General features: G+C 61.3%; 110 protein-coding genes, 1 tRNA gene and 1 pseudogene (1 of these 112 only partly in view). 49 read left to right on the top strand and 63 right to left on the bottom strand.

The window, feature by feature from the left end; genetic code table 11:
• Together purD and FHS64_RS13255 are read right to left on the bottom strand one after the other, a co-directional pair.
• Window positions 1-997 carry the 5' portion of a phosphoribosylamine--glycine ligase gene (gene purD / locus FHS64_RS13260; protein ID WP_167179096.1) on the bottom strand. The gene continues 278 nt to the left of window position 1, outside the view, so the window shows 997 of its 1275 coding nt (coding positions 1-997); it begins with the start codon at window positions 995-997; its stop codon lies beyond the left edge, outside the window.
• A gap of 63 nt (window positions 998-1060) precedes the next feature.
• A complete protein-coding gene (locus FHS64_RS13255; RefSeq protein WP_167179094.1) occupies window positions 1061-1483 on the bottom strand; it encodes a hypothetical protein in 423 nt (140 codons plus the stop codon).
• A gap of 97 nt (window positions 1484-1580) precedes the next feature.
• Between FHS64_RS13255 and xseA the strand changes: the two genes are divergently transcribed.
• Window positions 1581-3068: an exodeoxyribonuclease VII large subunit gene (gene xseA, locus FHS64_RS13250; protein WP_167179091.1), complete on the top strand. Its 1488-nt coding sequence runs from the start codon at window positions 1581-1583 to the stop codon at window positions 3066-3068.
• On the opposite strand, the gene FHS64_RS13245 is transcribed toward xseA, so the two are convergent.
• Complete coding sequence (locus tag FHS64_RS13245) at window positions 3065-4273, bottom strand: DmpA family aminopeptidase (protein WP_341771159.1); 1209 nt, start codon at window positions 4271-4273, stop codon at window positions 3065-3067. The genes xseA and FHS64_RS13245 overlap by 4 nt on opposite strands.
• A gap of 60 nt (window positions 4274-4333) precedes the next feature.
• On the opposite strand from FHS64_RS13245, the gene FHS64_RS13240 reads away from it, so the two are divergent.
• Window positions 4334-4534, top strand: a complete 201-nt coding sequence (locus FHS64_RS13240) for a DUF2093 domain-containing protein (protein WP_167179089.1) — start codon at window positions 4334-4336, stop codon at window positions 4532-4534.
• A complete protein-coding gene (locus FHS64_RS13235) occupies window positions 4534-5052 on the top strand; it encodes a response regulator (protein WP_167179087.1) in 519 nt (172 codons plus the stop codon). The genes FHS64_RS13240 and FHS64_RS13235 overlap by 1 nt, the downstream gene beginning before the upstream one ends.
• Here the strand turns inward: FHS64_RS13235 and FHS64_RS13230 are convergent.
• Both FHS64_RS13230 and FHS64_RS13225 read right to left on the bottom strand, forming a co-directional pair.
• Window positions 5019-5930 (bottom strand): lysophospholipid acyltransferase family protein, encoded by a 912-nt coding sequence (locus tag FHS64_RS13230; RefSeq protein ID WP_341771158.1) that lies wholly within the window; start codon window positions 5928-5930, stop codon window positions 5019-5021. The two genes, FHS64_RS13235 and FHS64_RS13230, sit on opposite strands and share 34 nt — an antisense overlap.
• Before the next feature lie 13 nt (window positions 5931-5943).
• The gene (locus FHS64_RS13225) at window positions 5944-6714 is read right to left on the bottom strand and encodes an SDR family NAD(P)-dependent oxidoreductase (protein WP_167179083.1); all 771 of its coding nucleotides are present in this window, start codon (window positions 6712-6714) and stop codon (window positions 5944-5946) included.
• A gap of 117 nt (window positions 6715-6831) precedes the next feature.
• On the opposite strand from FHS64_RS13225, the gene tipF reads away from it, so the two are divergent.
• The 4 genes from tipF (at window position 6832) to FHS64_RS13205 (ending at window position 10483) form a co-directional block, all read left to right on the top strand.
• Complete coding sequence (tipF, locus tag FHS64_RS13220; RefSeq protein ID WP_167179081.1) at window positions 6832-8088, top strand: flagella assembly cyclic-di-GMP phosphodiesterase TipF; 1257 nt, start codon at window positions 6832-6834, stop codon at window positions 8086-8088.
• A gap of 66 nt (window positions 8089-8154) precedes the next feature.
• Window positions 8155-9024 (top strand): TIGR01459 family HAD-type hydrolase, encoded by an 870-nt coding sequence (locus FHS64_RS13215; RefSeq protein WP_167179156.1) that lies wholly within the window; start codon window positions 8155-8157, stop codon window positions 9022-9024.
• Window positions 9025-9073: 49 nt separating this feature from the next.
• Window positions 9074-9535 carry a MaoC family dehydratase gene (locus tag FHS64_RS13210; protein ID WP_167179079.1) on the top strand — a complete coding sequence of 154 codons (462 nt, stop codon included), beginning with the start codon at window positions 9074-9076 and terminating at the stop codon, window positions 9533-9535.
• Between the two features lie 12 nt (window positions 9536-9547).
• Entirely contained in the window at window positions 9548-10483 is a 936-nt protein-coding gene (locus FHS64_RS13205; RefSeq protein ID WP_167179077.1) for a bifunctional riboflavin kinase/FAD synthetase, read from the top strand.
• Here the strand turns inward: FHS64_RS13205 and FHS64_RS13200 are convergent.
• Window positions 10480-10914 carry a SufE family protein gene (locus FHS64_RS13200; protein ID WP_167179075.1) on the bottom strand — a complete coding sequence of 145 codons (435 nt, stop codon included), beginning with the start codon at window positions 10912-10914 and terminating at the stop codon, window positions 10480-10482. The genes FHS64_RS13205 and FHS64_RS13200 overlap by 4 nt on opposite strands.
• Before the next feature lie 196 nt (window positions 10915-11110).
• Between FHS64_RS13200 and FHS64_RS13195 the strand changes: the two genes are divergently transcribed.
• Entirely contained in the window at window positions 11111-12766 is a 1656-nt protein-coding gene (locus tag FHS64_RS13195) for a sensor histidine kinase (RefSeq protein ID WP_167179073.1), read from the top strand.
• A 6-nt stretch (window positions 12767-12772) separates the two neighbouring features.
• On the opposite strand, the gene FHS64_RS13190 is transcribed toward FHS64_RS13195, so the two are convergent.
• Entirely contained in the window at window positions 12773-13522 is a 750-nt protein-coding gene (locus FHS64_RS13190; protein WP_167179071.1) for an SDR family NAD(P)-dependent oxidoreductase, read from the bottom strand.
• Between the two features lie 116 nt (window positions 13523-13638).
• A pseudogene (gene trhO, locus FHS64_RS13185) lies at window positions 13639-14571 on the bottom strand (oxygen-dependent tRNA uridine(34) hydroxylase TrhO); the annotation flags it as partial.
• 142 nt (window positions 14572-14713) lie between these two features.
• Here trhO and FHS64_RS13180 point away from each other — a divergent pair.
• The 3 genes from FHS64_RS13180 (at window position 14714) to FHS64_RS13170 (ending at window position 19568) form a co-directional block, all read left to right on the top strand.
• The gene (locus FHS64_RS13180) at window positions 14714-16363 is read left to right on the top strand and encodes an MFS transporter (protein WP_167179067.1); all 1650 of its coding nucleotides are present in this window, start codon (window positions 14714-14716) and stop codon (window positions 16361-16363) included.
• Window positions 16364-16750: 387 nt separating this feature from the next.
• Entirely contained in the window at window positions 16751-18382 is a 1632-nt protein-coding gene (locus FHS64_RS13175) for a peptide chain release factor 3 (protein WP_167179065.1), read from the top strand.
• A gap of 100 nt (window positions 18383-18482) precedes the next feature.
• Window positions 18483-19568, top strand: a complete 1086-nt coding sequence (locus tag FHS64_RS13170; RefSeq protein ID WP_167179063.1) for a bifunctional transcriptional activator/DNA repair enzyme AdaA — start codon at window positions 18483-18485, stop codon at window positions 19566-19568.
• Here the strand turns inward: FHS64_RS13170 and yczE are convergent.
• Window positions 19555-20148, bottom strand: coding sequence for a membrane protein YczE (yczE, locus tag FHS64_RS13165; protein ID WP_167179061.1), 594 nt, complete (start codon window positions 20146-20148; stop codon window positions 19555-19557). The two genes, FHS64_RS13170 and yczE, sit on opposite strands and share 14 nt — an antisense overlap.
• 7 nt (window positions 20149-20155) lie before the next feature.
• Window positions 20156-21340: an MFS transporter gene (locus FHS64_RS13160; RefSeq protein ID WP_167179059.1), complete on the bottom strand. Its 1185-nt coding sequence runs from the start codon at window positions 21338-21340 to the stop codon at window positions 20156-20158.
• Window positions 21341-21395: 55 nt separating this feature from the next.
• On the opposite strand from FHS64_RS13160, the gene FHS64_RS13155 reads away from it, so the two are divergent.
• The 5 genes from FHS64_RS13155 (at window position 21396) to FHS64_RS13135 (ending at window position 24954) form a co-directional block, all read left to right on the top strand.
• Window positions 21396-22313 (top strand): LysR substrate-binding domain-containing protein, encoded by a 918-nt coding sequence (locus FHS64_RS13155; RefSeq protein WP_167179057.1) that lies wholly within the window; start codon window positions 21396-21398, stop codon window positions 22311-22313.
• 73 nt (window positions 22314-22386) lie between these two features.
• On the top strand, window positions 22387-22743 hold the full coding sequence (locus FHS64_RS13150; RefSeq protein WP_243862985.1) for a hypothetical protein: 357 nt from the start codon (window positions 22387-22389) through the stop codon (window positions 22741-22743).
• 122 nt (window positions 22744-22865) lie between these two features.
• Window positions 22866-24095 (top strand): hypothetical protein, encoded by a 1230-nt coding sequence (locus tag FHS64_RS13145; RefSeq protein ID WP_243862984.1) that lies wholly within the window; start codon window positions 22866-22868, stop codon window positions 24093-24095.
• Between the two features lie 81 nt (window positions 24096-24176).
• Window positions 24177-24524, top strand: coding sequence for a Grx4 family monothiol glutaredoxin (grxD, locus tag FHS64_RS13140; RefSeq protein ID WP_167179052.1), 348 nt, complete (start codon window positions 24177-24179; stop codon window positions 24522-24524).
• Window positions 24525-24528: 4 nt separating this feature from the next.
• Window positions 24529-24954 carry an acyl-CoA thioesterase gene (locus FHS64_RS13135; RefSeq protein WP_167179050.1) on the top strand — a complete coding sequence of 142 codons (426 nt, stop codon included), beginning with the start codon at window positions 24529-24531 and terminating at the stop codon, window positions 24952-24954.
• A 3-nt stretch (window positions 24955-24957) separates the two neighbouring features.
• On the opposite strand, the gene FHS64_RS13130 is transcribed toward FHS64_RS13135, so the two are convergent.
• From FHS64_RS13130 to fliQ, 12 genes are all read right to left on the bottom strand, one after another.
• Entirely contained in the window at window positions 24958-25338 is a 381-nt protein-coding gene (locus FHS64_RS13130) for a hypothetical protein (RefSeq protein WP_167179048.1), read from the bottom strand.
• A gap of 1 nt (window position 25339) precedes the next feature.
• A complete protein-coding gene (locus FHS64_RS13125) occupies window positions 25340-25480 on the bottom strand; it encodes a hypothetical protein (protein WP_167179046.1) in 141 nt (46 codons plus the stop codon).
• A gap of 110 nt (window positions 25481-25590) precedes the next feature.
• Window positions 25591-26007, bottom strand: a complete 417-nt coding sequence (locus FHS64_RS13120) for a hypothetical protein (protein WP_167179044.1) — start codon at window positions 26005-26007, stop codon at window positions 25591-25593.
• A gap of 151 nt (window positions 26008-26158) precedes the next feature.
• On the bottom strand, window positions 26159-26776 hold the full coding sequence (gene rpsD, locus FHS64_RS13115; RefSeq protein ID WP_167179042.1) for a 30S ribosomal protein S4: 618 nt from the start codon (window positions 26774-26776) through the stop codon (window positions 26159-26161).
• A gap of 149 nt (window positions 26777-26925) precedes the next feature.
• Window positions 26926-27528 (bottom strand): DUF2239 family protein, encoded by a 603-nt coding sequence (locus FHS64_RS13110; protein ID WP_167179040.1) that lies wholly within the window; start codon window positions 27526-27528, stop codon window positions 26926-26928.
• Between the two features lie 98 nt (window positions 27529-27626).
• Window positions 27627-29978 carry a bifunctional diguanylate cyclase/phosphodiesterase gene (locus tag FHS64_RS13105; RefSeq protein ID WP_167179038.1) on the bottom strand — a complete coding sequence of 784 codons (2352 nt, stop codon included), beginning with the start codon at window positions 29976-29978 and terminating at the stop codon, window positions 27627-27629.
• Between the two features lie 161 nt (window positions 29979-30139).
• On the bottom strand, window positions 30140-30751 hold the full coding sequence (locus tag FHS64_RS13100) for a superoxide dismutase (protein WP_167179036.1): 612 nt from the start codon (window positions 30749-30751) through the stop codon (window positions 30140-30142).
• Between the two features lie 158 nt (window positions 30752-30909).
• A complete protein-coding gene (cckA, locus tag FHS64_RS13095; RefSeq protein WP_208381009.1) occupies window positions 30910-32982 on the bottom strand; it encodes a cell cycle histidine kinase CckA in 2073 nt (690 codons plus the stop codon).
• A gap of 98 nt (window positions 32983-33080) precedes the next feature.
• Window positions 33081-33359, bottom strand: coding sequence for a hypothetical protein (locus FHS64_RS13090; protein ID WP_167179034.1), 279 nt, complete (start codon window positions 33357-33359; stop codon window positions 33081-33083).
• 16 nt (window positions 33360-33375) lie between these two features.
• Window positions 33376-34452, bottom strand: coding sequence for a flagellar biosynthesis protein FlhB (flhB, locus tag FHS64_RS13085; protein ID WP_167179032.1), 1077 nt, complete (start codon window positions 34450-34452; stop codon window positions 33376-33378).
• A complete protein-coding gene (gene fliR, locus FHS64_RS13080; protein ID WP_167179030.1) occupies window positions 34445-35215 on the bottom strand; it encodes a flagellar biosynthetic protein FliR in 771 nt (256 codons plus the stop codon). Before fliR ends, flhB begins: the two co-directional genes overlap by 8 nt.
• Before the next feature lie 7 nt (window positions 35216-35222).
• Window positions 35223-35489: a flagellar biosynthesis protein FliQ gene (gene fliQ, locus FHS64_RS13075; protein WP_208381007.1), complete on the bottom strand. Its 267-nt coding sequence runs from the start codon at window positions 35487-35489 to the stop codon at window positions 35223-35225.
• A gap of 168 nt (window positions 35490-35657) precedes the next feature.
• Here fliQ and folE point away from each other — a divergent pair, with 168 nt between their 5' ends.
• Window positions 35658-36245, top strand: a complete 588-nt coding sequence (gene folE / locus FHS64_RS13070) for a GTP cyclohydrolase I FolE (RefSeq protein WP_167179026.1) — start codon at window positions 35658-35660, stop codon at window positions 36243-36245.
• A gap of 78 nt (window positions 36246-36323) precedes the next feature.
• Here folE and fliE read toward each other — a convergent pair whose 3' ends face one another.
• From fliE to FHS64_RS13055, 3 genes are read right to left on the bottom strand one after another with little or no spacing between them, the layout of a single operon-like run.
• Window positions 36324-36635 carry a flagellar hook-basal body complex protein FliE gene (fliE, locus tag FHS64_RS13065; protein WP_167179024.1) on the bottom strand — a complete coding sequence of 104 codons (312 nt, stop codon included), beginning with the start codon at window positions 36633-36635 and terminating at the stop codon, window positions 36324-36326.
• A 15-nt stretch (window positions 36636-36650) separates the two neighbouring features.
• Window positions 36651-37085, bottom strand: a complete 435-nt coding sequence (flgC, locus tag FHS64_RS13060) for a flagellar basal body rod protein FlgC (protein ID WP_243862983.1) — start codon at window positions 37083-37085, stop codon at window positions 36651-36653.
• Between the two features lie 16 nt (window positions 37086-37101).
• The gene (locus FHS64_RS13055) at window positions 37102-37509 is read right to left on the bottom strand and encodes a flagellar basal body protein (protein ID WP_167179022.1); all 408 of its coding nucleotides are present in this window, start codon (window positions 37507-37509) and stop codon (window positions 37102-37104) included.
• A 185-nt stretch (window positions 37510-37694) separates the two neighbouring features.
• Between FHS64_RS13055 and FHS64_RS13050 the strand changes: the two genes are divergently transcribed.
• The 3 genes from FHS64_RS13050 to FHS64_RS13040 all read left to right on the top strand — a co-directional run bounded on the left by FHS64_RS13050 (window position 37695) and on the right by FHS64_RS13040 (window position 39212).
• A complete protein-coding gene (locus FHS64_RS13050; RefSeq protein ID WP_167179020.1) occupies window positions 37695-38024 on the top strand; it encodes a FliO/MopB family protein in 330 nt (109 codons plus the stop codon).
• Window positions 38025-38043: 19 nt separating this feature from the next.
• Window positions 38044-38817, top strand: coding sequence for a flagellar type III secretion system pore protein FliP (gene fliP, locus FHS64_RS13045; protein WP_424945245.1), 774 nt, complete (start codon window positions 38044-38046; stop codon window positions 38815-38817).
• A gap of 116 nt (window positions 38818-38933) precedes the next feature.
• Window positions 38934-39212, top strand: coding sequence for an HU family DNA-binding protein (locus FHS64_RS13040; RefSeq protein ID WP_167179016.1), 279 nt, complete (start codon window positions 38934-38936; stop codon window positions 39210-39212).
• A gap of 154 nt (window positions 39213-39366) precedes the next feature.
• Here the strand turns inward: FHS64_RS13040 and FHS64_RS13035 are convergent, their stop codons facing one another.
• On the bottom strand, window positions 39367-42309 hold the full coding sequence (locus tag FHS64_RS13035; RefSeq protein ID WP_208381005.1) for a tetratricopeptide repeat protein: 2943 nt from the start codon (window positions 42307-42309) through the stop codon (window positions 39367-39369).
• Between the two features lie 153 nt (window positions 42310-42462).
• On the opposite strand from FHS64_RS13035, the gene FHS64_RS13030 reads away from it, so the two are divergent.
• The gene (locus FHS64_RS13030; RefSeq protein WP_167179014.1) at window positions 42463-42831 is read left to right on the top strand and encodes a DUF983 domain-containing protein; all 369 of its coding nucleotides are present in this window, start codon (window positions 42463-42465) and stop codon (window positions 42829-42831) included.
• Window positions 42832-42868: 37 nt separating this feature from the next.
• Here FHS64_RS13030 and FHS64_RS13025 read toward each other — a convergent pair whose 3' ends face one another.
• Together FHS64_RS13025 and FHS64_RS13020 are read right to left on the bottom strand one after the other, a co-directional pair.
• Window positions 42869-43192: a hypothetical protein gene (locus FHS64_RS13025; RefSeq protein WP_243862982.1), complete on the bottom strand. Its 324-nt coding sequence runs from the start codon at window positions 43190-43192 to the stop codon at window positions 42869-42871.
• A 307-nt stretch (window positions 43193-43499) separates the two neighbouring features.
• Window positions 43500-44138 carry a hypothetical protein gene (locus FHS64_RS13020; protein WP_167179012.1) on the bottom strand — a complete coding sequence of 213 codons (639 nt, stop codon included), beginning with the start codon at window positions 44136-44138 and terminating at the stop codon, window positions 43500-43502.
• A gap of 433 nt (window positions 44139-44571) precedes the next feature.
• On the opposite strand from FHS64_RS13020, the gene FHS64_RS13015 reads away from it, so the two are divergent.
• A complete protein-coding gene (locus tag FHS64_RS13015) occupies window positions 44572-45141 on the top strand; it encodes an OmpA family protein (protein ID WP_167179010.1) in 570 nt (189 codons plus the stop codon).
• 77 nt (window positions 45142-45218) lie between these two features.
• Here FHS64_RS13015 and FHS64_RS13010 read toward each other — a convergent pair whose 3' ends face one another.
• Both FHS64_RS13010 and fdxA read right to left on the bottom strand, forming a co-directional pair.
• Entirely contained in the window at window positions 45219-45791 is a 573-nt protein-coding gene (locus tag FHS64_RS13010) for a CarD family transcriptional regulator (RefSeq protein WP_167179008.1), read from the bottom strand.
• 306 nt (window positions 45792-46097) lie between these two features.
• Entirely contained in the window at window positions 46098-46439 is a 342-nt protein-coding gene (fdxA, locus tag FHS64_RS13005; protein WP_167179006.1) for a ferredoxin FdxA, read from the bottom strand.
• 213 nt (window positions 46440-46652) lie between these two features.
• On the opposite strand from fdxA, the gene FHS64_RS13000 reads away from it, so the two are divergent.
• The gene (locus tag FHS64_RS13000; protein ID WP_167179004.1) at window positions 46653-47270 is read left to right on the top strand and encodes a YceI family protein; all 618 of its coding nucleotides are present in this window, start codon (window positions 46653-46655) and stop codon (window positions 47268-47270) included.
• Here FHS64_RS13000 and FHS64_RS12995 read toward each other — a convergent pair.
• Both FHS64_RS12995 and FHS64_RS12990 read right to left on the bottom strand, forming a co-directional pair.
• The gene (locus FHS64_RS12995) at window positions 47260-47595 is read right to left on the bottom strand and encodes an RNA-binding S4 domain-containing protein (protein WP_167179002.1); all 336 of its coding nucleotides are present in this window, start codon (window positions 47593-47595) and stop codon (window positions 47260-47262) included. The genes FHS64_RS13000 and FHS64_RS12995 overlap by 11 nt on opposite strands.
• Window positions 47582-50728, bottom strand: a complete 3147-nt coding sequence (locus FHS64_RS12990) for a helicase-related protein (RefSeq protein WP_167179000.1) — start codon at window positions 50726-50728, stop codon at window positions 47582-47584. The genes FHS64_RS12995 and FHS64_RS12990 overlap by 14 nt, the downstream gene beginning before the upstream one ends.
• A 338-nt stretch (window positions 50729-51066) precedes the next feature.
• Between FHS64_RS12990 and FHS64_RS12985 the strand changes: the two genes are divergently transcribed.
• Window positions 51067-51143 (top strand) — tRNA-Arg (locus FHS64_RS12985).
• A gap of 196 nt (window positions 51144-51339) precedes the next feature.
• On the opposite strand, the gene FHS64_RS12980 is transcribed toward FHS64_RS12985, so the two are convergent.
• On the bottom strand, window positions 51340-52437 hold the full coding sequence (locus FHS64_RS12980; protein ID WP_167178998.1) for a cytochrome-c peroxidase: 1098 nt from the start codon (window positions 52435-52437) through the stop codon (window positions 51340-51342).
• Window positions 52434-54953, bottom strand: coding sequence for a TonB-dependent receptor (locus FHS64_RS12975; RefSeq protein ID WP_167178996.1), 2520 nt, complete (start codon window positions 54951-54953; stop codon window positions 52434-52436). The genes FHS64_RS12980 and FHS64_RS12975 overlap by 4 nt, the downstream gene beginning before the upstream one ends.
• Window positions 54954-55085: 132 nt before the next feature.
• Between FHS64_RS12975 and FHS64_RS12970 the strand changes: the two genes are divergently transcribed.
• Window positions 55086-55832: an energy transducer TonB family protein gene (locus tag FHS64_RS12970; protein WP_167178994.1), complete on the top strand. Its 747-nt coding sequence runs from the start codon at window positions 55086-55088 to the stop codon at window positions 55830-55832.
• Window positions 55833-55929: 97 nt separating this feature from the next.
• On the opposite strand, the gene FHS64_RS12965 is transcribed toward FHS64_RS12970, so the two are convergent.
• The 12 genes from FHS64_RS12965 to FHS64_RS12910 form a co-directional block, all read right to left on the bottom strand.
• Entirely contained in the window at window positions 55930-57561 is a 1632-nt protein-coding gene (locus FHS64_RS12965; protein ID WP_167178992.1) for an alkaline phosphatase D family protein, read from the bottom strand.
• A 109-nt stretch (window positions 57562-57670) separates the two neighbouring features.
• Window positions 57671-60715 (bottom strand): TonB-dependent receptor, encoded by a 3045-nt coding sequence (locus FHS64_RS12960; RefSeq protein WP_167178990.1) that lies wholly within the window; start codon window positions 60713-60715, stop codon window positions 57671-57673.
• Window positions 60716-60774: 59 nt separating this feature from the next.
• Window positions 60775-61923 carry a hypothetical protein gene (locus FHS64_RS12955; protein ID WP_208381003.1) on the bottom strand — a complete coding sequence of 383 codons (1149 nt, stop codon included), beginning with the start codon at window positions 61921-61923 and terminating at the stop codon, window positions 60775-60777.
• Window positions 61924-62344: 421 nt separating this feature from the next.
• Window positions 62345-63031: a response regulator gene (locus FHS64_RS12950; RefSeq protein ID WP_167178988.1), complete on the bottom strand. Its 687-nt coding sequence runs from the start codon at window positions 63029-63031 to the stop codon at window positions 62345-62347.
• Between the two features lie 9 nt (window positions 63032-63040).
• Window positions 63041-65710, bottom strand: a complete 2670-nt coding sequence (locus FHS64_RS12945) for a sensor histidine kinase (protein ID WP_167178986.1) — start codon at window positions 65708-65710, stop codon at window positions 63041-63043.
• Window positions 65707-66297, bottom strand: coding sequence for a potassium-transporting ATPase subunit KdpC (gene kdpC / locus FHS64_RS12940; RefSeq protein WP_167178984.1), 591 nt, complete (start codon window positions 66295-66297; stop codon window positions 65707-65709). The genes FHS64_RS12945 and kdpC overlap by 4 nt, the downstream gene beginning before the upstream one ends.
• A complete protein-coding gene (locus FHS64_RS12935; protein WP_167178982.1) occupies window positions 66297-67034 on the bottom strand; it encodes a TorF family putative porin in 738 nt (245 codons plus the stop codon). Before FHS64_RS12935 ends, kdpC begins: the two co-directional genes overlap by 1 nt.
• Before the next feature lie 141 nt (window positions 67035-67175).
• Window positions 67176-69170, bottom strand: coding sequence for a potassium-transporting ATPase subunit KdpB (gene kdpB / locus FHS64_RS12930; protein ID WP_424945244.1), 1995 nt, complete (start codon window positions 69168-69170; stop codon window positions 67176-67178).
• Between the two features lie 90 nt (window positions 69171-69260).
• Window positions 69261-70973: a potassium-transporting ATPase subunit KdpA gene (gene kdpA, locus FHS64_RS12925; protein WP_167178977.1), complete on the bottom strand. Its 1713-nt coding sequence runs from the start codon at window positions 70971-70973 to the stop codon at window positions 69261-69263.
• A gap of 16 nt (window positions 70974-70989) precedes the next feature.
• Window positions 70990-71076 (bottom strand): potassium-transporting ATPase subunit F, encoded by an 87-nt coding sequence (locus FHS64_RS12920; RefSeq protein ID WP_167179145.1) that lies wholly within the window; start codon window positions 71074-71076, stop codon window positions 70990-70992.
• A 669-nt stretch (window positions 71077-71745) separates the two neighbouring features.
• A complete protein-coding gene (locus FHS64_RS12915; protein WP_167178975.1) occupies window positions 71746-72159 on the bottom strand; it encodes a metalloregulator ArsR/SmtB family transcription factor in 414 nt (137 codons plus the stop codon).
• A complete protein-coding gene (locus FHS64_RS12910) occupies window positions 72156-72815 on the bottom strand; it encodes a peroxiredoxin (protein ID WP_243862981.1) in 660 nt (219 codons plus the stop codon). Before FHS64_RS12910 ends, FHS64_RS12915 begins: the two co-directional genes overlap by 4 nt.
• A gap of 109 nt (window positions 72816-72924) precedes the next feature.
• Between FHS64_RS12910 and FHS64_RS12905 the strand changes: the two genes are divergently transcribed.
• From FHS64_RS12905 to FHS64_RS12890, 4 genes are all read left to right on the top strand, one after another.
• Entirely contained in the window at window positions 72925-73866 is a 942-nt protein-coding gene (locus FHS64_RS12905) for an MBL fold metallo-hydrolase (RefSeq protein ID WP_167178973.1), read from the top strand.
• A 105-nt stretch (window positions 73867-73971) separates the two neighbouring features.
• The gene (locus FHS64_RS14310; RefSeq protein ID WP_167178971.1) at window positions 73972-74394 is read left to right on the top strand and encodes a protein tyrosine phosphatase family protein; all 423 of its coding nucleotides are present in this window, start codon (window positions 73972-73974) and stop codon (window positions 74392-74394) included.
• Complete coding sequence (locus FHS64_RS12895) at window positions 74391-75641, top strand: NAD(P)/FAD-dependent oxidoreductase (protein ID WP_167178969.1); 1251 nt, start codon at window positions 74391-74393, stop codon at window positions 75639-75641. Before FHS64_RS14310 ends, FHS64_RS12895 begins: the two co-directional genes overlap by 4 nt.
• 1 nt (window position 75642) lies before the next feature.
• Window positions 75643-76458: a sulfite exporter TauE/SafE family protein gene (locus FHS64_RS12890; RefSeq protein ID WP_167178967.1), complete on the top strand. Its 816-nt coding sequence runs from the start codon at window positions 75643-75645 to the stop codon at window positions 76456-76458.
• On the opposite strand, the gene FHS64_RS12885 is transcribed toward FHS64_RS12890, so the two are convergent.
• Together FHS64_RS12885 and FHS64_RS12880 are read right to left on the bottom strand one after the other, a co-directional pair.
• Window positions 76455-77078, bottom strand: a complete 624-nt coding sequence (locus tag FHS64_RS12885; protein WP_167178964.1) for a DUF1190 domain-containing protein — start codon at window positions 77076-77078, stop codon at window positions 76455-76457. The two genes, FHS64_RS12890 and FHS64_RS12885, sit on opposite strands and share 4 nt — an antisense overlap.
• 4 nt (window positions 77079-77082) lie before the next feature.
• On the bottom strand, window positions 77083-77496 hold the full coding sequence (locus tag FHS64_RS12880) for a DUF350 domain-containing protein (protein ID WP_167178962.1): 414 nt from the start codon (window positions 77494-77496) through the stop codon (window positions 77083-77085).
• Between the two features lie 124 nt (window positions 77497-77620).
• Here FHS64_RS12880 and FHS64_RS12875 point away from each other — a divergent pair, with 124 nt between their 5' ends.
• Window positions 77621-78781 (top strand): glutathionylspermidine synthase family protein, encoded by a 1161-nt coding sequence (locus tag FHS64_RS12875; RefSeq protein ID WP_167178960.1) that lies wholly within the window; start codon window positions 77621-77623, stop codon window positions 78779-78781.
• A gap of 10 nt (window positions 78782-78791) precedes the next feature.
• Here the strand turns inward: FHS64_RS12875 and FHS64_RS12870 are convergent, their stop codons facing one another.
• Window positions 78792-79808 (bottom strand): NADP-dependent oxidoreductase, encoded by a 1017-nt coding sequence (locus FHS64_RS12870; protein WP_167178958.1) that lies wholly within the window; start codon window positions 79806-79808, stop codon window positions 78792-78794.
• A gap of 143 nt (window positions 79809-79951) precedes the next feature.
• Between FHS64_RS12870 and FHS64_RS12865 the strand changes: the two genes are divergently transcribed.
• Together FHS64_RS12865 and FHS64_RS12860 are read left to right on the top strand one after the other, a co-directional pair.
• Window positions 79952-80458 (top strand): nuclear transport factor 2 family protein, encoded by a 507-nt coding sequence (locus FHS64_RS12865; RefSeq protein WP_167178956.1) that lies wholly within the window; start codon window positions 79952-79954, stop codon window positions 80456-80458.
• Entirely contained in the window at window positions 80458-81627 is a 1170-nt protein-coding gene (locus FHS64_RS12860) for an oxidoreductase (RefSeq protein WP_243862980.1), read from the top strand. Before FHS64_RS12865 ends, FHS64_RS12860 begins: the two co-directional genes overlap by 1 nt.
• A gap of 58 nt (window positions 81628-81685) precedes the next feature.
• Here FHS64_RS12860 and FHS64_RS12855 read toward each other — a convergent pair whose 3' ends face one another.
• The 6 genes from FHS64_RS12855 to FHS64_RS12830 form a co-directional block, all read right to left on the bottom strand.
• Window positions 81686-83113, bottom strand: coding sequence for an aldehyde dehydrogenase family protein (locus tag FHS64_RS12855; protein ID WP_167178954.1), 1428 nt, complete (start codon window positions 83111-83113; stop codon window positions 81686-81688).
• Between the two features lie 114 nt (window positions 83114-83227).
• Window positions 83228-85603: a TonB-dependent receptor gene (locus tag FHS64_RS12850; RefSeq protein WP_208380999.1), complete on the bottom strand. Its 2376-nt coding sequence runs from the start codon at window positions 85601-85603 to the stop codon at window positions 83228-83230.
• A gap of 129 nt (window positions 85604-85732) precedes the next feature.
• On the bottom strand, window positions 85733-86590 hold the full coding sequence (locus tag FHS64_RS12845; protein ID WP_167178952.1) for an SDR family NAD(P)-dependent oxidoreductase: 858 nt from the start codon (window positions 86588-86590) through the stop codon (window positions 85733-85735).
• Window positions 86583-87419: an acetoacetate decarboxylase family protein gene (locus tag FHS64_RS12840; RefSeq protein ID WP_167178950.1), complete on the bottom strand. Its 837-nt coding sequence runs from the start codon at window positions 87417-87419 to the stop codon at window positions 86583-86585. Before FHS64_RS12840 ends, FHS64_RS12845 begins: the two co-directional genes overlap by 8 nt.
• 76 nt (window positions 87420-87495) lie before the next feature.
• The gene (locus FHS64_RS12835; RefSeq protein ID WP_167178947.1) at window positions 87496-88683 is read right to left on the bottom strand and encodes an amidohydrolase family protein; all 1188 of its coding nucleotides are present in this window, start codon (window positions 88681-88683) and stop codon (window positions 87496-87498) included.
• A gap of 129 nt (window positions 88684-88812) precedes the next feature.
• Window positions 88813-90102 (bottom strand): MFS transporter, encoded by a 1290-nt coding sequence (locus FHS64_RS12830; RefSeq protein ID WP_167178945.1) that lies wholly within the window; start codon window positions 90100-90102, stop codon window positions 88813-88815.
• 300 nt (window positions 90103-90402) lie between these two features.
• Here FHS64_RS12830 and FHS64_RS12825 point away from each other — a divergent pair, with 300 nt between their 5' ends.
• Genes FHS64_RS12825 through FHS64_RS12750 form a run of 16 tightly spaced genes read left to right on the top strand, consistent with a single transcriptional unit; the run spans window position 90403 to window position 104677 of the window.
• On the top strand, window positions 90403-91272 hold the full coding sequence (locus FHS64_RS12825; protein ID WP_208380997.1) for a CoA transferase subunit A: 870 nt from the start codon (window positions 90403-90405) through the stop codon (window positions 91270-91272).
• A gap of 10 nt (window positions 91273-91282) precedes the next feature.
• The gene (locus FHS64_RS12820) at window positions 91283-92104 is read left to right on the top strand and encodes a CoA-transferase subunit beta (protein ID WP_167178943.1); all 822 of its coding nucleotides are present in this window, start codon (window positions 91283-91285) and stop codon (window positions 92102-92104) included.
• Between the two features lie 2 nt (window positions 92105-92106).
• Window positions 92107-93015: an enoyl-CoA hydratase gene (locus FHS64_RS12815; RefSeq protein ID WP_167178941.1), complete on the top strand. Its 909-nt coding sequence runs from the start codon at window positions 92107-92109 to the stop codon at window positions 93013-93015.
• Window positions 93012-94091: an NAD(P)H-dependent flavin oxidoreductase gene (locus FHS64_RS12810; RefSeq protein ID WP_167178938.1), complete on the top strand. Its 1080-nt coding sequence runs from the start codon at window positions 93012-93014 to the stop codon at window positions 94089-94091. The genes FHS64_RS12815 and FHS64_RS12810 overlap by 4 nt, the downstream gene beginning before the upstream one ends.
• Window positions 94092-94103: 12 nt before the next feature.
• On the top strand, window positions 94104-94853 hold the full coding sequence (locus tag FHS64_RS12805; RefSeq protein ID WP_167178937.1) for an enoyl-CoA hydratase family protein: 750 nt from the start codon (window positions 94104-94106) through the stop codon (window positions 94851-94853).
• Entirely contained in the window at window positions 94853-96004 is a 1152-nt protein-coding gene (locus FHS64_RS12800) for an acyl-CoA dehydrogenase family protein (protein WP_167178935.1), read from the top strand. Before FHS64_RS12805 ends, FHS64_RS12800 begins: the two co-directional genes overlap by 1 nt.
• Window positions 96005-96006: 2 nt before the next feature.
• Complete coding sequence (locus tag FHS64_RS12795; RefSeq protein WP_167178933.1) at window positions 96007-97083, top strand: acyl-CoA dehydrogenase family protein; 1077 nt, start codon at window positions 96007-96009, stop codon at window positions 97081-97083.
• Window positions 97073-98224, top strand: a complete 1152-nt coding sequence (locus FHS64_RS12790) for an acetyl-CoA C-acetyltransferase (RefSeq protein ID WP_167178931.1) — start codon at window positions 97073-97075, stop codon at window positions 98222-98224. The genes FHS64_RS12795 and FHS64_RS12790 overlap by 11 nt, the downstream gene beginning before the upstream one ends.
• 12 nt (window positions 98225-98236) lie before the next feature.
• Window positions 98237-99148 carry an SDR family oxidoreductase gene (locus tag FHS64_RS12785; RefSeq protein WP_167178929.1) on the top strand — a complete coding sequence of 304 codons (912 nt, stop codon included), beginning with the start codon at window positions 98237-98239 and terminating at the stop codon, window positions 99146-99148.
• Between the two features lie 12 nt (window positions 99149-99160).
• Entirely contained in the window at window positions 99161-100321 is a 1161-nt protein-coding gene (locus FHS64_RS12780; protein WP_167178927.1) for an acyl-CoA dehydrogenase family protein, read from the top strand.
• Window positions 100318-101106 carry an SDR family oxidoreductase gene (locus FHS64_RS12775; protein WP_167178925.1) on the top strand — a complete coding sequence of 263 codons (789 nt, stop codon included), beginning with the start codon at window positions 100318-100320 and terminating at the stop codon, window positions 101104-101106. Before FHS64_RS12780 ends, FHS64_RS12775 begins: the two co-directional genes overlap by 4 nt.
• Before the next feature lies 1 nt (window position 101107).
• On the top strand, window positions 101108-101575 hold the full coding sequence (locus FHS64_RS12770) for a MaoC family dehydratase (protein ID WP_167178923.1): 468 nt from the start codon (window positions 101108-101110) through the stop codon (window positions 101573-101575).
• Window positions 101572-101958, top strand: coding sequence for a nuclear transport factor 2 family protein (locus FHS64_RS12765; RefSeq protein WP_167178922.1), 387 nt, complete (start codon window positions 101572-101574; stop codon window positions 101956-101958). The genes FHS64_RS12770 and FHS64_RS12765 overlap by 4 nt, the downstream gene beginning before the upstream one ends.
• Complete coding sequence (locus FHS64_RS12760) at window positions 101958-103163, top strand: acetyl-CoA C-acyltransferase (RefSeq protein ID WP_167178919.1); 1206 nt, start codon at window positions 101958-101960, stop codon at window positions 103161-103163. The genes FHS64_RS12765 and FHS64_RS12760 overlap by 1 nt, the downstream gene beginning before the upstream one ends.
• Window positions 103163-103486 carry a 2Fe-2S iron-sulfur cluster-binding protein gene (locus tag FHS64_RS12755; RefSeq protein WP_167178917.1) on the top strand — a complete coding sequence of 108 codons (324 nt, stop codon included), beginning with the start codon at window positions 103163-103165 and terminating at the stop codon, window positions 103484-103486. The genes FHS64_RS12760 and FHS64_RS12755 overlap by 1 nt, the downstream gene beginning before the upstream one ends.
• A gap of 9 nt (window positions 103487-103495) precedes the next feature.
• Window positions 103496-104677: an acyl-CoA dehydrogenase family protein gene (locus FHS64_RS12750; RefSeq protein WP_167178915.1), complete on the top strand. Its 1182-nt coding sequence runs from the start codon at window positions 103496-103498 to the stop codon at window positions 104675-104677.
• 115 nt (window positions 104678-104792) lie between these two features.
• Here the strand turns inward: FHS64_RS12750 and FHS64_RS12745 are convergent, their stop codons facing one another.
• From FHS64_RS12745 to FHS64_RS12710, 8 genes are all read right to left on the bottom strand, one after another.
• A complete protein-coding gene (locus FHS64_RS12745) occupies window positions 104793-105560 on the bottom strand; it encodes an SDR family oxidoreductase (protein WP_167178913.1) in 768 nt (255 codons plus the stop codon).
• Window positions 105550-107097: a FadD3 family acyl-CoA ligase gene (locus FHS64_RS12740; RefSeq protein ID WP_167178911.1), complete on the bottom strand. Its 1548-nt coding sequence runs from the start codon at window positions 107095-107097 to the stop codon at window positions 105550-105552. The genes FHS64_RS12745 and FHS64_RS12740 overlap by 11 nt, the downstream gene beginning before the upstream one ends.
• A gap of 2 nt (window positions 107098-107099) precedes the next feature.
• A complete protein-coding gene (locus FHS64_RS12735) occupies window positions 107100-108494 on the bottom strand; it encodes an MFS transporter (RefSeq protein ID WP_167178909.1) in 1395 nt (464 codons plus the stop codon).
• Window positions 108495-108618: 124 nt separating this feature from the next.
• Complete coding sequence (locus tag FHS64_RS12730) at window positions 108619-109314, bottom strand: SDR family NAD(P)-dependent oxidoreductase (RefSeq protein WP_167178907.1); 696 nt, start codon at window positions 109312-109314, stop codon at window positions 108619-108621.
• Window positions 109311-109859: a 6-pyruvoyl trahydropterin synthase family protein gene (locus FHS64_RS12725; RefSeq protein WP_167178905.1), complete on the bottom strand. Its 549-nt coding sequence runs from the start codon at window positions 109857-109859 to the stop codon at window positions 109311-109313. The genes FHS64_RS12730 and FHS64_RS12725 overlap by 4 nt, the downstream gene beginning before the upstream one ends.
• A 44-nt stretch (window positions 109860-109903) precedes the next feature.
• Window positions 109904-110905 (bottom strand): Rieske 2Fe-2S domain-containing protein, encoded by a 1002-nt coding sequence (locus FHS64_RS12720; RefSeq protein ID WP_208380995.1) that lies wholly within the window; start codon window positions 110903-110905, stop codon window positions 109904-109906.
• Window positions 110906-111089: 184 nt separating this feature from the next.
• Entirely contained in the window at window positions 111090-112055 is a 966-nt protein-coding gene (locus FHS64_RS12715) for a LysR family transcriptional regulator (RefSeq protein ID WP_208380993.1), read from the bottom strand.
• A gap of 137 nt (window positions 112056-112192) precedes the next feature.
• A complete protein-coding gene (locus FHS64_RS12710) occupies window positions 112193-113002 on the bottom strand; it encodes an enoyl-CoA hydratase/isomerase family protein (protein WP_167178903.1) in 810 nt (269 codons plus the stop codon).
• Between the two features lie 196 nt (window positions 113003-113198).
• On the opposite strand from FHS64_RS12710, the gene FHS64_RS12705 reads away from it, so the two are divergent.
• Window positions 113199-113879, top strand: a complete 681-nt coding sequence (locus FHS64_RS12705) for an SDR family NAD(P)-dependent oxidoreductase (protein WP_167178901.1) — start codon at window positions 113199-113201, stop codon at window positions 113877-113879.
• The last annotated feature ends 148 nt before the right edge of the window (window positions 113880-114027 follow it).

The following is a 114027-nucleotide window of genomic DNA, read 5'->3' as shown; positions in this document are numbered from 1 at the left end:
CCACCGTGATGACCACACCCGGCTTGAAGCTCGGCGCAGGCACCTGTGACAGGTCGCCCTTGGCACAGGCCAGCAGCAGCGGAACGATGTCGCCATCAAGGCGCATCATCAGCACCTGACATTCCGGATCACCGAAACGGGCATTGAACTCGACGACCTTGGGGCCTTCGCTGGTCGCCATCAGACCCGCATACAGCACGCCGCGATAGGGCGTGCCTTCCTCGGCCATCTTCTGGATCGTCGGCTGGACCACCAGATCATTGGCTGCCTTGACGAATTCGGGCGTAAAGACCGGCGCGGGCGAATAGGCACCCATGCCGCCTGTATTGGGGCCGCTGTCGCCGTCAAAGGCCCGCTTGTGATCCTGAGCGCCACCGAACAGCACGGCACGTTTACCGTCGGACAGGGCAAACAGGCTACCTTCTTCGCCGTCCATGAATTCTTCGATCACGACGCGCGAACCGGCGCTGCCGAAACGGCCGCCCAGCATGCGTTCGATCTCGGCCTCGGCATCCTGACGATCGGGGCTGATGGCCACGCCCTTGCCCGCTGCCAGACCGTCGGCCTTGATGACATAGGGGGCGCTGTATTCGCCAAGGGCTGCCTTGGCCTCGGCCACATCCTCATAGGCACCATAGCGAGCGGTCGGGATATTGTGACGGGCCAGAAACGCCTTGGAAAACGCCTTGGAGGTTTCCAACTGCGCCGCCTTGGCCGAGGGGCCAAAGCACGGAATGTTCAGGCGGGCCAACTGATCGGCCAGACCTTCGGCCAGTGCGGCCTCGGGACCGACCACGACCAGATCGGCCTGAATACGGGTGGCCAGTTCCACGATCCCTGCCACGTCGGTGGCCTTGATATCGGGGAAAAGCTCGCCGTGCTGCGCCATGCCTGGATTACCGGGCGCAATGACAAGCCGCGAAACGCGGGGCGATTGGGCGATTTTCCAGGCGAGAGCGTGCTCGCGCCCCCCGGATCCGACGAGCAGAATTTTCATGTCTGCCGAATGACCCCGTTAGGCCCCCATCGTCAAGCGCCTAACAGGGTTAAAGGCCGCGCTTTAGGCTGCTGGAACGTATTTTGGCAGGGCCTTCAACTGATCCAGTGTCAGATCGGTTGAAAGATCCTTGCCCTTGCCGTCAGGGTTGTCGAACAGCACCACATTGCCCACCGGCATCACCACCTTCAGATCATCGGTATTGTCCAACTCGATAACCAATCCGGTTACATTGCCCGTACCGTCAAACACCAGTGTTTCCACATCGCCCAGATCGACACCGGCAAAGGTAACCAGATCGGCATCTTCAAGCTGTTTGCGGTTCAGCCCCAGCAGAACCGGCGCATCGCCCATCGGCGCATTGGCGGCCATGCCGGACGTGATCGCGGGGTCCGCAGGGGCCGCCGGTTTCTCGCCCGTATTATTATTGCAGGCCGCAAGGGCCAGAACAGCCGCACTCAGTGCCACAGATGTCATTATACGCATGTCGGGTGTCTTCCCTTCAGGGGTTGATCTCATCTGGTCACAACGAAACCGCAACCACACCGTTCCCGTATCGCCCGCATCAGGCTAGGCTAGGCCCATGAGCGATGATGACTACGCCTTCGAAGGGGCGCCCCCTGCCGAACAGGCAGAGGCCCGTGACAACAATCCGGCCCTGTCCATTTCGGAACTGAGCTTTGCGCTGAAACGCACGCTCGAGGACCGTTTTGGTCATGTGCGGATTCGCGGCGAAATCTCCAAGGTCACGCGCCATTCGTCCGGTCACGTCTATCTGACCTTGAAAGACGACAAGGCCGCCATTGATGGTGTGGTCTGGAAGGGCGTGGTTCGCTCGCTGGGGGCCCAGCCGGAAACCGGCCTCGAAGTCATCGTCACCGGCAAGATCACATCCTATCCTGCGCGCTCGTCCTACCAGATTGTCATCGAGAGCATGGAGCCGGCGGGGGCCGGTGCTCTTCTGGCGCAACTGGAGCGCGTCAAGGCCCGCCTGCGCGAAGAGGGCCTGTTCGAGCCGTCGCGCAAAAAAGCCCTGCCTGCCTTCCCCGCCGCGATCGGTGTCATCACCAGTCCGACCGGCGCGGTAATCCGCGACATCCTGCACCGCATCAGCGACCGCTGGCCGTGCCGCGTCATTGTCTGGCCCGTCGTCGTGCAAGGCGATGCCGCCGCCAAACAGGTGGCCAATGCCGTGCGCGGCTTTGATGGCATGACGCCGGATGGACCGATCCCGCGCCCCGACCTGCTGATCGTCGCGCGGGGCGGTGGCTCGGTCGAAGACCTGTGGGGCTTTAACGACGAAGACCTTGCCCGCACCGTGGCCGAGGCCCGTATCCCGATCATTTCGGCGGTCGGGCACGAGACCGACACCACCCTGATCGACTTTGTCTCCGACCGCCGCGCGCCCACGCCGACGGGTGCCGCCGAAATGGCGACGCCGGTTCTGGCCGAGCTTCAATGGGGCCTGTCAGACCTTGAAACGCGCCTGCGCCGTTCGGGTGCGCGTCTGCTGGAAGACCGCCGTACCCGCCTGATGGCCGTGGCGCGGGGTCTGCCCTCGCGGCCCGACGACCTGCTGGCCCTGCCGCAACAGCGTCTTGATCTGGCCTCTTCGCGTCTGGGCGCCGCCCTGCACCGCAATGCCAGCGTTCACGAACAGCGCCTGACCCGCATTTCGGCGCGACTGAACCCGACCCTGCTGAACCGCCCCATCGAGCGTCGTGCAGATCGTCTTTCGGCTTTGGATGCCCGCTTCAAGCCCGCCGTGGATCGTCGCCTGATGCGCGATAGCGACCGTCTGGCCGCCCTGTCGCGCGCTCTTGCCTCGCTTGATCCGTCACGGCCCAAGCCGGGCTTTGCGCGCGTCGAAGACACAAACGGCCAGTGGATCACCTCCGCGCACAAACTGGTTGAGGGACAACAGGTGTCTCTGGTGTTCGGTGACGGCCAACGTCCTGCGGTCATTGGCGAAGGCGGCACAACAACGCCGCCGCCGGTTTCCGCGCCAGCCACGCCAAAACCTGCCGCCAAGCCCAAGGCACCGTCTGCCGATCAGGGCAGTCTGTTCTAGGGACGGACACTTAAGGGTCGGGCGCGGTCCAGAATGGTCCGCACCCGTTCCACATCCAGTGCCTCGATCACGACCTCGCGGCCATTGACGACAGACCGCGTCGTCGTGGCCTTGAACATCGAGTTGAGGATGGCTTCCTCGCTCGCCTCGGCCACCGCCACGAACAGCGGCGACATGCGATCATTGGGCCAGTCCTCGATCATGGCCGGTGCCTCGCGGCGGGCCACAGTGCGGCGCACACCCTCATGGGTCGAAAACGCAATGGCATAGTCGCCCGAGCCGTTGGAATAGGCCGCGCCCGTACGGGCCAATCCGGCAAAAGCCCGCTCGGCCAGACGCTCCAGATTACGGTCCGACAACGGCGCATCGGTCGCCACCACAATCATGATCGAGCCGTCCGGCTTTTCGGCCTCGACGGCATCTTTCAGATAATAGCGCCCGATCTCGGCCCCCACCGGCACACCGTCAATCGTCAGCAACCCGCCATAGTTGGACTGCACCAGCACCCCGACGGTAAAGCCGCCAAGACTTTGTGGCAGTTGGCGTGACGCGGTGCCGATCCCGCCCTTGAAACCAAAGGCGATGGTGCCGGTCCCTGCGCCCACCGCCCCCTCGGCAACGGGGCCGGTCGTCGCGCTTTCAATCGCTGCGATCACATGTTCGGGCCGCACATGAAGCCCGCGAATATCGTTCAGCCCGCCATCATTGGTCTCGCCCACCACCGCATTGACCGAGCGGATATCCTCATGGCCGGCTTGTTGCAGCGTCCAGCGCACCACGCCTTCCATCGCCGCCCCGACCGACAGCGTATTGGTCAGCACAATCGGACTTTCGATCTCGCCCAGCTCGACAATCTGTGTCGCGCCCGCCAGCTTGCCATATCCGTTGGCGACCTTGAGGCCCGCCGGAACCTTGTCGCGGAACAGATCGCCGCCATGCGGCAGGATGGCCGTCACACCGGTCCGCACACTGTCACCGTGATTTAAGGTCACCTGCCCCACGCGCACACCCGCCACATCGGTGATCGCATTCAGTGGCCCGCTCGGCAGCACACCGGGCGCGCGGCCCATGTCGCGGATACTGGCGCTTTGATCCGAAGGCTCACCCCTGTCCGCCACGGCCTCACCCCCTGTCATGGCCAGCAAGCTTGCCAAAATAATCGACACCCCAAGCGCCATCTTCACAGCCCCCGTTTCAAGCGACACAGTGAGATCAATGTGCAACTGATTCGCGCGTCTGCACAGTTTTGCAAAGCCCCCGCCTCCATGACCCACACAGCCTCCGATCCCTCCATCGCTATGCTGCACTATGGTGACGGCGAGTTTATCGTACTGAAAGGCGGCAGCCATGTCCGCTGTGCAGTCACCAGCCAGCCCATAGCCCTGCCCGCCCTGCGTTACTGGTCGGTCGAGCGGCAAGAAGCCTATGCGGGGCCGCTGGAATATATGAAGGCGCATGACGCCTGATGTCCGGTCTGGGAACGCTGCATATCCTGCTGGTCGATGACAATGCCAATATGCGCTCCATCATGGCTGCCATGCTCAAATCGGTCGGAGTTGGCCGGATCAGCGAGGCCGAGAACCGCAATCAGGCGCTCGAACTGGTCCAGACCCATGCCATCGATATTGCCATTGTCGATTTTCGCATGGAGCCGGTGGACGGTGTCGCCCTGACCCGCACGCTGCGCGACGAGGCGATCTGCTCCAATCCCTATCTGCCCATCATCATGATGACCGGCCATTCGGAACGCTCGCGCGTGACCGAGGCCAGAGATGCCGGTGTGACCGAGTTCGTGACCAAACCCGTCATCATCAATGACCTGATGAAAAAGATAGACGCGGTGATCTTCAAACCCCGCGCCTTTGTGCGGACAGAAACCTTTTTCGGTCCCGACCGCAGACGCACTGCCATGCTCGACTATGACGGCCCGTTCCGGCGCGAAAGCGACCGTCAGCCCTCGTTGGCCACCTTCAACCTGTCATAGACTTTTTGCGGCCAACGCTTGTGGACCCAGAACCAGTCCACCGGATTTTCGCGCACGCGATCCTCGACAAAGCGGTTGGCAGCCTGAATACCGGCCAGCACATCGGCGGCCTTGTCGCCCGTATCGGGAATGGCAATCGGCTCGTGGGCGGTCACGCGGAACCGCGCGCCCTTCAGGCGCACCACCGATAGCGGCAACATCACTGTATCGAACTTCTTGGCCAGACGCGCTGCGCCGGGCGAGGCATTGACCGGCTGGCCAAAGAACTCGACCTCCGGCCCCTCATTATATTTTTGGTCCACCAGCAGGGCGATGGAATCGCCGCGCTTCAAACCGGCCACCAGTTCACGCGTGCCGTCACCCTTGGGCGCAAACAGGCGGATACCGTAACGGGCGCGGGCCTCGCGGATTTGCTTGTCCACATAGGGGTTGTTGGCCGCACGATAGGTGACCTGACACGGCACACCCGCATGCATGATAACCGCCGCCATCACCTCGAAATTGGCGATGTGGCCGGAAATCAGAACCACCGGCTTGCCGCTGTCACGCACTGCATGCAGCCGCTCCAGACCGACAATCTCGATCCGGCCGCTTTCCGGTGTCAGGCGATCCATCACCGCCAGTTCGGCAAAGGTGCGGCCCGTCATTTCCCACTGGTCGCGGGCCAACTGCTGTCGCCAGCTTTCAGGCTTTTCAGGGAAGGCAATCTGCAGGTTACGCAACACCGTCTTGTGCGTGCCCGTCCGGGGTCCGAGGGCGCGCAACAGCCCGCCCCCGAAACTTGACGCCGCATCCACACCAATCAGACGCAAAGCCCCGAACAGGCCCGAAAACGCAACGGATTGCAGCCGCCACGTCAGGTCCTGTCCAAAGGACACCTTATGCTTGTTCTCACCAGGCAATCGTCAATCCGCCATCCACCACGAGCGTCTGGCCGGTTACATAGGCCGACGCAGGGCTGCACAGATAGACTGCTGTGCCGGCAATTTCATCCGGCAATCCGATCCTTTTCAAAGGTGCCGGTTCGGTGACCGATTTCAGGGTCTGCGGATCTTCCCAAAGATAGCGGGCAAAATCGGTCTTGATCAGACCCGGCGCGATACAGTTCACCCGCACATTTTGTGGTCCGTACTCGACCGCCAGATTGCGCGCCAACTGCATGTCTGCGGCCTTGGAGATGTTGTACGCCCCGATCAGGGCATTGCCGCGCAGCCCGCCAATCGAGGAAATAATCAGGATCGACCCGTCATTTCTCTCCAGCATTTCGGGCGCAACCATCTGGATCAGCCAGTGGTTGGACACGACATTGTTCTGGAGGATTTTGCCGAACTGGTCGTCCGAAATCCCCGCCATCGGTCCGGCATAGGGGTTGGTGGCCGCATTACAGACCAGAATATCGATCTTGCCGAAAACGGCGCGGGTGTCGTCCACCAGACGCTGCAGGTCGTCTTTCGAGGCAATATTGGCAGGGATGGCAATGGCACGGCCCTCACCGTGTTTTTCATTGATCGCCTGCGCCACCGCCTCGCACGGCTCGGCCTTGCGCGAGGAAATCACCACCTTGGCCCCGTGCTCGGCCAGTCGTTCCGCAATCGCCTTGCCGATCCCCTTGGACGAGCCGGTAATGATGGCGACCTTGCCACTTAAATCGAACAATTCCATTTGATCCCTCTCCCCTAAGGCTTGGCTTAATTGTTCACTATGATGGTAAATGTTAAGCCCAGTTCTTGGTTACCTTGTTAGAGTGCCAAATCCACTAGGAAAGTTACCGCGCCCTTCATGCAGAAAATCACCGGCGGATTGCTTTTTTTCGGCTGTCTCTTTCTGTCCCTCGCTGTCGGGGCCACCCTTTGGCGTGCCGGATGGGGCGTCGGGGCAGGCGTCGCGGGCGCGATAGGTTCGCTGGGCTTGCTGGGATCGGCCTGTGCGCTGGCGGCGGTGACGAATGAACGCCGCGCCCTGCAACGTGATCTTTCCAAGCTGAAAGAAGCGCACCGTCTTTTGGCCGATGCCATGGAATCAACCCAGGGCGCGATGACGCAACTGGCCTATGCCATCGAGAACGGCCCTGTGTCGCGTACCGACGCGCTGACCGGCGAAGTGCGCGTTCTTGAGGACATGCTCCAGCAGATGAGCGCCTCGATCGAGGAACGTCTCGCCCAGCCTGCGGTCGTGGAAACCCGCCAGCACGTTAACGGCAACGGTCTGTTGCGAACCGTGCATGATGCCTTGGCCGAAGGGCGCGTGGACCTTTATCTGCAACCCGTCGTCACCCTGCCCCAGCGCCGCACCGTCTACTACGAAAGCTTCACACGCCTGCGCGATGCGAACGGTCGCCTGATGCTGCCCAGCGAATATCTGTCACTGGCCGAGAGCGAGGGTCTGGTTCCGGCCATCGACAACCTTTTGCTGTTCCGCTGTGCCCAGATCGTGCGCCGACTGGCCCGTCAGGACCGCAAGGTCGGCGTGTTCTGCAATATCTCGCTGTCGTCGCTGGGCGATGAAACCTTCTTCCCGCAGTTTCTCGACTTCCTGAGCCAGAACCGCGACCTGAAAGAATCCCTGATCTTCGAACTGGGTCAGGCCGTTTTCGAGGCGCGCGGCGCTGCTGAAGCCCGCAACATGGCCAAGCTGGCCGATCTGGGCTTCCGTTTCTCTATCGACAAGGTGCAGACGCTGGATCTGGATTTTGCCGACCTGCAACGCTCGGATGTGCGCTTTATCAAGATCGCTGCCGACCTGATGATCGAGCAGTTGCTGGATATGGACGGCACGGCACCGCTGGCCTCGCAACCCGACATTCAGGCCGCCGATTTTGCCCCTCTGGTGCGCCGCTACGGCCTTGAGCTGATTGCGGAAAAGGTCGAAAACGAAAAACAGGTCGTCGATATTCTCGATCTCGATGTACCGATGGGTCAGGGCCACCTGTTTGGTGAACCGCGCGCCATCAAGGAAGCGGTTCTGGCCGAAACCGATCCGCCCTCGGAGTTTGTTCGCTCGACCCTGCAATCGGTGGAACGCCGCGTCCGTCATTAAAAGCCATACCCTGTGTGCGGGCTTTGAACGCTCGCAATCTGGTGCGGGGATTGCTACATGGCCCCAATGAATCTCCCCGTCGCCCTGCCCCGACTGTCGGCTGTTGCCGATGATTATGATGTTCTGCTCTGCGATGTGTGGGGTGTCATCCACAATGGTCGCGAAAGCTGGGCCGAGGCCTGCGACGCCCTGACCCGCTTTAATGAGCGCGGTGGTCATGTGGTGCTGATCTCCAACTCCCCGCGTCCGGCCAGCGATGTCATCGCGCAACTGGATGCCCTGAATGTCCCGCGTTCCAGCTGGAAAGCCTTTGTCACATCGGGCGACGCCACCCGTGCCGAGCTGGCCAAACGCGCGCCCGGCCCTGCCATGGCCATTGGCCCTGCACGCGACGCCACCACCTATGAAGGCACCGGCCTGACACTGGTGGACAATACGGCCGACGCTGCCTTCCTGTCGGTGACGGGTCTGGTCGATGACGCCACCGAAACCCCCGAAGATTATCGCGAGCGCCTGTTGCCTGCCGCCGAGCGCGGTCTGGACCTGATTTGCGCCAACCCCGACCGCATCGTCCAGAAGGGCGACCAGATCATCTATTGTGCCGGTGCCATTGCCGACCTTTACGAAGAGATGGGCGGCAAGGTCATCATGGCGGGCAAGCCCTTTGCCCCCATCTATGATCTGGCCCTGATCGAGGCTGAAAAAATGCTGGGCGGCACTGTGGATCGCAAGCGCGTCCTGTGCATCGGCGACGGCACGATCACCGATGTTCTGGGCGCACAAAACCAGCAACTGGATTGTCTGTTTATCGCGCAGGGCATTCACGGCGATGCCGCCAAAAATGATGACGGCACACTTGATCCGGCGCGAGCAGCCAAACTTCTGGACGCCGAAAACACCACCTCGCGCTATGCCGCCCTTGCCCTGACGTGGTAAGGCCGCGCCCCCTATCGCCAAACAAGTTCACCTGACGTAAAGCAGCGCTATGAGCAATCTCGTCCAAGGCCACCCGTCGGGTGGCTACATCCTCGAAGAACTTTACGTCGGCATGGCCGCCGAGAAGATGATTCCGGTCACCGAAGAACGCATCCAGCTGTTTGCCGATGCTTCCGACGACTATAATCCGGTCCATCTGGACGAGGCCTTTGCCTCCAAGACCGCCTATCGCGGCCGTATTGCCCATGGTCTGCTGAGCGCCTCGTTCGGTTCGGCTGTGGTGGGTACCGTTTTGCCCGGTGCAGGCTCGATCTACATCTCGCAATCGCTGGCCTTCCATTATCCGGTTCGCATCGGTGATACCGTCCGTATCCAGATTTCGGTCATTTCGGTGGATGCTGAATCGGCCCGTGTCGAACTGAACTGTGAAGGTTTTGTCGGTGACAAGCTGATCATGGACGGTATCGCCACTGTGCGCGTCCCGCGCCGTCGCAAGCCTTCGGCGCGTTAAGAGACAACCGGCGTGGCGATCGAAGTCATTCGCGACTGGCGCGGTCTTTCGGCCTCCCAAAAGGGAGCCGCTGTGGCCGTGGGCGCTTTTGACGGTGTGCATCGGGGCCATCAGGCCGTGATCGCCTCGGCCCGCGAGGCCGCCCGACGTCTGGGCGTGCCGCTGGGCGTGGTCAGCTTCTATCCGCATCCGCGCCGCCTGTTCCAACCGGACGCCGCACCGTTTGCCCTGATGACGCCGGACCAGATGGCCCGCGCGCTGGAAGACCTCGGTGTGGATCGCCTGTATCTGCTGCCGTTCGAGCGCGAAATGGCCAGCCTGAGCGACGAGGCCTTTGCCCGCGAAGTGCTGTCCGAAGGACTCGGTATTGTGCATGCCGCCGTTGGTTTCGACTTCACCTTCGGCAAGGGCCGCTCGGGTTCGCCCGACCTTCTGACCCAGTACGGCGAAAAACTGGGCTTCAGTGTCTCGTTGACCCCGCGCAAGGATGATGCGGACGGTCTGAAACTGTCATCGTCTGCCGTGCGCGAGGCGCTCAAGGCCGGTGATATGGACCGTGCCACGGCTATTCTGGGTCGCCCCTTTGCCATTGAAGGCAAGGTGATCCACGGCGACAAGCGCGGCCGCACCATTGGCATTCCCACCGCCAATATCGCCATGCCCGACTATATGCGTCCGGCCTATGGCGTCTATGCCACCCGCACCCGTCTGCCGGACGGACGTGTGTTTGGCGGTGTCGCCAATCTGGGCATCCGCCCGATGTATGTGATCGAAGACCCGCTGCTCGAAGTCTGGCTGTTCGACTTCAACGAGAGCCTTTACGACCTGACGGTAGAAACCGAGCTGGTCGCCTTCCTGCGTCCCGAGATGAAGTTCGACGGTCTGGACGCGCTCAAGGTCCAGATCGAGGAAGACACCCGCAGGGCCAAAGAGGTCTTGGCCGCTTAGGCTTTCGCCAGTAGCGCCGCCTCGCGGATACGGCCCACCATCGAATTCAGGCCATTGGCCCGCTGGCGCGTCAGGGCCGAGGGCAGACCCAGACGATCCAGAGCCGCCTTGGCATCAAAGTCCAGAATCTCGTCCGCCTTGCGTCCCGAATAGAGACGCAGCAACAGGGCGATATTGCCCTTGGACAGGGCGCTGTCGGAATCGGCATCAAAGAACAGGACATCGCCTTCGCGGCGGCTGTTCAGCCAGACCTGCGCGGCACAACCCGGCACCTTGTTGGCGTCGATACGCGCCTCTTCCGGCAGGGGTTTCAAGTCCTTGCCCAGATCGATCACATATTCGATCCGGCCTTCCCAATCGCCCAGCAGGTCGAACTCCTCGATCAGTTCATCAAGGACGGCTTGGATGGAGGCAGAAGCAGTATCGGTCATGACAGGTTCCATACTCTGCCTGCCGACAGCTTCACAACGCCCCATTTGTCCAATCATCCCCCACATCGCCATCATACGTCTCGTCATAGACGAGAGGAGAGTTGGGAACCGCCATCCAGACGGGTATTCTAGCGGCTTGATTCTTGCTTTGGCCGACACAACTCCCTTGTGAGCGCCACCGGACCTGTACCCTCTTTTGAACGCCTCGCTTAAACCACCAGTCAACGCCCAAACCCTGAACCGGACCGATCCGGCTCAGCCCCACCGGCGTGCCTTGTGGCATCTGTTATGGGGCTTTGCCCTGCTGGCCCTGTGCGCGGCGGCCCTGTTCACGCGCGCCAGCCTCTACAGCCTTATCGGTCTGTTTGTGGCCGCTCTTCCGGCGCTGGCCGTGTTCGGTCTGCAAACCCTTCCCGCGCCGCGCACGCCGTGGCCGCAACCGGTCCCGCCCTCGCCCTTATGGACTGTGATCCTGTGGTGCCTGTGCCCAGCCGTCGCCTTCGCCCTGACAGGGGGACTGAACGGCCCTCTCGTTGCGCTGGCCTTTGCGCCGGTTGCGGGTGGACTGGCCCTTAGAACAGCGGGCAGCGAGCGTTCGCTGGTCTATGGTTTGGGTAGTGCCCTGCTGGGCCTGTTCATCGGCAGCGTGACCCACCCCCTGTTGCCACCGGCCTCGCTCTCGCCCGTCCTCGGCAACCTTCTGGGCATACTGGTTCTGGTCTTCGCCGTGGTGGCGGCGCTGAATACGCGCAGCACCGGCCCCGTCGTGCCCTTGGCCATGGCGCGGATGGAATCGGCACTGACCGACCAACCGGGCCTGACACTGGTGCTATCGCCAACCGGCAAGGCACTGGCCGCCTATGGTGCCGCCCCGCCCGCCATTGATATCGACGGCCTGTTTAATGAAACCGATGGCGAGGGCGGTCTGATCGAAGCCGTCCACCCGCCCGACCGCGCCACCGTGCGTGCCGCCCTGTCCCGCGCACAGGCCGGACAACCGGCTCAGGTCCGCTTTACGCCGCGTGCCGCACTGGACCGCCGCGTACTGTTGGTGGTGCGCCGTATGCAGGGTGACAGCCGCCGCATCGCCGCCCTGATGCTGGACGCCACCCTACAACATGCGCGTGAAAGCGAACTGGACGCCGCCCGCATCGAGGCCGAGGCCCAAGCACTGGCCCGTTCGCGCTTTATCGCTCATCTCAGCCACGAATTGCGCACCCCGCTGAATGCCGTGCTGGGCTTCTCGGACATGATGAAGCACCAGTTGGTCGGCCCTCTGTCGGATCGCTATACCGACTATGCGTCTTCGATCCACACAGCGGGCAGCCACCTTCTGGATGTCATCGGCAATGTGCTGGACGTGTCGCGTATTGATGCCGACCGTTACGAGCTGGACTGCGAAGATACCGACGCCCGCGAACTGGCCGACGCCGCGCTGGCACTGGTGCGGGTTCAGGCCGAGGAAAAGGCCATCGACCTGTCGGCAGACCTGCCCGACCACGCCCTGATGGTGAATGTGGATCGCCGCGCGGTGAAACAGATACTGGTCAACCTGCTGGGCAATGCGGTGAAGTTCACGCCCGCCAATGGCAAGATCACTCTGTCGGCCACACTGGACGACGAGGGTCTGCTTATGAAGATCAGCGACAACGGTGTCGGCATTGCCCCGCAAGACCTTGCCCGTCTGGGCCGTCCGTTCGAACAGGCTGGCGATGCCCGCCAGAAGGCTCAAGGCACGGGCCTTGGCCTGTCTCTGGCACGCTCGCTGGCCGAACTGCACGGCGGTACGCTGACACTGGAAAGCAAGCTGGGCGAAGGCACCGTGGCCAGCCTTCGCCTCCCCGCCCTTTAAGTCGACTTAAGCTCTGGCGACCTGAAAACCGGCAAAGGACTGGCTGACCGGCATCAGTTCCAGCGTATTGATGTTCAGATGCGCCGGCAGGCTGGCCACCCAGTACAGCGTCTCGGCAATGTCCTCGGCCGTCATCGGGTTTGCACCCTGATACAGGCTATCCGAAGCGCCTTGATCGCCGCCGGTACGCACCAGTGTAAACTCGGTTTCGGCCATGCCCGGCTCGATCGAGGTCACGCGCACACCCGTACCATGCAGGTCCGAGCGCAGGCCGAGGCTGAACTGGCGCACAAAGGCCTTGGTGCCGCCATAGGCATTGCCGCCACGGTACGGATAGTTGGCCGCCACCGAGGAAATATTGATGATCGCGCCCGCCCGCTCGATCAGACGCGGCAACATGCGGTGGGTGATGGTCATCAGGCCGGTGATATTGGTGTCGACCATCTGCTGCCACTGGCCAAGATCGGCTTCCTGCGCAGGGCCGGTGCCCAGCGCCAGACCGGCATTGTTAATCAGCAGATCAATAGAGCCAAACGCTTCGGGCAGGTCCGCCAGCGCCGCATCAATCGCCGCCGCATCACGGATATCGAACACCAGCGGATGCACGACATCCGCGCCCAGTTCTTCAACCAGTGCCGCCAGACGCTCGGAGCGGCGCCCCGTGGCGATGACCTTCCAGCCCTCGGCGGCAAAGCGACGGGCCGCGGCCAGACCGAAACCTGCGGTGGCTCCGGTAATAAGAACGGTCTTGCTCATGCTGTTGGTTCCGGTTTGGCAGATGTTTCCTGCTTGGCAGCAGCGGCTGCGCGCGCGTGTTCGCGCTCTTCGGCGGCACGGATGCGGGCCTGTTCGGCAGCAATCTTGGCATCGGTGCCGATGTGGGCAATGCCGCGTTCCTTGGCCAGTTCGATCTGGCGCTGGCGTTCGGCATAGGCGGCGCGGCGTTCTTCGCCCCGCTCGTCCCAGCAGCGGTCGCACGATACACCTTCGACAAAGCGAGCAGACTTCATGCCCTCGGCACTGACCGGCATACGGCAGGCGCGGCACAGGGTGTGTTCACCCAGTTTCAGGCCATGGCCCACCGAAACGCGCTCGTCGAACACAAAGCACTCGCCATCCCACAGGCTGGCAGGCTCGGGGATTTCTTCGAGATATTTCAGGATACCGCCTTCGAGGTGATGCACCTCGGCAATACCTTCGGATTTCAGATAGGCGGTCGATTTCTCGCAGCGGATACCGCCCGTGCAGAACATGGCCACCTTGGTCGGCTTGTCGCGCGTGACCAGCGCACGGCCTTCCTTTTCAAACCATTCAGCGAATTCGCGGAAGGTCTTGGTATTGGGCTGGATGGCGTTCTTGAACGTGCCGATCTCGAACTCGTAATCGTTACGCGTGTCGATGATGACCGTATCGGGATCGGCAATCAGCGCGTTCCAGTCTTGCGGCTTCACATAGGTGCCGACGCCATTGACCGGATCGAGATTGGGCAGGCCCATGGTCACGATCTCTTTCTTGATCCGCACCTTCATGCGGTAGAAAGGCATTTCGTTCGCGCCGGAATATTTCAATTCCAGACGATCAAAACCCGGCTCGGCATAGATACCGTCCACCACGCGCTTGATCGCATCATGCGGTCCGGCAATCGTGCCATTGATGCCTTCGTGCGCCACCAGAAGGGTGCCGCGCACCTCTTCGCCGCACAGGGCAATCAGGCGCTCGCTCAGCGCCGACGTGTCTGCCACCGGCGCAAAGCGGTATAGGGCAGCAACCAGAACGGGATATTCTAAGAAGGTCGTATCAGTCACGCGGCCTCTATAAGGCTTTTGTGCCGGAAAACCCATCCAGAACGACACCAAGGCTTGCCTTAAACCTTGGGCCGGTGTGCAGTAGGGGCATGATGCCTTTGGTCCGTATCCGTCTCGAAGCTCTCATTGCGTGGTCCTGCTGATGGCGTCGCCGAACTCCACCCTTGCGCCATTACGCCATCCGCTGTTCCGGGCCATCTGGATCACCAGCCTGATGACCAATTTCGGGGGACTGATCCAGTCGGTCGGTGCCTCGTGGATCATGACCTCGATCGGCACCACCCAGACCACGGCTCTGGTTCAAGCCTCGATCACCCTGCCCATCATGCTGTTATCGCTGACGGCGGGGGCGCTGGCCGACACTATGGACCGGCGCAAAATCATGCTGGCCGCCCAGACCTTCATGCTGCTGGTCTCGGTGGGGCTGGCCTTTATGACCTATCAGGGCTGGCTGACGCCCTGGGTGCTGCTCAGCTTTACCTTCCTGATCGGTTGCGGCGTCGCCTTTAACGGTCCCGCATGGCAGGCCAGTGTCGGTGACATGGTCCCGCGCGAAGACCTGCCCTCGGCCATTACCCTCAACTCGATGGGCTTTAATCTGGCCCGTTCGGTCGGTCCCGCCATCGGTGGTGCCGTCGTCGCCTTTGCAGGGGCCGCCTCGGCCTTCCTGATCAATGCCGTCTCCTATATCGGCATTCTGGTGGTGCTGTTCCGCTGGAAGCCCCAGGTGCCGCTGGCGACCTTGCCGCGTGAGGGACTGCTGGCGGCTATGGAGGGCGGCGTGCGCTATGCCATGCTGTCACCCCGTATTGTCGCGGTCCTGCTGCGCGCGCTGCTGTTCGGCATTGGTGCCAGTGCCCTGCAAGCCCTGATGCCGGTCATTGCCCGTCACGAGGTTGGCGGCGGGCCCCTGATCTATGGTGTGCTGCTGGGGGCTTTCGGTGTCGGGGCGGTCGGCGGCGCGCTATGCGTCACCCCGCTGCGTATCCGCTTCAAATCCGAAACCCTGGTGCGCTTCTGGATCGGAGCCTTTGCGGTGGCCGCACTGGGTGTCGCCACAAGCCCGTTCCTGCCTTTGACGATCGTGTCTCTGCTACTGGGCGGCGCGGCATGGGTGATCGTGCTGTCCACATTCAACGTCACCGTACAAATGTCCGCCCCGCGCTGGGTCGTGGCCCGCGCATTGGCGCTTTATCAAATGTGCGCCTTTGGCGGCATGGCTGCAGGCGCGTGGCTGTGGGGTTCGCTGGCCCAGAACTACAGCACTTCTCTGGCCCTGATGATCTCGGCGGCTGTGCTGTCTGTGTGTCTGCTGCTGGGGCTCAGAATGCCGCTGGCCAATAGCGAGGCCCTGAACCTTGCCCCGCTGGACCGCTGGAGAGAGCCGGACACCGAACTGCATATCGAACCGCGCAGTGGCCCGATCATCGTCTCCATCGCCTACACAATCGACGACGAAGACGTGCCCGAATTCCTGAAGCTGATGGAAGAACGCCGCCGCATCCGTCGCCGCGACGGTGCGCACCAGTGGCGTCTGATGCGCGATCTGGCCAATCCGAATATCTGGGTGGAGAAATACCAGACCGCGACATGGCTGGACTATATTCGCCACAACCAGCGCATGACCCATGACGATGCCCGTATCACCGGCGCGATCCGCGAACTGCATCGCGGCGAGGAGCGCCCCGTGGTCAATCGTATGATCCAGCGCATTACCGGCAGCGTGTCACCGCATCTGCATACCGAGCGCAACTATGGCGAGCCGATGACGGATCCGACCCGCGCCTCTTAAGACAGGACCAAACGACCTATGGCGCGAAGGGCCTATGCCTTTCGCGCCGCTGTCGGAATGGCCCGTCAGATCAGACTATGGCGTGGAAAATCAAATGCACGCTGAGTGCGACACCCAGCAAAACAGCAAAGCCGCACAACAGGCCTACAGCCGGATGCATTTCTTTGCGGACATTCTCATTGCGCGAAAAAGACGTTCCGCGCGACCTACCCGGATGAACCAGAGCCATGACGTTTCCTTCCCTTTTACGGCGATGACCATCGTGGGGCACCGTCTCGTTAGGAAACCGTCCCCTAAAGACCCCTCATTGGCTAGGGGCATTCACAGCATCGTGAACGGTGACTTTTGGGGCTGATTGCTCTAACCCCCGCGGTCAGAGGATTTTTTATGTCGAAACTGACCATTGCAGACGAAGCGCACCGCCGCCGGACCTTCGCCATCATCGCGCACCCCGATGCCGGTAAAACCACGCTGACAGAACATATCCTGTTGGCCGGTGGCGCTGTGCGTGCCGCAGGGGCCGTCAAGGCGCGTGGTGATAACCGCCGCGCCCGTTCCGACTGGATGAAGATCGAAAAAGAACGCGGCATCTCGGTCACCGCCTCGGTGATGACGTTCGAGCATGACGGCAAGATGTTCAACCTGCTGGACACGCCGGGCCACGAAGACTTTTCGGAAGATACCTATCGTACCCTGACCGCCGCCGACTGCGCCATCATGGTGCTGGACGCCGCCAAGGGTATCGAGCCGCAGACGCTGAAGCTGTTCGAGGTTTGCCGCCTTCGCAACATCCCGATCATCACCTTCATCAACAAGCTAGACCGCGAAGCGCAGGACCCGATGGCCCTGCTGGACGAGGTCGCCAGCCGCCTGCAATTGGACCCCGCCCCGATCTGGTGGCCTGCCGGTAGCGGTACCCGCCTGCGCGGACTGGTCGAGGTCGGCACCGGCCGCTTCCAGCCCTATGCCAAGAAGATTGCCGGTTCGACCGATGATGCCGAGCATCCGGCCGCACTGCCGCTGACCGATGCCGCCCAGTATTTCGAACAGGGCGAACAGGACGAAGTGGCAGAGGCTGTGGAACTGGTCGAAGCCGGTTATCCGGCATTTGACCGCCAGTCCTTCCTTGAAGGCCACCTTACGCCTGTGCTGTGGGGCTCGGCCCTGCGCCACTTCGGCATCGAGGACCTGCTGCGCGCCATTGGCGAATGGGCCCCCGCGCCCAAGGTCATGCCTGCCCGCAAGGAAGCCCCGCCGGAAACCCGCAACGCCCCCGCCCCCGAGGCCATCGAGGTCGATCCGGGCCAAAACGAAGTCACCGGTTTTGTGTTCAAGGTTCAGGCCAATATGGACCCGAACCACCGCGACCGTATCGCCATGTTCCGCATGGCCTCCGGCTCGTTCAAGCGCGGCATGAAGCTGAAGGTGCAGAACACCGGCAAACAGTTGTCGGTCAACGCGCCGATCATGTTCTTCGCCTCGGACCGTGAACTGGCCGAAGAAGCCTATGCGGGCGATGTGATCGGCATTCCCAACCACGGCGTGCTGCGCGTGGGTGACAGCCTGTCCGAAAGCGGCCTTGTCCGCTTTGCCGGCCTGCCGAACTTTGCGCCGGAAATCCTGCAACGCGTCCGTGTGAAAGACCCGCTGAAGGCCAAGCACCTGAAGAAGGCGCTGGAAGGTCTGGCCGAAGAAGGCGTGACCCAGCTGTTCCGTCCCGAAATCGGTGCCGACTTCATCGTCGGTGCCGTCGGCCAGCTTCAGTTCGAAGTTATGGCCGACCGTCTGGGCGAGGAATACGGTCTGGATGTCCTCTTCGAGCCATCCCCCTATGCCGAGGCCCGCTGGGTCGGCGGAGACAAGGCCGACCTTGAGGACTTTGCCGGCAAATACCGCCCGCAAATGGCCTTCGATATCGACCAGAACCCTGTCTTCCTGGCCAAGTCCTCGTGGGAAACCGGCTATGTCGGCGAACGCTTCCCCAAGGTGACCTTCTCCAAGACGCTGGAACGCGGTTAAGTTTTCAAAGGGGAGGCTCCGGTCTCCCCTTTTTCGTGGCCGGAACAATAGACGCCCGAAAACCGGCGGCAGGGTTCACCAGATCGGTTATGATCGAACCATGCTGTTTGACCTGCCCTCGCCCGATATTCTGTACGACGCCCTCGTTGCGCGTGATGACCGCTATGACGGGCAGGCCTTTGTTTGTGTGCATTCGACCGGCATTTTTTGTCGCCTGACCTGTCCGGCACGAAAGCCCCTGCGCGAGAACTGCACGTTCAGAGCCACGGTCGGCGAATGTATCGAGGCGGGTTTTCGGGCCTGCAAACGCTGTCACCCGCTACAGGCCGCAGCCCAGAACGATCCGGTCATCACCGACCTGCTGGCGCGTCTGGAGGATCGTCCCGACCACCGCTGGTCCGAACCGGACATCGCAAGACTGGGCTATGACCTGTCCACGGTGCGCCGCGCCTTCAAGCGCCATTTCGGCATGACGTTTCTGGAAATGGCGCGTCAGCGCCGCCTGCGCGAAGGCTTTGAAACCCTTGCTCTCGGAGGATCGGTTATGACCGCCCAACTGGATGCCAGTTTTGAATCACCCAGTGCCTTCCGCACGGCATTTGCCAAGCTGCTTGGCTGTGCGCCATCGGACCTGAAGTCTGACGGGGCCATGCGGGCCACATGGATACCCACGACCTTGGGCGACATGATTGCCATCAGCAGCTCCAGCCATCTGCACCTGCTGGAATTTGTCGATCGCAAGGGCCTGCCTGCCGAACTGCAAAAGATGCAGGCCCATACACCGGGCGGTCTTGGCATCGGGCGCTTTGCCCCCGCCGAACAGGCTGCCAGCGAACTGGATGACTATTTCGCCGCTCGCTCGGGCCGTTTTGAAACGCCTCTAGCCATGCACGGCACCGATTTTTACAAGCGCGTCTGGCACGCCCTGCAAACCATTCCCGCAGGCGAAACCCGATCCTATGGCGACATTGCCCGCCAGATCGGCCAGCCGACGGCTGTGCGCGCTGTCGCCCGCGCCAATGGCTCCAACCAGATCGCCCTGATGATCCCCTGCCACCGCGTTATCGGGGCCGACGGTTCACTGACCGGCTATGCGGGCGGCCTGTGGCGCAAGCAAAGGCTGATCGAGATCGAGCGCGACCTGAAAGCCACCCAAGCCGCAGAGCGCCGCTCTATTCCGGCCTAGGCTGAAAACGGTTCTGGAACCACGGCAGGAAGAACTGCACCAGCGGCCCGATACACAGGGCAAAGGCCACCGTCCCCACGCCCGCAACGCCGCCCAGCAACCAGCCGATCGCCAGAACGACCACTTCGACCAGCATTCTGGACACACGGATCGACCAGCCGAGCCTGCGGTTCAGGCCCACCATCAATCCGTCACGCGGTCCCGTACCCATGCCTGCGCCAATATAGGCCGCCGAGCCAAAACCTGTCAGGACGACCCCGAAGGCTAGCGCGCCGATGCGCAACGGCCAGCCCTGAAACTCGGGCAGCACCCACAAGAAGAAGTCCAGCGACAAACCGATCATCAGGATGTTCGCAATCGTGCCGATACCGGGCATCTGGCGCAGCGGTATCCACAACAACATCACCACCACACCTGACAGGATGCTGAGCACGCCGAGGCTAAGCCCCGTCAGTCCCGACAGGCCCTGATGGAAGACATTCCACGGATCCAGCCCCAGATTCGAGCGCACCATCAGGGCCGCCCCCAACCCGAACACACACAGACCAGCCAGCAGCTGGATAAATCTTAATCCCCACATAGCTCCGTCATGCCCGATCCCGCGCCACGATACGAGAGGCAATCCGCCCTTTCGCCTCCAGTCCCAGCGTCAGGGCAAACATGACCACACACACAGCCGAGGTCAGGCCCAAGGCAAACCCCGCCGAACGATCCAGCGCCAGACCGAAACTGAGCGGCGCTATGGCCTGTACGAACCGCGCGGGCAGCAGAACCGCCACCTGTCTCTGACCATAGTTTTCCTTGCCAAAGACATGCAGCGGCAAGACCCCCGAGGCCACCGACAACAACCCGTTCCCCGCCCCCTGCCCTATGGCCACCGCCACCGAGGCGGCCTTGCCTCCGGACATCGCCACCAAGACGCCGACAGGATGCAACAGGGTCGCCAAACGTACAGTATGCAGGGGCGAGGCCTTGGGCGGAGCCAGCAGAGCCAGCACCCGCATTCCCAAGGCAGACAAGGCCATTGCGCTGCCCGCCATGGCCGCACCCGCCGGTGACAGGCCCAGCGCCTGCATCAGTCGTGGCAGTTGCGCGGCACAGGCGGTCGCAACCCACCACGCCCCGGCAAACAACAGCGCCATCTGCACCATGCGCCGGTCCCAGCGCACAGGGCTTGCCCCTTCGTTTGGCGCGACAGCCACGATGCCCCTCGGCAAACAGAACTGGTACAGCGGAATACACACCAGCACATGCGCCAGCGCCCACACCCCGCACGCGCCGCGCCACCCCAGCCATTCGACCAGAGCAAGGGTCAGGGGCCAGCCGATGGCCCCTCCGCACGCCCCCATCAGGGAAACCGCCGTGATCGGTTTTCGCGCCTGCGCACCATAAACACTGACCAGCAGCGCATTGGCAGGCGCGTAAAATCCAACCCCCATGCCAAAGCCCAGTGCCAGCACCCCCGCCAACGCCATGACTGCCGTTTGCGCCAGCGCCAACAGGGTCAGGGCCAAGGCCAGCATAAGCGCTGCCGCCACCAGCACCTCGCGCCCGCCTCTACGGTCGATCCATTTGCCCGACACCATGCTGGAACAGGCGGCTATAAAAAAAGCCCCCGAAAGGGCTGCGAACAACTGGTGGGTGGTGGTGCCTGTCGCCGCAGCGACCGGCTCGGCCATGACCCCCAGCAGATAATAGCTGGAAGCGAACGAGACGATCATGCCTGTTCCCAGCGGCAGGATCAGTGAAACTGTGTTTTCAGATTTATACATGGGCCCGCCATGCCCGCGATTGTGTCGCCAGCGTTAGCGATCTATCGGTCAGTGCATGTTCCAAAACCTCACAGGCTCGACATCACAAATCTCGCTGACCGCGCTGCGGGCCTTCGAGGCCATGGCGCGGACCGGCAGCGCCACCGCCGCCGCGGCCGAGCTGCATGTGACCCACAGCGCCATCAGCCGACAGGTAAAGTCACTGGAAAAACAGTTGGAGCTTCGCCTGTTCGATGGGCCCAGACATGCGCTGCGGCTGACCGAAAAAGGCGCGGCACTGGCCGCCGAACTACACCCTGCGTTTGATCGCATATCGGCAGCCGTCACCCATGCCCGTGGACAAAGCGACGAACTGTCGGTGGCGGTCCATGCCAGCCTGTCGGTCAAGTGGCTGATCCCGCGACTGGCCCGCTTTCACGAACAGTATCCGCATATCCACATCCATCTGATCGAACTGTCGCCGCATGCCGAAACGCATAGAGGTGCCGATGCCGTCATTCGCCTGATGGGACCGTCGGCTCTGAATGCAGCGGGCGTGGAATATATCGCCCCCAATGCCATCGGCCCCGTCATCTCGACCCAACGCGCCGGAACGGATGCGCGTATGGCACTGGCGCAGGCACCGCGCCTGATCTCGCGCACCCAGACCTCAAGCTGGTCCGACTGGACGCAACTCAGTGGCGTTCAGCTACCTGCACCACCAAGTGCACCGCGCAGTCTGGCCCATCTACATTTTGTACTGGATGCGGTGCTGGCCGACTGGGGCGCGGCCGTCCTGCCATGGATATTGTGCGCCGATGCCATTGCACAGGGAAAGCTCGTTGCCCCTTACGGCTTTGCACCGGATGAAGGCGGTATTGGTGTCAGCTTGACCGGAGCCGAACCTTCACGCGCCCAGCGCAGTTTTCTGCGTTGGCTCCGTCAGGAGGCCCTGCCATCCGATTGCCATCTGCATCCCCCAGAATACCTTTGATGCGGGGGTTTCTTCCGTCTGCCAGACGTGATTTGCTGATGTCAGGTTCGGGTTTTTCCGGTCCGGAGAAGATATGTTGAGTTTCCCCCTGGCATTGGCGACGATGGTTGCGACCCTGCAGGCCGCCTCCACGCCTGCGACACCGCTTGTTGTGTCATACGGGGATGCAGTCCTGTGCGCCGGTGTCACTCAGGCTGGCTCGGAACTGGAAGGCAATGAAACCGCGCGCGGGCGCCGCCTGTTTGACGCGGCTCTCTACTGGTCCCTGACCACGATTCAGCTGGGTCAGGCCTCGGGCCGCCCCCCGATCCAGACCGAGCGGGACATGACAAATGCCCGCATTCGCTCCGTACGCGATCTAAGCCAGCGGGAATCGCGCATGTCCGAACGTCTTGAATCCTGCATGAAATCAGCGCCTTCCCTCAACTAAATAATAACAACGTTATTTCGTCGAGAACCTTCATCTTGGCGCTGCGTTTGCTTGGACAGTGACGGGATCGATCCATGATCCCAATCCGGGACAGCGGACCTATGTTCGAGTTTGGAAGAGATTTGAGACGCCTTTTCGAAAAGGCCCGCGACAGCCATGATCTTGGCTGGCTGGAGCTTGTCGGCCTGAATCTGGTCGAGTCCGAAGCGCGTAACCAGTCCACCGATGCGGGACGCATATCGTGCCCGCGCCCCTATGAGGGATGGATGCGGGCCGCCGCCCTGTGGCGCGAACATGCCCGTCGTTCGGGCAGTCCCGAAAGCTTGCAACGCGCCGAACAGGCCGGTCGCGATGCCGCCCGCTCGGCCCTGAACGATGACCAGACCATCCGTGCGGCCCTCGATGTCGGCCACACCTCCATGCTGGCCTTTGACCTCTATGGTGCCCCGCACCGGCTCTCGGGCCTGCTGGACAGTCTTGGCCATCTGCCCGATGCACGCCGGACCGAAACCCGCGCCGAAATCGAAGCTCTGAAGGTCCGTCTGCATGCCCGTCAGGCCCGTTTGGCCTGTGATGCCGAACGCATGGCCGAAACGGCCAACCGGCTGGCCGAGGTGATGCAGCTTCTGAAACCCGACGACACTTCTATCGGCGAAGACCTGCAACTGGATCGTGCGGCCCTGTCGCTGGAAGCCGGTCTGCTGACCCGCAATGCCAGCCTGCTGGACCGTGCCGGTCGCGAACTGCGTCAACTGGTGGAAAACGCCACACCGGACGAGCGCCCTGTCAGTCGGGCACGGGCGCTGGCCCTGTGCGGCACCGGCATGGCGGCCCTCGCCGCTATTGCCAGTGATAATGACGCCCACCAACAGGCCAACAGCCTGTTCGAAGCCGCCGCCGACCAGTTCACCCCTGACCACAGCCCTCTGGACTGGGCCACGATCCAGCTTCTCAAGGCCGAACGCGGCCAAACCGATACCCGCCTGCTGGATCAGGCCCAGAAGCTGACCGACCAGACCGGACTGATACTGGGGGCGCAGATTCGCGAACGCGCCATGGCTCATGCCCTCGACGATGCCCAGACCGCCAATGACATGCTGGCCCTGACCAAGATGGAAATGACGCTGCGTCGTCGCCTGACACGTTCAATGGACGAAACCACGGCCATTGACTGGGCCAGCGACCAGATTTCCATGGCCAGACTGTCGCTGGTGCTGGCGGGACACCTGTCCTATCCGACACAGGATCTGGGTATGGCCCTTTACGAAGCCGCCGATGCCGCCACGCTGGCCGGTGCGCCGTCTCTGGCGGCACGGGCCCGCACCCTGATGATGTCCGTCAAAACGGTCTGATCGGCAGTTATTCGGGCCCCTCACCTTGACCCCGCCACATTGGGTGCCTAGCTGACTCTCAAGTCTTACTAGGTGCCTGAAGTGACCGAACAAACTGCTGATCCCGTCAACGCTTTCCTCGATTCCGCCGTCAAGGATCATGATGTCGTCCTGTTTATGAAGGGCACACCGGATTCTCCGCGTTGCGGCTTCTCGGGTCTTGCCGTCCAGATTCTGGACCATATCGGTGTGGCCTTTGTGGGCGTCGATGTGCTGCAATCCGAAGCCTTGCGCGAAGGCATCAAGAACTATTCCGACTGGCCGACCATCCCGCAGCTCTACGTCAAGGGCGAGTTCGTGGGCGGTTCGGACATCATGCGCGAAATGTTCAATGCCGGTGAACTTCAAGCTCTGATGGCCGAAAAAGGCATCGGTCCGGCCGAGGACTAAGACCTTGGCCCGTCCCGTTCTCGAACCCCGCACCGACCGCGAGGTCTTCGTTGTGCCTCTGGACATCCGTCCAGAGCACATCGACGAGAACGAGCACGTCAATAATGTCGTCTATGTGGGCTGGTTGCAGGATGTCGGCACAGCCCACTGGAACGCCCGTTTCGACGACGAGACCCGCACCAAATGGTCATGGGTCGCCCTGCGTCACGAGATCGACTATCTGCGCCCGATCCAGCCGGATGCCGCCGGCATTGTCGCGCGTACATGGGTCGGTGATCCGCAAGGGCCGCGCTTTGCACGCTATGTGCGGATCGAGGATGCCGAGGGTCGCGTCTGCGCCCAGGGCATCTCCGAATGGTGTCTGGTTGATGCCAGAACCCTGCGACCACACCGCATTCCGGCGGATATGATCGCCCCGTTTTCTCGCTAGAGCTTAAAGAACGATCTGGTTCTTCAAGACGATGCGTTCGCCTGCATTCAGGCCCAGAACATCATAGGTCCAGCTCAGCGACAATTCGCGCCCCTCGCCTTGGCATTGCGCCTCGGCTCTCTGGCGAATGGTCAGGCTGTGGCTGTGTGTCTGGTCCACCAGTGCCACATCAAAATCACCGCTGGACGCACAGGTCGTCCACACCTTGGCCTGAACCTGACGGCCATCGGCACTAAAGCTACGCAGAGGAGCATAGTCCGACGCCGCCTTGGCCTGCTCCACCGTCATGATGCGCGTGGTTTCGGACTCATCGTTTGCCAGAATAACGCACCCCGACAGGGCCAGTGATGCCGCGCCCAGTACGGTAACTGCCAGCGCGCGCATATCAGTTCTTATCGGCCGAAGAGGCCGGTGCGCTGGAATGGATGACGCGGGTGGTCGGCTTGTCGGTGGCAATGATGATGCAGCCCGACAGCAGGGGTGCCGTGATGGCCAGAGTAACAAACCCGATAACAAGACGGCGCATGCAGCTTCTCCGATGAGGCAGTAAAACAATAAAGGTGCAGCTTTATCGTCGTATCGCCTTCACGGATCACGTGAATTTTTGGTCAGACTTATGCGGTGCGCAACGCGGCTCTATTGGCCGGTTTCGGAATCGTCGTCGCGGTTCGGGAACGGATTACTGACGCTCACCAGAGTTCCGGCGGGGACGCCCAGTTCCTCGAAGGTCCAGTAAAGCTCCAGACCTTCTTCGCTCGGGGTTTGGCAATCATCATTGCCCACACGGCGCACGGTCATCACCGTGACACCACCGGCGCGGGCCAGATACGGGTGCAGGTCGGCCTTGGTGGTGCAGCCATTGCTGGACACACGCACAACCGCCACATCGCCCGCGACAGCCGCCGCATAGATAGGCTCAAGCACACCCGGTTGCTCGGACGTCAGCATGGGCGGCGCAGAGGTATGGGACACACAAGCCCCCGCCAGCAACATTACGCCGGACAGCAGCAGCCCCGTCATGCCTTTATTCAGGCGGGCATCAAGATTGTTCATTTTACCCCTCCTGACATCAAAGCCGTTCCCCGTTCGAAACATGCCGCGTTTCGCACGAAATAGAAACATTGTTCTTTAAAATAAAAGAGGCCCCGTCGAGACGAGGCCTCTTTCGATCCGATGATTGTCCGCAGAACGGACAATACCGACCTTACGACGAGTAGTATTCGACGATCAGGTTCGGTTCCATCTTAACCGGGTACGGAACGTCGGCCAGTTCCGGCACGCGCACGTAGCGTACCGAGAAACCGCGATCAGCTTGTTCCAGGTAATCCGGAACGTCGCGTTCACCCGACTGCAGTGCTTCAAGCACCAGAGCCATGTTGCGCGACTTTTCTTTGATCTCGACAACGTCGCCGGTCTTCACGCGGTAAGAAGCGATATCGACCTTCTTGCCGTTGACGGTGACGTGGCCGTGCGAGACGAACTGACGGGCAGCCCAAACGGTCGGCACGAACTTGGCGCGGTAGACGATAGCGTCCAGACGCGATTCCAGCAGACCAATGAGGTTTTCCGAGGTGTTGCCCTTGCGGCGGTCTGCTTCGGCGTAGGTCGCTGCGAATTGCTTCTCAGTGATGTTGCCGTAGTAGCCCTTGAGCTTTTGCTTGGCCTTCAGTTGCAGACCGAAGTCCGAAACCTTCGACTTACGACGCTGGCCGTGCTGGCCCGGGCCGTACGAACGCTTGTTGACCGGCGACTTGGCGCGGCCCCACAGGTTTTCACCCATGGCACGATCGAGTTTGTACTTGGCGCTATGACGCTTGGACATAGTCTACTCTCTTATATGACGCGGCCCGGTCCCTCCCCTATTGGAAAGACTATCTCAACGGCGGTTCACGCATCGTCCGTGTATAAACCCACCTCGGGCGCAAACCCGAGATGTGAAGGGCGCGCTTATCGCGCCCCTGCCCTCCAGAGTCAATCTTTACGGTCGTTCGCGGCGTTTTCACCGAGCAACCGCAGGGCATATTGCCGGACATCTGCGGGCCAGGCCTGCATGTGCCGGTCCAGTGCCGCCCTATCCGATGCAAACAGCGCCCGCACCGCTTCTTCGTAATCGGGCAGATCTCCGGCCAGCGCGGTCACGAAGCGATAGGTTCGCTCCTGCGCCGCCTTGGCCTGCGTGCGTCCGCCGTCCGCCTTGCGGGCCTCGTCCACCAATCGGCGGAGCGTTTGCGAGGCCCCGCCCTGCTGGCTGGCCAGCCATTCCCAGTGCCTTGGCAGCAAGGTGATCTCGCGCGGGACGACGCCCAATTTGGGCCGCCCGCGTCCTTTTGGAGCCTCTTGTGGCGTGACCTCTTGCGGTTGGGTCGCCTCTGCATAGCGCTGCGCCACGTCCTCGCGCGTGCCGCGTAGATCCAGATCGACCACACGGCCGGTCTCATCGCTGAAGACCAGTACGGGGCAATCTGTGGCCGCCTGCGCGTGAACATGCAGCGCAACATGCGCCAGCGGCCCCGCTGCAATCAGGTTCGATCCGGCAAATGCCGCGACATGGGAGGGTGTGTTTTCCTGTGACATGGCATTTATATACGGGTATAATTAAAGCCTGTAAATCATCCGGATAAAATTAAAGTGCCGGACAAAAAAAGAGGCCGGATAACCGGCCCCTCTTCGGCCTAACTGGCCTTGGCAATCTCTACGCTTTCCTGCGACAGGGGCAGCGCCCTGCGGTTCGGCCGCCCCAGCAGATAGCCCTGAACCTCGTCACACCCCTGCTCCCTCAAGAAGTTGAGCTGGTCTACGGTTTCCACACCTTCGGCCAGAACCGGAATGCTCAGACTTTCGCCCAGAGACAACACGGCGCGGATAATCGCCCGTGACTGGGTGTTATCTGCCAGTTCGCCCATAAACGCCCGATCCAGCTTGATCTTGTCGAACGGGAAGGCCCGCAAGGTCGACAGGGACGAATAGCCGGTACCGAAATCATCCATGGCAATCGACACGCCCAGCGCTTTCAACTGGCGCAGGATAAAGGTCGATCGGGCCATGTCGGTAATCATGGCCGTTTCGGTGATTTCCAGCTCCAGTCGCGCGGGCGCAAAGCCTGTATCGATCAGGATCTGATGGACCAGACGCGGCAGGTCCGTATGGCCCAGCTGTACCGGCGAAAGGTTCACAGCCAGACGCAGCGGCTTGTCCCAGTGCTTGGCCTCTTCACAGGCGCGGCGCAGCACCCATTCCCCGATCGGCAGGATCAGGCCGGTATCCTCGGCCACCGGAATAAACTCTGCGGGCGAGATAAAGCTGCCGTCCTTCTGGCGCCAACGCAGCAAGGCCTCATAGCCGGTGATCTCGTTATTCCCGACAGAAACCTGCGGCTGGTAGTACAGCTCGAACTCTTCGTTTTCGAGCGCATCGCGCAGGCCCTGTGTGACGCGGCGGCGCTGGCGCACAGCCTCGTCCATGGTCTTCTCGTAAAAACAGATATCCTCGCTTAGAGAACCCTTGGCCCGATACATGGCCAGATCGGCATTATTGATCAGGATGGATGTCTCGTCGGCATCCTGCGGCCACAGGGCGACACCGACAGACGCGCCACAGCTCATTTCCGTGTGCTCGCCCATCATCGGTACGACCATGGCATCGCGCAGCCGCACCGCTGCGGCAACCGCTTCCTCCCGCAGTTTCGAAGCATCGTTCAAAGGCAGGATGGCCACAAACTCGTCGCCGCCCAACCGCGCCACAAACTCGCCGTTGCGGATCGCCGCTTTCATCTGGCCGGCAATATGGACCAGCAACTGGTCGCCGACCCCGTGACCATACAGGTCATTGACCTCCTTGAAGCGGTCCAGATCAATCGCCAGCAGGGCAAAACCGGGCGCTTGCGGGTGCAGTTGCGCCATCCGTTCCAGCTTTTCGAGGAAGGAGGCGCGGTTCGGCAAGCCTGTCAGGCTGTCATTGCGGGCGAGGAAGGATATGCGGCGTTCCTGTTCCAGACGACGACGCAGATCGCGCACCGAGAACAGGCGCAGGTCTTCGCCCGCATCGCCATGATCGGTCCGTACGGCGACTTCGACAGGGATCATCTCGCCATCATCAGCCCGCATCTGGCTTTGCACCACGGTCTGGTCCGACATGGACTGGGCGTCTTCGATCCAGCGGCTGATACTGGAATGGCGCAGCGTCTCGGCGGCCACACCACTGAGTTCGGCAAAGGCCTGATTGAACATCATGATGCCGTTGGGGCCTTCCACCACCATGCCATCGACACTGCTCTCCAGCAGCGACTTCAGGCGACGGCGTTCACGGCCCTGTGCCTGTTCCTGCAACACATAAGAGGCCAGCGCCGAGCCCAGCAGCAACAGGGCCACACCGGCTACGCCAAACGCCATCAGGGTATCATTGACGCCCTCATAGTTCGGGACGCCACCGATCGGCACGACCACAACAGCCGCCATGCCGGTAAAGTGCAGGCTGACAATGGCCAGTACCATCACAATACTGGACCACAGCATCCGGCGGCGCAGGCCCGTATTGGCCGCCAGAATATAGGCCCCCATGCCCAGAACCGCCGCCAGCAGGATCGAGACAACGACATAGATGGAGTCAAAGTGCAGGACGGCATGGGTCCGCAGCCCCATCATGCCCGTATAGTGCATGGCCGAAACACTGATGCCGAAGATCGTTCCGCCCAGTAATGGCGCGGTTTCGTATTTGGCCGCCCCCACCATCATGGCGATGGCACATCCCACAATCGCAACGCCCAGAGATGTCGCGGTCAAAACCGGCTCATAGGTGCTGATGACTTCGGGGCGCCAGGCCAGCATGGCGATAAAGTGCGTGCACCAGATCGAGGCACCACCGGCCGCGCCGCCCATGAACAGCCATGTCACATGGCTCACACCCCGGCTCGAACGCATCTTTTTGAACAGGTTCATGGTGATGACCGACCCGATCACACACACAGCCGCAGCCAACCCCACGAGCAGAAGACTGTGGTCTTCCACCAAACACGTTACAACGCGCATTCTACGCCTCAGGTTACAATCACGCCCCCCTCGTAGGGGTCGCTTCTAACCGTCCGGCAAATGCGTATGGTTAAAAAAACATTTTAAATTAAAAAAGGGCCGGAGAAACCCCCGACCCTTTTACTACTCATTGTGCTCCCAACAGGATCACAAACCTATATTCAGGCCTTGGCGGCTGCATACAGTTCGTTGACCTTGTTCCAATTCACGATGGTCCAGAAGGCCTTCAGGAACTCGGCGCGACGGTTCTGGTATTGCAGGTAATAGGCATGCTCCCAGACGTCGGCGACCAGCAGAGGTGCGCCCTTGTCTTCGGCGATGTCCATCAGCGGGTTGTCCTGGTTCGGCGTCGAGACGATCTTGAGCTTGCCGTCCTGTACGATCAGCCATGCCCAGCCCGAACCGAAACGGCCCAGACCTGCATTGTTGAAGGCTTCCTTGAAGGCTTCCATACCGCCGAGGTCGGCGTCGATAGCCGCAGCCAGTTCAGCCGACGGCTCGCCGCCCTGACCGACCGGAGCCATGCCGTTCCAGAAGAAGGTGTGGTTCCAGACGCCGCCCGAATTGTTGCGGATCGCAACCGGCAGGGTCGACATCTTGGCGAACAGTTCTTCATAGGACTGACCGGCAACACCTGCGGCTTCGACGGCCTTGTTCAGGTTATCGACATAGGTCTGGTGGTGCTTGTCGTAGTGGAACGACATCGTGTTGGCGTCGATGACCGGCTCGAGACCGTTATGGGCATACGGCAGCGGCGGAAGAGTGAAGGCCATGAGAAAGCTCCTTGCAGCGTGAGTTCTGATTCCTGACCTCTATCTAAGGCCGCAAATCCTGAACCCAAGCCCGTTTCTTGAATTAGCGCTTATTTCGTCGATTTTTCCGCACAGGGGAACGCCTGCACGGAAAACCGCGTTGATTTCTATCGGGCCGATCAGGCCTCTGCGTGCAGTTCCTGCTTCACGCGCTCGGCCAGGGTTTTGATGTCCAGCGGCTTGGGCAGGAAGCTCACCCCGATCTCGTCCTGTAGCAGGTCCGAGAAATCGCTCTCGGCATAGCCCGAGATAAACAGCACCGGCACATCGCCAATATACTGGCGCGCCTTACGTAGCAGCGACGGCCCGTCCAGCCCCGGCATGATGACGTCGGAAATCAGCATATCGATCTGGCCCGCCCATTCCTCGGCCAGAACCAGAGCCTCCTCGCCGTCGGCGGCCTCGATCACCTCGTAACCGCGCTGGCGCAACAGACGCGCAGCAATACCGCGCACCGCCGCCTCGTCTTCCACGAACAGGATACGCCCTGCACCCGAAAGGTCGCGCGGGGCCTTGACCACTTTCTCCACCACCGGAACCTCGACCAGTTCCTCGGCCGAGGCAGCGGGCAGGAAGATGCGGAAGGCCGCACCCGCGCCTTCGATATTGGCGACATTGATATGGCCGCCCGCCTGCTGGACGATGCCGTAAACGGTCGCCAGCCCCATGCCGGTGCCTTCGTTGACGGCCTTGGTCGTAAAGAAGGGCTCGAAAATCTTGTCCAGCAGTTCAACCGGCACACCCGGACCGCTATCGGCCACCTCGATCAGGGCAACGCTGTCGGGGGCATCGCGCCAGCCCAGTTCGCGGGCGAGGGTACGGGTCAGGTGGCGCGTGCGGATCGTCACCACCCCTGCTCCCGGCTCGACCACGCCGCGCATAGCATCACGCGCATTGACGGCAAGGTTCATCACCGCCGTCTCCAACTGGCTCTTGTCGGCCAGCACCAGAGGCAGGTCGCGCCCGTAATCGGTTTCCAGCCGCACATCCTCGCGCAGCAGACGACGCAGCAGGACGGCGAACTCGCCCACCAGTTCGCCAAGGTCCAGACGCTCGCGGCGAACCGTGGACTTGCGCGAGAAGGCCAGAAGCTTGCGTACCAGATCGGCCGCACGAATGGCCGTCTGGCGGATTTCGTTCAGTCCCTCATAGGATGGATCACCGACCGAATGGCGCTCCAGAAGGCCCGAAAGTTGAAGCTGGATCGCCGTCAGCAGGTTGTTGAAGTCGTGTGCCACACCGCCCGCAAGCTGGCCGACCGCCTGCATTTTCTGGGCTTGCGACAGTTGCAGCTCCATCGACTTCTGGCCGGTCACATCGAACAGCCAGACACGGCGGGCATCGCCTTCGGGCGCAACATAAAGGTGCAGACTGCGGTCGGGATGGGCTCGGGCCACCAGTTCAATGGGGCCAGACGAACCCGCTTCCAGCTTGGCACGCGCCTCGACCAGACCGCCAACATCAAACAAATGACCAAAGGCCGCATCGCCCGATGCCGCAGGGCCGGTCAAAAGCGACAGGGCCGCATTGGCATCTGTCACGCGACCGGCAAACAGATCATCGCCCGCAATCATACCCGAGCCGAACGGCGCACCCGCCGCCATGGCCCGCGCTTCACCGGATGCGGTTGCCACCGGCGAATTCTGACGTGGCTCGGGTGAAATCGGCAGCACAGCATCCGGTGCCGCCCGCACCAGAAAACGTCCCTGTCCGGCCAGACCGATCAGAACTTCTTTTTCGCGCTCGCCAATCTGGACGATAGCGCGGCCCTGATCGCCCTCGCGCGCCTGCGCAAAGGCCATATACAGCGCCCGCCCCGACTTGCCGCGCGGCAGGTGGATCAGGTCGCCATTTTCTTCGGCCCATGCCGCATTATAGGCCAGCACCTGACCGGATTCCCAAACCAGAGCCGCCGGTTCGGCCATGGCATCCAGCATGTCCACTGCGGTATCGCCCAGAGGGCGGCGCGCCTCGCCCCGCCCGAACACCAGCAGCCCCATTGTCGCAATAACCCCCGCCGTCAGCACCAATATCAAGCTGGGCGCACCCCACGCATTGATACGGAAGGCCGGGAAGGCAATGGCCGCCACAACCAGAGCAAATCCCACCGCCATCAATAACAACAGCGGGTCCAGACGCGACGTGCGAACGCCCTTGTTTCGGAGCCGGTCCTGAGGTGTGGAAACAGTCATCTCGCGTCGCCTTCAGCGAATCATTCGAGGTCAGTCTAAAGAACGAAACTTAACTCTATCCTGTCCCGTTGCAGGACGCAGCCCATCTGCGATCGCCATCACTGGCAGCTGAAAAGCATGAACCAGTTGCCCATCAAACCATAGGATTCATTCGCCACAGGAGCGCCTGTATTCTCTTTGGCGCAATGTTTTGCAGCCGCCGATTTCATGCGCGCTTCCGCACGGGACGGATCATTGGAGAAATGCTTGGTTGTGGCCAGATATTGCACCTGACCAAGCGCTTCACTCTCTACAGGCGCTGGCGAGATCGATACCGAGGCGCAGCCGGTCAAAAACAGGCCGCTCGCCAGAACCCCTGTCAACTTGGTCACACGCATAAATGCATCCTCACGATTAGCGGCGCTTCTTCTGCATCACAAAGCCGATTACCTTGGCTGCGGCTTCAAAATGTTCGCGCGGAATGATCTCGTCCACCTCGACCACCGCATAAAGAGCGCGCGCCAGCGGCACATTCTCGACAATAGCCACATCGTGTTCCTTCGCCACCTCGCGGATACGCAGGGCGACGGCATCCACGCCCTTGGCCACGCAGACGGGCGCAGGATCACCATCATCGGGATTATAGCGCAGAGCCACCGAATAGTGGGTCGGGTTGGTGACGATCACGGTCGCTGTCGGCACGGCCTGCATCATACGCTGGCGGCTGCGCTGCATCCGAAGCTGGCGCAGCTTGGCTTTAACGTGCGGGTCGCCTTCGGACTGTTTGAAGTCGTCCTTGGATTCCTGCTTGGTCATCCGCATGCGTTTGGCAAAGCGGATACGCTGCCAGATATAGTCGGCCCCTGCGGTGAAGCTGAGGAAGACCAGTGCCGCGATAAACAGGCGGATACAGATATCCATCGCAAACGGCAGGATGGCCATCGGGCTCATCGCCGCAAGGTTTTCCAGCTCGCGCACATGCGGCTTCAGCACCATCCAGCAGACGACGCCGATAATCACCAGCTTGATAAAGGTCTTGAGGAACTGGACCAGACCATCCGGCCCGAAAATGCGCTTGAAACCGCTGAGGGGGCTGAGCGTGGATAGCTTGGGCTTCAGCTTCTCGGTCGTCAGGATAAAGCCCTGAGACTGGGCCACATTACCGAACACACTGCCGACAATCACCGCCAACATCAGGGCCATCAGGAACGGAGCCGCCGTGGTCAGGGCATGTACGCCGATCTCGACACCGGCCCCTGCCTCCAGTCCGCCCAGCATCGAATGCGGGCGGGCAATATAGGGCAGCAGGTCCGCCGCCATCTGCTGGCTGAAATAGGCACCGCCCAGCAGCAGTACCGCCGCAGCCCCCGCCAGAGACATCGTGGTGGCAACATCGGGAGAACGCGCAAAGTCACCCTTCTTGCGCGCATCCATAAGTTTTCGGGGGCTGGCCTCTTCTGTTTTAGAGTCCTGGTCGGCGTCTTCAGCCAAGCGCGCCCCCCATGAACACGCGGATCAGGGCACGATAACGGTCGATGAAGACCGTCCCCAATACGCCAAGGCTCAAAGCAAAAACCGACAGGCCCAAAAGCACACTGAGCGGCGCGGCAGCAAAATAGACCTGAAACGACGGCATCACCCGCGCCACCAGACCCGAGGCCAGATTGAACACCAGCGCGAACACCAGAACCGGCGCGGCCAACTGGACCCCCAACAGGAAGCTCTGGCTCATGGTACGCACCGCCAGTTCCGAAAAATCGGCGGCCACCAAAGGCTTGGCGGGGGCAATCATTTCATAGGAGCCCACCATGGCCCCGATAAACAGGTGATGGGTGTCCGTTGCAAAGATCAGCGTCACCCCCAACAGCACCAAGAATGCCGACAGGGTCGATCCGGGGGCCGCCTGCATCGGGTTGGCCGTCTGCGAAAAGCCCAGCGTCGTCTGCATCGAGACGATCTCGCCCGCCGTCATCAAGGCCGAGGTGAACAGGCGCAGGATGGCCCCGATGGCCAGCCCCGTCGCCACTTCGCGCAAGATCCAGCCCACCATCCCGCCCGTGGTCGGCGGCAGGGCCGGAAGCGTGTGACCCACCACCGGATAAAGCGCCATAGCCAGCAACAAGGCCAGCGCCAGCCTGATCCGCGCCGGAACATAGGCCTCGCCGATCCCCGGCAGCAGCATGATAATGGCCCCGAGGCGGGCAAACAAAAGCCCGCCGGCCCAGACCTGATCGACGGTGGCGTAAGGCTCCATGCCGGACCTAGATGCCCGCGATCCGCGCCGCGATGTCGCGCATGAACGCCCCCAGCAGCGCGCCCATCAAGGGCAGGAACAGCAGAAGCGAGATAAAAATGGCAATAATTTTAGGCGCATACACCAGTGTCTGTTCCTGAATCTGGGTCAGGGCCTGAAACAGACCGATCGCCACACCCACGACCAGAGCCACCACCAGCGCAGGCAGGCAAAGCTGGATCGTCAGCCAAAGGGCATCGCGTCCAATATCCAGAACTTCTGCGCCGCTCATCAACCGCTCCGCTTCACTGGGCAGAAAATGCCGACACTATGGTTAACGACTTGATAACCTCGCAGATCAAAACCTGATTTGGCCCGCAAGACCACTACAGAAACGGTCCTGTGACGAATGGAGGTCTATCGCCTCTCCCCAAATGCGATTGCCTGTCCTACAAGGCCAGTTATGTGTGACCATGATCATTCCCAAGGCGTCTCTCAGGAAGAGGCCGAAGCCGCCGTCCGCACCCTGATCCGCTGGGCGGGCGATAATCCCGACCGCGAAGGCCTGCTGGACACGCCCAAACGCGTGACCAAATCCTATCGCGAACTGTTCGAGGGCTATCATACCGACCCGCGCGAATATCTGGAGCGCACCTTTGAAGAGGTCGGCGGTTATGACGAACTGGTGGTCCTGAAGGACATCCGTTTCGTCTCGCACTGCGAACACCATATGCTGCCGGTCATTGGCCGCGCCCATGTGGCCTATCTGCCGACCAACCGCGTCGTCGGCATTTCCAAGCTGGCCCGCGTGGTTCAGGGCTTTGGCCGTCGCCTGCAGATTCAGGAAAAAATGACGGCGGAAATCGCCAACACCATCATGGACGTGCTGCAACCGCACGGCGTGGGTGTGGTGATCGAGGCCGAACATTCGTGCATGACCATGCGCGGTGTGAACCTGCCCAACTCCACCCTCATCACCTCGTGTCTGCTCGGCACCGTGCGCGAAGACCCGCGTACCCGTGAGGAATTCCTGCGCCTCGTCCGCAACTGATCTTTTCAGATCCACCACGAACAAGGGCGGCTCCATCGGGAGCCGCCCTTTTCTAATTCTGTCTGTGTTGGCCTGCCGTTAGATCGGCATGGCCATGATTTCCTTATAGGCCGAAATCACTTGATCGCGGACCGCCAGAACGGTTTCCAGCGAGGCCTCGGCGGCGCTGATGGATGTCACCACATCGATCAGATTGCCTTGGCCCTGAACATTCTGGGCCATCTGCATCTCGGCACCGCGCGTCTGTTCGGCGGTCTGGCTGACCACCGATTTCAGCATGTCTGCAAAGCCCGGACCTTCGGCGGCGGGATTGGCCTGCGGCGTCGGCGAGGACGGCATGGAACCGCCCTGAACGCTGGAATAGAGGCGAGCCGCCATCATCGGATTCATGGACTAGTCCCCGCCCTAGCGTTTGATGATGTCGAGCGTGCGCGATTCCATCGCACGCGCTGTCTCGATGACATTGAGGTTGGCCTCGTAGGCGCGCTGCGCCTCGCGCATGTCCATGGCCTCGACGAGGGTGTCCACGTTCGGGCGCTGCACATAGCCTTCGGCATTGGCGGCCGGATGCGACGGATCATAGTCCAGCTTGAAAGCGCTCTGGTCGGTACGCACATCGGCCAGAACAACGCCCGTCGCGCCATTCAGGTCACGCGCCTGAAACACCGGCATCTGGCGACGATAGGGATCACCACCGGCCACCGGCGCGGTCGAGTTGGCATTGGCGATGTTCTCGGCAATCACCCGCATACGCGACTGTTGCGCGCGCAGGGCGCTTGCCGCCACGCCCATGGCCGGATTGCGCGCGGTCGCGGGGCGACCATTAATCGGATCAGCCATGATTCATTCCTCGCAATCAGCCAGCACCCGGCTTGCGCGCAGCAAGGCGGATCATTTGCATGGATTTTTGATAAAAGCCGATGGCCGCATCATAGGCGGCGCGGCTTTCGGCCATTTTCAGCATCTGTTCTTCGACCACCACCGAGTTGCCATCCAGCGTGGTTTCGCTGTCGGGGGCGCGGTTCACATCAAAGCGGACCGGCTGTCCTGCCGGTGCGATATGGGCCGCATGGGTGGTCATTACCCGCACACTGCGATCTTTGTTCATCGCCGCGGCAAAATCGGTCGGGACCGTCAGGTCACGCGCGCCATAGCCGGGGGTGTCAGAGTTGGCGACGTTCTGGGCGATCACGCGCTGGCGATCATCCAGCCAGCCAAGGCGACCCTTGATCTGGTTCAGAAGCGACAGGTCGGTTACGGACATGGCCCCTCCCAAAAGCGGCATCGGAAACGAGATCGGCAGAATTTGCCGCCTATAGGGTTAATAGCTTCTATATCTTAAAGCGGTGTTAACCACGTTGTCGGAAACCTTCGCTTTAACCAGGGCGCGATCATGCGATGCGCCCGTACGGCGCAAGCTGTGGCCCACGCACATTCGAAGAACTGGCGATGAACTGGATTGACCTGCTGAGGGCCGTTTTTGGCCTCGCCATTACGCTGGGCCTGATCGGTCTGGCCGCCTATGCGGTCCGCCGTTATGCGCCCGAACTGATGGCCCGCCTGCAAACCCATGGCGAGCGCAGGGAGCGGCGCCTGAAGGTCATCGAAACCCTGATTCTCGATCCCTCGCGCCGTCTGGTTCTGGTCCGCGTCGATCAGGAAGAACGCCTGATCCTTCTGGGCGAGGGCCGCGAACTGATCGAGCCGCGTGGTCCGGTCGCACCGGTTCAAACCGACCGCGACAACCTGCAACGGGAGAGCGGCCATGACCTCTTCTAAGCGTGCTGCCATTTTCGGCATGCCGAGCAAGGCCGATCTGAAACGCGCCGCCCTGTTGTCGCTGCTGGCCACGCTGGCCTGTGTGGCATGGCCCGTCGCCGCCTTGGCCCAGTCGGCCATCAATATTGATCTGGGGACGGGTGCCGGCCTGTCCGAACGGGTGGTGCAGCTTGTTGCCCTGATGACGGTGCTGTCTCTGGCCCCGTCCATTGTCATCATGACCACCAGCTTTGTGCGCATTGTCGTGGTGCTGTCTCTGCTGCGGACAGCGCTGGGCCTCCAGCAGTCCCCGCCCAATGCTGTTCTGGTCTCACTGGCGCTGTTTTTGTCGGCCATCGTCATGGCTCCGACATGGCAGGACGCCTATGATTCGGGGGTCCGCCCCCTCATGGATCAGCAGATGGAACTGCCTCAGGCCTTCGATGCAGCCTCCGAACCGGTAAAAACCTTCATGCTGGCTCAGGTAGACCGCAGCGACCTCGCCCTGTTCACACGACTGTCGAAAATAGAGCCCCCGACCGACGTGCAGGAACTGCCCCTTCGGGTGGTCACTCCGGCCTTCATGATCAGTGAGCTCAAGAAGGCCTTCGAAATCGGATTTCTCCTTTTCGTTCCGTTCCTTGTGATCGATTTGGTGGTCGCCAGCGTGCTCATGTCGATGGGTATGATGATGCTTCCCCCTGTGGTTGTATCCCTACCCTTCAAGCTGATCTTTTTCGTGCTGGTTGATGGCTGGCGTTTGGTCGCCGGAAGCCTCGTCGAGAGCTTCCAAAGAGCAGCTGGCGGGGGATAAATCCCCACTGTCATTGATTTTGCGGCTTGTCGGGGCTTGCCAAATCGCCCCAAACCGTCGTTGATCCATCATCTCCGCCCTATGTTCACGGGCGACCACTCTGGGAAACAACCCTTATGACCACTCAAGCCGAACTGATCGCCGCCGTCGCCAAGGACGCAGGTGTTTCGCAGGCAGACGCCGGCAAGGTGCTGACCGCGATCGTCGAGAACATCCACAAGTCGCTCAAGGCTGGTGGTGACGTGCGCATCTCGAACCTGGGCGTGTTCGACACTGCCGAGCGTGCAGAGCGCGAAGGCCGCAACCCGGCCACCGGCGCTACGATCAAGATCCCGGCCTCGAAGGCTGTGCGCTTCCGCGTGTCGAAGCCGCTCAAGGACGCTGTGAACAGCTAATCCTGATCTGGAAACGGCGGCTCCCTGCGGAGCCGCCGTTTTTCATTCCGGTCACGCGCAATGCGGGCCGATGCCACAGCCCCAGCCATTAGCCCCAAGCTATTGCACCGCTGTGAAGAGGCCCCAAGGGCCACCCACCCGACTATATTAAAATCTATCGCTTGGTCGCAGCAGGCGCGGCGGCCGGTGCCGCAGCAGGTGCTGCCGCAGGTTCGGCACGCGCAGGAACCGGCGGACTGGCTGGCGCAGCTTGCGACGCCGTCTGTTCGCGGAACTTGGCCTTGGTCTGGGAAATCCAGCCCGCATAGGCATCGGCCTGTGCCGTCAGGTTCGAGAAGTTCTCGACCCCGCCACTGCCCTGCCCGTCCAGTCCTGCCAGAGCAATCCGCATCGCCCCCGGTGAACGCGCCCCTTGGGCAAAGCCGCCATAGCGTTGCGACAGACGCGTTACCGCAGCCGCATTATTGGCCAGCGAATAGCCGACGCCCGCACGGATCACCTGCGTTTCTTCGCTGGCGGTCAGCGGAATAGCCGTATCGCGCCAACGCTCGCCCAGTGCCTGTTCATACAGGGCAGCGGCACCGCCCCATTGTTCCTGCTTCCACAAAATCTCGGCACGCACCTGTCGGGCCGAGGCACCGTTATCGCGCCCCAGAATCTCGAGTGCGTGGTCATAGCGACCCAGTTCCATCAAGGCGCGCGCCTCCAGTGCCCGACGCTCTGTGGCCACCGCGACCGGCAACAGGGTACTGCGCGACGTCCACAAGGCCTGTAGCGCCGGTTCCGGCTGACGGTTCATCAGCAAGACCGCCGCCAGATTGGCCGAGACCTGAGCCTTGGCCACACCGTCCAGACGGTTCTCGGCCTGATATTTCAGCAGCTCTGCAGCCTGATCCAGCAGGTCGACATCGATCAGACGGCGCGCCAGTCGACGCACCATCTCGTCACCATCGGCCCCGACAGGCGTCAGTTCACGGAAATCAAAGAACAGGGCCAGCGCCTGAACCGGCTGAAGCCCATCGGCTGCGCCTTCAAGGAACAGGGCACGGAAGGCACGGTCCAGATCGGCCTGAAGCTTGGTGCCACCCGGCAGGTTGGCAATACTGGCCCCCGGTGTCTTCAGCGTCGTCAAAGCTTCGCGATAACGCCCCTGCGACAGATAAAGCTCGCCCAGCGACTGGATGACCGCCAGTTCAACCCCGTCACCACGCCAGCGCCATTTCAACTGCTCCAGTTCGCGAGCGGCTTGATCGGCATTCATCGCGCCCTTGGCCAGCGACAGACGCACAGCGCCCAGCTTGGCCGTGGTGGCAATATTCTGAAGCCCTGCCCGCGATGCGGCCTTGTAGATGGCCAGTGCGCGATCCTTTTGGCCTTCCAGTTCCAGCAGCTTGGCCTGTACCAGACGCGCGGCCAGACGATCCGGGGCCGGAACCGCCGGAAGGGCGAACACATAGTCCAGAAGCTCTTTTGCACCCTGCCTGTCGCCGGTCTCCATCGCCGCCAGCGCATGGGCCGTGGCAAAACGGGCGCGCCATTCGGCGGGGAAGGTATCGACCGCGCTGGCTCCCGCCGAGAACATACGCCGCGCCGTGGCCCAGTCGCTCTGCTGGGCGGCAATATAGCCCTGCCAGATGCGCGTGGCCGGATCGCCCGCCAGCGCCCCCGACGTAAAATCGGTTTCCGCCTCGGCCAGTCGTCCGATCGAGGCCCGCGCCGCGCCGCGCAGACCGCGCACCTCGGCCACGCCCAGCATACCGGGGGTCTGTTCGATCAGGGCATTCAGCAGGCCAATCGCCTCGTAATGCAGACCCGAGCCGACCAGAAAACGCGCATAGGCCATGCGCGCATGGGTGCCGGTTTTAGGATCCTCGGTGGCGCGCGCCATTTCTTCGGTGGCGGCGGTCTGTAGCTCGCGGTGGCGGGCGGCAAAGCCCGCCGTGCCCGTCTCGCCCCATTGTGTCTGGATCAGCGCAGGATATCGGGCAGCCTTGGGCGCGTCGATCATCGGCATCGCCGCTGCCGACAATGCCACATCCGGCGAAGACAGTTTCAGTCCGCCACGACGGCTGACAACCACGCGATCCGCCGAGGTTTCCACCGTCACATCATCTGCAAAGGCTTCGACCGCCACGCCCTGTGCCGTCGGCATAATATGGGCATCGACCGAGCGGCGGCCGCTTTGAACGCCTTTGACCGGACCCAGTGCAGGCACCACTGCCATACGGTCCCCGCTCATCGGGTCTGTCAGCCAGATGGTGCGTCGCGCACCGGCCATTTGCGCAGCCAGACTGGCCTTGATCTCGTCATCGCGGACAATCTCGACGGCCTCGCCCGCTGTGCCGGAGCCGAGCGCCACAATCCAGTTCGAGCCTTCGGAGCGGGCTGAAATCGCTTGTCCCGCAGGGGCGTCGATCCGCACCACGGTATAGTCCGGTCCCGAGGCCCAGCGCACGCCATTGCCCTCGCCGGTCTTGATCTCCATCCGGCCTTTGGCGTCGAACACGGCCCACACCGCATTGCCACGACGGAACACGGCCGCTGCGACCGGAGAAGACCATGCGAAATTCAGGGTGGTGCGGCCATTCTCGCGACTGATCGCAACCGGCACGCGGGTATTGATGGCCCGTTGCGTGCTGCTGGCCGGTGCGCCTTGCGGGCGGATATTCAGCCACACCGCGCCATCGGCTGTACCGGTTCCGGCCTCTGCCCCTGCACTCAGGGTCAGTATAATCTCCGTACCGCCGGTGACGGCACGGGTTTCCACCTTGTCCACGCCCTTGGGCGGATCAACGCGAAGGCGGCTGATATCGGGGGCTGCGGTCGAGGCCAGTCGCACAACGACCTGCTGTCCGTCCTGTCGCACCCGCGCACGACGCCCGATGACACCGGCGAACTCGATGCGCGTAAAGGCCGCATTGGCCCCGATGCGAATATCGATCGGCTCGGCACCGCGCCGCGCACCCGTTGCTCCCGTTTGGGCAAAGGCCGACGAGGTTTCAAGCGGCGTATCCAGCGGCACAAACACCAATATCCCCGCAGCGGCGACCGCTACAGAGGATTTCAACACACGCTTGGTGACATTGGCCCCGGACATATTCCGCTCTTATCGCCCCAAACCGCTTTCCTCGTCGTTAACGCCGGTTAAGCTTGGTTGGACAAAACGACCGCTTGAAACCCGATACGGAAAATCCGACATAGACCTTCGGTCTTTCAAGGTGCCATTCGGGTGTCGTTCAAGGAGACGCTAGTGTCAGAAGATGCCTATCCCCCGCTCAGCCCCGTTATGACGGGTATCCGTTGCCGTTGCCCGCGCTGCGGTAAGGGACCGCTGCTGAAAGGCTATCTGACCATCGCCGAAAAATGCACCGCTTGCGGTCTGGATTACAGCTTTGCCGATACGGCAGACGGTCCGGCATTTTTCGTCATGTCGATTGTCGGCACCCTGGGCATGGCAGGCTTCATGGTCTTCCAATTCACCGTCGAGCCGCCCTTCTGGGTCCATCTGGTGCTGACCTTCCCGATCATCATCGCCGCCTGCATGTGGATGCTGCGTCCGGTCAAGGGCTGGATGGCTGCGGCCCAGTACCGCCACAAGGCCAAAGAAGCCCGCTTCTGATCGAAGCGGGCCTTCCGTCTATATATCTACGAATGTGTCAGGCGCGACCGCCCATCGGCCCATAGGCCCTTGGCGCGAAGCTGTGGCTGACACGTGATTCCGGCACACCGTCACGGCGGTGTTCGCCGCCGGCGCGGGTCAGCGCATCCAGACCCTCCGTGCGTCCGTTCTGGAACGCATCCAGAATAGACAATATCCGCTCTGCCTCCTCAAGAGTGTGCGGATCCTGCGCCAGAAGCCACGCTTCCAGACCGTCAAACTGTACGGCAAGACCATCCTTGCGCGTGGCCTCGTCCACGCGCTGTCTCGCCCACGAGCGCAGCACGTTGCGTGCCGCCTCCAGCCCCCACGACTGAACCATAGCAGACCCTCTCCATCCACCGCGAACGGTGCATCCTCTGACCCTACGCTAACGCTCTGCCGGCCTGTTGCGATCCACTTTTTCGTGAATAACACTGTAATTTAAAGAGTTTATCTAAATTTCAGCAGATTCATTTGTGGCAAAAATGTGGAAAGTGTCTGATCGGCAAAGCATTTCCAAAACCAGTAGATCACAGTTACGGGAAGGCTTTACCAGCAGAAAACTCTGCGTTTCTGTGTGCATAGAATGAACATTCGTTCGGAAAACAATAAAACGAGAATATTGGCACCATTACTGGCGAATACTTTTAACGCAAAGCCAGCTCGCCCCACTGCCAACTTGCCGTCCCCAAGGCCAGACGCGGGGCCCCCGCATCATCGCCCAGTGACAGCACGACCAGTCCGTTCACCCTCTGCTGGCGACACTCGCGCGGGGCAAAGGCCACCTCGACCGCAATAGCCTGACGCACACCCGCCAGACCGCGCCCTTCCTGACCCTGACTTTGCACCCAGTCTCCGTCCCATATCTGCATGGCACGCCGTCCGGCCGACAAGGTGGCCTGCACGCGGCGGACCTCGGACTGGATACGGCTGTCGCGCCGCACAAGGGCCTGAAGCCGTCCGGCCATGTCACAACGACCACTTGCGCCGGAACCGCTGCCACCTTCACCGCCCCCACCCGATCCGCCTTCGCCCGCTCCGCCGCCAGCCCCAGCCCCCGCAACCAGAGCGCCTGCCAGCTCGCCTTCACCCAACAGACGCAGGTCCAGTGCGGGGGGAGCCGATGACACCTGCACCACCTCGGTCGGCAAAACCGGAGGCGGTGTGCGATGGACGGGCGGTGGCGGTGCCGTTTGCGGTTTCGGCACCACTGTCGGGGCCTTGGCAGCCTCTTCGGTCTGGGCCGATTGTGATGGGGTTGGCGTTTCTGCCGGAGGTCCAGCCATGGCCGGTTCCTGAATTTCTTCAGGTAACGGAGTTTCTGGAGGAACCATATCCACCATCACGACATTCTGGCTTGGCACATTCGGTAGGCTGTCAGGCTTCATGCCCCAAACAACAACACCGATACCTGCATGAACAGCCAAGCTTAGAAGCACTGCCAATGAAATATTCTTGGTTGCTTTTCGTGTAACTGCTCGAGCCATGGGCACTGATTTGTAAAACTCTAGACAATTTATCAAGTTACAGATCAGACATCGATAACCATAAATTTCAAGAGATTCTTGGAACTTTGTTGCCAAAATGCGCATTATATTGCGGTCAAGTTGACAATATCTTGCCAAAATCAGGTCTTAAGCCCGACAACTGCGTCACGATTATTTCATCTTGCCCAACTGACGGTTACAATTTCCGTCGTGAATTTAGAGAGCTAACTATATGACCTTCACGTCCCGCAAAGCCCTTGCCATCGGTGCCGTCATGGCTATCGGCGTCGTTGCCAGCGGCTGTGCCAGCCACAAGTTCGTTCGCGAGAATGTGGCTGTGGTCGACGAGCGCGTCGCTGCCGTCGATAACCGCCTTACTGGCGTGGAAAGCACCGCCAACCAGGCTCTCGACCGTGCCAATGCCGCGCACAAACTGGCCGAGGGCAAGTTCCTGTATGAAGTTGTTCTGTCGGACGACTCGGTGAAATTCCCGGTCAACGCCAACAACCTCTCGCCGGAAGCCGAGCAGCGTCTGGCCGAACTGGCCCAGCGCCTGAAAGCCGAGAACCGCAGCGTCTATCTGGAAATCCAGGGCCACACCGATTCTTCGGGCTCGGAAGCCACCAATGAACGCATGGGCATGGCCCGCGCCGAAGCCGTGCGCCGCTATATGAGCACGCAAGGCATCGCGCTGAACCGCATGTCGACCATCTCGTATGGCGAGGCCCATCCGGTTGCGCCGAACAACACCCGCGAAGGCCGCGCACAAAACCGTCGCGTTGCCATCGTCGTTCTGTCCTAGGACCGAACGCCTCACGGCAAAGAAAAAGGCCCGGACAGCAATGTCCGGGCCTTTTATCTATGGGGTGCTAAAGCAGCTTACGCGGCTTCGGCCTCTTCTTCAGCTTCAGCCTCGGCTGCTGCTGCCGCCGCTGCGGTCACAACCGGCTTCTTGGCGGCCAGCGACTTGGACAGCAGGGCAATCGCCGCATCCTTGTCGATGCCGTTGGCGGCCGCCACTTCGCGGGCCATACGGTCCAGAGCCGATTCATACAGCTGGCGTTCCGAATAGGATTGTTCCGGCTGGGTGTCGGCACGGAACAGGTCACGCACAACCTCGGCGATCGAGATCAGGTCACCCGAATTGATCTTGGCTTCGTATTCCTGCGCACGGCGCGACCACATGGTGCGCTTGATGCGGGCACGGCCCTTGAGGGTCGTCAGAGCCTTGGTCACGGTGTCATCGGCAGCGAGCGTACGCAGACCAGCCGTTGCGGCCTTCTTGGTCGGGACGCGCAGGGTCATTTTCTCGTGGTCGAAGGTCACGACATAGACCTCCAGCGACATACCAGCGACTTCCTGAGTTTCAATCGCTGCGACCTTGCCAACGCCGTGGGCCGGATAGACCACTGCATCACCAACCTTGAATTCCAGACCGGACTTGCTCGTCATGACATTCCTTTCCCAGCACAGAATGCCGATGAAACAGTTTATCCAATAGCAAAACGTCCCCGCGGCGGACTTTGCGTGCCCGTCGGGAGAATGTTTAAACAGCTATTAGACGCTATACCGGATCACCGAACCTCTGGCCGCCCCCGTCAATCAAGCGGAGGTCTGTCGTAAACTCGAATAGCACGCGCGAATGCGTAACCATCCGTTTTGAATGGGAGGAACCTACCACAAAATTGATCAATCTCAAAATATCCGCAGCGAGTTGCGGCTAAGACGACCAATTGTGTTCAGATAAAGGCCAGTTTATCAGGAGCCTTTGCCGGGTTTCGGGCTGAAATACTTTTCGTATTTGCCCGTCTCGCGCTCGAAGTCTTCGCGATCGGCGGGCGGCGTGCCCTTGACCGTAATGTTGGGCCAGACCTTGGCGTACTCGGCATTGACCTGCAGCCACTTGCCGTCCGGCTCGTCCTCGGTATCGGGCACAATAGCGTCCACCGGACATTCCGGTTCACACACACCACAGTCGATACATTCGTCCGGCGCGATGACGAGGAAGTTCTCGCCCTCGTAGAAGCAGTCCACCGGACACACTTCAACACAGTCCATGAACTTACATTTCACGCAGGCGTCGGTGACGATGTAGGTCATTGCGGCAAACGGATCCGAATAAAGGCTAGGCCAACTGGCAACAGGATCGCGGGCAAATGCCCCTTGGTCAGGCCAGTGTCAACCAATGACGCCTTGTCATTAGGTCGAAGGCATCGAATTTTCTGTTCCCGCATTGGGTGATACAGTCGCCCCTGATATAATCAGGGTTCTTAGATTTACGGCTTTCACACCATCCCCTTCGGAGGTTTCACCGTGCATCAATCCTACAAGACCGTCCTTTGCATTGCCGCCATCACAGCCCTCGGGGTCAGCGGTACGGTTGTGGCCAAGAACAATTTCACCCTCAATCCCGCCGAGGTCCATGCCGGTGACTACAAGCTGGATTCCAGCCATGGCCGCATCACCTGGGAAATCGACCATGCCGGATTTTCCAAATATGTCGGCCAGTTCGTCAATGTTCAGGCTGAACTGAAACTGGATCCGGCCAATCCTGCCAACTCAACCCTTACCGCGACCATTCCGATTGCCGACATCGCCCCCAATGACGCGGCGCTGAAACGCCATCTGCTGAATGCGGACTTCTTCGATGCGGAAAATCATCCGACCGCAACCTTCCGCTCGACGCGCATTGTTGTGGATTCGGACGACGCCAAAGAAGCCGATGTCTATGGCGACCTGACCATCCGTGGCATCACCCGCCCGATCAAGATGGAGGTCGAGTTCAACAAGGCCGGCACGATGATGGGACAATACCGCGCCGGTTTTGACGGCGAGGCCACGATCAAACGCTCGGACTTCGGTATCAATTATGGCCTGCCGCTGATCGGCGACGAGGTCGAACTGCACATCGAGGGCGAGTTCACCAGATAGGCGGTTCACCACCCTGATCGGGTGGTGAAAGATCATCATAAAGGGCGCGGGCCTCGACAGCGGGTCCGCGCCGCTCGCCCATCTGCACAACGCGCACGCGGGTGATCCGGCCACCGATGGTGAACATCACCTCGTCACCGACATGCACAGAGCGGCTGGGCTTATCCAGCCGCACCTGCCGCCCCTGATGGGTCAGGCGTATCTTCTTTTTCGACACCATCTGGGCGGCAAGCGCCCGCGTCTTGAAGAAGCGGGCGTGCCACAGCCAGATATCGACACGCGCGGACGTCGCATCGACCTGATCGTCTGGATCAGGCCTCGCCATCACCCACCGCTACGGGCGCCGCAGGTGCGGTCGGGGCAGTCTCGGGGGCAGATTCGACCGCCGCCTCGGCAGCGGATTCATTGCCCGATTCCGTGTTCGCTGCCGGTTTGCGTTTACGCGGACGGCGACGACGCTTGGCCTTGGCTTCGCCCTCAAGGGCCTCGCCTTCGACAGGCTCTGCCCCCGCTTCGGTCGCGACACCTTCAGAGCCTTCAACGGCTTCTGGCGTTTGGCCGTCAGACGTTGCGGCACCCGTGCTTGGCTTGCGACCACGACGGCGGCGGCGTTTCTTCTTGGGCGCAGCCTCGCCATCCGTGGCGATTTCGCCTTCAACAACTTCACCAGCCTTGGCATCGGAAGCATCAGCAGCGGCTTCAGCCTCGCCCTCGACGCCCTCGGCCACTGCCACGCGCTCGCCCTTGGGCTTGCGACGGCGGCGACGCTTCTTCTTCAGAACCTCGCCATCTGCCGCGACTTCCGGCGTGGGCTCAGCCCCCTCAGCAGCCCCGGAAGGTGCGTCTGTACCCGCCTCAACAGCCGCCTCGGCTCCACCCTTGCCACGGCGGCGGCGGCGCTTCTTCTTCGGTGCAACTTCACCTTTGTCAGTCTCGGCTTCAATGCCTTCGACGGCTTGCGCCACGTCAGCCTTGGGTTTTTTCGGGCGGCGCGGCTTGGCCGGTTTGGCAGGTGGCGATGCCACCTCGGCCTTCAGCGCCATTAAGGCGGCAAAAGGCGAATCCTCGTCTATAGCCACAGGTCCGCTGGCGGCACCTTCCTCACGGCGCGGCGGACGCAGGGCCGAGCGTACAGCCCGCGCCTGCCCCTCGTTCCATCCCAGTGTTTCAAGCGCTTCCTTGGACAGTTCGCCCCGTCCGGCCTTGCGGCTCAGGTCGGCATAGGTTTCCAGCAACTCCACCGGCACGGTAAAGCGACCCACAATCTGGCGACCAAATGCGGCCAGCGCCTGAGGCGTCGGCTTGTCACCGCGCAGTTCCAGCAAGCCCTCGCCCTTGAGCGCACGGCCAGCGCCCCGACCGACATAGGCCTGCATAAAGGCTTGCGCCCGTGGCTTCAGCATAGACGGCAACCACACTGCATGGGTGCCGATGCGAATAGCAAACTTGCCCAGAGACTTGCGATCTTCCGGCGACAGCACGGCCAGATCGGCCTGCACCTCAGAACGCGGCACCACGCCACCTGCCTCGACAATGCGCCAGGCGATACCGCGCACCAGTCCCGACAGCACCCCTTGGTCAACAGCCCGCTTCAGGCGTTTCAGATCACGCAAGGCACGGCCTGCTTCTTCCAGCAGCCATGTCTCGACGCGTTTTTGCGCCGCATCGCGTGCCGCAGCGTCGCCAAGGTCGCCCACCAGCGACACCTGCGGATGGAACACGTCCTCGTTGGTAATGCGGGCCGCAGCCTCGCCTTGCCAGCGAACCGTTCCGTCCGCGTCCAGCGCAAATCCTGCGTCTTGCTCTTTGGCCAATATCTTTAGTCTCCGTCCAATCTCCGGGGCCACAGCCCGCAACGCTGCCTGACGCAGCGCACGATCCGCAAGGGCCGAACCACCGGCATCCGGCGTGAACTTCACGCCATCCAGTCGTCCGACCGTTTCACCCTCTACAGTCACTTCGCCATCGTCAGCCACACCGGCCACGACTTCGGCAGTATCATTCAGCACCCGCATCAGGGCCGCTGTTCGCCGGTCCACAAATCGGGCCGTCAATCTCTCGTGCAGCACATCGCTGAGCCGCTCTTCCAGAACCTTTGTCCGTTCGGCCCAATCTTTGGCATTGTGCAGCCAATCGGGGCGGTTGGCGATATAGGCCAAGGTTCGCACGCCCGACAACCGTGCCGAGACCTGATCGATCTGGCCATCATCGCGATCCAGATCATTAAAGCGCGGCGCGATCCAGTCATCCTGAAGGCGTCCGTGCCCCGTGGTCAGGGCGCTGAAAATCTCTTTGGACAGACGCGAATGTTCGTCCAGCGTCGTCTTCTGGAAGTCCGGCAACTGACAGGCTTCCCACAGGCGCATCAAGGCCCCGCGCGAACGGGCCACCTTCTTGATGTCCTCGTCCTGCGACAAACGGCGCAACAGGGTTTCATCCAGCGCCGGCAGCGTCAGACGCAAGCCCGCCCGATCCGGTGTCGCTTCCAGCGAGCGCAATAGGTCCGGCAAGGTATCAAAATCCAGCCGCGCATTGCGCCATTCGGCAGCTTCCAGCGGATCAAAGCGATGCTCGGAAATCTGTTCGACCAGATCTTCGTCCAGCTCCTCGGCCTCGGCGGTCACGCCAAACGTGCCATTGCGCATATGGCGACCGGCACGACCGGCAATCTGGGCAATCTCGTGGGCGTAAAGGTGACGCGTGCGGCGTCCGTCAAACTTCCTCAGGCCCGCAAAGGCCACATGGTCGACATCCATGTTCAGGCCCATGCCGATCGCATCCGTCGCGACTAGAAAATCCACCTCGCCCGACTGGAACAGCTCGACCTGCGCATTGCGGGTGCGAGGGCTAAGGCTGCCCATCACCACCGCCGCCCCGCCCCTTTGGCGGCGCAACAGTTCGGCAATGGCGTAAACCCGCTCGGTCGAAAACGCGACCACCGCCGAACGACGCGGCAGGCGGGTGATCTTCTTGGAGCCCTCATAGGTCAGGACCGACAGGCGCTCGCGCGTGACGATCTCGGCATCGGGCACCAGCCGCCGCATCAGCGGTGCCATCGTGCCCGCACCAAGGAACATCGTCTCGAAGCGCCCGCGTGCGTGCAGCAGACGCTGGGTAAACACATGCCCGCGCTCGGGATCGGCTACCAACTGGATTTCATCAACCGCCAGAAAATCCACCTGCCGCTCCAGCGGCATAGCCTCGACGGTACAGACGAAATAGGCCGGGCGCGGCGGGACGATCTTTTCCTCGCCGGTAATCAACGCCACCGACGACGCGCCACGCAGCTTGACGATACGCTCGTAAATCTCGCGCGCCAAAAGGCGCAGCGGCAGGCCGATCATGCCCGACGCATGACCCAGCATCCGCTCGACCGTCAGATGGGTCTTGCCCGTATTGGTCGGGCCGAGGATGGCCGTAATGCGCGAGGGCGCAAGGCCAGTGGAACGATCACTCATGACCGCCCTGCCCTAGCACATGCAGCCCGCCGGACCACAACCCCAAACCCGACAAAGCGCGACCTTTGCCACAGAGACACGCCTAAAACACCGATTTCGGGAGGTTCGTGAACGAAACATTACCGCACCGCGAAACGCGGCACGAACGAATCATGACCGAATCAGCGACACCGCTCGATTCGATGTTTGTTCTATACCACATATAGTAGATTAACGCAGCTTAACCACAAAGGTTAACTCTGACACAACCGCCCCAACCGCGCGCCACACAAGAAACCTCGATCCTGAACGCAGAGAGGGCTTCCATCCCCGCCCCACCTCCACTACTCAGACCCCGTGGCCCTGTAGCTCAGCTGCATAGAGCAAGGCTTTCCTAAAGCCGAGGTCCCAGGTTGGAGTCCTGGCAGGGTCGCCATTTGTTGTCGGGACCACTTAGAACTGGCTCAAAACCAGTTAAGAGTAGCTACATATAACCTAGCCTGCTGCCGGTTTGTTGAGGACCGAGATAAGATATTTTCATCTAGCGGGTACTCCAAGAAGCAGTTCCCGAAAGGAGCTGCTCAAGCTTGGGCCCTGCACGCTAAGCACTAGCATGGGCCATCAAGGCAGCTTCATAGCGTCTCCAAAAACGCGACCAGTGCCTCGCGCTCCTCGAGCGTCAGGTTCAGTGGTGCGAGCAGCGGATCGGTTTGCGGGAAATAGGGATCGTCCTTTTGGTCATCGCGCGGGCGCGGGCGTGCACCGCCTGCATTATAGAAGGTTACCACTCCCCTCAGCTCCGGCATGATCCCATTGTGCATATAGGGGGCTGTACGGCGGATGTTGCGCAGGCTGGCCGTGCGGAACTTGCCGATATCGGACGGATCGCGCGTAACCTCGTACCGGCCGAGGTCCTGTAACTCGCGACCATAATAACTCAGCCCGATATTGTGGTATTTCTGGTCACTCAGCAGCGACCCGTTGTGGCAGTTGGCACATCCCGCCTTGGTGCGGAACAGGTTAAGCCCCTGAAGTTCCTCGTCGGTCAGTTGGGCACGACCATCCATGAACCGGTCGAATTTCGACACACGTGGACGCAGCGAACGCTGGAACGACGCCAACGCATAAGAGATGCGTTCAATCGAAATCTCGCGGTCTCCGAAGGCCTCCTCGAACATACGTCCATAGACGTCGTCATTTTTAATGCTGGTCACAATACGCTCGTGGCTAGTGGCCATTTCGACCGGATCCACGAACGGGTGCAGGGCCTGATCTTCCAAAGTCGGCGAACGACCGTCCCAGAACAGTTCCTTCCACCACGCCGCCGTCAGCAGGGATTGCGAATTACGCACGCCGCGCATGCGATTATGTCCGAACGAGGTGCGTAGCCCGTCCGAGAAGGACAGGTCGCTTTCGTGGCACGACGCGCAGGCAATCTGCCCCGAGCCCGAAAGCATCGGGTCGTCAAACAGGGCGCGCCCCAGCGCCACCTTCTGCGGCGTCGTCGGATTGTAGTCCGGTGACGGCGCAGGCGGCAGCTTGGCGAACTCTGTGAACTCGGCCCCTTCTTTCAGCCACGGGCGCGGCCATGTGTCAGGTGCCCCGCTATAGGCCAGGCGCAGTTCGGACACACTGACCGGTTCCTCGACCTGAGAAACGGCGAGGCCGCCGATGCCGAAAACAGCACCGACGACCATAACCACCCCGGCGATATCGCGCAGGTTGATCAATAACGTACCCTCAGACCCACCCAGGCATTGCGACCCATCTGCCACGGATCGGACGTACTGGTCGCATTGGCTACAGGGATGGTGTTGAACAGGTTATTGAGCCGCACATCCAGTTCAGCCGTGCCAAAGCGGGTACGTGCGATCTCGGCTGTGATCGACAGATTGGCATCCATGCTGCTGTCGTATTTGACAACATCATAGACATCATAACGGGTGCCGTTGACGGTCTGGTTGATACCCGTGTCCTCGACGCGTTCGAACGAGCCGTTCCAGTGGATGTTTAGATTGGTCTTCACGCGCCCATCGAACCAGTTGGACGACAGGTCGGCATTGAGCGTCCACGGGGTGGCAAAGTCCTGGATCTGGTTGTCTGCCAGCGCCTGCAGGGCCGAGACGATCTCGCCACGATACAGGACCAGGTCGCCCTGGTAGTCCGTCTCGTCGGTCACGTCGAAATAGCCGATGTTGGAGGCCTTGGTCTTGGACCAGTTGGCCGTCAGGGACAGGGCGTGGTTGTCGGCCAGACGGCGTATATATTCCATCGACAGGCCGCGATACTCGCGCGAGCCGTCATTGTTGATGGTGAAACGCTGGCGGGTCGCATTGCCGCCCGTCTCCTTGTCATAGACTTCGCTTGTGCTTTCAGAACGCGAGAACTGGTCTTCGGAATCGCGGGCCACGCCCTTGAAGCGGTATTCACCACCAATGAATGGCACCGGCCCCGTCACGGCAAAGCTCAACTCGTCAACATAGGGTGTTGCAAGGTCAGCATTCGAATAACCCGCCGTTTCCGTATGCGAGTACAGGGTCCAATTATCGCCAAAGACCTTCTGGCCATTCACCATGGTTGGCGTGCGGCGCCAGATATAGTTGCCCGGATAGTCCTCGCGCAGGGCATAGCCGAGGAAGCTGCGACCGTAATAACGGTTGGCAGCAACCGTCACGCTATGGCCTTCCCACGGCAGGGCGTGACTGGCCGACAGACGCGGTGCAAAGTTGTGGTTCTCCAGCAGGGTTTCGTAGTCGTAACGCAGGCCAGCGCGCACATCGAAGCCGCCAAGATCAAAGCGGTACTCGCCCCACAGGGTGTAGGTCTCCAACTGGCGCTCGGTATCAAAGGCACGGGTTTCGTTGAACTGGCCCAGCGCCCAACGGCCCGGTACACAGGTCAGGGCTGCCGCTTCCGCCGGATCGGCACAGGCGATGTTCGCGCTCACTTCCGACGCGGCACTGGCCCCATGGCGATAGGAGCGGCTGTAAGGCTGGGCCTTGCGACCTGTCACCTGCGCAATCTCGAAGCCAAGCCGTAGGTCGCCATTCGTCAGGGGCTGTTTCCACAGACCTTTAAGTGTCAGGTCCTTCTGGCGTTGGATCAGATTGCCCGGCCCGCCCACAGCGCATGAAGAATTGCTTGAGCACCAGTCGACGCCAGTGCCGACGGTCGACACACTGATCGTGCCCGGATTTTCAGACGTACGGTCCGTATCCGACGAGACGTAGGACAGATCCAGTTCCCAATCGGCATCGCCGCGGCGACCTTCAAGACCGAGCTTGGTGGTCAAACCCCCGCCATTCAGGAAGGTCAGGTTGTCATAACCGTTCTGGTGAGCGAACTCGGTCTCGTACGGGCTGTAGGTCACCTGTCCGGTCAACAAAAGATCATCGGCCAGATCGTACTCGCCCTTCAGCAGATAGGTTTCCTTCAGGCTGGACTGACCATAGGTACCGTACTGACGCCAGTTGGCACCGCGATCCTTCACGATAGATGACTCGTTGCGGGTATAGGAGGTCAGCGCGCGAAGGCGCTCCGACACCGGCAGGTCGACGATCAGGCTGAAACGCTCTTTCTCGTATTCAGGTTCGTCGGGATACTCGCCTTTAAAGCTGTCGCGTACGCGATCCGACATGCGAAATTGTGCAAGGCCCGGTCGGGTGACCCCGTAATAGGTCGATACGCCGAAAACCGGCGAAGGGCGGCGCGTTTCCATTTCGACCACACCACCGGTGAACTGGCCGAACTGGGCCGAAATATTGGAGTCATAGACAGCCACGCTGTCGATCAGGTCTGCATCCACCCAGACGCTCTGCGCCGAGGCTGCGGCATTGCCTTCGATATAGTGGTTGGCATTGGTCGAGGACACATCGAGACGGGAGTTCACACCCACCCCGTCCAGACGGATCATGTTCTCATAGATGTTGCCGCCCGAAATCGAGATGTCCGCAGGGCGAAGGTCCAGCAGTTCTTTCTCGGTCGCAAGTCCTTCCGAACGGCTGAACTGTACCCCCGGCATGGCTTTTAGAACCTGCAGGACGTCGCCCGAACCCGGCTTGCGACGTTCTACGCCGTCGCGGGTCACGCGACTGACGCCCGAGTCGCCGCCGTTACCAAAGCTATAGGCCGTCGGTGGCGGTGCCTCTTCCTGAATGACGATGGAAGGCGTCACATCCTGCGCCACGGCCGCTCCGGCAAAGCCAAGAGCGATAAGGCTGACTGCAGATAGATATTGGATACGCAATGAACACTAACCCCGCTGAAAACTGGGGAATGCATTAGCTCCGTGATTTGCGTTTGCAAACCATTATCATTATCAATTCGTCAGAAACCTGCGTATATCGCTCCCCGTTCGTATCCATTTTTAGCCTGTTACATGCCTGCCGCATTGACCTCTACACCCTTCAAGCTCGGGGCTTTCACCGCCGTGTCTTCGGTATTTGGTGCAGGTCTGGCAGCCATCGCCCTGACCTATCCCGTGCCGGAGGATCCGTTTGGCGGAGCGCCCGTTTTCGAGGTCGAGCTTTTCCAAGATGCGGGCATGAGTGCCCCCGCCAGCCTTAAGGGCAGCACCACCCTGTTCGCGCCGCCTGCCCAAAAACGATCTCGGGATCCAGTGCGCCAAAACCAATCCACAGCCGAAACCGCCTCCCCCACCGAGGTCTTGCCCCGCGAACCCGCCTTTTCTGCGCGCGCGACGCTTTCAGAAGTCTCGACGAAAACCGGTACGGCCAACCCGGCCAGCACGACGGGTATCCAACCTCCTGCACGCCATCACGTGGCAGGCGCTCAGGTCACGGGTGACGACCGGCGCGGCGCGTCTACACAAGGAGCTCAAGGCGGACGGCACACGGATACCTATGAGGCGCAGGTTATCCGATGGCTGGATGCGCACAAACAACATCCCGGACGTCTCGAAGGTATGGTTACACTCAAGTTCGAAGTGGATCGGCGGGGCCGTGTCCGCGACTGCATTGTAACCCAAACCAGTGGCGATGAGCGTCTGGACCGCATAGCGCAGCAACAACTGCGTCAGGCTGCACCACTGCCGCGCCCACCCCACGATGTGACATGGCAGACCCGCCAGATCACGGTCAGCCTGGATTACCGTCGCCACGCCTGATCAAGCCATTGAGGCACGCTAATAAATAGGCAGGAGGAACGGCCCGAGCCAGCCTCCCGCCTATTTCCAATGGCAACCTGATTTACCCAAAAGGTCTTCAGGTCTCGATCCGTCGATGCCCCTTGCTGACATGGGCGCGATGGCGGTTCGCGACGGTCTGGTCCCTTTGCTTGGTGGTATTTAAGAATATCCACTCGCATTCGACGCGCTGTGGTTTTACGTCGAGCATCATATAGCCGCGTCCGTGGGTCTGCGCCCAAACCAACTCGGGATTGGCTTCGACAAAGCCGCGCGCGACATTGGCGTGATCTATTCCCATCTGGCGCTCCATGCCGTTCGAGGTCACAGCCTGTCCAGCGAACTCTACGCCCGCCGGACGCCTGTCCTCTGCCAGAGAATAGGCCCATGCATTGTGACTATCGCCGGACAATACCACGAGGTCTGCATCGGCCTCTTGCGCCGCTTTCAGGAAACGGGAGCGCGCTTGCGGATATCCATCCCATCGGTCCATCCACATCGGCAGCCCCACCGCGCCAGCACGCGCGGCGTTGCTATAGCTGTTGCGCGCACCTTCGCTGATATCGGAACGCAACCAGTTGACCGCATCCTGTGGCATGACCGTACGGCCCATGATGCAGGCCATGCCGACCAGTTGCCACGCCGAGGTGCGGGCATTGCGGCGGAACTCGCGTTCGATCCACGCTTCCTGTGTAGACCCCAGCATTGAGGCTGTCGGATCCATCCACTCACCGTCACGGAAGTTCGACAGAGCGACCGATGTCCCCGCCCGATAGGCCGCACCGATATCGGCCTGACGGGTCCGGCCGATCAGGCGTGATTCTGTTCGGTACAGTGTGGCGAGTTCACCGATATGGTATGCCTTCCAAGGCTCCTCGGAGATGGGCATCCATTCGAGATAGGCTTGGGCCGCGGCAGCGCGCCGCGTGGCCCAGTCGCCTTCGTTGGCCTGATGGTTCTGGGCTCCGCCTTCCCAACTGTCATTGGCCGATTCATGGTCGTCCCATAGGCAGATCATCGGGGCCGACGCGTGAAGGGCCTGAAGGTCGGGATCAGCGCGGTAACAGGCATAACGCAGGCGATAATCGGCAAGCGCTACCATTTCATGATCGTGTGCCGGCAGCACGACACGCTCGGCGATACGGTCAGCCTCCGCATAGGAAGCGATCCCGTATTCGTAGATATAGTCGCCAACGTGCAGCCACAGATCCACGTCCTCGCGTCTGGCCGCATGCGCATAGGCATTGAACCAGCCCATCGGCAGGTTGGAGCATGAGAATACCCCCATGCGGAAATGCTCGGCCTTGCCTTCCGGCAGGGTGAAGATGCGACCGGCCATCGAGCGCGTACCGTCGGGTGCAACAAAACGGAACCAGTAGGTCGAGCCAGCCGTCAGGCCGTCCACAGTCACCTTGACCGTCCAGTCGCGATAACCGCCCGTACGCACAGTTTCACGATGCAGGATGCGGTTGAAATCACGATCTGCCGACACCTCCACATCAAGGGTCACTTCACTGCCCTGCCCCTGTGGCACATAGCGTGTCCACAACAGCATGCTGTCAGAGGCGGGCTCCCCACTGGCGACACCGTGTGTAAAGCCGCTGGCCGTCAGCAACTGTTGGGCCAGAGCCGTGCCACCGGGGAAACCGAGCGCCATCAAGCCCAGACTTCCCCCCATCACCAAACGGCGACGGTCAAGCTGAAGAGTCATTTTACAGTCCAAAAATAGAGGTCGGGCGATCTACAGAATTCGCCCCGATTGGCACTGTGGCCGCGCGAGGGTTTCGCGCGGCCACAGTCGTTTCAGAGATTGGAAGCGATCAGAAAACGCCCTTGATGCCGATGTTCCACATCGACCCGTAGACGGTGTACTGCTGCACACGGTCACGCTCGTTGGAATAGATGATGTCCGGCGAGTTGAAGATGTTGCGACCGGCCAGCATCAGATCGAAGTGGTCGTTGATCTTGTAGTTGACGCTGACGTTCCACAGTTCACGGGCGGTATGATACAGGATGCCGTTGTTCGGGGTCGTCGGCGTATTGTTCAGACCGCTGACACGGTATTTCGACTGCCAGTTGCCGTTCAGATTAAAGTCGAAACGACCGATCTGGTAACGCACACCCCAGTTGGCCGACTGTTTTGGCGTGCCCTGACGTTCGCCGTCCGGATCCAGATAGGTGATGGACGCATTCACACCCAGCCCCTTCCACGCCCCCGGCAGGAAGTTCAGTTGCTGGTTATACTCAGCCACATAGCCACGATTGGTGCTGGTCCCCGGCAAGTTCTGTGCGCTGCGGAAAGTATAGCCCGCATACTCGTTCGGATCGAAACCGACATCTTCGGGGTTCACCGTCATGCCGGTAACCTGCATGTCGTCCATGTCGAGCTGGTAGGCCGAAAGACCGATCAGACCCGAGGCCGGCAGATAGTATTGCAGGCTCAGATAATATTTGGTCGAGCGTTCCGGTCGCAGTTCCGGATTCGGAACATTGACGATCATCGTGTCATCATTGACCGAAACCACGCCGCCAAGATTGCCGTAGTCCGGTCGCAGGATCGACTGGCTGAACGAGGCCTGCCCCACCAGACGGTCGGTGAAGTCGAACTTCGCACCACCGCTCCAGAACCAGTCGTCATACTGGCCTTTGCGGTCCTGATAGGTGCCGTTGTTGTACTGGTACATCAGCCCCTCGACAGTGCTGACCGACAGCCCTGCGTCCGTCACTTCCTTGACAGGGCGGATAACGGCGACGCGCGCGGCTGTCTCGGTATTCTCGTAGCGCAGGCCCAGATTGAAACGGGCACGACCGGCGTCGGCATTGGCCTCGAGGTAAGCCGAGGTGATGTCTTCCTGAACGCGTTTGTTATTGTCCAGACGACGCTTCAGATTACCGACTTCATCGGCAACGAAATACTCCGGATGCTCGGCATAGATATCGTACATTCCGTAGTTGCTGTCGGCGCGCCAGCCTTGGGTATTCATGTTGCCCGCATCGAAACCGATGATTTCAAAGCGGTACTTCTGGGTCGCAAGTATACCGGCCTCAGGCGACATCTGGGTGAGGTCACCATTGGGGCCAACATACTGGAACTGCTGCCACGAGCCCTCATTGGTGCTCCAGTCGTTGGAGCGCCCGCCAAGACCTGCCATCAGGGTATATTGGACATTGCCCAGATTGAGACGCTTCTTCACATCGAAGTTCAGCGACATCATCTCGTTGACCGCGTCCGATTCTGCGGTGCGGATATTGTTGCCAATATCCATATCGCGATTGAAGCTGGAAGGGTCGCCCCACGGACGGCCGGCGGTCTGGGTCAGATACCATGCGTTGGAACGGGTGCTGTCACGCTCCATCAGGAAGCCGATACCCGTCAACTGCGTGTCGGTGCGCTGGAAGAAGCCCTTGCTGGTGTCGCGGAAGTTGAACTCTGCACCGGAAAGGCTGGCGCGCAGAACAGCCTCCCACGTCTCGCCCTTATATTCCAATTTCGGCGCGATCAGATAGGTCGGCGTACCGGCATAACGGTGTGAATAGCCGGTATAAAGACGGGTGTTTTTGCCGTCCGGATTCACTTCGATGCGCGTACCGGTCGATTCCGGCGTGGCATAAGAGCGGTTCGCCGTGCCGAAGTTCAGATAGGTGTACTGGTTGAAATACTCGACTTCATAAAACGAGTAGTTGCTGCGCAAAGAGAACACCAACTCGTCGGTGAACTGGTAATCGAGCGCCAGATTGGCCGCCGTGCGCGACGTCAGCTTCGGCCCCGGACGCCACATCACCTGATAGGGGATGACGCGGCCATCGGGCAGATAGGACCAGTCGGTCTGGATACGGTCCTGCTGCACATAGTTGGCGTTGTGGCTGGCGCTGAAAGCCAAACCCAGACGCCCGTCCAGATAGGTGTCGGCATAGCTGAACTGCGCTGAGGGGAAGAGGCTGGAGTGCTTCTTGTCGTCCGGCATGTAGTGGCGCGAAAGCGAAGAATCCGAGGTGGCCACTCCACCCAGTTGGAAGCGAATCTGGCGCTCCGGCAACTGGAAGGCATAGCGGCTGCGAAGGTTGATACTGCCGCCCGGCGAATCCGCATCCATGCTGGCCAGCAGGGTGTGGTTGAGCTCGATCATGTCGATGCCGGTGATCGACATCTGTTCGAACGAGTTTTGACGACCGGAATTGTTGTTGGAGGTCGCCGTCGCCATGCGCGCGCCATCCATGGTGAAGGTCGAGTATTTCGGCGGCAGGCCACCGATACGAACCGCCGTGGCGTCCACCTCGGTATAGTCCAGCGACAGGCCCGGCATGGACTTCATAAACTCGCCGACATCGCCCATGGTCAGGGCACCAAAATTGTCGGCAGGCACCACGTTCTTGGCGTTCATGGCCACGCGGCGCTCCATCAGCGCCTTGGCTTGCCCCCCGCGCGCCGCCGTCACCACAACCTCGTCGACCGACGCGACACCCTCTGCGCCTGCAAACGGCAGGGCGGTGAGTTGGATGTCCGCAGTGGCGGTTTGACCGGCCACAACCGTCACGTCTGCGCGAGCGTCCTGAAGACCGGCATAACGCACGATCAGGGTCGTAGAACCCTCGGGCACGCCGCCGAGGCGGAACAGGCCGCTGTCCTCGGTATAGGCGACGATATTGGTACCGACGACACGCACTTCGGCGTTACGGATGTATTCACCCGACACCGTGTCGAACACACGACCACGCACGGCACCGGTGCCGACCGGCGACTGCGCCACCACGGTATCGGCGACGGCCACCTGAGGCAGGACCACAGCACACGCTGCCGTGACAGCAGGAAGCATGGCCAGCGTACGAAGGCTAACGCCAGCCAGTTGGAAAGAACGCGCTTTCATTGAAATACTCGAAGGCTTGGGGAGGTAAGAAAGAAAAGCGGAGCCCCTGATGGGCGGCCTCAACGGGAGGTGGATGCCATCACAGGCACGAAGGGCTGGTCAGCCTTTCCGGTCCAGCGCATCAGGATGATATTGGCCGTCTGTGACCCGCGTGTTCCGGAGTTGACGGCAAGATAGAACAGGCCGTCGCCAACCGGCTCCAGACCAACATCGGACTTCTGGTTCCAGCCGCGAATGCCCGTAGCTGGATCATGCAGGCCGTCCTCGGCCAGCGGCAACAGCAGGCCTTGTTCCCATCCGTTCCCGTCTGCGGCGGGTACCCCCACCAGATCGCCAAGGGTCGGTCGGGCGTCCGCGTCGAAAGCAAACATCAGATAGTTGGGATAGTGTGACTTGCGTCCGTCATAGACGCCCATGAACCAGCGGTTGCTATCGGCATCATAGGCCAGGTTCTGGATTCCATAGGTGGTGTTGCCGGTCCGCACGAAATACTTGCCGTCCGTATGCTCCGGACCGCTTCTGTGCGGGGCGCTTTCGACAAGCGGGCGGGCAAGATCATCCCATTCGCTCACGTCATACTGGAGCAAGACCTGATGGTCGTTATCGGAGCGGCCCGTATGGCTGTAGATGCCATACCCGACGGTCAGCCGTTGCGGGCCATCATGCGATCCAAAGCGGGGGCCGAACGCCACGCCATCGATTCCTGAAGCGCCATAGCGATGGTCCAGTGTCTCGGCAATATTGCCGTCGAAACGGCCATTACCATCCATATCGGCGGCATAGTCGCGACCGACTTCGGCCAGATGGACAGTCTGAAACAGGGGTGAAGTGGCAGCGGACATACCGATCCGGTCAACACCCGCCACGTCGATGACAGCGATATAGAAGGCTTCATCAGCCTTGTATTCGAGTGAACCGTAGAGCTTTCCGTTGGCAGGATTGAGCGCCAGATCGCCCAGATGGCCGGTCCAGCCGACAAGTGTTCCGACGAGGTTGCCCTCAAAGTCGTATTTGGCCAGCAGGTCGGTGAAAGAATAGTAGATGAAGCCATTGACGCGATCGACGGCAATACCCTGAACATGGCCTGCATCCCATGTGCCACCATTCTGCGTCAAAGGCAGGTCAGCCAGACCTGCGGCCTCACGCGCCTCGGCTCCCGAAAACCCAACGCCCCCCAGGGTCATGCCGAACAACATAACTACCGGCACGATTGCTCTGTTTTTACTACGCGACAGCATTAACGCCCCTCTTTACCAAGGTGGCGCTTAGCGTCCGTTCACGAAGCTAAAGGCAAAGCTGAAAGATATCCGCGCGACAATCCCGCAATAAAACCGTGTCTCTTCATCCGTTCCGGGACGGTACAATTTCAGCTTCCGGAAATCTGGATCACCAAATCTGCAGGATGCGCAGGTCTTAAGTGGTATATGCCGTGACGTTTAAAGTCGGCGAGCAGGTCTTAATTGATTTCGGCCCGATTTGAGCAGCTCTTAAGTGGTCTGCTTAAGTGGTCAAATTCTAAAGCCCAACGATTGAGGGCTCCAAGTGAGCAGCTCTTAACGGGTCCCGACATTTTTGTCGAAATCACTTAAGCCTGCGTAAGCCCACTGCGTTTGCAGTCTCTGGAACCGCTTAGAGCAAGCGGTACCCTACTCCCGGTTCGGTCAGGATGAAGCCGGGTTGCGTCGGGTCTTTTTCCAGCTTCTGGCGGAGTTGCCCTACGACTACCCGCAGATATTGGGTGTCGTCAGCGTGGGCCTTGCCCCAGACGGCGGTGAGCAGGTCTTTGTGGCCGACCACCTTGCCTGCATTACGGGCCAGATAGGCGAGGACGTCATATTCCTTGGGCGTCACGCGCACGGGGATGCCGCCGCGTGTGATCCGGCGATGATCCAGATCGATAACCACATCGCCTATCGTCATCGGGCCGACGGGTTCGGTGCGTTGTGAAAACTGGCGCAAGTTGGCGCGAAGGCGGGCCAGTAATTCTCCGACACCGAAAGGCTTTTCGACATAGTCATTGGCCCCAAGATCAAGCGCGGCGATCTTCTCGGCCTCCTTGTCTCGTGCGGACAGGATGATGATCGGGCCTGCATAGAATTCACGCGCGCGCGACAGCACATCCTTGCCGTCCATGTCCGGCAAGCCGAGGTCCAACACCACCGCGTCGGGATTCCACAGGGCAATGGCCCGTAAACCTTCCTGACCGCTATCGGCACGGCGCGGCTCATAGCCCACAGCATCCAGCGCCGGAGACAAAAAGCGGTGGATTTGCGGTTCGTCGTCGATAACCAGAATCTGGGGGCGCACAGCGGACATGGCGATAATCTAGAGCAGGTTCGGATGGGTGGCGATGGCCTTGGGCAGACGGATCAGGATGCGTGTGCCCTTGCCGTCCATGATCGGGCTAGCCGCTGCAATCCGTCCGTTCATGGCCTCGATAAAGCCCTTGGATATCGCCAAGCCCAGCCCTGCCCCCTTGGTGCGGTCAGACGGTACTTCCATACGCCGGAACTTGTCGAAAACCCGTTCCAGTTCGCTGGTCGGGATACCCTTGCCCTCGTCCTCGATCGAAATCACCACCGCGCCTCGATCTTCATAGGCCGCCAGTTCGATATTGGAGCCATCGGGGCTATAGGTGATCGCGTTTTCCAGAATATTGACCAGCGCCTGTTCCAGCAGTCCCTGATCAACCATCACCAGACTGAGACGGTCCGGAAAATCACGGACCAGTTTACGATCACCCAACCGGCGTGAAACCCGCTTGGCCGCCGCGTTCAGAACATCGCGCACATCGATCCAGTCGCTACGGATATTCAGACCACCGCCTTCCAGACGGCTCATATCCAGCAGGTCGCCCACATAGCGGCTCAGGCGCTCCGCCTCTTCGCGGATGGACAGTAAAAGATCGGCGCGGACCGCAGGCTTCAGCTTGTCACCCAGATCGATCAGGGTGGTCGACGCCCCCAGAACCGTGGACAGAGGCGTGCGCAGGTCATGGCTGACCGAGTTCATCAGCGCATCCCTGAAACGGTCGGTACGCAGCAGGGTTTCGGTCTCGAGCGCCTGTTCGGCCAGATCGGCACGTTCCAGCGCCACGGCCCCTTGATCCAGCAGAGCCAGAGCCAGTTTTTCCTCGTCCGATCCCGACGCCAAAGCCGTCGCCACAATGCCGGCCACCCCGACACGGGCGCGCACCCCTTGCAACGGGTGGAAGGTCCAGCGCACCTGCGGCAGGGTTCCCGTACCGAAACCCGCCGGTTCGCCCTTTTCCCACGCCCAGCGGGCCGCAGCCATGGCTTCTGCATCCAGATCGGGTTTATGCGGCGTCCCCGCCACCACAGCCAGTTCGCCCTCATGCGGTAACAACACAGCCGCGCCGCTGCCTGCCGCTGCCGAGGTCTGTTCGGCCAGAATACGGGCCGCTTCACTACGGTCGCCAATGCCGCTCAGGCTTTGGCTGGCGGCCAGAAGGGCCGAAACCGCAGACGCCCGTCTCTGGGCCGCGCGGGCCTGTTCGCGCACACGCCCCGCCAGCGCCCCTGTGGTCAGGGCCACCCCCAAGAACACCAACAGCGTCAGCACATCTGTTGGCGAGCCGATGGCAAAACTGAACTGTGGCTGCAGGAACAGAAAATTATAGGTCAGGAAGGCCACGATGGCCGCCGCCAATGCAGGGCGCAGACCATAGATTGCCCCCGCCGCCAGCACGGCTGTCAGGTAAATAACCCCGAGGTCCACCCGCTCGAATGTGCGGTCCAACAACAGGGCAAGAGCCGTCGCCGCCACCACACAGGCCACGCCCACCGCATAGCCGCGCCAGCCGTCGCGGCTTCTGGGCGCGGGCACATGCCGCGGCTCCGTCTGTGGGTCCTGACCGTCGGTAATAATGTGGATCGCGATCCCGTGCGCCTGCCTTAACAACTCTGCGGCCAACGAGCGCCCCAGCCATTCGGACAGGCGGCTGTCGCGCCCCTTGGACAGCACAATCTGGGTCACATGGTTGCTATGGGCATAGTCGAGAACGGCCCGCACTACGTCGTCGCCGCTCAAGACCGCAGTGCGTGCGCCCAGTTGTTCCGCCAGCTTCAGGGCATCCGACAGCTTGCCCGTCGATCCCACACCATGATGCGAGGCCGAGGGACGGTCCACATGGGCCACCGTCCACTGGGCATCCATCATCATGTCCGAAAGACGCCGCCCGGTTCGTACCAGTGGGGCCGCCATGGTGTCGCCGGTTACCAGAACCATAATCCGCTCGCCCGCCGCCCACGGTCCCGATGCGCCTTGTTCCCTGAGGCGGGCGGTCAACTGATCGTCCACCGTCTGGGCGGCACGCCTCAGCGCTAGTTCGCGCAACGCCGTCAGGTTTTCCAGCTTGAAGAAGTTGTCCGATGCCAGCCGCGCCGTCTCCGGCACATAGACCTTGCCCTCGGCCAACCGCTTGCGCAGTTCCTCGGGCGTAATGTCCACCAGTTCGATGTCGTCGGCACGTGACAGGGCGCTGTCGGGCACGCTCTCTCTTTGGCGCACGCCGGTAATGCGCAGCACCACATCCGACAGGCTTTCAAGGTGCTGGACGTTTAAGGTGGTCCAGACCTCGATGCCCGCATCCAGTATTTCCTCGACATCCTGCCAGCGTTTGGGGTGGCGTGAACCGGGCGCATTGGAATGGGCGTATTCGTCAACCAGCAACAGGTCCGGACGGCGGGCAATGGCCGCATCAATATCGAATTCGAGCAGGGTCCGCTCGCGATAGGTCATGGGCTTTCTGGCCATGACCTCCAGACCGCGCAACAGGCTGGAAGTCTCCTTGCGGCCATGGGTTTCCACCACACCGACCACCACGTCCGCCCCCTCGACCTTGCGGCGGCGTGCGGCGCGCAGCATCTCGTAGGTCTTGCCCACACCCGGTGACATGCCGAGAAAAACCTTCAGCCGCCCACGCTTTCGCGGGGCGGCCAAAGTGCCTTCTTTGGGAAGGACGGGGGAGATCATTCGCTTGAGGCGTCCGGTCGGCCAAGGCGCGCATCCAGCGCCCTGTTGGTCAGCAGAACATTGACGCGCGGTTGTCCCAGCACGCCAAATGTACGGCCTTCGATATGGTTTTCGATGACCTCGCGCACCTGTGCCTCCTTGACGCCCCGCGCCTTCGCAATTCGCGAAATCTGGAACGCAGCGTATTGCGGCGACACATGCGGGTCTAGGCCCGATGCAGAGGCCGTCACCGCATCGGCAGGGATAGCGCCTGTCGGGTTTTCAGCCTTCAGTCTGGCCGTATCGTCTTTGACGCGCGCTGTCAGATCAGCATTCAACGGGCCCATATTGGTGCCCGAGGATGCGGAGGCATCATAACCGTTACCGGCTGCCGACGGGCGCGGATGCAGATAGGCCGGTTGGACAAAAGCCTGTCCCACCAGAGCCGAGCCGACAACCTTTCCACCTGTATCCTTTACCAGACTGCCATTGGCTTGTGAGGGAAAGGCCGCTTGCGCCACCCCCGTCACGGCCAGCGGATAGGCAACCCCCAGCAGGCCAGTGAACAGAACGACCATCACAAGCGCCGGACGAATATGGTTCAGCATCACAGCACCGCCTTCAGGCTGAGGATGACCCGACTGTCATAGGTCTGGCCAAGATCGTGCCCGTCGGTGTCATGATAGCGCAGGTCCAGCACCAGATGATCCGTCGCCTGCCATGCTGCGCCCAGATTCCACGTCATATAGTCAAGGTCGGACGACACCCATTGCTGGCCAACCGCACCCGAGACCGTCACCCGTTCATGCGCGGGGTAACTGGCATTGATCTCGGCATAGGTGGCCTCGTCCTCGGATGCTCCGAAGAAGTCGGGCGAGTAATAAACGGCGGCACCGAGGGTGGCGGGCCCCACATTTCGCGACGCAGCGGCCTTTAACTCGGCATAGTTATAGTCGGCCCCGTCAGGCTGTCCGGTATAGAGATAACCGACCACGCCGAGGTCCCAGTTAAGGCCAGCGAACTGGGGACGGACACCGGCATAAAGGTCCACCTCGGCATCGGTTTCACCGTCACCGAAATCAACATTCGAGGCCCATACTCCGGTATAGAAAATACCGTGGGTGACATCGACACCTGCCTGAACTGCTGGGTCTTCCATAGTCTGGCTGACACCGCGAAACGCATAGTCTGAGGTGATAGCCGCGTTAAAGCTGATTTTGGGATTGGCGGCCTCCTCGGCTTGGGCTTCGCCAAACAGACCCACCCCGATCAGGGCTGCGGCACAACCGATGCCAAAGATTGCATTGTTGATACCCACAACGGGGGCATGGATTTTCTTACGCATGTTCGGATTCCAAAGATGAAACTGCCGCCGTTTGGCCGGTCGGCTCGGACATCGTGCTGGCGCGCTGCAAAAGCGTCCCGATGAGCACGACAAGAGAAAAAGCGATCACCAGTCGCACAAGGAAACGGTGGAACGGACGCATCAGGCCAGACCCAGCGCTGTGATGGCCATGTCGATGAGCTTGATGCCGATAAACGGCGCGACCAGACCGCCCAGACCATAAATGAGCAGGTTCCGGCCCAGCAGCTTGCATGCCCCGATGGCACGGTATTTCACACCACGCAGGGCCAGCGGGATCAGGGCCACGATCACCAGCGCATTGAAGATAACCGCGGACAGGATGGCGCTTTGCGGGCTGGACAGATGCATCACGTTCAGCGCCGCCAGTGACGGCAGGCCGACCACAAACATTGCAGGGATGATGGCAAAATACTTGGCCACATCATTGGCGATGGAGAAGGTGGTCAGGGCACCACGCGTGATCAGCAACTGTTTGCCGACCTCGACAATCTCGATGACCTTGGTGGGATCACTGTCCAGATCGACCATGTTGCCAGCCTCGCGGGCGGCCTGTGCGCCGGTCTGCATGGCCACACCGACATCGGCCTGAGCCAGAGCCGGTGCATCGTTTGCCCCGTCCCCGCACATGGCCACCATCCGCCCCTTGGCCTGCTCAGCCTTGATCAGGCGCATCTTGTCCTCGGGCGTGGCTTCGGACAGGAAGTCGTCAACACCGGCCTCGGAGGCAATGGCCGCCGCTGTTACCGGATTATCGCCGGTAATCATCACGGTACGCAGGCCCATGCGACGCAGGTCGGCAAAGCGGGCCTTGACCCCTGGCTTCACCACATCCTTCAGATGGATGACGCCGATCAGGGTATCGTTTTCTACCACCGCCAGAGGCGTGCCGCCCGAACGGGCAATACGGTCCACAGCCGCGCGGAACTCGCTCGGGGCATCCTGCTCGACCAGCCCCAGAGACTTCAGCACCGCATCCACCGCACCCTTGCGCCACGAACGGCCATCGGCTTCCAGCCCCGACTGGCGGGTCACGGCGGTAAAGGGAATGGTCTTGGCTCCGATGGGCATGTCACCCGTGACACCTGCATTGCGGCCCAGCTCGACGATGGAACGGCCTTCGGGCGTCTCGTCGGCCAGCGAGGCCATGATGGCAGCGCGCATGGCCACTTCGGGCCTCACCCCCGGTACGGGGATGACCTCTGTGGCCATACGGTTGCCAAAGGTGATGGTGCCGGTCTTGTCGAGCAGCAGGGTGTCAACGTCGCCTGCCGCCTCTACGGCACGGCCAGAGGTCGCCAGCACATTGACCTTCAGCAGACGGTCCATGCCTGCAATACCGACCGCCGACAAAAGCCCGCCAATGGTCGTCGGGATCAGGGTGATAAACAGCGCACCCAGCACAATCGGGTCCAGCTTGATGCCCGAATAGGCGCCCAGCCCCAGCAGGGCCGCCACCGCGATCAGGAAGATCAGGGTCAGGCCTGCCAGCAGGACCGACAGGGCCAGTTCGTTTGGCGTTTTACGACGGTCCGCGCCTTCGACCATGGCGATCATCCGGTCAAGGAAGGTCGCACCGGGAGCCGAGGTGATACGCACCTTGATCCAGTCCGAAACCACCGTGGTCCCGCCGGTAACGGCCGAACGGTCGCCACCGCTTTCGCGGATAACCGGCGCACTCTCGCCGGTGATGGCGGCCTCGTTGACCGAGGCCACGCCCTCGACGATCTCGCCGTCGGAGGGAACGACATCGCCCGCCTCGACCAGTACCAGAGCGCCCACTTCCAGCTGGTGCGCCGGTGTCGGCACCACAGTGCCCGTGGTCGTGTCGATAATCAGCTTGGCCTTGGTGGTAACGCGGGCAGCGCGCAGGCTGTCGGCTGCGGCCTTGCCCCGCCCCTCGGCGATGCTCTCGGCAAAGTTAGCGAACAGCACGGTGGCCCACAGCCAAAGCGCCAGTTGCACCGCAAAGCCCGCCGCCTGCCCCGACGTGGCCGCCACCACCGCCGAAACCGTCGCCAGAAGGGCCACGATCCAGGTGGAGAAGATCACCGGATTTTTCACCAGTTTGACAGGATTCAGCTTGGCGAAGGCATCCGCAAGCGCCCGCTTGAACATGGCCGCATCCAGTCCACCCCCGACAGAGGAGGATGAAGGCTGGTCAGCCGGATTGAGTGTGACATGTGTCATGGAAATATCCGCTGGGGATCAGAAGCGGGCCACGACCTGAAGCATGTCGAAATGCTCCACGATCGGACCCAGCGAAAGGGCGGGGAAGAACTGCAGGCCGCCAAGGATCAGGATCACCCCGATCACAAGACCGATAAACAGCGAGCCATGGGTCGGCAGTGTGCCCGTGGACGGTGCCAGTCGAGGCTTGGCCACCAGAGCACCCGCCACAGCCAGAACGGCCATCGCCGGCACAAAGCGCCCCAGCAGCATGGCCAGCCCCAGAGTGGTGTTCCACCACGGCGCGTTGGCCGTCAGACCCGCAAAGGCCGAGCCGTTATTCCCCGTCGCCGATGTATAGGCATAGAGGATTTCCGACAGGCCGTGCGGCCCCTTGTTCAGAAGACCCGCCAAGGCTTGTGGCAGGACCGCAGCAATGGCCGAAAAGCCCAGCACCGACAAAGGCACCACCAGCACGGCCAGCATGGCAAACTGGATTTCGCGGGCCTCGATCTTCTTGCCCAGATATTCAGGTGTGCGCCCGACCATCAGGCCCGCCACAAACACCGACAGCATGGCCATCAGCACCATCACGGCAATGCCCGACCCGATCCCTCCGGGCAGTATCTCGCCCAGTTGCATCAGGAACATGGTCACCGCGCCACCCAGCGGCATATAGCTGGCATGCATGGAGTTGACCGAGCCGTTGGAAGCCCCTGTGGTCTGCATCGCCCAAGCGACGGAAGACGGCACGCCAAAGCGGACCTCCTTGCCTTCCATATTGCCCATCGATGTCTCAACGCTGGCGGCAACCAGCGCCGGAGCAGGCTGGCTTTCGATGATATAAAGCGCAGCACCGGCCGTCCCCAGCAGAAGCACTGCCGCCATGACCAGCGCCCGCACATCCTTTTGCGCCATGACACTGCGGCCAAAGGCAAAGAAGGCCGCCCAGCCCATCACATTGATACAGATCGCCGTAATCAGGTTCGTCAGCGGTGTCGGGTTTTCCAGCGGGTGCGCCGAGTTGACGTTGAACACGCCACCGCCGTTGATGCCCAACTGCTTGATCGCCAGCTGGCTGGCGGTCGGGAACAGGCTGATCGTCTGTTGGCCACCTTCAACCGTAGTCGCCTGCACCGAGGCCGCCAGCGACTGAACCACGCCCAGACCAGCCAGAACCACAGCCACCACAAAGGCCAGCGGCAGCAGTACATAGAGCGTGGTACGGGTCAGATCGGCCCAGAAATTACCGACGCCCGTGCCACGATTGGCCAAGAACGCACGGGCCAGTGCCGCCGCAATGGTCGCGCCGGTGGCTGCCGAAACGAAATTCTGCACCGTCAGACCGACCATCTGGCTAAAGGTCGAGACGGTCGTTTCACCGCCATAGCTCTGCCAGTTGGTATTGGTGACAAAGCTGACCGCCGTATTGAAGGCCAGATGCGGGCTAAGGCCATCAAACCCTTGCGGGTTCATCGGCAGCACGCCCTGAAGGCGTAACAGTCCGTACAACACCACAAAGCCTACGAGATTGAACGCCAGCAGAGCACCCGCATAACCGAACCAGCCCTGGCTGCGTGTCGGGTCCACCCCTGCGGCACGATAAAACAGGCCCTCGACCGGCTTCATCAACGGATCAAGCCACGTCCGCTCGCCATTCCAGACGCGCGACATATAGATCCCCAGCGGCCAGGCCAGTGCGACAGCCAAACCGAGGGTCAGGGCGATCTCCGCCCATCCTTGAATATTCATGAACTAACGGCCCCGCTCAGAACCGCTCGGGGCGCAAAAGTGCCGCCACCATATAGACTGCAATCACGAGGGCACCGGCCCCCCAGAGGATGTTCAGCCACATGCTCACATCCTCTTCAATGCAGCGGCAAGCGCGGCAAAGGCCAGAAAAGCCCCACCGCCGATCGCCAGAAAAATCACATCGGCCATGCCGATACCTCCAGTTCGACTGAGAACCGGAGAAGACGCCTCAAGGCCGTAAGCGGACCATACGGATTGGCCGTCACCGACATAAGGAAAGTATAAAGACCGCTTTAGGCCGCGCTTATGCAAACAGCGCCGAACACTATCGCCCGCTTATCCCCATACGGGCTGTGATGACCGCGAAAGGAGATCGCCATGAGCCGATCCGGTCTATTGCAACACTCGCTGACATCCCCCTCCAAACCATCCCCACAACCAAATATATGGTCGATGGTCATGATACGGGTCAGAGCAGCCTTTGGCGCATCTGCCCCTATTCGCAAGGCGCATCGGCAATGATGTCCGGCTATGATGGGAGCCTTCAAAGATGCGGGAAACGCATCCGCAGCCCCCGTATTTATCGCGTCGTCGTCAAGGCCGGTGGCTGGTCTATCGCTCTGGGCGAGGCCTGCACCTTTCCCTTTAAAGACCTCGACCAAGCGCGACGCATAGCTCGAAATCTACAGCAGCAAGCCGACGCCTTGTCGAACCAGACCCCGCGCAGAACAATACGCACACGTTCCGATTGAGCTGACAGCGCGTTCGGCGCTTAGCTGATGACGCGTGCGAAATTGGCGGCACCGGCGGCTCTGTTGGCGGTCGGGCCAGTGGGCGATGATGCAGGCGGGATGGGGAACGTCATCGCGGCGCTTTGGGGCTGGCAGAAGGTCATCCAGAGCATTGCGAGAATGCCCTGCGTGCGTTCGTCGGCGATGGAATAATAGATGGAGCGCGACTGTCGGCGCGTTTTAACGAGTCCGGCCTGACGCAGTTCGGCCAGTTGCTGGGACAGGCCCGGCTGTTTGATGCCGAGCTCGTGTTCCAGTTCGCCGACAGAGCATTCCTGACCGGCGATATGGCACAGCAAAAGCAGCCGGTTAGGGTTCGACAACTGGCGCAGCAGTTCGGCGGCTTCGGGCACCACCTGTTTAAGCTGTTCCAGATTTTTCGGTTCGGATGTCACCCCTTGCTCTCCTGATAATACCAGGGGGACTGACCTTCACGCGCCAAGGCCTCGTCCAGCGTCAGGGGCGAAACGGACAACATCGCCTCGCCCGGTTGCCAGCCCGCAGGGGTCAGGGCCTGCGCCCGATCCGCCTCTTGCAAGGCCTGCACAAGTCGCAGGAGCTCGTCGACCGAGCGACCGACATTCATCGGATACCAGCTGATGGCCCGCACAATACCTTGCGGATCGATGACGTATGTGGCCCGCACAGTGGCGCTGTCTGGAGACGCCGGATCCAGCATTCCATAGGCCTGGGCAATCGCCATGGACGGGTCTTCGATGACCGGAAACGGCACCTTGACCCCGAAACGGCGATCAATATCCGCCAGCCACGCCAGATGCGAGAACAGGCTGTCAACCGACAGGCCCAGCAGCACGCAATCTATGGCGGCGAAGTCTCCGGCACGGCGGGACAGGGCCACAAACTCGCTGGTGCAGACCGGTGTGAAATCCGCCGGATGCGAAAACAGCACCAGCCACTGCCCCCGATACTGGGACAGGCGGACTTCGCCCGACGTGGTGCGAGCGACAAAGTCGGGGGCCGGATCGTTGATGCGCAAGGCGCGCCCCGAGACGGTGTTCTGAGCGGGAGTGCCGCTTTCATTCATGTCCATTGCCCTCCTTCATACCTTAGGCGGTCGCGAAAATGGATTGCAAATATACATAGTAACTTGCGTTAAATATGTAAGTTACTAAATGTGTTTGTCCAGCAAGGAGTGAACCATGTCCCATCCCGCCACCGACCCCGCCCGTGACTATGCGCGTGATGTGATCGCCGCCGCTCTTGCCGATGCCCAAGAACGCCCGATCGTTAAGTCTTTCTTTGATCCGGCGACCTTCACGATCAGCCACGTTGTGCGTGATCCGTCTTCGAACGCCGCAGCGATAATCGACAGCGTTCTGGACTATGACGCCGCCGCTGGCCGGACCAGCAGCGCCTCGGCAGATGCCCTGATTGATTACGTGAAATCCGAAGGTTTGGAGATTCAGTGGCTGCTGGAAACCCATGCCCATGCCGACCACCTGTCTGCTGCGCCCTATCTTCAGGAGAAGCTCGGCGGGCAACTGGCCATTGGACGCGAGATCGTCACCGTGCAGGAGGTCTTCGGCAAGATCTTCAACGAGGGGACGCAGTTCCGTCGTGACGGCAGCCAGTTTGATCTGCTCTTCAATGATGGCGACCGCTTCCGCATCGGCAATCTGGAAGCCACCGTCCTTCACGTTCCCGGCCACACGCCCGCCTGTCTGGCCTATGTGATTGGCGACGCCATCTTCCCCGGCGATACCATGTTCATGCCGGACTATGGCACCGCCCGCTGCGACTTCCCCGGTGGAGATGCCCGCACGCTGTATCGCTCGATCAAGCGCCTGACCTCGCTTCAGGACGAGACACGCGTCTTCCTGTGCCACGATTACAAGGCCCCGCCTGCACGCACGGAATTCGTCTGGGAGACCACGATCGGTGCCCAGCGCACCTCGAACATCCATGTCCGTGACGGCGTGAGCGAGGATGCGTTTGTGCAAATGCGCACCCAGCGCGATGCCACCTTGTCCATGCCCAAGCTCATCCTGCCCTCGGTGCAGGTGAATATGAATGGCGGACGGATGCCTGCCCCCGAAGACAACGGCGTCAGCTACCTCAAGGTACCGCTGAACCAATTGTAGTGGCCGATGGCGGGCCATCTGGTCCGCCGCCCGTCCGCACACCCTCCGTCAGTCCGCACCAAGACGGACACGGATCACCTAGCTCAGGAAGAAGTGAGAACACCCATGGATATGCGCCCCCTCGACGAGCGTCTATCGACCTCGCCGCAAATCTCGCCCGAAGACATGCCCGCCATCGTCGCGGCGGGCTATCGCTCGGTTATCTCGAACCGCCCCGATGGCGAGGTCGAGGGACAGCCCCTGACCGCCGATATCAAGGCGGCTGCTGAAAAAGCCGGTCTGGCCTTTGCCCATGTGCCGGTTGTCGGTGGACAGATCAGCGATGACGACATCGCCCTGTTCCGCTCGACCATCGACCAGCTTCCGGCCCCTGTGTTCGGCTTTTGCCGCACCGGCACCCGCACCACGTTTCTCTGGGCGCTGGCCCACGCCAAGGACCAGAACGCCACGACGCTGATCGAGACCGCAGCCAAGGCCGGTTACGACCTGAACGGCCTGCGTGCCCGTCTCGAAACAGGTGCCGCATGAGCGCAACCTATGACGTCGTCGTGATTGGTGGCGGTGCCGGTGGCCTTGCCACCGCCGCCAGCCTGCTGAAGCGCCGCCCCACCCTGTCTATCGCCATCGTCGAGCCGTCGGACACCCACTATTACCAGCCCGGCTGGACCATGGTCGGCGGCGGCATCTTCGCGCCATCCAAGACCCACCGCCCGCAGGTCTCGCTGATCCCTGCCGGTGCGACATGGATCAAGGCCGCCGCCACCGCATTCGACACCGCCGTCAACTGCGTGCGCCTGTCGAACGGTGACAGTGTCGGCTATCGCGCCATGGTGGTTTCACCGGGCCTCAAACTGGACTGGGACGCCATTCCCGGCCTCAAGGAAAGCCTTGGTCGCAACGGCGTCACCTCGAACTATGGCTATGACACCGCGCCCTATACGTGGGAGTTGGTACAGGCCATGCGCTCGGGCCGCGCCCTGTTCACCCAGCCGCCCATGCCGATCAAGTGCGCCGGTGCCCCGCAAAAGGCCATGTACCTGTCGGCTGACCACTGGCGTCGTCAGGACCGTTTGCAGGATATCGAGATCGAGTTCCACAATGCCGGTCCCGTCCTGTTCGGCGTCGCCGCCTATGTTCCGGCCCTGATGGAATATGTGAAAGCCTATGGCGTTGACCTGAAGTTCGGATCGCGTCTGGTGGGCGTCGATGGTCAGGCCAAGCAAGCCCGCTTCGTCGTCACGGATGCCGATGGCACCACGCGTGAAGAGGTCCGCGAATACGACTTCCTGCACGCCTGCCCGCCGCAAACCGCACTGGACGTCGTGCGTGACAGCGCTCTGGCAAACGAGGCGGGCTGGATCGATGTTGACGACACCACCTTGCGTCACAAGCGCATCGAGAACGTCTTCGGTCTGGGTGACGGCACCTCCACATCCAATGCCAAGACCGCAGCGGCCGCCCGCAAACAGGCACCGGTCGTGGCCGAAAACCTGCTGGCCCTGCTGGACGGCAAGGACATGGTCGCCGCCTATGACGGCTATGGCTCCTGCCCTCTGACGGTAGAGCGCGGCAAGATCGTGCTGGCCGAGTTCGGCTATGGCGGCAAGCTGCTGCCCAGCTTCCCCAAATGGGTGCTGGACGGCCAGAAGCCGACCCGTCTCGCGTGGCTGCTCAAGTCCGAAGCCCTGCCGGAAATCTACTGGCAAGGCATGTTGAAGGGCCGCGAATGGCTGGCCGCCCCCCAGTCGCTTTCCAACACCGACAAGGCTGCCTGATATGGACACTGCCGCCACGACGCTCAGCGTCCTGCAATATGTACTGGGTGCCGGTGCCGGTTCTCTGGTCGGCTTCACGCTGGGCCTCGTCGGCGGCGGCGGCTCCATTCTGGCTGTGCCGCTGATGGTCTATCTGGTGGGGGTCAAAGACCCGCATCTGGCCATCGGCACCAGCGCCTTTGCGGTCGCGGCCAATGCCTTCACCAATGTGCTGAACCATGCCCGCCACGGCAATGTAAAGTGGAAGATCGCCGGTGTGTTCGCACTGGCGGGCGTGATCGGCGCAACCCTCGGCTCGACTCTAGGCAAGGCCGTTGATGGCCAAAAGCTGCTGGCCCTGTTCGCGGTCCTTATGGTAATTGTCGGCTTCCTGATGCTGCGCGGACGCAAGGCAGGCGGAAATCCAGACGTCGAACTGACCAAGGGCAATGCGCCCAAGCTGATCGCCACCGGCACCGCGACGGGCATCATGTCCGGCTTCTTCGGTATTGGCGGCGGTTTCCTGATCGTTCCCAGCCTTATGTATTCGACGGGTATGTCGATCTTCACCGCCGTCGGCTCTTCGCTGGTCGGGGTAACCGCCTTCGGCCTGACAACCGCGATCAACTATGCCCTCGATGGCTGGGTAGACTGGATTTTGGCGGCTGTATTCATTGCCGGTGGCGTACTGGGCGGTATGGTCGGGGCGCGCCTCGCCAAGACCCTGTCCGCCAGCAAAGGGCGCCTGAACACCGTCTTTGCGGGCCTGATCTTCGTGGTCGCCTTCTATATGCTCTACAAGAGTGCAGGCGTGCTGATACCGGCTATGGCGTCCTAACCGCCATAGCTGCGGCCGCCGCCAAACCCGCCGCGCGATACTGCCCGCGAGCCGCGACGCTCCGAAGCCTTGTCGGCCTGTTCGGGCGCGCGGTTCAGGCTGCGGCCCAGATATCCGGCCCCCGCGCCTGTACGCAAGCCTCCGTCACGGCATGAGCCATCCGGATTACGGGTGCGACATTCACGATAAAGCGGCTGGGCGGCGGCATTCTGGCCCCCGCTCATCATGCGCGCCATCATGAAACCGGCCAGCATCGGCATGAAGAAAGAGCCGCCGCCGTTGGTATTGGTGCCCTGCTGGCACTGTCCTGCACCCCATGACGCCTCGCACTCTTCCTGCGAAGTAAAGCGTGGGGCATTTTCAGCCGCCTGCTTGGCAGCCGTGTCAAAGGCAGCCTGACATTCAGTGGCCGGTTCACCCGACGAGACACAGGCCTCGACCGAGCTATAGGCCACCTGTGTCGGCGCATCCCATTCGCCCTCGGGCGCAGACGGTGCCGTCGGGGCAGGTTGGCCACAGGCCGCCAGCGTAAAGCCCGCCGTCGCCATCAGACTGCTGACATGCAGCACGCGCGAACGCTTCAGGCGACGCATCGAAAGCGGAGTCTTCTGTGCGCTCATCGGATCAGGCCGTCATACAGGCAGCGTTCAACAGGCCGATACAGATCGACACCGACGCCATATAGAAGGCCGCCGCCATCTCGCCATTCTCGACGCGCTGGACAAAGCCTTTGAAGGCAAGGCGGCTGACAATAACAAAGGCCAGAATCTGCATCACACCGGCCAGCAATGCCCATGCCGCAAATTCTTGCAGCGAATAGGTCTGTGACAGGGCCGAGGCCAGCGGCAATACATAGCCGATCAGCGCCCCGCCCAGCGTTACAGCCGCTGCGCTATTGCCCTGACGGATCAGGTCACGTTCGTGATAGGGCGTGATCCACTGGTAAACCAGTTTGAACACCAGCGTAAAACCGGCAGCCATGGTAAAGGCAATCAGGAAGGCCAGCGCCCCCGAGCCAAAAGCGGCGATATCGAACATCTAACCTACCCCCTGACCGCTGCGGCGCTGTGACTTGCGGCAATGCGGCTGTCGAATCTTGCAAACCCGTCTATCACCGAAACCGGACAAGTCGCACGATTTTAGTGCTTTAAGGGTCGAGATCATGGAACGGCTATATTTCACCCCGCGCCCCGACTGGGACCAGAAGGCCGAAGACGTCGGCTTCAGCTGGCGGCACGATAATGGCCTGCCCTATTGGGACGAAACCGCCGCCTATGCCTTTTCCCTGCAAGAGGTCGAGGACGGGATCGAAGCCCCGACCGAAGAGCTGCACGCCATGTGTCTGGATCTGGTGGCCGAGGTGGTCGCCTCCGAAGAGCTGATGGAACAGGTCGATATCCCCGCGCCTCTTCGAGACTATGTGGCCGACACCTGGCATCAAAAAATGCCGTCCCTCTATGGCCGTTTCGACTTTGCCTATGACGGTACGGCTCCGGCCAAACTGTATGAATACAATGCCGACACCCCCACCAGTGTCTATGAAACGGCCGTGTTCCAGTGGCTGTGGCTGGAAGACAAGATCGCCACGCGCGAGCTTCCCGATCATGCCGACCAGTTCAACAGTCTGTATGAAAAACTGCTGGCGCGTTTTGCCGCCCTGTTTGCCAATGGCACCATCCTGCACTTCGCCTCGGATGCGACCTTTACCGAAGATCGCCAGACGGTCCGCTTCCTCGAGGACATCGCCCAGCAGGCGGGCATGAAACCGCGCTTTGTGGCGCTGGAAGATATCGGCCTTGATAGTGACGGGCGTTTTCTGGACCACGAAGACTGGTTCATCGAGGCCATGTTCAAGCTTTATCCGTGGGAGCAGATGCTGCGCGACGAATGGGCCTTGAACCTAAGCCAAAGCGGTATCCGCATGTTGGAACCGGCATGGAAGTCCATCCTGTCCAACAAAGCCATCCTGCCGCTTTTGTGGGCGCGCCACCCCAACCACCCCAACCTGCTGGAAGCCTATTTCGAGGACGATCCCGCCCGCGCCAATCTCGGCTCCAGCTATGCACGAAAACCCTTCTTCTCGCGCGAGGGAGCCAATATCGAACTTCTGGATCACGGCATCAGCAGCGGCGTCGATGATGGTGGTTACGGTCAGGGCCGTCACATCCTTCAGGCCCTGCACAACCCGCCCCGCTTCCACGGCCAGCACGCCATTATCGGCTCATGGATCGTCGGCGATGAAGCCGCCGGCATGAGCATCCGCGAAGACACAGGTGCCATCACCCGCAACACCTCGCGCTTCCTGCCCCATTTCATCCGCTAAAGGTGGCTGGTCAGGTATCGATCGTCAAAAGCTGCTTGCCCTGATTGGCTCCGGTGAACAGGCGAAGGAAGGTGGCGGGGATGGCGTCGAAACCGTGCTGGATATCGGTGCGGTAACGGATTTGCCCTGCAGACAGCCAGTTGCGTAGTTCGGCGCTGGCCTGCGGGACCTGATCCAGATGGTCCAGCAGGATGAAGCCCTGCATCTGCAATCTGTAGGAGATCATGCGCGACAGGTTGCGTGGTCCCGGCGCGGGCTGTTCATCATTATAGCTGGATATGGAGCCGCACAGAACGATGCGGCCATGGAGGGCCATATGGGCAATGGCCGCTTCGAGGATATCGCCGCCGACATTGTCGAAGAACAGGTCGATGCCTTCGGGGGCCAGTTCGGCCAGACGCGCCGATACATTTTCGGTGCGGTAATCAATGGCGGCATCGGTTCCGTAATCCTGCGTCAGCCATCGGCATTTTTTGGCACCACCCGCTATGCCGATCACCCGCGCACCGTTCAGGCGGGCGATCTGCACCACCATACTGCCGACCGCGCCCCCCGCCCCTGACACCAGAACACAGTCGCCGCTTTTGACGCGGCCCACCGTCTTGATACCCGCCCACGCCGTCAGGCTGGCCGCGCCAAGAACCCCCAGCGCCTCTTCGGGCTGGACGCCTTCCGGCACGGAGATCGGCGCGGTTTCGCCTGCCTTGGCCACCACCGCATAGTCCTGCCAGCCGAACAGGCCGCGTACGAAACTGCCAACGGGATAGGCCGGATTTTGCGAGGCGATCACCTCGGCGCAGGCACTGCCGCGCACAGGTTCGCCCAGTGCCATCGGGGCCATATAGCCTGCGCCCTGATCCATCCAGCCGCGCTGGGCAGGATCAAAACCCAGTATGCGGTTGCGGACCAGAATTTCACCCTTCAATAGATCGGGGACCGGTATTTCGGCATCGGTGCGGGCGAAATCACCCAGTCCCACCTGCCCCACAGGACGGCGCGCCAGCACCCATTGGCGGTTCATTGTCATTGGCGGCCTCCCGATAATCTGCCCACTATCGAATGGCTACACGCGCGCGACCAGACGGCCCTGTTCAACACAGCGTTTCCGTCAGGACGGCTAATCTGTGCCGTTAAATGTCGGATGCTAGGCGACCAGATTCAGGAGTTGCCATGTCCGACACCGAAGCCCGCCTTGCCCGTCTGGAGCAGCAGTTCCAGTCCCTTCAGGACTATGTGGACGTCTGCCAGATCATCGCCCGCTATGGGCCACAGGCCGATACTGCCGACACCTTTGAACGCGGCCAGAAGGTCGGTGATCTGTGGGCGGAGGATGGTGTTTACGAACTGGGCAATGGCTGGGCCGGAAAGGGCCGCGACGGCATTGCAGGACTGCTCGACAATGACGTCCACCGTGCCCTTGTGCGCGAAGGGGCCGCCCACATTCCCAGCATGCCGCATGTGACAGTTGATGGCGACCGTGCCACCGCCGTAAACTATTCGCGGGTCTATAAGCACGAGAACGGGGCGTTCAATGTCTGGCGCGTCTCGGTGAATGTGTGGGAGCTGACCCGCACGGACGGGCGCTGGAAAATCACATGGCGCACCAATCGTCTGCTGGACGGATCGGATGATGCCCGCGCCATCCTGCGCACCATAGATCAGGCAGGGGCCGTTTAATGACCGATACGCTTTTGGAGCCGGCAACAGAAACCGCGATGGCCGATCCTCTGTTCACGCCGATCACTATTCGCGATCTGACCCTTCGCAACCGCATCTCCATGTCGCCCATGACCCGCTATTTCTCGCCGGACGGTGTGCCGGGCGATGATGTAGCGGGCTATTACCGCCGACGGGCCGAGGCGGGCATCGGGCTGATCGTCACCGAGGGCGTGGGCATAGATCACATCACATCCGTCGATGATCCGGCCATTCCGCATATGTATGGCAAGGCGGCACTGGAGGGATGGAAACGTGTCACCGAGGGGGTTCATGCTGCGGGCGGGCGCATCTTTCCGCAGCTCTGGCATCAGGGGCCGCTGCGTGATCCTGCCCGCTCCAACCGGCCCGATCTGATCGGGTCACGGCCGTCGGGCTTTTGGGGCAAGGCGGGTCATACCTCGTATGGGGATGACTATGTCGATGCCATGCGCGCACCGACGCAACCCATGGGCGCAGGCGAAATCGCCGACATTATCGCCGCCTTTGCCGATGCCGCCCGCAATGCCATGGAGGCCGGATTTGACGGCGTGGCCCTGCATGGCGGCCACGGCTATCTGATCGACAGCTTCCTGTGGGATCAGACAAACCACCGCGACGACCGGTATGGCGGCGATCCCGCCCGTCGTGCCGCCTTTGCTGCCGAGATCGTAGCGGCGGTTCGGGCCGAGATCGGCAATGCACCGATCATGTTCCGCTTTTCCCAGCACAAACAGCAGGACTATGGCGCGCAACTTGGCACCATGCCCGAACAACTGGGCGCACTGCTGGTACCGTTGGCGCAGGCCGGTGTGGATCTGTTCGATGCCAGCGGACGGGTGTTCGACCGTCCGGCGTTTGAAGGCTCGAACCTGTCTCTGGCCGGATGGGCGCGCAAGCTGACCGGCAAGCCGTCCGTGGCCATTGGCGGGATCGGTCTTGGCAATGGTCTGGGTGAAACCCTGAGCGGCAGCAGCGAGACCAAACCGCTGGATAATCTTCAGGCCGCACGCGACGGCATTGCCCGTCAGGAGTTCGATATGGCCGGTGTAGGCCGCGCCATTTTGAATGATCCGCAATGGGTCGAGCGCGTCCGCAAGGGACAGCCCTTTATCGAATTTGACCGCGCCAATTTGCGCCGTCTAGCCTAGGTAAAAACAAGGGCCGCTTCATCCGAAGCGGCCCTTTCCAGTTGGGACGGCTAGTCTGTTATGCAGGCGTGTGGCCCAGCGTCGCCTTCACTTCGAGGAACTCGCCAAAGGCGTGGTCGCCCCATTCGCGGCCATTGCCCGACTGCTTGAAGCCGCCGAACGGAGCCATCAGATCAGGACCAGGTCCGTTGATCGCCACCTGACCGGCACGAAGCTGGCGGGCGATCTTGCGGGCATTGTCGATGTCACCGGACTGCACATAGGCCGCCAGTCCATAGACGGTGTCATTGGCGATCCTGACGGCATCTTCCACCGTGTCATAAGGAATGATCGACAGCACCGGCCCGAAGATTTCCTCGCGGGCAATGGTCATGTCGGGATCGACATCGGCAAAGATGGTGGGGCGGACATAATAGCCGACATCCAGACCGTCGGGACGCCCTGCCCCGCCCGTGACCAGAGTGGCCCCTTCGTCGATACCCTTTGAAATCAGGCCCTGAATCTTGTTCCATTGAGCCTCGGACACCACCGGTCCCATACGGGCATCGCCTTGCGGGTCGCCCACAGTGATAGCTTCGGCAGCAGCACGGGCGGCGGTCTTGACCTCGTCCATGCGATCACGCGGCACCAGCATACGCGTGGGCGCATTACAGGACTGGCCGCTATTGTTCATGATGTGGTCCACGCCTGCCGTGACAGCCTTGGCGATATCGGCATCGGGCAAAACAATATTGGCCGACTTGCCGCCCAGTTCCTGATGCACGCGCTTGATCGTCGGGGCGGCATTTCTGGCCACCTCGATGCCCGCACGTGTCGAGCCGGTGAAGCTGACCATATCCACCTCGGGGTGGCTGCTGAGGGCCGCCCCCACGCCCGGACCATCACCATTGACCATGTTGAACACGCCCGCCGGAACACCCGCTGCATGCATGATCTCGGTCCAGATAATGCCCGACAGCGGGGCCACTTCGGACGGCTTCAGCACCATGGTGCAGCCGGTCGCCAGCGCCGGAGCCACCTTGCAACCGATCTGGTTGGACGGCCAGTTCCACGGGGTAATGAAGGCGCAGACGCCGATCGGCTCGCGGCTGATCAGGGTCGAGCCACGGGCTTCCTCGAATTCATAGTTTTTCAGCACCTCGATGGCGGTCGAAAGGTGCGCCGTGCCCATAAAGGCCTGTGCGTTGCGCGACAGGGTGCTTGGTGCGCCCATTTCTGCAGTGATGGCCTTGGCCATGTCCTCGCGGCGGCGCTCATACTCGGCCAGCACCGCTTCAAGCAGTTCGATCCGTTCCTGACGCGAGGTGCTGGCAAAGCTGTCAAAGGCGCGGCGAGCAGCCATGACGGCGCGATCCGCATCCTCGGCACCGCCCAGACTGATGCGGGCCACAGACTGTTCCGTCGCCGGATTGATGACATCCAGAGTGCGCGGAGCCACCGGATCAACCCAAGCGCCGTCGATATAGAATTTCAGATGATCGGACATGGTTTCTCCACCAGAGATGAAAAAGAAAGAGCCGCCAGTTTAGTCACACGGCAGCCCTGAAATTCAAATAGTTACGCGTTGAGGGTGACCTGATGGCCACCCCCGTCCGTTGTATCAGAACTTCACATTGGCCTGAACGCCGAAGCTGCGTGGATCACCCCACTGGCGCGTGGTGAACAGGCTCAGATTGATACCCGAGACCCAGTACTCCTCGTCCAGCAGGTTCTTGCCCCACAAGGCGATTTCCATCAAACGGCCATCGCCGATGTCGATATCGCTAAGCGAGATACGACCGTCCAACAGACCATAGGCCTTGCGGACCGAGAATGGATCGCCGGTGATGTTGCCTTCCTGCTCGTCGCGCCAGTTGTAGTTCAGATTGGCCACGACATCCCCGCCCGCTACACCAACCCAACGGTAATCGACGCCCAGCGTATAGCTATGCTTGGGGATCAGCGGGAAGACATAGGTGTCGGTGACATCCTGACCGGATGGCAGGATGAACTCGTCATACTCGGCCTTGGTATAGCCATAGCCGAAGTTGATGCGCAGGTTATCGATCGGGCGCACAATACCTTCCACCTCGAAACCGGACATATTGGCCTGACCGGCATTGATAATGGTGGTGGTCACCAGAGCCGGTACGAACACACCCGCCTGGAAGTCTTCGTAGTCGCTGTAATAGACTGCGGCCGACAGGCTGAGGCGCTTGTCGAACCACTGGCCCTTGGTACCGATCTCGTACGAGGTCAGTTTTTCAGGGTCATACGGCGTCATGAAGCCGGCATTATTAGCCGCCACGTCGTTATTGCCGCCGCTCTTGAAGCCGGTGGCGTAACGCGCATAGACGTTCCAGTCCTCGCTCAACTTGTAGGCGATGTTGAACTCGGGCGTGAACTCCGACCACGAACCATCCGCCGTCAGCGGGATCAGATCGGACGGGCCGATATTACCTGGTCCCGGAAGCGCCCCCAGAGCCGGACCACCGCTGCGGGTCACCGGATTGCCATTGGCATCGCGCTCGAACACACCCGAAGCCGGATTGGCCGGATTGGCCAAATAGGTCGAGTAGCTCAGGCTCATAGACGTCGCCTGCTTCTCGTCCTTGCTGATGCGACCGCCGAGCGTCAGGCTAAGGCGCTTGTCAAAGGCATTCGGGGTCCAGGTCAGCTGGCCATAGGCCGCATAGGACTTGTTGTCCGCCGAGCGTTCCTGAACGTCGTACTTGTTGCCACCGAACTGGAAGTTCCAGCGCGGATTGAACACGTCATACTCTTCTTTGAAGCCGAACAGGCCGAAGGTGTAGTGGACCTGACCGTTCGAGCCGATCAACTGCAGTTCCTGCGAGGTCTGCTGGTAATCGTTGTTGAGCGTGAAGTGCATCAGATCGACGCCAACGCCATCAAAGTCGGTCTGGCTCCACGACTGCATGGTGCGATGGGCAGTGATCGACTTCAGGGTCACGTCGCCAAAGAACGGCACGCCATCCTTGTTGTACTCGATCGTCAGACCATGGCCGCTGACCGCGAAATCACTGCGGTTGGAATAGTCATTGGCAATGCCCTTGGGTCGCGACGTATGGATCGCGTCCTTGATATAGGGATACAGCGCCTCATAGGCACCGCCCGGGCCAATGGCCCCTGATGCGCTGATCGCCAGCATAGACGGCGACGACTTGCTGGACGTATCGTCATAGCTATAGGCAAACGACAGGTCCTCGATCGGACGCCAGACAATGTCGATGCGGCCTGCCTGCTGGTCCTGCGCGCCGAAGGTGTCAAAGCGGGCATTGGGGTGGGTGTTCTCGAAGAAGCCGTCACGCTCGCGGCCCGAATAGGCCACCTTGATGTCAAAGGCACCGATGCCTTCGCCAATCGTACCAAAGCGCGGCAGATCCAGCGACAGACGCTGTTCGAACAGGCTTTCGCTGCCGACACCCAGCATGAATTTACCACCGAACACGCCGGTGGGCTTACGGGTCACAAGGTTGACGGCACCACCGATGGTGTTCTTGCCATACAGGGTGCCTTGCGGGCCGCGCAGGACCTCGACACGTTCCAGATCGACCGTATCAAACGCAGCGCCCGTCGATTTTGCGATAGGCACGCCGTCAATATACAGGCCGACCGGCTGGTCACGACCCAGGCTGGTATCGCCCGACGGGGCCAGACCGCGCATGGAGATCAGAGGACCGAATGCGCCGCCAACCGTCTGGTTGATCTGGACGTTGGGAACATAGCCGCCAATGGCCGAAACATCGGCAATACCGGCGCGTTGCAGTTGCTCGCCGCCCAGCGACGATACCGACAACGGCACATCGATCAGGCGCTCTTCGCGGCGCTGTGCCGTAACGACGATGTCGTCGATACGGGTTGCATCCTGAGCCTCGTTAGTCGCGGCTTCCTGTGCCACAGCCATTACAGGCATCATTCCTGCCAAGGCGGTGCCTGCGAGCAGGACAGTCGCAATGCGATTCATGCGTCGTGTCATCTAACCCTCCCTATCAGCCTTGATCTTTTGCGATCTAACCGGCTGTTTTGTTTTTATTTTTCGAACGCCACTCCGGATTGACGACGGGAAGAGCCTCCATTCCCCTCCCGCCGCCTATCTGTTTCTTGCCTAGCCGCCCAGCCCCACAGGAGCGCTGCGGGCCAGAATACTGTCGGTACGACGACGGATATTGCCGTCCGAACGCTCGCTTTGCGGCAGCAGCCAGAACTTGCCGGCCGCAATGCCATCGAGCGCAAAGTTGGCAACTTCTTCCGGTTCGGTGACCGGAACGCCGCCATTCTGCTCGGCCAGTTCGGCCATCGACTTGCCTGCCGGTTGCGGGCTGTTCGGATCAACGAAAGCCGCCGGACGGGCCGAACGCATCAGGTTGGTGTTGACCAGATGCGGACCGGGGAACAGCAGGGCCGCCTTGACCTTGCTGTCCTGCGCCGCGAGTTGATGGTGCAGAACCTCGGTCAGGCTGGTGACAGCCGCCTTGGACGAGGCATAGACCGGCGTGCGCGCCGAAGGGACCAGACCGCCATTGGTGGAGGTGGTGTTGATGACATAGCCATCCTCTCCCCCGTCAATCATGCGCGGCACAAAGGCACGGATACCGTGGACCACACCCATGACGTGGATGTTGAAACCCCAGTCCCAGTCCTTCAGCGCCAAGGTCCAGATCGGTTCACGGAAGTCACCAAGGCCGACGCCGGCATTGTTGAACAACAGATGCACCTTGCCGTGGCGTTTAAAGACCTGATCGGCCAGAGCATCGACCGAGTCCTGGTCCATCACGTCGGCCACGATGCCCGTGACATCACCGCCAGCGGCCCGCATTTCCGATGCCGTGGCTTCCAGAGCCTCGGCATTGATGTCGCTGAGAACCACCTTGGCTCCGCGCTCGACAAGGGCTTCGCCCAGAGCGCGGCCTACGCCACTGGCACCGCCAGTGACGACGGCAACCTTGCCTTTAAGATCACGCATTCTCGAGCGCAGCCTCGGAGGCCAGAGCGATCTCGATACCGCCGGTCGGGTTCTCGTCATAGCGACCGAACCAGAACGGTTGCAGCCATTCGCCGGGAACTTTTTCGAGGATTTCGCCGCCGGTCACGCTGCGACCTTCGGAATATTCCATCTTGAGCAGCTTGCGCACGGGCACATCGACCAGCGGGTCGGCAGCGGATTCACGCAGGGTGATTTTGCCGCCCTCGACGACGTGGTGCATATCCCAGTCGCGATCCCAGTTCAGCTGGGTCAGGAAGACATCGCCATCAAAGCCGAAGCCGTTGGCGATACCCGGCATGCCCTTGTAGCAGAACAGGTTTTCAGTGAATTTCTTGGCACCGAGGCTTTCGGCAATATTGCCTTCCAGCTCGACAAAGGCCACGCCGTTGCGGGTGCAGGTGACGTGGACGTGGTCGCCCTTCTTGGTGAACTGGACATCGGCCAGTTTCTTGGGCTCGCCAAAGCGTTCACGACCACCGATGACGACAAACTCGCCGCCCATCGGCATGGCCAGAACATACCAGCCGACCTTGCCCTTATAGGTGGACTCAACGCCCACAGTCATGGCCGCCGAAACGACCAGCTTGTCCGGCGTCGGGCGCATCTCGACATAGGAAAACTGGATCAGGATCTTGGACGCTGCGGTCGGTTGCAGTGGCTTGGGCAGCAGGGCCGCCACGATTTCCGGATCGGTTTCATAGAATGCGCGCAGGGTTTGCACGGTGTTCTGAAGACCACCGGAAGAGGCGCGCGCCTCCATGGTCGCTTTCAGTTTTTCGACATCCTGGACATAGCGGAGCTTAGCCATGGTCGTTCCTCCCATTCGTTCTTGTTTTATGAAGTAGCGGGGGGAGCGGCCGCCCCTAACGGCCGCTCCGTCGCGGTCAGGCCGCCTTGGCGAAACCGGATTTTTTCGGGCCGATACGGGCAGCGATCTTGTTCATCGCTTCCAGATCAAGGTCGTAAACATCGAGGGCATTGCCACCCAGCATCTTGGCAATGTGCTCATCCGGCAGGCCGCCGAGGCTGGCGATCATCTTCGGATGGGTCTGCGGCCAGGTGCCTTCGGGGTGCGGATAGTCCGTGCCCCACAGAACGCGGTCGATGCCGATATTGTAGTAGGACGCGGTGGTTTCCTCGTCCGGCAGGGCCGAGCAGCCGACCCAGATATTGCGCTGGAAATACTCGCTCGGCTTCATCGACAGGTTCGAGCGGTGATCGCCCAACTTGCCGCTGGTGTGTTTGACCGAGGCGCGGATATCCATCAGTTCCAGCATCCACGGGAACCAGAACTCGCCGCCCGCCTCGGTGAAGGTCACCTTCAGGTTCGGGAACAGCTCGAACACGCCGCCGAAGATCATCGTCGACATCGGACGCGTCAGATAGAAGGCGTATTCCGACAGATAGACACCGATCCAGCCCGGCTGGGCCGTGTCATAGGCAGGTGCAGCACCCGAGTGGAAGTTCACCGGCATGTTGAACTCTTGCAACATGGCCCACATGCGGTGGTATTTCGGGTGGTTGTAGAAGTCCCAACCTTCCATGAGCGTCGGCAGAACCACGCCCTTCAGACCGTTTTCCTTGGCCCAGAGGATTTCCTTCAGGTTCTCTTCCATGTCGTAGAAGGCCGGAATGATGGCCAGACCGATACGACGCACCGGATCCAGCTTGCAGAAATCGGCCATCCAGCGGTTGTGGGCGCGGGCACCGGCCCATTGCAGATGGGCTTCGGCAGCATTCGGACGCAGGCCGATATCGGCACCGAAAGGCGGCGCGTTACGCTCGGTAATGCCGTCCGGATAGAGAACCTCGGCGACAACGCCGTCCTCGTCCAGAACGCGGCTGCGGATATCGGAATCCCATGCGCCTTCAAGGCCATCGCCTACCGAAGCGCGCCAATTATTGTTGAAGTCATCAAGAAGAAAATTCTTCTCGTGCTGCTCGCGGGCGGCGATTTCTTTCGCGACGCGCTCGTCAAAAAGTTCGCGATACTGGGGATCAAGGTATTCGCGATATTTTTCCGGCGGCAGACCCGCATGACCATCAGAAGAAATGACCAGATAACGATCCATTGGAGGCTCCCACGTCTTGTACTCGGCCTCGGCGCATCAGGGCGCAGGCCGATTTTTAGATTTTGATGAAACGATTATTGACCAACGCCCGTCGACAACAAGCGCGTGGTTGCAGACGGTTTATCCGCATCAGGAAACAATCGAAGTGGCTGTGCGTGACAGCTCGGGACGCCACAGCGAGGCGTTCTTCCAGGCAAAAATCATCAGCCCGCCCATAACCACGCAGTTCAGGATGAACGGTGACGGCGTCGCCATTTCATAAAGCAGCACGCCGATGACGGGCGTGATGACAATGGACCCGCCCGACAGGCTGGACACCATTCCGGCGACAATACCCTGCTGGTCCGGTCGCGCCGCCAGCGAGGCACCGGCGGTAAAACCGGGACGACAGAACGAGAAGCCCAGCGTCAGCACCACATAGCCCAGCGACAACATCCAGATGTCATGGGCAAACACCGTCAACAGATTGCCCGCCAGCGCCAGCAGGCCACCGGACCAGATCAGGGCCCGCGGCGACATTTTCAGCCACGGGATCAGCACCCACTGGCCGAAAAGTCCCGCCCCTGCGCCTGCCGCCATGGCCATACCTATATAGCGCTGGGCCTCGGTCGCCGGCAGAGCCACCACATCCATGACCACAAAGCCGAGTGTGTAGACATTGATGGCCTGCACGCAGCACGACAGGAATCCGAAGATCAGCCAGGGTCCGATATCGCGGTCCAGCCAGATGCCAAAGCCACGCTCCTTGCGCGCCGCCGCCGTGTGCGCATTGGCGAACTTGTCGGGATAAAGCTTTGCGGGCGGGATATCGCGCGGAATAATCAGCATCACCATCAGCAGAACCACGCCTGCGCCGAGCGCAAAAATGGTCATCGGTCCTGCCAGCCCCAGGAAGCCGAACACCAGCAAGGGTGACAGGGCGGGGCCAATAATCGTGCCCATACCCAGTGCGCCTGCCAATGCAGACAGGGCCGATGTGCGCTCCTTGGCCGAGGTGCGGTCCGCCACATAGGCCTGACTGGACGAGGCGGTGGCCGATCCCAGAATACCGAAAATACCGCGGATCAGCAGGAAGGTGACGAACACCACCACCGGAGCCAGCAGGGCCTGCAGCCCTGCCCACACCACCAGCGCGCACCCCAGCATCGAAAAGACAAAGCCGCCCAGACCCAGCATCATCATCGGCTTGCGGCCGCGCACATCCGAAACCCGCGCCCAGTGAGGCGCACTGATGGCCCACAACAAAGCCGACAGCGAGAAGATGGCGGCCACCAGATGATCGGACATGCCAATGGCCCGCCCGATCGCAGGCATGACAGAAATCAGGCCCGTATTGCCGATGGCCATGACCATCGAGACAATAAAGATCAGGACAAATATCCCGCGCGGGAGATTCATATCGTCTCGCGTCTTCAGCATATCCGTCCGGTCTTCGGTTATTTTACGAAGCACATCCGGCCTCCCCGCCTTGTTCACGGGTGCCCCCGTCGTTGGCAGAAATAGAACCCAGTGCGCGCGCAGCGATAAGTCGCCGCAGACGGCCAGAGTGTTTCGTCAGGCTCACCTATCGGCTGGCACCTACAGGCCGGATTCACTGCCCTTTGCGGCATTGTCTCCGGACGCAAACAATCCGTTCGTTCCGGCGCCCTTCACCCGCTGATAGCCGTCTCATAGCGTCGTAGCAGGAACCAATCCCTGCTTTTAACGGAGTGATGCGGCGTGCTGGACAAACGGCTGGATCTGGATGGCTTTGTCGCCAGCCTGAAAGACGGAATGACGATCGGTATCGGTGGCTGGGCGACCCGTCGTAAACCGATGGCTCTGGTGCGCGCTATTGCCCGCTCGAACCTGAAAGACCTGACCATCGTGGCCTATGGCGGCCCCGATGTCGGCACACTGGTGGCGGCAGGCAAGGTCAAGAAGCTGATCTTCGGCTTTGTCTCGCTGGACCATTTCCCGCTGGACCCGCATTTCCGCGCGGCACGTCAGACCGGTACGCTGGAAGTCATGGAACTGGACGAGGGCCTACTGCACTGGGGCCTGCGGGCCGCCGCCATGCACCTGCCCTTCCTGCCCGCCCAGTTCGGCATGGCCACCGATATTCCGGCGCAAGGCATCAAGACGATCAAGTCGCCCTATGAGGACGGTCAGACCCTTTTGGCCATGCCCGCTATCAAGCTGGATGCGGCCATCATGCACGTCCACCGTGCGGACAAGGCGGGCAATACGCTGATCTTCAGCCCCGACCCCTTCTTTGACGACCTGATGGCGCGGGCCGCCGACAAGGTGTTTGTCTCTACCGAGCAATTGGTGGAAACCGAAGGCTTGGACCTGCCTGCCAATTCGCGCTTCCACCCGTTCGAGCGCAGCGTCGTGACCGGCGTGATCGAGGCTCCGCTGGGTGCCCACCCGACCGCCGCCAATCCCGACTACGGCATCGATATGGCCCACCTGAAAACCTATGTCGCCTCCAGCGGCGAAGGCTGGGGCGAGTATCGCGACCGCTTCGTCGATGTTGAACCCGACACCTATGTCGCGGCTGTCGGCGGTGCCGACCACATCCGCGCCCTTCCCGCAGCGATCTATTGAGGGGCATGACATGACCCAGACCACCGACACCTATAGCCTGATCGAACTGTGCATTGCCGCCGGTTCCGAGGCCTGGACCCATGATGGCGAGGTGCTGGCCACCGGCATTACCCTGATGCCGCGCCTTGCCGCCGGCCTTGCCAAGCTAACATGCAATCCGGCCCTGATGCTGACCGATGGCGAAAACCATTTCGTCGCCGAGCCGGTGCCCGCCGGTCCGCGCAATGGCTATCAGCCCAAGATCGAGGGCTGGATGCCGTTTGCCCGCACCTTTGACAATCTGTGGGGTGGCAAGCGTCACGCCATGGTGGTGCCGACCCAGATCGACCGTTTCGGCCAGACCAATATCTCGGTCATCGGCGACCACGCCAAACCCAAGGCGGCCTTGTTGGGCGCGCGTGGCTATCCGGGTAACTCGATCAGCCACCCGAACAGCTATTTCGTGCCAACCCACAACACCCGCGCCTTTGTGGCGGGTGAGGTCGATTATGTGTGCGGCGTTGGTTACAACCCTGCCCGCTGGCCGGATGGCAAAAAGCCGCGCGGACTGGACCTGCGACGGGTCATCACCGATCTGGCCGTGCTGGACTTCGGCGGCAAGGACAACGCCATGCGCGTGCGCTCCTTGCACCCCGGCGTGACCTTCGAAGAGGTTCAGGAAAACACCGGCTTTGCGCTGGAACGCCCTGACCACATTCCTGAAACCAAGGCCCCGAGCGCCGAACAGCTCAAACTGATCCGCGAGCGTCTGGACCCGCACAATCTGCGGGCCACCCTGATCAAGGGCAATCCGGTCGGCGATCGCCGCCTCGCCAAGACCGAGGCTGCCTGAGCATGAGCGATCTGGTCCCTCCCAAATCCGTGGATATTGTCTACGAAACCGACACCCCCGTTGACTATGCGGTGGAGGGGCCGGTCGCATGGATAACCATGCAGCGCACGGCGTTTCACAACGCCCAGAACTCGCAGATGACCTATGCGCTGGACGATGCCTTTCGCCGTGCTGTCGATGACGATGCGGTCAAGGTCATTGTCCTGCGCGGGGCCGGAAAGCATTTCTCGGCCGGTCACGACATCGGCACGCCGGGCCGTGATCTGCACAAGACATTTGATCGCAAACATCTGGTGGCCGATCACACCAATAAGCCGGGGGCCGAGCTGCTCTATACCCGCGAGCACGAGGTCTATCTGGGCATGTGCCGCCGCTGGCGCGAAATCCAGAAGCCAACCATCGCCATGGTTCAAGGGGCCTGTATTGCGGGCGGCCTAATGCTGGCCTGGGTGTGCGATCTGATCGTGGCCTCGGACGATGCCTATTTTCAGGATCCGGTCGTGTACATGGGTATTCCGGGCGTCGAATATTTCGCCCACGCTTTTGAAATGCACCCGCGTATCGCCAAGGAATTCCTGTTCCTCGGGGATCGTATGCCAGCACAGCGCGCCTATGAGTTGGGCATGGTCAACCGCGTGGTGGCCCGCGACGATCTGGAAGCCCAGACCCGCGCCCTCGCCGAAAAGATTGCCCAGATGCCGCGCCTTGGTCTGTCCCTGACCAAACAGGCCGTCAACCATGTCGAAGACCTGCGCGGCAAGCGTACGGCCATGGATGCCGTCTTCCACATGCACCATTTCGCCCATGCCCAGAACGATCTGGTCAGCGGTCACAGCCTCGGCGGGCTGGATGGCAAGAGCATGGCGCAGGTTAACAAGGAAACGGGCAATAAGGAAAAGGGCGACGCATGACCGATGTCCTTGAAACCGAACTGACCCGCAAACTGGGTTGCCGCTATCCGGTGATCCAGACGGCGATGGGCTGGATTGCCACCCCGCCTCTGGTTGCGGCCACTTCCAATGCCGGAGCCTTCGGTTTTCTGGGGGCCGCCGTCATGCGCCCCGACGAACTGAGGGCAGCGATTGCGCAGGTTAAATCCCTAACCCCGCATCCGTTCGGCGTGAACTTCCACATGTTCCAGCCGGGTGCCGCCGAGATCGTCGAGATCATCCTGTCGGAACGCGACCATATCCGCGCCGTCAGTTTTGGACGCGGTCCCGACAAGGCCATCATCAAACGCTTCCGCGATGCGGGCATTGTCTGCATCCCGACGGTCGGGGCGCTGAAACACGCGAAGAAAATGGTCGAACTGGGCTGTGACATGATCACGGTTCAAGGCGGCGAAGGCGGCGGCCATACCGGCTCGGTCGCCACCACCGTCCTGTTGCCTCAGGTGCTGGACACAGTAGATGTGCCGGTTGTGGCGGCGGGCGGTTTTGGCGACGGGCGCGGTCTGGCGGCAGCTTTAGCCTATGGCGCAGCGGGCATGGCCATGGGCACCCGTTTTCTGATGACGGCGGAAAGCCCCATCCCCGCCATCACCAAGGACCGTTACCTGAAGGCCGGTCCCGACGACATTCTGGTCTCCACCAAGGTGGACGGCCTGCCCCAGCGCATGATCCGCAATCCACGCCTGAACCGGATCGAGAAATCCGGCCCCGTCTCCATGTGGGTCAGGGCGCTGGAAAGCGCGTGGATGATGAAACGCGCAACCGGCGCATCCAATGCCGAGCTGCTGAAAGCTGCCCGCGCCATGACCGGCCACGGCGGACTGACGCTGGCACAGGCCATGATGGCCGCCAGCGCCCCGATGTTGATCCAGCGGGCTGTCGTCGAAGGCAGCCCAGATGATGGCCTGATGGCCACCGGACAGGTCGCGGGTCGTCTGGGCGATCTGCCCACCTGCGAGGCCCTGATTACTGAAATCACCACCCAAGCCCGCGCGCGGCTGGAGGCCCTGTGCGGCCCCGCCCGCATCGCGGCCTGACGGAAGACCGACATGCCTATCCGCACCGAAATCAATGACCGCATCGGCGAGATCATTCTGGATCATCCGCCGGTCAATGCGCTGGACTCCACCCTGTGGAATGCCCTGCCCGACATCATTACCGAGGTTGGATCGCGCGAGGATGTGCGCTGTGTGCTGATCCGTGCCGAAGGTCGCGGATTCTGCGGCGGCGTCGACATCAAGGAGATGCAGGCCCACCCCGAACGCATTGTTGAACTGAACCGCGGCAACTACCGCACCTTCAAGGCCGTGCGTGACTGTCCTGTGCCGGTCGTCGTGGCCGCCCATGGTTTCGTGATCGGTGGCGGCATCGGCATTTGCGGTGCGTCGGATACGGTGATCGCGTCCGATGACTGCTTCTTCTCCCTGCCGGAAATCGACCGTGGCGCGATGGGCGGGGCATCGCACCTGTCGCGTATGTTGCCTCTGCACGCCGTGCGCGCCGCCTTCTTCACGGGTGGCAAGATCAGCGCTCAGGACGCATGGCGTCTGGGCGGTGTGCACAAGGTCGTCAGCCGCGATGACCTGCTGACCGAGGCCCGTGCCTTTGCCGCTGTGATTGCGGGCAAGAGCCGCACCGCGCTGGTTCTGGCCAAACAGGCGCTCAACGGCCTTGAGGCCCGCGATGTCGATCACGGCTATCGCTTCGAACAGGGCTTTACGTTGGAAATGTATATGCACGCCGACAGTCAGGCCTCGCGCGATGCCTTTGTCGATGGCGGCAAGCAGGCCAAGTTCTGATGCAGCTATCCTTTACGCCCGAACAAGACGCCTTTCGTCTGGAAGTCCGCCAGTGGCTGCAAAACCATGTGCCGCAAACCCGACTGCCCTCCTTTGATACCGAGGCCGGATTTGCACTGCACCGCGAGTGGGAGCGCACACTGGCCAAGGGCAATTTCGGCATGGTCACATGGCCGAAAGACTACGGCGGTCGCGGCCTGAACCTGATCGAATGGCTGATCTTCGAGGAAGAATATTATCGCGCGGGTGCCCCGGGTCGGGTGAACCAGAACGGTATCTTCCTGCTGGGCCCGACCCTGATGGAATTCGGCACGGACGCGCAAAAGGCCCGCTTCCTGCCCGCCATGGCTTCTGGCGATGAAATCTGGGCGCAGGCATGGTCGGAACCGCAAGCCGGATCGGACCTTGCTGCGGTTGCCACCACCGCCGTGCGCGATGGCGATCACTATGTGCTGAACGGCCACAAAATCTGGTCGTCACGCGCCGTCTTTGCCGACTGGGCCTTTGTGCTGGTCCGCACCGAAGCCGGATCACAGCGCCATAAGGGCCTGTCACTGGTGCTGATGGACCTGAAAATCGAGGGCGTCACGGTCAATCCCATTCCCCAGATCGACGGCGAAGCGGGCTTTGCCGAAATCTTTCTGGAAAATGCCCGCGTGCCGGTCGCCAACCGTCTGGGCGACGAAGGTCAGGGCTGGCACGTCTGCATGGCCACAGCCGGTTTCGAGCGCGGCCTGATGCTGAGATCGCCTGCCCGTTATCAGGAAGCGGCCCGCAAGCTGTCGGCGCTATATCTGGAACATCAGGATCGCCTTGATCCCGCTATTGGCCGCGATGTGGCGCAGGCTTGGATGAATGCACAGGCCTATGCCCTGTCCATCTATTCTACCGCCTGTCGCCTTCAGGCCGGTGGCAGCATCGGGGCCGAGGCCAGTTGCAACAAAATCTTCTGGTCGGAGATGGACATCGCCCTGCACCAGACCGCGCTGGCCATCCTCGGTCCCTATGCCGAACTAGCCGAACCGATGGCCAATAATCACGACTGGCTGGGCGGTTATCTCTTCTCGCTGGCGGGGCCGATCTATGCCGGTTCCAACGAAATCCAGCGCAACATTATCGCCGAGCGTGTGCTTGGCATGCCGAGGGGCTGATCATGGATTTTGCCTTCGCAGAAGAACAACGGGCCATTGCCGAGGTCGTCTCGTCCCTGCTGACCGACCAGTGTACAGGGGCCGATCTGCGCCGCCTGATGGATAGCGGCCAGACCCATGATGCCGCCCGCTGGAATGCTCTGATGGAGCTTGGCCTGTCCGGTATTCTGGTGCCCGAGGACAAGGGTGGTCTTGGACTGTCCGAGACCGATTTCGTATTGGTTGCCCGCGCCTGTGGTCACGCCGCCCTGCCCGAACCTCTAGTCGAACAAGCCGGTGTCGTGATCCCGCTCTTGGCCGCGCTGGATCATCCCCGCGCAGAGGAATGGCTACAAAAAGCTCTGGCGGGCGAGGCCGTCATCGCCCTCGCTCATCCGGTCAATCCGTTCGTTTGCGGAGCCGAAAATGCCGATGCCCTGTTGCTGGTTCAGGATGGCCAGCTTCATCTGGTTGCCCGCAATCAGGTGCAGATGGACACCCACGCCTCGATTGATCCTTTCCGTCGTCTGTCCACGGTAACGGCCACCCTCACGGCCGAAACCGTGGTCGCCGAGGCCAGCGTCTGCGCCCCCCTGCTGGCGCAGACGCTGGAACGGGCCACGGTATTTGCCGCTGCCCAATGCCTCGGCCTTGCCGAACGCAGCGTCGAGCTGGCCGTCGCCTATGCCAATGAGCGCACCCAGTTCGGCAAGCCCATCGGCACCTATCAAGCGGTCAAACATCTGCTGGCCACAGCACAGGTCAAGATCGAGTTTGCCCGCCCCGTCATCTATGCCGCCGCGGCCGAGATCGGGGCCAATAACGCCCTGTCCCGCGCCCGCGCCTCGCACGCCAAACTGGCCGCAGTCGAAGCCGCCAGCCTTGCCGCCCGCACATCCATTCAGGTGCACGGGGCCATGGGTTATTCGTGGGAGGTGGATGTCCACTTCCTGCTGAAGCGCGGCCTCGCCCTTGGCGGAAGCTGGGGCGACGAAACCTTCCATCGCGCACGGGTGCTGGCCTGCGCCCTCTCCTCGCCCGCAGCCGATAGCGGCTTTGCGTTTACGGCTTCCAAGGACACCCTCGCCCATGCCGCATGAGGCCTATATTATCGATGCCGTCCGCACCCCCATAGGTCGCAAAAAAGGCGGCCTCGCCCATGTGCATCCGGCGGACCTTGGCGGCCATGTCTTGTCGGCCCTGATGGGGCGCACCGGCATTGATCCCGCCGCCGTCGAGGATGTGGTGTTCGGCTGCTGTGACACCATCGGCCCGCAGGCCGGCGACATTGCCCGTTCGTGCTGGCTGGCCGCCGGTCTGCCCCAGCATGTGCCCGGCGTGACCATCGACCGCCAGTGCGGCTCATCGCAACAGGCCGTCCATTTTGCCGCCCAAGGCGTGATGAGTGGCACGCAGGATCTGGTGGTCGCAGGCGGCGTTCAGAACATGAATGCCATCCCCATCTCGGCGGCCATGCTGGCGGGTCAGACCTATGGTTTTGACGATCCGTTCCGTGGCTCGACAGGCTGGCAGAACCGCTTTGGCGATCAGGAAGTCAGCCAGTTCAACTCGGCAGAAATGATCGCCGACAAATGGAATATCAGCCGCGAGGCCATGGAGGCCTTTGCGCTGGAAAGTCACCGCCGCGCCATCAATGCCCGCGCACAGGGCCTGTTCGATAACGAGATCAGCCCGCTGGCCGGTGTCACCCACGACGAGACGCCGCGCGAGACCTCTCTGGAGAAAATGGCCAGCCTGCAACCGCTGATGGAGAATGGCCGCATCACCGCCGCTATCGCCAGTCAGACCGCAGACGGAGCCGCCGCCATCCTTATGGCCTCGCCCAAGGCGGTGAAGGATCACAACCTTAAGCCACGCGCACGCATCCATCATCTCTCGGTGCGCGCCGATGATCCGGTGTGGATGCTGACCGCGCCCATTCCGGCCACCCGCTATGCGCTGGAAAAGACCGGCCTGAAGATTTCCGACATCGACCTGTTCGAATGCAACGAGGCCTTTGCCTCGGTCGCCTTGGCGTGGATGCAGGAACTGGAAATCCCGCATGACAGGGTCAATGTGAACGGCGGGGCTATTGCGCTGGGCCATCCCCTCGGGGCCACCGGCGCACGCATCATGACCACCATGCTCAACACACTGGAACGCACGGGCGGACGCTATGCCCTGCAAACCATGTGTGAAGGCGGCGGTCAGGCCAATGTCACCATTATCGAGCGTCTGTAAGGGGGAGCGTCCATGTCGGGTATCTGTGAAGGACGGGTTGTCATCGTCACCGGCGCGGGCGGCGGCTTGGGCCGCGCCTATGCACTGGCTCTGGCGGCAGAGGGGGCCAGTGTCGTCGTCAACGATCTGGGCGTCGGCACCCATGGCGAAAGCGGCCAGACGGTCGGTGCCGCACAAAAGGTCGTCGATGAAATCATCGCCAAGGGTGGCAAGGCCGTTGCCAATACCGACGATGTTACCGAGGTCGAGGGCGGCCAGCGCATGGTGCAGACGGCTCTCGATGCCTTCGGGGACCTGCACGCTGTGGTGAACAATGCCGGTTTCGTGCGTGACCGCATGTTTGTGTCCTGCACACCCGACGAATGGGATGCGGTATTGCGCGTCCATCTGCGCGGCCATTTCTGTGTCAGCCGCGCCGCCGTCGATTATTGGCGCGCCAAGCAAAAACAGGGGCAGAACCCCGATGCCCGTATCATCAACACATCGTCCGGTGCCGGTCTGCAAGGCTCGATCGGCCAGAGCGCCTATTCCGCGGCCAAGGGCGGGATTGCCAGCCTGACACTGGTTCAGGCCGCGGAACTGGGCCGTTATGGCATCACCGCCAATGCGCTGGCCCCCGCCGCCCGCACCCGCATGACCGAAACCGCCTTTGCCGACGCCATGAAGGCCCCCGATGACGGCTTTGACTTTAACGATCCGGCCAATGTCGCCCCCACCGTCGTTTGGCTGGCCAGCGCACAATCCGTGGGCGTGACGGGTCAGGTCTTCGAGCTTCAGGGCGGCAAGATCATGCTGTCCGAAGGCTGGCGCAACGGCCCCGTCGTCGATGCGGGTCGTCGCTGGAGCCCGTCGGAGGTTGGCGATGTGGTCGGTGATCTGTTGGCGCGGCGCACGCCCGCCCAAGCCGTCTATGGCGCGGGATAAAGGACCGGACGCATGAACATCACCCTCAGCGATGAACAACTGGCCATTGCCGAAAGCGCCCGTGATTTCCTGAATGAACACGGCACCTCGGCACGTCTGCGGACCGCGATGGAATCCGAAGACGGCTGGGACCGCGAACAATGGCAGGCCATGGCCGTCGAAATGGGCTGGCTGGGTGTGGCCGCCCCCGAGCGTTTTGGCGGCAGTGATCTTGGCCTGATCGAACTGGCTTTGCTGCATGAAGAAACAGGTCGCACGCTGACGGCGGCCCCGCTGTTCTCGACACTGGGTCTGGCCCTACCGGCCCTGATGGGGGCCGGTTGCGAGGCCATCCAGTCGCGCTTCCTGCCGCGTCTCGTCGAGGGCGATATCCGCGCCGCCGTCTGCCTGACCGGAAAATCCGGTGCGCCCCTGCCCGCCGACGCCCCCTGCACCATCCGCCGCGAGGGCACGGGTTGGGCGCTGAACGGACAGGCCGACTATGTGCTGATGGGCCACGCCGCCAATCTTCTGGTCGTGGTCGCCCGCAGCGAAGATACATCCGGCTGGGATGGCCTCAGCCTCGTGGCTCTGGACGCCAACACGGCAGGGATCGCCGTCGAGCGCGTCACCAGCCTCGACCCCACCCGCCCCTTCAGCCGCATTCGTTTTGACAATGTAATCATCGACGATGCCGCCATTGTCGGACCTGTCGGCAAGGCCGAACCGGCTATCCGCCGCATGCTGGCCGTCGGCACCGTCATGCTGGCCGCCGAGCAGTTGGGCGGGGCCGAACGGGTGTTGGAAATGAGCACCGAATACGCCAAACAGCGCGTGCAGTTCGGGCGCGTCATCGGCTCGTTCCAGGCCATCAAGCACAAGCTGGCCGATATGATGATGGCCGTGGAATCCGCCCGTTCCGCCCTCTCCTACGCCGTACGACTGCTGGATGTGCCGGACGCCATGGAAGAGGTCGCCGCCATTGCCGGTGCCAGTTGCTCCGAAGCCTTCATGCAATGCGCCGCCGACACCATCCAGATTCACGGCGGCATCGGCTTTACGTGGGAACACGACGCCCACCTCTATTTCAAACGCGCCCGCACCAGCGCCACCGTACTGGGAACGCCCTCGCACCACTATGATGTGGTCGCGCGCGAAATGGGCCTCACCGATATTGCGGACACCCAAGCATGAGTTTTGTAAACACACCCCCCGCATACCCTGCGGCCCGTGGTTTGCTGAAAGGCAAGACGGCGGTGATTACGGCGGCTGCCGGCACCGGCATCGGCTTCTCGGCGGCCAAGCGTGCGGCCGAAGAAGGCGCGACGCTGGTCATCAGTGACTTTCACGAGCGTCGTCTGGGCGAAGCTGCTGACGCTATCGAGGCGGCGGTTGGTGTGCGTCCGCATACGGTTGTGTGTGATGTCACCAACCAAGCCGATGTGGATCGTCTGCGCGATGAGTCCCTCAAGCTGCTGGGCCGTATCGACATCCTGATCAACAATGCCGGGCTGGGCGGCGAGGTCGATGTCGTGGACATGACCGACGAGCAGTGGGACCGCGTTCTAGACGTGACCCTCACCTCTGTCTTCCGCATGAGCCGCGCCTTCCTGCCGGTGATGTATGCCGCCAAGTCCGGCGTCATTGTGAACAATGCCTCGGTACTGGGCTGGCGCGCGCAAAAGGGTCAGGCCCACTATGCCGCCGCCAAGGCGGGTGTGATGGCCTTCACCCGCTGCTCGGCCGTTGAAGCCGCCGATCACGGCGTGCGCATCAATGCGGTGTCGCCGTCCTTGGCCATGCACCCGTTCCTTGCCAAGGTCACGACTGACGAGATGCTGGCCGAACTGTCCAAGCGCGAAGCCTTTGGCCGTCCGGCAGAAGTTTGGGAAATCGCCAACATCATGGTGTTCCTCGCCAGCGACCTGTCATCCTATCTGACCGGCGAGGTCATCTCGGCCTCCAGCCAGAGGGCGTAAGATGGGCGTTGTCTTTGATACGCCCGAAGCCCTGCTGGGTGCCGAGGGTCGCGATCTAGGCCACACCGACTGGCTGTCGGTCGAGCAGGACCGTGTCACCCGCTTTGGCGAGACGACGGGCGATATGCAGTGGATCCACGTCGATCCTGCCCGCGCCAAGGACGGCCCGTTCGGCGGCACCATCGCCCACGGCTATCTGACCTTGGCTCTGGTCAATGCCTTCATGCCCGATCTGATCACCGTCAACGGTGTGTCATCGGGCCTGAACATCGGTCTGGACAAGGTGCGGTTTCTGGCCCCCGTCAAGGTCGGCTCGCGCATTCGCGGTGCCGGCGTGATCAGCAAGATCGAACAGAAAGGCACCGGCGTTCAGGTGACGGTCGATGTGACCGTCGAGATCGAAGGCCACGACAAGCCTGCCTGCATCGCCTCCACCATCAGCCGTTATCTGCCGGAGCAGGATGCATGAGTGATCCGGTTCACATGACCTCTGTGGTTCAGGCCTATATAGACGGCTTTGCCCGCGCCGATGCGGCCTCTATCGCCGTCCTCTATGCCGACGACGCCACCGTGCGCGATCCGGCCAATAGCCCACCTATCACAGGGCGCGAGGCGATCCACGCCTTCTATGCGCGGGCGATGGACAAGGACATACGCCTGACCCTGAACGGGCCGGTACGTATTGCCGGAAACGTCGCCGCCTTTGCCTTTCGCATCGACATGAAGCGTGACGGCAAGCCCGCCACGATCGATGCCATCGACACCTTCGAATTCGCCCCTGATGGCCTGATTACTGCCATGCACGCCTATTGGGGCCCCACCAATCTACAGTTCATTCAGGAGCCAAAATAATGCGCGAAGCTGCCATTATCTCCACAGCCCGCACCGGCGTCGGCAAGGCCTATCGCGGAGCCTTGAACAATACCGAAGCCCCTGTCCTGTCGGCCCATGTCATCGATGCCGCGCTGGAACGCTCTGGCGTTGATCCGGCCCGTATCGACGATGTTTACCTCGGCGTCGGCAACCACTGGGGTACCCAGAGCTACAACCTCGGCCGTCTCAGCGTGCATGCGTCCAAGCTGCCGGATGAAACCGTTGCGGGCTTTACGCTGGACCGCAAATGCTCGTCGGGCCTGAACGTCATTGCGCTGGCGGCACGCGGCATCATGACCGACGAGATCGACGCGGCGGTCGCAGGCGGGATGGAAAGCATCTCGCTGACGCTGAACAAGCACATGCCGACCTATCGCAACCGTTCCCAACGGGTGCTGGAGCATGATCCGCACGCCTATATGGCTATGATCGAAACCGCCGAACTGGTCGCCGACCGTTATGGCGTCAGCCGCGAAGACCAGGACCACTTCGCCGCCCAGAGCCAGCAGCGGGCTGCCGCAGCTCAGGCCGCCGGTCTGTTCAATGACGAGATCGTCCCGCTGACCACCTCCAAGACCCTGTTCGCCAAGACCGGCGAAGAGATCGGCGAGGAAGAAGTCACCCTGTCATCCGACGAAGGCATCCGTGCCGGCACCACCTATGAGGCACTGGCCGGTCTGAAGCCCGTGTTCAAAGACGGTCTGGTCATCAAGGAAGGCCGTCACGTCACCGCCGGTAATGCCAGCCAGTTGTCTGATGGCGCGTCTGCTCAGGTCATCATGGACCTGAAGACGGCCCAGTCCGAGAACCTGCCGGTTCTGGGTATCTATCGCGGCTTCCAGGTCGCCGCCTGCAAGGCCGAGGAGATGGGCATCGGCCCCGTCTTCGCCATCCCCAAACTGCTGAAGCGTGCGGGCCTGAAGATGAGCGATATCGGCCTGTTCGAGATCAACGAGGCCTTTGCCTCGCAGGCGCTCTATTGCCAGCGCCACCTCGACATTGATCCCGCCATCCTCAACGTCAATGGCGGCGGCATCGCCATCGGCCACCCGTTCGGCATGACCGGCTCGCGCCTCGTCGGCCACGCCCTCATCGAGGGCAAGCGTCGCGGCGTGAAGTATGTCATCGTTTCCATGTGTGTTGCCGGTGGCATGGGTGCCGCCGGGCTGTTCGAGGTCGCTTGATGCCCCAGATTTTTGTAACCCAGCAAGACGGCCAGACCCTGACGCTGGACGTCGCAGCGGGGGCCCGCCTGATGGAAGCCCTGCGCGATGGTGGCACCACCGTCGAGGGCACCTGTGGCGGGGCCTGTTCGTGCGGTAGCTGTCACGTCTATGTCGATGCGCAATGGCTGTCCAAACTGGACGCCGCAGCGGACGACGAAAGCGAAATGATCGAGGCCATCGGTGATGTGGTCGAGGTGCGCCCGTCCTCGCGTCTGGCCTGCCAGATCCATATGAGCGATGCGCTGGACGGCCTGTCGCTGACCATTGCCGAAGCCATCTAGGAGGCAGTTATGAGCCGCGATTTCGCGCCCGAACTGGCAGGCTTCCGGCAGGAAGTCGCCCAATGGCTGGACGAACAACTGTCCGGCCCGTTTGCCCATCTGCGCGGCCTGAACAACCACGTCGATCTCATCCCCGAGCGCCGTGAATGGGAAGCGGCGCTGGGCAAGGCCCGCTGGGGCTGTATCGGCTGGCCCGAGCAATGGGGCGGCCGTGGGGCCAGTATCGAGGAACAGGTGATCTTTGCCGAGGAATATGCCCGCGCCAAGGCTCCCTCGCGCATCGGCCACATCGGCATCGAGCTGGCTGGCCCGACCATCCTGCTGCACGGCACCGAAAAACAGAAGAAACAGTTCCTGCCCGGTATCGCATCGGGTCAGGACATCTGGTGTCAGGGCTATTCCGAGCCGAATGCCGGTTCCGACCTGTCCAATGTCCGCACCACCGCATGGCTGAAGGACAGGCGCTGGATCATCAACGGCCAGAAGGTCTGGACCTCGATGGCCCAGTTTTCCGACTGGGTATTTGTCATCTGTCGCGCCGATTCAGGCACGCGCGGTGCCAGCGGTCTGGCCTATCTTTTGGTGCCCATGAACCAGAAGGGCGTCACCGTGCGCCCGATCCGCCAGATGACCGGCGAGGCCGAGTTCAACGAGGTCTTCTTCGACAATGCGGAAACCGCCGCCGAGAATATTGTCGGCCAGCCGGGTGAAGGCTGGAAGGTCGCCATGTCCACCCTCGCCTTCGAGCGTGGGGTATCGACACTGGGCCAACAGATGCAGTTCCGAAACGAGCTGGAAGAACTGGTGGCGGTGGCCAAGGCCAATGGCGCGGTCCAGTCGCCGATGATCCGCCAGCGACTGGCCAAGGCCCATGTGGGCTTAACCGTCATGCGGGCCAGTGCGCTTCGTATGCTGGCCAATGATGATCCCGAGAAAACACCCGCCGGTGCCTATACCTACAAGCTGTACTGGGCCCTGTGGCACCGTGCGCTGGGCGAGTTGGCGATGGATGTGCAGGGCTTGTCAGGACAGGTCGGCACGGGCGAGGCCGATTTCGGAGCCCTGACGCATATGCATCTGATGTCGCGCTCGGAAACCATCTATGCGGGCACCAACCAGATCCAGCGCAATATCATTGCTGAGCGGGCGCTGGGCCTTCCGCGAGAGGCCCGCGGTGCTCAGCACGCCTGAGCACCGCAAAATCCTAAGTATCTTGGGGCTCAGCACGCCTAACTAACCTTCCCCGAGCCTAAAAAAAGGGCCTCTCCGTTCTGGAGAGGCCCTAGTGGTTTGCATCGGGGAAAGATCAAACCAGATCGAGGAAGGACGGACGCTCGCCGCCGCCGTCAACCGACAGGCGCGCGCCGCTGACATAGGAAGCCAGTGGCGAGGAGAGGTAGAGAACTGTGTTAGCGATATCGCGCCCCTGCCCCATGCGCTTGAGCGGCAAGGCATTGGCGATGGCTTCGTGGCCCGAACGATAATGATCGGCCGAACCCTCGGTCTCGATCAGGCCCACAATGATAGCGTTGACGCGGATTTTTGGGCCCCACTCCATCGCCAGCGACTGGGTTAGGTTCAGCAACCCGGCCTTGGCCGCGCCATAGATGGCCGTGCCAGGCGACGGACGGATGCCCGAAACACTGCAAATATTGACGATGGAGCCACCATTCGGCTGTGCCTGCATATATTTATGGGCCGCCTGCGACACATGCAGCGGGGCCATCAGGTTCAGCGCCACAATGGCATCGCTAAAGCGCGGCGAAGCCGTGGACGCATCGGCCAGTGGCGATCCGCCCGCATTATTGACGACAATATCCAGACGACCAAAACGGGCGGCGATCGCGTCCACCATGGCCACAACCTGATCGGGTGCCCGCACATCACAGGCCATGAAGACGGCCTCACAGCCTCCACCGGACGGCAGGCTTTCGGGTGCATTGCGACCACAGACCACGACCTGACAGCCCGCTTCCAGCAGCGTTTCGGCAATAGAGCGGCCAATGCCCTTGGCCCCGCCGGTGACCAGTGCCACCTGCCCGCTCAGGTCGATATGGACACCCTCAACCGGCATTACGCATGTCTTCGTGTGCGGAGGTCAGCAGGAATTTTTGCACCTTGCCCGCAGGGTTTAGCGGCAGAGCGTCCAAAATCTCGATCGCGCGCGGGACCTTATAATTGGCCATGTTCGCACGGCTCCACTGGCGGATTTCCTCGGCATTGGCCGAAGCCCCCGCCCGAAGAACCACAAAGGCCTTGCCGATCTCGCCCATACGCTCGTCGGGGATACCGACAACCGCCACCTGTGCAATGGCCGGATGGGCCATCAGGATACGTTCGATCTCGGCCGGATAGCAATTGAAACCGCCGGTGATGAACATGTCCTTCATCCGGTCGGTCACGCGCAGATAGCCGTCTTCGTCGAAACAGCCGATATCGCCCGTGTGCAGCCAGCCCTCGGCATCGACGGCTTCGTTGGTGGCAGCATCGTCCTCGAAATAGCCGGCCATGACGTTAAAGCCGCGCACCCAGATTTCGCCCTGACGCCCCGTCGGCACCGTGGCCCCCAGCCGATCAACGCATTTGACCTCGACGCCGGGGATCGGCTTGCCGCAGGTATTGGCGATACGTTCAACGCCATCGTCCATCTGGGTCATGGTGACCATGCCCGAACTTTCGGTCAGGCCATAGGCGGTCAGGACGTTTCGGATGCCCAGTTCGTCCTGCATCCGCATGACAAGCGATGGCGCGACCGAGGCCGCCCCCGTCACAGCCACACGCAGCGAGGACAGCTTGGTGCCGCTCTCGGCTGTGGTGGCCAGCAGTTGCTGGAAGATGGTCGGCGGTCCGGGCAGGATGGTGATGGCCTCCGACGCTATCAGATCAACCACCTGTGCCGGATCGAATGTCGCCACAGGATAGGCCGTCGCGCCCTTCAGCAAACAGGCCAGCCAGCCTGCCTTATAGCCAAAGGTGTGGAAGAACGGATTGACGATCAGATAGCGGTCACCTGCCTGAAGCCCCGCACAATCGGCCCACGCGGCAAAGGCCTGCACGCTCTGGGCATGGCGGCTGACCACGCCCTTGGGGTGGCCGGTCGTGCCGGAGGTGAACAGGATGTCGGACGCAGCATCGCCGGACACCGCCGCCATAACCTTACGGGCACGATCCAGATCCTCACCGCCCGCAACAAAGTCGTCCCATTCACCGTCCAGTGTGACGGTGCGTTCCAGATGCGGCAGGTCCAACCCTGCCAGAAGCGTGCGGTAATCCTGATCCAGAAAATCGCCGACCGTCAAAAGGAAACGGGCGCGGGTCTTGTTAAGAATATACTGCGCCTCGAGGCCCTTGAGACGGGTATTCATCGTCACGACCACCCCACCCGCCGACTGGACCGACAGGCACGAAACAATCCATTCGGCACTGTTGGGGGCCCAGATAGCCACGCGGTCGCCGGATGCCAGCCCCGCCTCGATCATGGCGGCGGCACCTTGCACAACCCGTTGTTCAAGCTGGGCAAAGGTCAGCGTATCGCCGCATACGATCGCAGGCGTGTCCGCGTGATTGAGGGCAGCGGAGATCACCGCCTGAGGCAAGGTCCGGATCGTCATGGTTACTTCTTCTCGTTCCACTCGCCCATTTCGATCATCGCATTGCGATAGGGCTTGCGGGCCAGCACGAACATCAGCGCCACCAGCGGGCCGACAATGGCCGGCAGGATCGCCAGCGAGTACCGTAGTGCGCCATCATCATGGAAGATGAACTGCGTTACAGCCGCAATGACGCTCGACCCCAGTGCCATGCCCAAGGTGGTCACGCACATCAGCATCAGAGCCGTCATCTGGCCGCGCAGGCGGCTGGGCGTGATGTCCTGAAGCGAAGCCAGCGCCACACTATTGGTGCCTTGGCCGATAAAGGTCGCGATACCCATCAGGACCAGTGCACCGGTGGCCGTCGGCATCAGGGGGCCGATCACCAGAGGCGCGACCTTGATCAGCGTCACCCACGTCATAATGTGCAGATTGGCCCCCGGATGGCCGCGGCGCATGAAGAAGCCCGAGAACCAGCCGCCGGTCAGATTGCCCAGACCGCCGCAGACAATCATCAGAATACCGAAGGAATAGCCTGCCTCGGTCGCCGTCATGCCATAGGTGCGGATCAGGAAGGTCGGGTACCAGATGGCCGTACCGATCGCCAGCATACCCAGCAGCGATACTGAACCAATCAGGGCCGAATAGACTTTCCAGCGCTGGACCAGAAACGCCACAGTCTGGCGCAGGGTCAGACGCTCTACGCCGATCACCGCTGTCGGGGCGGCATGGCGCTTAGGCTCGCGGATCATGGCTACGAACAGGGCCAGGATCAGACCCGGCAGACCGACAATAAAGAAGGTCATCTGCCACGGCTGGACCAGACCAATCACCGGCAGGATGGCGGGCCCGTATTCCTTGGCCGCCTTCAACACATAGGCACCGATCACCAGCGCCAGTCCGCCCCCTACAGGATAACCCAGCGCGAAAACGCTGATGGCAAAGGCACGGCGCTTGGGCTCGAAATAGTCGCTGATCAGCGAGTAGGCCGTTGGTCCAAGCGTGGATTCACCAATGCCGACACCCACACGCGCCAAGAACAGATGGCCGAAGGTGCGCGACAGGCCGCTGGCCGCTGTGGCCAGACACCACAGGACGATACCGCCCGCCAAGAGCTTGCTGCGGTTTCGGCCATTATCGACGATCCGGCCAATCGGCACGGCCGCCACCGCCACCAGAACCACGGTGGCAAATCCCTGCAGCAGGCTGATCTGGAAATCGTCCAGCTTCATGTCCTGCCGGATGTCCGCCACCATCAGGGTCATCACGCGGGCGTCGATGGCCGAGATTGTGTAGCAGGCAAATAACAGGATCACGACCGCCCATGCATAGAACACGGATGGCTGCTTTTCGGTCTTGGCTACAGCCTGTTCGACAGGCGGAAGCTCGGACACCTGGGTATCATCAAGGACAGTCATCTATGACCTTTCGCAAGGACGGTTTCAGAGACAGAAATAATTTTCTGACCAACTATTATTCAGGGGTGCCACGGGGATAAGGGCGCAGTGACGGCGGCTTTGTTTCCCGAGGCGAACATTCAGATCATCGTTCGATCTGGCCCAGATTGGCATGTAGCACCGCCCCGTTCAGGGCCGGATTCTCGGCACAGACCATCACCAGCCGCCCGATTTCATCCGGCTCGACCAAGCGCCCTGCGGCCACCATGGACGTGATTGCATCCACGGCATCGCCCACATGCGCGCGCAGCATTTCGGTGTCGGTAAAGCCCGGACAGATGCAGGCCGTATGGATGCCGCGTCCCGCCATATCCTGACAGGTGACGCGCATCAGGCCGATCATGCCGTGCTTGCTGGCGACATAGGATGCCGCCCCCGCCACCGCTTTTTCCGCCAGTGTCGAGCCGATATAGAGGATGGACGATCCCGCCCCCATCACCGGCACCAATGCATGGTTCAAAGCCTGTGGTGCCGCCAGATTGGCCGTCAGCACCTGTAGAAATCCGGCCGCATCCAGATCGGCCACAGTATCGTGGCGATGCAGGGCAGCATTATGCACCAGCACAATCTGGTCCCAGTCGGTCGCCCGCTGGGCCAAAGCCCGCCCCGCCGCCTCGACAGAGGCCAGATCGATGATGTCGGTCGCGATATGGCCGATCCCCGTGTCAGGAGGGACCGAGCGCGACAGGCTGATGACCTCATAGCCCCCCGCCGCAAACAGGCGCGCCGTGGCCAGACCTATGCCGCGACTGCCCCCCGTCAGAACCGCCGCGCGTCTCATGCGCCGATGCTCTTCCAGCGACACTGCGCCGACTGACCGGGACCGGAGGAAACCTCCAGCGCGATTTCGCTGACACCCCATCGGGCCGACCATGCCTCCATCTCGACCAGACGGCCCAGCAGATAGATGGCCAGTTCCTCGACCGTGGTGTTACGGATCGGCAAAAGCTTTACATCGTCGGCGGGGAGACGGAACTCGTCCTCGCCATAACGAATGACGACACTGCGTCCGGCATGGCTGATAGCCAGTGCCTCGGCCCGTTCGGGGATCAGGACATATTCGTCCAGTTCCTCGCACAGACTGCGCATAGCCCGCTTGATGATATTATAGTCGAACGCCATCCCGTGACTGGTGATGCGCGTTGCGATAACTGCCGAAACCTTGAAATTATGGCCGTGCAGTCTCTCGCGCGCGCCATCGGCAAACAGGGTAAAATGTCCGGCGGAGAATTTGATATCCTCCTTGTCGATCCGGATCGAGCATTGCTGGACCGGTGCAGGCACCAGTTCAAACTGGTGCCTTTCCGATCCCATCACCATTCCCATCAGAACGCTGCCTACTGTCGGTGTCGGATAAGGATGGTTCAGGTCTATTCGGCCGCGACGCGTGCTGCCGGACCGCCTTCAAAGTCATAGAACTGCGCGAAATATTCGCGGAAGCGCATGACCGGACCATCGCCGTCACACAATAGCGGACGCACGCGGTGGATCTTGGTGTGCCAGATGGGAATATCGCCCTCGACACCCGACTGGCCGATAATGCCCGCGATCGAACGGCGGATCATTTCCATTTCCGGCGCGTCGGCGGCCATCTTCTTGTGACGGAATTCAAAGCGCAGCTCGACCTTGTCATGCTCGACCGGCGTGGCGATCACTTGCAGCAGAAGATCGGCCATACCCTTGAAACGGGTGGACTTTTGGCCTGCGCCCGTCTGCAGGGTTCTGACCTCGGTATCAAGGGTACGAACCGTGCCGTCCGGCAGTTCCATCGTGCGCTGACCTGCGGCCAGACTGCGGCGGACATGGCCGTCATAGTGGGTCTCGCCCTCCGGCACCGCGTCCATCTTGTGCACATATTTGAAGTGGGCCAGATCGACGCCGTTCTCGGCGATTTCCTGCGGATTGCTGTCGAAGACCCACTCGTAGCGGATCGGATCGGCCCAGTCCGGCGAAGTCACCTCGTCCAGTACCTCGACCTCGAACATCGGGGCGATATTTTGCGGGTGATACCACGCCCAGACCACGCCATTGGTTTCGGTGATCGGATAGGTTTTCAGGCAACCAGGCTTGCGGGCTGCGGGCGGAATGATCTTGGCATAGGGAATGTCCTTGCACGCCCCCGTCGTATCAAAAGCCCACGAGTGGAACGGGCAGCGGATCATCTCGCCGTCAACCGTACCGCCGTGTCCCAGATGCGCGCCAAGGTGCGGGCAATAGGCCTCGGCCAGTCCGGCCACACCGCTCTCGGTGCGATAGATCACCAGATCTTCGCCGAAATAGTGGACGGGCTTAACCTCTCCGACCGCCAGCTCGCTGGAATAGGAGACAAAGAACCAACCGAACGGAATCGGCATGGGGAAGCGTTCAACCATGGATAATCCTCCCAAAAGCGCCGGTTGGTCCGACGTCTAAAGTTCAATAATTATGATGCCCTCCCTCGATAACCGGAGAAGGCTGAGCCAACACGTTATCAAGATCGGGAGGCGCGATAAGGCATCATGCTTGGATGGAGCGTTCACCCGCAGGAACAATCCATCCAAGCCTTGTCAGAAGGCTTTAGCCCTCCGCCACGAACTCTATCTGCGAGTCTCCGGCCAGAAACACGTCCAGCTCGGTTAGCGAGGTCTGCATCCACGGGCGCAACTGGGCCCGCGTAAAACGCTTGGACAGGAAGTCCAGCAGCAGACGCAGGTTGGCTGGAACCGGCGTGCCGGGGGCAAAAATGGCCCAGGCCTCGCGGTCGTAATAGCTCCACTCGTCGTCCACCGACACCAGAGTGCCCGCCGCAAGCTCGCTGCGCACAAAGGCAATCGGCAATTGCGCCATACCCAGTCCGCGCATGGCTGCGACCTTCAGGGCCGTGCCCTTATTGCTTTTCCAGCGCCCGTTTACCCGAACCTTTTCAGCACCTTCGGTCGAGTTAAACCACCAGTGGCTGTTCAGGTCCGACACACAGGTATGGTTTTTCAGATCGGCGATTCCCTTGGGCGCGCCATGCTCGGCCAGATAGGCCGGAGACGCGCACAGACAGAAGGACAGATAGCCGATCCGTGCCGCCCGCAGGCTGGAATCCGTCAAATCGCCATAACGGATGGCGACATCAAAATCCTCGCCGATCAGGTCCACATCGCGCGATCCGGCATGCACTTCGAGGGCCACACCCGGATACTGGCAGGCAAAATCGGCAATCACCGCCGAGATAAAGGTCACGTCATAGGTATCGTTCAGCGACACCTTCAACTTGCCCGTCGGGGTCTTTTGCATCTGGGCCGCTTCATGGCTGGCCGCAGCCAGCGAACGGCGCATATCGCGGCACGCCGCATAGAATCGCTCGCCAATCGCCGTCATCGACACCTGACGTGTCGTGCGTTTCAGAAGCTGCACCCCCAAGCGGGTTTCAAGCTCGCTGACGCGCTTGCTGACAAAGGATTTGGATGCCCCCAACTGATCGGCGGCGGCAGTGAAACTCCCCGTTTCAACGACCGATATATATTCTTCGATACCGTCCCAGATCGAAATCAAAGCATCCCCCAACGCATTACTCGACCCACCACTTACGGCTGCCACTCGCAGAACAACAGTCTTCCTACCCTACATATTCGGCCTGTTCTGACAATTGTTCGTGTGACGAAACTATCGTAAAATCTTCCGTCAGCGTCCTATTTGCCGGTAAATCGGGGCGTTCGGCGTTCCATAAAGGCCAGCGGACCCTCGCGAGCATCGGCGCTGGCCATCACCACATCCTGACAGGCCTGCTCGATCGCAAAGGCGGCCTCCAGATCGCGCCCGCTACCACCAAGGACGGCCTCCTTGGCCTTGGTCAGGGCCAAGGGTGCGCCCTCGGCAATCCGTAACGCCATCTCCTGCGCCATCGGTAAAACATCTGCAGCGGACACGACCCTGTTCACCAACCCCATCGACAAGGCCCGCGCCGCGTCAATGCGCTCGGCGGCCAGTATCATCTCCATGGCATTGGCCCAGCCGATCTGTCGCGGCAAACGGGCCAGCGAACCGCCGCTGGGGATCAGGCCCCTTTTGACCTCTGTGAGCTGGAAAAAAGCCTGATCGGACGCGATGCGGATATCGCTGCCCAACATCAGTTCAAACCCCGCCGCCACGGCCAAACCATTCACCGCCGCCACGATCGGCTTGGTAAAACCGGTGCCGCGCAACAGGGCCGCATCAACGATCGCCTGATGCTCGTTAACCCAGCGATGCTCGGCAGGCGTTTGCGGCAAGGCTGCCCCCGTCGCCAACGGAGCCAGCGAACCAAGATCCGCCCCCGAAGAAAAAGCCCGCTCGCCTTCGCCTGTCAAAAGCACCACGCGCACAGCCGGATCATGGGCCAATTGCCCCCACAGATCGGCCAGCCCCACCATCATCTCGGCATTCAAAGCATTCAGTTTCTCGGGCCGCGCCAAAGTGACCTGCGCCACACCGGCATCCGTCCGAACCCGTAAAAACGCCATCGGTTTCCCCTCACCCCGCCAACCCTATGAGTTAACAGCCAAAACTACAAAACGGGCAACAAGGGTGCGTGAAAGACCCAGCATAGAAATGGACTGTTTACGCACGCGCCACTTTCCCTGGGTCATCTACTACCAGACCCGACTTGACCACATTCGCGTCCGCTCCGAAGCTGGAAACGAACAAGGAAATATCGTCATGCCACACATCGTCACCGTTATTACGGGAGCCTCCGGTATCCTCGGTCAGGCTCTGGTCGAAGCTGCGCTGGCGCGTGGTGATCGCGTGGCTGGTATCGACTTCGGCGCGATCCAGCGCCCCGACAGCGAGCATTTTCTGGGCCTTTCCGGTGTTGATCTCACCGCGCCCGATGCCGCCCAAGCCGCCATCGACAAGGTCGCGCACCATTTCGGTCGGATCGACAATCTGCTGAACGCCGTGGGCGGCTTTGTCTGGCAGATGACCGACGGCCCGCTGGAAAGCTGGGACCGGATGCACCGGATGAACCTTGTGACTGTGCTGAATGCCTGCCGCGCCGCCCTGCCCCATCTACAGGCGCAAGAGCGCGGCCATATCGTCAATGTCGGTGCGCTGGGCGCCCTGACTGCAGGGGCCGGCCTCGGTGCCTATGCCGCCTCAAAAGCCGGTGTCCACAAACTGACCGAAGCTCTGGCCGAAGAAACCAAGACGCAAGGCCTTTGCGTCAACGCCGTCCTGCCCTCGATCATCGACACCCCTACCAACCGCGCCGACATGCCTGACGCCGATTTCACCACATGGGTCCAACCCGCCCAACTGGCCACCATCATGCTATTCCTTGCCAGCCATGACGCATCCAGCATCACAGGCGCCCTCCTGCCCGTTCGTGGCAGAGTCTAAACTCTCGGCGGAAGGATTTTGTTCGGTGTTTTGGGCGTTTTGAGGTTGTGGTGCGAACAGCAAAAAGCCCCGTGCGTTGAGCGACGGGGCTGTTTGGGAGTGTTTGGGTGCGGGAGTAGGATTTGAACCTACGACCTTCAGGTTATGA

The sequence above is a fragment of the Brevundimonas terrae genome, assembly GCF_011761985.1.
Lineage (GTDB): Bacteria > Pseudomonadota > Alphaproteobacteria > Caulobacterales > Caulobacteraceae > Brevundimonas > Brevundimonas terrae.
Note: the sequence above shows the minus strand (reverse complement) of the source record. Positions and strands in the feature narration are given on the sequence as shown.

Bases quoted from the DNA above. Each gene is read 5' to 3' on its own strand.
- FHS64_RS13255 (WP_167179094.1), bottom strand. From the start codon at position 1,483: ATGCGTATAATGACATCTGTGGCACTGAGTGCGGCTGTTCTGGCCCTT.
- xseA (WP_167179091.1), top strand. From the start codon at position 1,581: ATGAGCGATGATGACTACGCCTTCGAAGGGGCGCCCCCTGCCGAACAG.
- FHS64_RS13240 (WP_167179089.1), top strand. From the start codon at position 4,334: ATGACCCACACAGCCTCCGATCCCTCCATCGCTATGCTGCACTATGGT.
- FHS64_RS13235 (WP_167179087.1), top strand. From the start codon at position 4,534: ATGTCCGGTCTGGGAACGCTGCATATCCTGCTGGTCGATGACAATGCC.
- FHS64_RS13225 (WP_167179083.1), bottom strand. From the start codon at position 6,714: ATGGAATTGTTCGATTTAAGTGGCAAGGTCGCCATCATTACCGGCTCG.
- tipF (WP_167179081.1), top strand. From the start codon at position 6,832: ATGCAGAAAATCACCGGCGGATTGCTTTTTTTCGGCTGTCTCTTTCTG.
- FHS64_RS13215 (WP_167179156.1), top strand. From the start codon at position 8,155: ATGAATCTCCCCGTCGCCCTGCCCCGACTGTCGGCTGTTGCCGATGAT.
- FHS64_RS13210 (WP_167179079.1), top strand. From the start codon at position 9,074: ATGAGCAATCTCGTCCAAGGCCACCCGTCGGGTGGCTACATCCTCGAA.
- FHS64_RS13200 (WP_167179075.1), bottom strand. From the start codon at position 10,914: ATGACCGATACTGCTTCTGCCTCCATCCAAGCCGTCCTTGATGAACTG.
- FHS64_RS13190 (WP_167179071.1), bottom strand. From the start codon at position 13,522: ATGAGCAAGACCGTTCTTATTACCGGAGCCACCGCAGGTTTCGGTCTG.
- FHS64_RS13180 (WP_167179067.1), top strand. From the start codon at position 14,714: ATGGCGTCGCCGAACTCCACCCTTGCGCCATTACGCCATCCGCTGTTC.
- FHS64_RS13175 (WP_167179065.1), top strand. From the start codon at position 16,751: ATGTCGAAACTGACCATTGCAGACGAAGCGCACCGCCGCCGGACCTTC.
- FHS64_RS13170 (WP_167179063.1), top strand. From the start codon at position 18,483: ATGCTGTTTGACCTGCCCTCGCCCGATATTCTGTACGACGCCCTCGTT.
- yczE (WP_167179061.1), bottom strand. From the start codon at position 20,148: ATGTGGGGATTAAGATTTATCCAGCTGCTGGCTGGTCTGTGTGTGTTC.
- FHS64_RS13160 (WP_167179059.1), bottom strand. From the start codon at position 21,340: ATGTATAAATCTGAAAACACAGTTTCACTGATCCTGCCGCTGGGAACA.
- FHS64_RS13155 (WP_167179057.1), top strand. From the start codon at position 21,396: ATGTTCCAAAACCTCACAGGCTCGACATCACAAATCTCGCTGACCGCG.
- FHS64_RS13150 (WP_243862985.1), top strand. From the start codon at position 22,387: ATGTTGAGTTTCCCCCTGGCATTGGCGACGATGGTTGCGACCCTGCAG.
- FHS64_RS13130 (WP_167179048.1), bottom strand. From the start codon at position 25,338: ATGCGCGCGCTGGCAGTTACCGTACTGGGCGCGGCATCACTGGCCCTG.
- FHS64_RS13125 (WP_167179046.1), bottom strand. From the start codon at position 25,480: ATGCGCCGTCTTGTTATCGGGTTTGTTACTCTGGCCATCACGGCACCC.
- FHS64_RS13120 (WP_167179044.1), bottom strand. From the start codon at position 26,007: ATGAACAATCTTGATGCCCGCCTGAATAAAGGCATGACGGGGCTGCTG.
- rpsD (WP_167179042.1), bottom strand. From the start codon at position 26,776: ATGTCCAAGCGTCATAGCGCCAAGTACAAACTCGATCGTGCCATGGGT.
- FHS64_RS13110 (WP_167179040.1), bottom strand. From the start codon at position 27,528: ATGTCACAGGAAAACACACCCTCCCATGTCGCGGCATTTGCCGGATCG.
- FHS64_RS13105 (WP_167179038.1), bottom strand. From the start codon at position 29,978: ATGCGCGTTGTAACGTGTTTGGTGGAAGACCACAGTCTTCTGCTCGTG.
- FHS64_RS13100 (WP_167179036.1), bottom strand. From the start codon at position 30,751: ATGGCCTTCACTCTTCCGCCGCTGCCGTATGCCCATAACGGTCTCGAG.
- cckA (WP_208381009.1), bottom strand. From the start codon at position 32,982: ATGACTGTTTCCACACCTCAGGACCGGCTCCGAAACAAGGGCGTTCGC.
- FHS64_RS13090 (WP_167179034.1), bottom strand. From the start codon at position 33,359: ATGCGTGTGACCAAGTTGACAGGGGTTCTGGCGAGCGGCCTGTTTTTG.
- fliR (WP_167179030.1), bottom strand. From the start codon at position 35,215: ATGGAGCCTTACGCCACCGTCGATCAGGTCTGGGCCGGCGGGCTTTTG.
- folE (WP_167179026.1), top strand. From the start codon at position 35,658: ATGTGTGACCATGATCATTCCCAAGGCGTCTCTCAGGAAGAGGCCGAA.
- fliE (WP_167179024.1), bottom strand. From the start codon at position 36,635: ATGAATCCGATGATGGCGGCTCGCCTCTATTCCAGCGTTCAGGGCGGT.
- flgC (WP_243862983.1), bottom strand. From the start codon at position 37,085: ATGGCTGATCCGATTAATGGTCGCCCCGCGACCGCGCGCAATCCGGCC.
- FHS64_RS13055 (WP_167179022.1), bottom strand. From the start codon at position 37,509: ATGTCCGTAACCGACCTGTCGCTTCTGAACCAGATCAAGGGTCGCCTT.
- FHS64_RS13050 (WP_167179020.1), top strand. From the start codon at position 37,695: ATGAACTGGATTGACCTGCTGAGGGCCGTTTTTGGCCTCGCCATTACG.
- fliP (WP_424945245.1), top strand. From the start codon at position 38,044: ATGCCGAGCAAGGCCGATCTGAAACGCGCCGCCCTGTTGTCGCTGCTG.
- FHS64_RS13040 (WP_167179016.1), top strand. From the start codon at position 38,934: ATGACCACTCAAGCCGAACTGATCGCCGCCGTCGCCAAGGACGCAGGT.
- FHS64_RS13035 (WP_208381005.1), bottom strand. From the start codon at position 42,309: ATGTCCGGGGCCAATGTCACCAAGCGTGTGTTGAAATCCTCTGTAGCG.
- FHS64_RS13025 (WP_243862982.1), bottom strand. From the start codon at position 43,192: ATGGTTCAGTCGTGGGGGCTGGAGGCGGCACGCAACGTGCTGCGCTCG.
- FHS64_RS13020 (WP_167179012.1), bottom strand. From the start codon at position 44,138: ATGGCTGGACCTCCGGCAGAAACGCCAACCCCATCACAATCGGCCCAG.
- FHS64_RS13015 (WP_167179010.1), top strand. From the start codon at position 44,572: ATGACCTTCACGTCCCGCAAAGCCCTTGCCATCGGTGCCGTCATGGCT.
- FHS64_RS13010 (WP_167179008.1), bottom strand. From the start codon at position 45,791: ATGACGAGCAAGTCCGGTCTGGAATTCAAGGTTGGTGATGCAGTGGTC.
- fdxA (WP_167179006.1), bottom strand. From the start codon at position 46,439: ATGACCTACATCGTCACCGACGCCTGCGTGAAATGTAAGTTCATGGAC.
- FHS64_RS12995 (WP_167179002.1), bottom strand. From the start codon at position 47,595: ATGGCGAGGCCTGATCCAGACGATCAGGTCGATGCGACGTCCGCGCGT.
- FHS64_RS12990 (WP_167179000.1), bottom strand. From the start codon at position 50,728: ATGAGTGATCGTTCCACTGGCCTTGCGCCCTCGCGCATTACGGCCATC.
- FHS64_RS12970 (WP_167178994.1), top strand. From the start codon at position 55,086: ATGCCTGCCGCATTGACCTCTACACCCTTCAAGCTCGGGGCTTTCACC.
- FHS64_RS12965 (WP_167178992.1), bottom strand. From the start codon at position 57,561: ATGACTCTTCAGCTTGACCGTCGCCGTTTGGTGATGGGGGGAAGTCTG.
- FHS64_RS12960 (WP_167178990.1), bottom strand. From the start codon at position 60,715: ATGAAAGCGCGTTCTTTCCAACTGGCTGGCGTTAGCCTTCGTACGCTG.
- FHS64_RS12950 (WP_167178988.1), bottom strand. From the start codon at position 63,031: ATGTCCGCTGTGCGCCCCCAGATTCTGGTTATCGACGACGAACCGCAA.
- FHS64_RS12945 (WP_167178986.1), bottom strand. From the start codon at position 65,710: ATGATCTCCCCCGTCCTTCCCAAAGAAGGCACTTTGGCCGCCCCGCGA.
- kdpC (WP_167178984.1), bottom strand. From the start codon at position 66,297: ATGCTGAACCATATTCGTCCGGCGCTTGTGATGGTCGTTCTGTTCACT.
- FHS64_RS12935 (WP_167178982.1), bottom strand. From the start codon at position 67,034: ATGCGTAAGAAAATCCATGCCCCCGTTGTGGGTATCAACAATGCAATC.
- kdpB (WP_424945244.1), bottom strand. From the start codon at position 69,170: ATGTTCAAGCGGGCGCTTGCGGATGCCTTCGCCAAGCTGAATCCTGTC.
- kdpA (WP_167178977.1), bottom strand. From the start codon at position 70,973: ATGAATATTCAAGGATGGGCGGAGATCGCCCTGACCCTCGGTTTGGCT.
- FHS64_RS12920 (WP_167179145.1), bottom strand. From the start codon at position 71,076: ATGTGGCTGAACATCCTCTGGGGGGCCGGTGCCCTCGTGATTGCAGTC.
- FHS64_RS12910 (WP_243862981.1), bottom strand. From the start codon at position 72,815: ATGGACATGAATGAAAGCGGCACTCCCGCTCAGAACACCGTCTCGGGG.
- FHS64_RS12905 (WP_167178973.1), top strand. From the start codon at position 72,925: ATGTCCCATCCCGCCACCGACCCCGCCCGTGACTATGCGCGTGATGTG.
- FHS64_RS14310 (WP_167178971.1), top strand. From the start codon at position 73,972: ATGGATATGCGCCCCCTCGACGAGCGTCTATCGACCTCGCCGCAAATC.
- FHS64_RS12895 (WP_167178969.1), top strand. From the start codon at position 74,391: ATGAGCGCAACCTATGACGTCGTCGTGATTGGTGGCGGTGCCGGTGGC.
- FHS64_RS12890 (WP_167178967.1), top strand. From the start codon at position 75,643: ATGGACACTGCCGCCACGACGCTCAGCGTCCTGCAATATGTACTGGGT.
- FHS64_RS12885 (WP_167178964.1), bottom strand. From the start codon at position 77,078: ATGAGCGCACAGAAGACTCCGCTTTCGATGCGTCGCCTGAAGCGTTCG.
- FHS64_RS12880 (WP_167178962.1), bottom strand. From the start codon at position 77,496: ATGTTCGATATCGCCGCTTTTGGCTCGGGGGCGCTGGCCTTCCTGATT.
- FHS64_RS12875 (WP_167178960.1), top strand. From the start codon at position 77,621: ATGGAACGGCTATATTTCACCCCGCGCCCCGACTGGGACCAGAAGGCC.
- FHS64_RS12870 (WP_167178958.1), bottom strand. From the start codon at position 79,808: ATGACAATGAACCGCCAATGGGTGCTGGCGCGCCGTCCTGTGGGGCAG.
- FHS64_RS12865 (WP_167178956.1), top strand. From the start codon at position 79,952: ATGTCCGACACCGAAGCCCGCCTTGCCCGTCTGGAGCAGCAGTTCCAG.
- FHS64_RS12860 (WP_243862980.1), top strand. From the start codon at position 80,458: ATGACCGATACGCTTTTGGAGCCGGCAACAGAAACCGCGATGGCCGAT.
- FHS64_RS12855 (WP_167178954.1), bottom strand. From the start codon at position 83,113: ATGTCCGATCATCTGAAATTCTATATCGACGGCGCTTGGGTTGATCCG.
- FHS64_RS12850 (WP_208380999.1), bottom strand. From the start codon at position 85,603: ATGACACGACGCATGAATCGCATTGCGACTGTCCTGCTCGCAGGCACC.
- FHS64_RS12845 (WP_167178952.1), bottom strand. From the start codon at position 86,590: ATGCGTGATCTTAAAGGCAAGGTTGCCGTCGTCACTGGCGGTGCCAGT.
- FHS64_RS12840 (WP_167178950.1), bottom strand. From the start codon at position 87,419: ATGGCTAAGCTCCGCTATGTCCAGGATGTCGAAAAACTGAAAGCGACC.
- FHS64_RS12835 (WP_167178947.1), bottom strand. From the start codon at position 88,683: ATGGATCGTTATCTGGTCATTTCTTCTGATGGTCATGCGGGTCTGCCG.
- FHS64_RS12830 (WP_167178945.1), bottom strand. From the start codon at position 90,102: ATGCTGAAGACGCGAGACGATATGAATCTCCCGCGCGGGATATTTGTC.
- FHS64_RS12820 (WP_167178943.1), top strand. From the start codon at position 91,283: ATGACCCAGACCACCGACACCTATAGCCTGATCGAACTGTGCATTGCC.
- FHS64_RS12815 (WP_167178941.1), top strand. From the start codon at position 92,107: ATGAGCGATCTGGTCCCTCCCAAATCCGTGGATATTGTCTACGAAACC.
- FHS64_RS12810 (WP_167178938.1), top strand. From the start codon at position 93,012: ATGACCGATGTCCTTGAAACCGAACTGACCCGCAAACTGGGTTGCCGC.
- FHS64_RS12805 (WP_167178937.1), top strand. From the start codon at position 94,104: ATGCCTATCCGCACCGAAATCAATGACCGCATCGGCGAGATCATTCTG.
- FHS64_RS12800 (WP_167178935.1), top strand. From the start codon at position 94,853: ATGCAGCTATCCTTTACGCCCGAACAAGACGCCTTTCGTCTGGAAGTC.
- FHS64_RS12795 (WP_167178933.1), top strand. From the start codon at position 96,007: ATGGATTTTGCCTTCGCAGAAGAACAACGGGCCATTGCCGAGGTCGTC.
- FHS64_RS12790 (WP_167178931.1), top strand. From the start codon at position 97,073: ATGCCGCATGAGGCCTATATTATCGATGCCGTCCGCACCCCCATAGGT.
- FHS64_RS12785 (WP_167178929.1), top strand. From the start codon at position 98,237: ATGTCGGGTATCTGTGAAGGACGGGTTGTCATCGTCACCGGCGCGGGC.
- FHS64_RS12780 (WP_167178927.1), top strand. From the start codon at position 99,161: ATGAACATCACCCTCAGCGATGAACAACTGGCCATTGCCGAAAGCGCC.
- FHS64_RS12775 (WP_167178925.1), top strand. From the start codon at position 100,318: ATGAGTTTTGTAAACACACCCCCCGCATACCCTGCGGCCCGTGGTTTG.
- FHS64_RS12770 (WP_167178923.1), top strand. From the start codon at position 101,108: ATGGGCGTTGTCTTTGATACGCCCGAAGCCCTGCTGGGTGCCGAGGGT.
- FHS64_RS12765 (WP_167178922.1), top strand. From the start codon at position 101,572: ATGAGTGATCCGGTTCACATGACCTCTGTGGTTCAGGCCTATATAGAC.
- FHS64_RS12760 (WP_167178919.1), top strand. From the start codon at position 101,958: ATGCGCGAAGCTGCCATTATCTCCACAGCCCGCACCGGCGTCGGCAAG.
- FHS64_RS12755 (WP_167178917.1), top strand. From the start codon at position 103,163: ATGCCCCAGATTTTTGTAACCCAGCAAGACGGCCAGACCCTGACGCTG.
- FHS64_RS12750 (WP_167178915.1), top strand. From the start codon at position 103,496: ATGAGCCGCGATTTCGCGCCCGAACTGGCAGGCTTCCGGCAGGAAGTC.
- FHS64_RS12745 (WP_167178913.1), bottom strand. From the start codon at position 105,560: ATGCCGGTTGAGGGTGTCCATATCGACCTGAGCGGGCAGGTGGCACTG.
- FHS64_RS12740 (WP_167178911.1), bottom strand. From the start codon at position 107,097: ATGACGATCCGGACCTTGCCTCAGGCGGTGATCTCCGCTGCCCTCAAT.
- FHS64_RS12735 (WP_167178909.1), bottom strand. From the start codon at position 108,494: ATGACTGTCCTTGATGATACCCAGGTGTCCGAGCTTCCGCCTGTCGAA.
- FHS64_RS12730 (WP_167178907.1), bottom strand. From the start codon at position 109,314: ATGAGACGCGCGGCGGTTCTGACGGGGGGCAGTCGCGGCATAGGTCTG.
- FHS64_RS12725 (WP_167178905.1), bottom strand. From the start codon at position 109,859: ATGGGAATGGTGATGGGATCGGAAAGGCACCAGTTTGAACTGGTGCCT.
- FHS64_RS12720 (WP_208380995.1), bottom strand. From the start codon at position 110,905: ATGGTTGAACGCTTCCCCATGCCGATTCCGTTCGGTTGGTTCTTTGTC.
- FHS64_RS12710 (WP_167178903.1), bottom strand. From the start codon at position 113,002: ATGGCGTTTTTACGGGTTCGGACGGATGCCGGTGTGGCGCAGGTCACT.
- FHS64_RS12705 (WP_167178901.1), top strand. From the start codon at position 113,199: ATGCCACACATCGTCACCGTTATTACGGGAGCCTCCGGTATCCTCGGT.